Origin of the sequence: Nocardia sp. CDC153 (assembly GCF_035818515.1) — a bacterium.
Classification (GTDB): Bacteria; Actinomycetota; Actinomycetes; order Mycobacteriales; family Mycobacteriaceae; genus Nocardia.
The window spans coordinates 228,821-340,676 of the sequence record NZ_JAYKYU010000002.1; the positions used below are offsets into that span (position 1 = coordinate 228,821).

113 protein-coding genes and 1 pseudogene (2 of these 114 cut by a window edge) are annotated in these 111,856 nt (G+C 67.4%); 50 read left to right on the plus strand and 64 right to left on the minus strand.

The features are described 5' to 3' along the window. Positions 1 to 176 carry the 3' portion of an NAD-glutamate dehydrogenase domain-containing protein gene (locus tag VMT65_RS09215; RefSeq protein WP_326307639.1) on the plus strand. The gene continues 2,923 nt to the left of window position 1, outside the view, so 176 of the gene's 3,099 nt are visible here — the last part of the coding sequence; its start codon lies off the left edge, out of view; the stop codon is at positions 174 to 176. Here VMT65_RS09215 and VMT65_RS09220 read toward each other — a convergent pair. Then, entirely contained in the window at positions 160 to 1,686 is a 1,527-nt protein-coding gene (locus VMT65_RS09220; protein ID WP_326307640.1) for a PucR family transcriptional regulator, read from the minus strand. The genes VMT65_RS09215 and VMT65_RS09220 overlap by 17 nt on opposite strands. Positions 1,687 to 1,827: 141 nt before the next feature. Here VMT65_RS09220 and VMT65_RS09225 point away from each other — a divergent pair, with 141 nt between their 5' ends. The 7 genes from VMT65_RS09225 (at position 1,828) to VMT65_RS09255 (ending at position 11,387) form a co-directional block, all read left to right on the plus strand. Then, positions 1,828 to 3,255 (plus strand): aminobutyraldehyde dehydrogenase, encoded by a 1,428-nt coding sequence (locus tag VMT65_RS09225; RefSeq protein WP_326307641.1) that lies wholly within the window; start codon positions 1,828 to 1,830, stop codon positions 3,253 to 3,255. Between the two features lie 45 nt (positions 3,256 to 3,300). Continuing rightward, positions 3,301 to 4,638 (plus strand): 4-aminobutyrate--2-oxoglutarate transaminase, encoded by a 1,338-nt coding sequence (gene gabT / locus VMT65_RS09230; protein ID WP_326307642.1) that lies wholly within the window; start codon positions 3,301 to 3,303, stop codon positions 4,636 to 4,638. Between the two features lie 18 nt (positions 4,639 to 4,656). Beyond that, on the plus strand, positions 4,657 to 6,114 hold the full coding sequence (locus VMT65_RS09235) for an NAD-dependent succinate-semialdehyde dehydrogenase (protein WP_326307643.1): 1,458 nt from the start codon (positions 4,657 to 4,659) through the stop codon (positions 6,112 to 6,114). A 146-nt stretch (positions 6,115 to 6,260) separates the two neighbouring features. Then, positions 6,261 to 7,814, plus strand: a complete 1,554-nt coding sequence (locus tag VMT65_RS09240) for an APC family permease (RefSeq protein ID WP_442790211.1) — start codon at positions 6,261 to 6,263, stop codon at positions 7,812 to 7,814. Between the two features lie 36 nt (positions 7,815 to 7,850). Continuing rightward, positions 7,851 to 8,816 carry a nitrilase-related carbon-nitrogen hydrolase gene (locus VMT65_RS09245; RefSeq protein ID WP_326307644.1) on the plus strand — a complete coding sequence of 322 codons (966 nt, stop codon included), beginning with the start codon at positions 7,851 to 7,853 and terminating at the stop codon, positions 8,814 to 8,816. After that, positions 8,816 to 9,856 carry an agmatine deiminase family protein gene (locus VMT65_RS09250; RefSeq protein WP_326307645.1) on the plus strand — a complete coding sequence of 347 codons (1,041 nt, stop codon included), beginning with the start codon at positions 8,816 to 8,818 and terminating at the stop codon, positions 9,854 to 9,856. The genes VMT65_RS09245 and VMT65_RS09250 overlap by 1 nt, the downstream gene beginning before the upstream one ends. A 166-nt stretch (positions 9,857 to 10,022) precedes the next feature. Beyond that, positions 10,023 to 11,387, plus strand: a complete 1,365-nt coding sequence (locus VMT65_RS09255; RefSeq protein WP_326307646.1) for a flavin monoamine oxidase family protein — start codon at positions 10,023 to 10,025, stop codon at positions 11,385 to 11,387. 84 nt (positions 11,388 to 11,471) lie between these two features. On the opposite strand, the gene VMT65_RS09260 is transcribed toward VMT65_RS09255, so the two are convergent. From VMT65_RS09260 to uraD, 10 genes are all read right to left on the minus strand, one after another. Next, positions 11,472 to 12,647 (minus strand): glycerate kinase, encoded by a 1,176-nt coding sequence (locus VMT65_RS09260; RefSeq protein WP_326307647.1) that lies wholly within the window; start codon positions 12,645 to 12,647, stop codon positions 11,472 to 11,474. Continuing rightward, complete coding sequence (locus VMT65_RS09265) at positions 12,644 to 12,808, minus strand: hypothetical protein (RefSeq protein WP_326307648.1); 165 nt, start codon at positions 12,806 to 12,808, stop codon at positions 12,644 to 12,646. The genes VMT65_RS09260 and VMT65_RS09265 overlap by 4 nt, the downstream gene beginning before the upstream one ends. Then, positions 12,805 to 12,984, minus strand: coding sequence for a hypothetical protein (locus VMT65_RS09270; RefSeq protein ID WP_326307649.1), 180 nt, complete (start codon positions 12,982 to 12,984; stop codon positions 12,805 to 12,807). Before VMT65_RS09270 ends, VMT65_RS09265 begins: the two co-directional genes overlap by 4 nt. Beyond that, positions 12,981 to 13,871, minus strand: coding sequence for an NAD(P)-dependent oxidoreductase (locus tag VMT65_RS09275; protein WP_326307650.1), 891 nt, complete (start codon positions 13,869 to 13,871; stop codon positions 12,981 to 12,983). Before VMT65_RS09275 ends, VMT65_RS09270 begins: the two co-directional genes overlap by 4 nt. Beyond that, positions 13,868 to 14,665, minus strand: coding sequence for a hydroxypyruvate isomerase family protein (locus VMT65_RS09280; protein ID WP_326307651.1), 798 nt, complete (start codon positions 14,663 to 14,665; stop codon positions 13,868 to 13,870). Before VMT65_RS09280 ends, VMT65_RS09275 begins: the two co-directional genes overlap by 4 nt. Next, positions 14,662 to 15,045 carry an allophanate hydrolase-related protein gene (locus VMT65_RS09285; RefSeq protein WP_326307652.1) on the minus strand — a complete coding sequence of 128 codons (384 nt, stop codon included), beginning with the start codon at positions 15,043 to 15,045 and terminating at the stop codon, positions 14,662 to 14,664. Before VMT65_RS09285 ends, VMT65_RS09280 begins: the two co-directional genes overlap by 4 nt. A gap of 185 nt (positions 15,046 to 15,230) precedes the next feature. Continuing rightward, entirely contained in the window at positions 15,231 to 15,767 is a 537-nt protein-coding gene (locus VMT65_RS09290; RefSeq protein WP_326307653.1) for an XdhC family protein, read from the minus strand. A 3-nt stretch (positions 15,768 to 15,770) separates the two neighbouring features. Next, positions 15,771 to 17,201: an NCS2 family permease gene (locus tag VMT65_RS09295; RefSeq protein WP_326307654.1), complete on the minus strand. Its 1,431-nt coding sequence runs from the start codon at positions 17,199 to 17,201 to the stop codon at positions 15,771 to 15,773. Between the two features lie 296 nt (positions 17,202 to 17,497). Beyond that, the gene (locus tag VMT65_RS09300; protein WP_326307655.1) at positions 17,498 to 18,904 is read right to left on the minus strand and encodes an 8-oxoguanine deaminase; all 1,407 of its coding nucleotides are present in this window, start codon (positions 18,902 to 18,904) and stop codon (positions 17,498 to 17,500) included. Between the two features lie 8 nt (positions 18,905 to 18,912). Next, positions 18,913 to 19,428, minus strand: a complete 516-nt coding sequence (gene uraD, locus VMT65_RS09305) for a 2-oxo-4-hydroxy-4-carboxy-5-ureidoimidazoline decarboxylase (RefSeq protein ID WP_326307656.1) — start codon at positions 19,426 to 19,428, stop codon at positions 18,913 to 18,915. Between the two features lie 164 nt (positions 19,429 to 19,592). Between uraD and VMT65_RS09310 the strand changes: the two genes are divergently transcribed. Further along, complete coding sequence (locus VMT65_RS09310; RefSeq protein WP_326307657.1) at positions 19,593 to 21,101, plus strand: PucR family transcriptional regulator; 1,509 nt, start codon at positions 19,593 to 19,595, stop codon at positions 21,099 to 21,101. A 10-nt stretch (positions 21,102 to 21,111) separates the two neighbouring features. On the opposite strand, the gene VMT65_RS09315 is transcribed toward VMT65_RS09310, so the two are convergent. The 3 genes from VMT65_RS09315 to VMT65_RS09325 form a co-directional block, all read right to left on the minus strand. Beyond that, on the minus strand, positions 21,112 to 21,468 hold the full coding sequence (locus VMT65_RS09315) for a ferredoxin family protein (protein WP_326307658.1): 357 nt from the start codon (positions 21,466 to 21,468) through the stop codon (positions 21,112 to 21,114). Further along, positions 21,465 to 23,048, minus strand: a complete 1,584-nt coding sequence (locus tag VMT65_RS09320; RefSeq protein WP_326307659.1) for an FAD-binding protein — start codon at positions 23,046 to 23,048, stop codon at positions 21,465 to 21,467. Before VMT65_RS09320 ends, VMT65_RS09315 begins: the two co-directional genes overlap by 4 nt. 149 nt (positions 23,049 to 23,197) lie before the next feature. Next, positions 23,198 to 23,632, minus strand: a complete 435-nt coding sequence (locus VMT65_RS09325) for a MarR family winged helix-turn-helix transcriptional regulator (RefSeq protein WP_326307660.1) — start codon at positions 23,630 to 23,632, stop codon at positions 23,198 to 23,200. Between the two features lie 89 nt (positions 23,633 to 23,721). Here VMT65_RS09325 and VMT65_RS09330 point away from each other — a divergent pair, with 89 nt between their 5' ends. The 3 genes from VMT65_RS09330 (at position 23,722) to aroQ (ending at position 26,530) form a co-directional block, all read left to right on the plus strand. After that, positions 23,722 to 25,293: an MFS transporter gene (locus VMT65_RS09330; RefSeq protein ID WP_326307661.1), complete on the plus strand. Its 1,572-nt coding sequence runs from the start codon at positions 23,722 to 23,724 to the stop codon at positions 25,291 to 25,293. 217 nt (positions 25,294 to 25,510) lie between these two features. Further along, positions 25,511 to 25,879: a hypothetical protein gene (locus VMT65_RS09335; RefSeq protein WP_326307662.1), complete on the plus strand. Its 369-nt coding sequence runs from the start codon at positions 25,511 to 25,513 to the stop codon at positions 25,877 to 25,879. 60 nt (positions 25,880 to 25,939) lie between these two features. Next, positions 25,940 to 26,530 (plus strand): gamma subclass chorismate mutase AroQ, encoded by a 591-nt coding sequence (gene aroQ, locus VMT65_RS09340; protein WP_326307663.1) that lies wholly within the window; start codon positions 25,940 to 25,942, stop codon positions 26,528 to 26,530. Positions 26,531 to 26,535: 5 nt separating this feature from the next. On the opposite strand, the gene VMT65_RS09345 is transcribed toward aroQ, so the two are convergent. Together VMT65_RS09345 and VMT65_RS09350 are read right to left on the minus strand one after the other, a co-directional pair. Then, entirely contained in the window at positions 26,536 to 26,964 is a 429-nt protein-coding gene (locus VMT65_RS09345) for an SRPBCC family protein (protein ID WP_326307664.1), read from the minus strand. 92 nt (positions 26,965 to 27,056) lie between these two features. Beyond that, the gene (locus VMT65_RS09350) at positions 27,057 to 27,812 is read right to left on the minus strand and encodes a bestrophin-like domain (RefSeq protein WP_326307665.1); all 756 of its coding nucleotides are present in this window, start codon (positions 27,810 to 27,812) and stop codon (positions 27,057 to 27,059) included. Between the two features lie 209 nt (positions 27,813 to 28,021). On the opposite strand from VMT65_RS09350, the gene VMT65_RS09355 reads away from it, so the two are divergent. Both VMT65_RS09355 and VMT65_RS09360 read left to right on the plus strand, forming a co-directional pair. Further along, on the plus strand, positions 28,022 to 29,677 hold the full coding sequence (locus VMT65_RS09355; RefSeq protein ID WP_326307666.1) for a flavin monoamine oxidase family protein: 1,656 nt from the start codon (positions 28,022 to 28,024) through the stop codon (positions 29,675 to 29,677). 54 nt (positions 29,678 to 29,731) lie between these two features. After that, positions 29,732 to 30,208 carry a hypothetical protein gene (locus VMT65_RS09360; RefSeq protein ID WP_326307667.1) on the plus strand — a complete coding sequence of 159 codons (477 nt, stop codon included), beginning with the start codon at positions 29,732 to 29,734 and terminating at the stop codon, positions 30,206 to 30,208. Between the two features lie 24 nt (positions 30,209 to 30,232). Here VMT65_RS09360 and yjfF read toward each other — a convergent pair whose 3' ends face one another. The 4 genes from yjfF to VMT65_RS09380 are packed head-to-tail and all read right to left on the minus strand — an operon-like array spanning position 30,233 to position 34,854. Next, the gene (yjfF, locus tag VMT65_RS09365) at positions 30,233 to 31,255 is read right to left on the minus strand and encodes a galactofuranose ABC transporter, permease protein YjfF (RefSeq protein ID WP_326307668.1); all 1,023 of its coding nucleotides are present in this window, start codon (positions 31,253 to 31,255) and stop codon (positions 30,233 to 30,235) included. Further along, positions 31,252 to 32,340 carry an ABC transporter permease gene (locus VMT65_RS09370; RefSeq protein WP_326307669.1) on the minus strand — a complete coding sequence of 363 codons (1,089 nt, stop codon included), beginning with the start codon at positions 32,338 to 32,340 and terminating at the stop codon, positions 31,252 to 31,254. Before VMT65_RS09370 ends, yjfF begins: the two co-directional genes overlap by 4 nt. After that, positions 32,337 to 33,881: a sugar ABC transporter ATP-binding protein gene (locus tag VMT65_RS09375; protein ID WP_326307670.1), complete on the minus strand. Its 1,545-nt coding sequence runs from the start codon at positions 33,879 to 33,881 to the stop codon at positions 32,337 to 32,339. Before VMT65_RS09375 ends, VMT65_RS09370 begins: the two co-directional genes overlap by 4 nt. Positions 33,882 to 33,891: 10 nt before the next feature. Next, the gene (locus VMT65_RS09380) at positions 33,892 to 34,854 is read right to left on the minus strand and encodes an ABC transporter substrate-binding protein (RefSeq protein ID WP_326307671.1); all 963 of its coding nucleotides are present in this window, start codon (positions 34,852 to 34,854) and stop codon (positions 33,892 to 33,894) included. Positions 34,855 to 34,991: 137 nt separating this feature from the next. Between VMT65_RS09380 and VMT65_RS09385 the strand changes: the two genes are divergently transcribed. Continuing rightward, on the plus strand, positions 34,992 to 36,041 hold the full coding sequence (locus VMT65_RS09385; RefSeq protein WP_326307672.1) for a LacI family DNA-binding transcriptional regulator: 1,050 nt from the start codon (positions 34,992 to 34,994) through the stop codon (positions 36,039 to 36,041). 42 nt (positions 36,042 to 36,083) lie between these two features. On the opposite strand, the gene VMT65_RS09390 is transcribed toward VMT65_RS09385, so the two are convergent. From VMT65_RS09390 to araB, 7 genes are read right to left on the minus strand one after another with little or no spacing between them, the layout of a single operon-like run. Continuing rightward, positions 36,084 to 36,881, minus strand: a complete 798-nt coding sequence (locus VMT65_RS09390) for an aldose epimerase family protein (RefSeq protein WP_326307673.1) — start codon at positions 36,879 to 36,881, stop codon at positions 36,084 to 36,086. 19 nt (positions 36,882 to 36,900) lie between these two features. Continuing rightward, a complete protein-coding gene (mmsB, locus tag VMT65_RS09395; protein WP_326307674.1) occupies positions 36,901 to 38,223 on the minus strand; it encodes a multiple monosaccharide ABC transporter permease in 1,323 nt (440 codons plus the stop codon). After that, positions 38,220 to 39,770 (minus strand): multiple monosaccharide ABC transporter ATP-binding protein, encoded by a 1,551-nt coding sequence (mmsA, locus tag VMT65_RS09400; RefSeq protein ID WP_326307675.1) that lies wholly within the window; start codon positions 39,768 to 39,770, stop codon positions 38,220 to 38,222. Before mmsA ends, mmsB begins: the two co-directional genes overlap by 4 nt. 20 nt (positions 39,771 to 39,790) lie before the next feature. Then, positions 39,791 to 40,885, minus strand: coding sequence for a multiple monosaccharide ABC transporter substrate-binding protein (gene chvE, locus VMT65_RS09405; protein ID WP_326307676.1), 1,095 nt, complete (start codon positions 40,883 to 40,885; stop codon positions 39,791 to 39,793). 15 nt (positions 40,886 to 40,900) lie between these two features. Next, positions 40,901 to 42,328 carry an L-fucose/L-arabinose isomerase family protein gene (locus tag VMT65_RS09410; RefSeq protein ID WP_326307677.1) on the minus strand — a complete coding sequence of 476 codons (1,428 nt, stop codon included), beginning with the start codon at positions 42,326 to 42,328 and terminating at the stop codon, positions 40,901 to 40,903. 42 nt (positions 42,329 to 42,370) lie between these two features. After that, positions 42,371 to 43,039 carry an L-ribulose-5-phosphate 4-epimerase gene (locus VMT65_RS09415; RefSeq protein WP_326307678.1) on the minus strand — a complete coding sequence of 223 codons (669 nt, stop codon included), beginning with the start codon at positions 43,037 to 43,039 and terminating at the stop codon, positions 42,371 to 42,373. Further along, a complete protein-coding gene (araB, locus tag VMT65_RS09420; protein WP_326307679.1) occupies positions 43,036 to 44,703 on the minus strand; it encodes a ribulokinase in 1,668 nt (555 codons plus the stop codon). Before araB ends, VMT65_RS09415 begins: the two co-directional genes overlap by 4 nt. A gap of 385 nt (positions 44,704 to 45,088) precedes the next feature. On the opposite strand from araB, the gene VMT65_RS09425 reads away from it, so the two are divergent. Then, positions 45,089 to 45,316 carry a hypothetical protein gene (locus tag VMT65_RS09425; RefSeq protein ID WP_326307680.1) on the plus strand — a complete coding sequence of 76 codons (228 nt, stop codon included), beginning with the start codon at positions 45,089 to 45,091 and terminating at the stop codon, positions 45,314 to 45,316. A gap of 18 nt (positions 45,317 to 45,334) precedes the next feature. Here the strand turns inward: VMT65_RS09425 and VMT65_RS09430 are convergent, their stop codons facing one another. Then, complete coding sequence (locus VMT65_RS09430; protein ID WP_442790237.1) at positions 45,335 to 45,820, minus strand: MarR family winged helix-turn-helix transcriptional regulator; 486 nt, start codon at positions 45,818 to 45,820, stop codon at positions 45,335 to 45,337. Positions 45,821 to 46,038: 218 nt separating this feature from the next. On the opposite strand from VMT65_RS09430, the gene VMT65_RS09435 reads away from it, so the two are divergent. Both VMT65_RS09435 and VMT65_RS09440 read left to right on the plus strand, forming a co-directional pair. Further along, the gene (locus VMT65_RS09435; protein ID WP_326307682.1) at positions 46,039 to 48,228 is read left to right on the plus strand and encodes a hypothetical protein; all 2,190 of its coding nucleotides are present in this window, start codon (positions 46,039 to 46,041) and stop codon (positions 48,226 to 48,228) included. Between the two features lie 86 nt (positions 48,229 to 48,314). Then, complete coding sequence (locus tag VMT65_RS09440) at positions 48,315 to 50,117, plus strand: chloride channel protein (RefSeq protein WP_326307683.1); 1,803 nt, start codon at positions 48,315 to 48,317, stop codon at positions 50,115 to 50,117. Here the strand turns inward: VMT65_RS09440 and VMT65_RS09445 are convergent. Continuing rightward, entirely contained in the window at positions 50,084 to 51,223 is a 1,140-nt protein-coding gene (locus VMT65_RS09445; RefSeq protein WP_326309132.1) for an alpha/beta hydrolase, read from the minus strand. The genes VMT65_RS09440 and VMT65_RS09445 overlap by 34 nt on opposite strands. A gap of 113 nt (positions 51,224 to 51,336) precedes the next feature. On the opposite strand from VMT65_RS09445, the gene VMT65_RS09450 reads away from it, so the two are divergent. From VMT65_RS09450 to VMT65_RS09465, 4 genes are read left to right on the plus strand one after another with little or no spacing between them, the layout of a single operon-like run. Continuing rightward, positions 51,337 to 51,894 carry a TetR/AcrR family transcriptional regulator gene (locus VMT65_RS09450; protein ID WP_326307684.1) on the plus strand — a complete coding sequence of 186 codons (558 nt, stop codon included), beginning with the start codon at positions 51,337 to 51,339 and terminating at the stop codon, positions 51,892 to 51,894. 30 nt (positions 51,895 to 51,924) lie between these two features. Further along, positions 51,925 to 52,674, plus strand: a complete 750-nt coding sequence (locus VMT65_RS09455) for an ABC transporter ATP-binding protein (RefSeq protein ID WP_326307685.1) — start codon at positions 51,925 to 51,927, stop codon at positions 52,672 to 52,674. A gap of 5 nt (positions 52,675 to 52,679) precedes the next feature. Continuing rightward, a complete protein-coding gene (locus VMT65_RS09460; protein ID WP_326307686.1) occupies positions 52,680 to 55,019 on the plus strand; it encodes an ABC transporter permease in 2,340 nt (779 codons plus the stop codon). Between the two features lie 30 nt (positions 55,020 to 55,049). After that, positions 55,050 to 55,529: a nitroreductase family deazaflavin-dependent oxidoreductase gene (locus VMT65_RS09465; protein WP_326307687.1), complete on the plus strand. Its 480-nt coding sequence runs from the start codon at positions 55,050 to 55,052 to the stop codon at positions 55,527 to 55,529. A gap of 140 nt (positions 55,530 to 55,669) precedes the next feature. On the opposite strand, the gene VMT65_RS09470 is transcribed toward VMT65_RS09465, so the two are convergent. Next, complete coding sequence (locus VMT65_RS09470) at positions 55,670 to 56,602, minus strand: NADP-dependent oxidoreductase (protein ID WP_326307688.1); 933 nt, start codon at positions 56,600 to 56,602, stop codon at positions 55,670 to 55,672. A 181-nt stretch (positions 56,603 to 56,783) separates the two neighbouring features. Continuing rightward, positions 56,784 to 57,203: a MarR family winged helix-turn-helix transcriptional regulator gene (locus VMT65_RS09475; protein ID WP_326307689.1), complete on the minus strand. Its 420-nt coding sequence runs from the start codon at positions 57,201 to 57,203 to the stop codon at positions 56,784 to 56,786. Between the two features lie 105 nt (positions 57,204 to 57,308). Between VMT65_RS09475 and VMT65_RS09480 the strand changes: the two genes are divergently transcribed. From VMT65_RS09480 to VMT65_RS09490, 3 genes are read left to right on the plus strand one after another with little or no spacing between them, the layout of a single operon-like run. Further along, the gene (locus VMT65_RS09480) at positions 57,309 to 58,106 is read left to right on the plus strand and encodes an alpha/beta fold hydrolase (RefSeq protein ID WP_326307690.1); all 798 of its coding nucleotides are present in this window, start codon (positions 57,309 to 57,311) and stop codon (positions 58,104 to 58,106) included. 11 nt (positions 58,107 to 58,117) lie between these two features. Continuing rightward, a complete protein-coding gene (locus VMT65_RS09485) occupies positions 58,118 to 58,873 on the plus strand; it encodes an MBL fold metallo-hydrolase (protein WP_326307691.1) in 756 nt (251 codons plus the stop codon). Continuing rightward, complete coding sequence (locus VMT65_RS09490) at positions 58,870 to 59,223, plus strand: putative quinol monooxygenase (protein ID WP_326307692.1); 354 nt, start codon at positions 58,870 to 58,872, stop codon at positions 59,221 to 59,223. Before VMT65_RS09485 ends, VMT65_RS09490 begins: the two co-directional genes overlap by 4 nt. A 126-nt stretch (positions 59,224 to 59,349) precedes the next feature. On the opposite strand, the gene VMT65_RS09495 is transcribed toward VMT65_RS09490, so the two are convergent. The 3 genes from VMT65_RS09495 to vanY-N form a co-directional block, all read right to left on the minus strand. Then, positions 59,350 to 60,018, minus strand: coding sequence for a PAS and ANTAR domain-containing protein (locus VMT65_RS09495; RefSeq protein ID WP_326307693.1), 669 nt, complete (start codon positions 60,016 to 60,018; stop codon positions 59,350 to 59,352). 73 nt (positions 60,019 to 60,091) lie between these two features. Further along, positions 60,092 to 60,667, minus strand: coding sequence for an NUDIX domain-containing protein (locus VMT65_RS09500; RefSeq protein WP_326307694.1), 576 nt, complete (start codon positions 60,665 to 60,667; stop codon positions 60,092 to 60,094). Positions 60,668 to 61,449: 782 nt separating this feature from the next. Beyond that, positions 61,450 to 62,178 carry a D,D-peptidase/D,D-carboxypeptidase VanY-N gene (vanY-N, locus tag VMT65_RS09505; RefSeq protein WP_326307695.1) on the minus strand — a complete coding sequence of 243 codons (729 nt, stop codon included), beginning with the start codon at positions 62,176 to 62,178 and terminating at the stop codon, positions 61,450 to 61,452. Positions 62,179 to 62,456: 278 nt separating this feature from the next. Between vanY-N and VMT65_RS09510 the strand changes: the two genes are divergently transcribed. From VMT65_RS09510 to VMT65_RS09520, 3 genes are all read left to right on the plus strand, one after another. After that, positions 62,457 to 62,753 (plus strand): hypothetical protein, encoded by a 297-nt coding sequence (locus VMT65_RS09510; protein ID WP_326307696.1) that lies wholly within the window; start codon positions 62,457 to 62,459, stop codon positions 62,751 to 62,753. A 117-nt stretch (positions 62,754 to 62,870) separates the two neighbouring features. Next, positions 62,871 to 64,025, plus strand: coding sequence for a sensor histidine kinase (locus tag VMT65_RS09515; RefSeq protein ID WP_326307697.1), 1,155 nt, complete (start codon positions 62,871 to 62,873; stop codon positions 64,023 to 64,025). Further along, positions 64,022 to 64,687 (plus strand): response regulator transcription factor, encoded by a 666-nt coding sequence (locus VMT65_RS09520; RefSeq protein WP_326307698.1) that lies wholly within the window; start codon positions 64,022 to 64,024, stop codon positions 64,685 to 64,687. The genes VMT65_RS09515 and VMT65_RS09520 overlap by 4 nt, the downstream gene beginning before the upstream one ends. A 51-nt stretch (positions 64,688 to 64,738) precedes the next feature. Here VMT65_RS09520 and VMT65_RS09525 read toward each other — a convergent pair whose 3' ends face one another. The 3 genes from VMT65_RS09525 to VMT65_RS09535 form a co-directional block, all read right to left on the minus strand. Further along, entirely contained in the window at positions 64,739 to 65,980 is a 1,242-nt protein-coding gene (locus tag VMT65_RS09525; RefSeq protein WP_326307699.1) for a lipase family protein, read from the minus strand. Between the two features lie 135 nt (positions 65,981 to 66,115). Further along, a complete protein-coding gene (locus VMT65_RS09530; protein ID WP_326307700.1) occupies positions 66,116 to 66,586 on the minus strand; it encodes a SitI3 family protein in 471 nt (156 codons plus the stop codon). A 5-nt stretch (positions 66,587 to 66,591) separates the two neighbouring features. Further along, positions 66,592 to 67,536 carry an SAM-dependent methyltransferase gene (locus VMT65_RS09535; protein ID WP_326307701.1) on the minus strand — a complete coding sequence of 315 codons (945 nt, stop codon included), beginning with the start codon at positions 67,534 to 67,536 and terminating at the stop codon, positions 66,592 to 66,594. 83 nt (positions 67,537 to 67,619) lie between these two features. Between VMT65_RS09535 and VMT65_RS38400 the strand changes: the two are divergent. Beyond that, positions 67,620 to 67,820, plus strand: a pseudogene (locus VMT65_RS38400) (LmrA/YxaF family transcription factor); the annotation flags it as partial. 14 nt (positions 67,821 to 67,834) lie between these two features. On the opposite strand, the gene VMT65_RS09540 reads toward VMT65_RS38400, so the two are convergent. From VMT65_RS09540 to VMT65_RS09555, 4 genes are all read right to left on the minus strand, one after another. After that, a complete protein-coding gene (locus VMT65_RS09540) occupies positions 67,835 to 68,491 on the minus strand; it encodes a hypothetical protein (protein WP_326307702.1) in 657 nt (218 codons plus the stop codon). Between the two features lie 189 nt (positions 68,492 to 68,680). After that, positions 68,681 to 70,114, minus strand: a complete 1,434-nt coding sequence (locus tag VMT65_RS09545) for a lipase family protein (RefSeq protein WP_326307703.1) — start codon at positions 70,112 to 70,114, stop codon at positions 68,681 to 68,683. Positions 70,115 to 70,503: 389 nt separating this feature from the next. Next, a complete protein-coding gene (locus tag VMT65_RS09550; RefSeq protein ID WP_326307704.1) occupies positions 70,504 to 71,691 on the minus strand; it encodes an MFS transporter in 1,188 nt (395 codons plus the stop codon). A 1,292-nt stretch (positions 71,692 to 72,983) separates the two neighbouring features. After that, complete coding sequence (locus VMT65_RS09555) at positions 72,984 to 73,805, minus strand: HpcH/HpaI aldolase/citrate lyase family protein (protein WP_326307705.1); 822 nt, start codon at positions 73,803 to 73,805, stop codon at positions 72,984 to 72,986. A 550-nt stretch (positions 73,806 to 74,355) separates the two neighbouring features. Here VMT65_RS09555 and VMT65_RS09560 point away from each other — a divergent pair. Together VMT65_RS09560 and VMT65_RS09565 are read left to right on the plus strand one after the other, a co-directional pair. Continuing rightward, positions 74,356 to 74,667, plus strand: a complete 312-nt coding sequence (locus VMT65_RS09560; protein WP_326307706.1) for a hypothetical protein — start codon at positions 74,356 to 74,358, stop codon at positions 74,665 to 74,667. A 449-nt stretch (positions 74,668 to 75,116) separates the two neighbouring features. Further along, a complete protein-coding gene (locus VMT65_RS09565; RefSeq protein WP_326307707.1) occupies positions 75,117 to 75,419 on the plus strand; it encodes a hypothetical protein in 303 nt (100 codons plus the stop codon). Positions 75,420 to 76,270: 851 nt separating this feature from the next. Here the strand turns inward: VMT65_RS09565 and VMT65_RS09570 are convergent. After that, on the minus strand, positions 76,271 to 76,672 hold the full coding sequence (locus VMT65_RS09570) for a VOC family protein (RefSeq protein WP_326307708.1): 402 nt from the start codon (positions 76,670 to 76,672) through the stop codon (positions 76,271 to 76,273). A gap of 962 nt (positions 76,673 to 77,634) precedes the next feature. Between VMT65_RS09570 and ku the strand changes: the two genes are divergently transcribed. The 3 genes from ku (at position 77,635) to VMT65_RS09585 (ending at position 79,727) form a co-directional block, all read left to right on the plus strand. After that, the gene (gene ku / locus VMT65_RS09575) at positions 77,635 to 78,555 is read left to right on the plus strand and encodes a non-homologous end joining protein Ku (protein WP_326307709.1); all 921 of its coding nucleotides are present in this window, start codon (positions 77,635 to 77,637) and stop codon (positions 78,553 to 78,555) included. Between the two features lie 74 nt (positions 78,556 to 78,629). Then, positions 78,630 to 79,211: a GNAT family N-acetyltransferase gene (locus tag VMT65_RS09580; protein ID WP_326307710.1), complete on the plus strand. Its 582-nt coding sequence runs from the start codon at positions 78,630 to 78,632 to the stop codon at positions 79,209 to 79,211. Positions 79,212 to 79,241: 30 nt separating this feature from the next. After that, a complete protein-coding gene (locus VMT65_RS09585) occupies positions 79,242 to 79,727 on the plus strand; it encodes a hypothetical protein (protein ID WP_326307711.1) in 486 nt (161 codons plus the stop codon). 19 nt (positions 79,728 to 79,746) lie between these two features. On the opposite strand, the gene VMT65_RS09590 is transcribed toward VMT65_RS09585, so the two are convergent. Further along, entirely contained in the window at positions 79,747 to 80,151 is a 405-nt protein-coding gene (locus VMT65_RS09590) for a tautomerase family protein (protein WP_326307712.1), read from the minus strand. A 91-nt stretch (positions 80,152 to 80,242) separates the two neighbouring features. On the opposite strand from VMT65_RS09590, the gene VMT65_RS09595 reads away from it, so the two are divergent. From VMT65_RS09595 to VMT65_RS09605, 3 genes are all read left to right on the plus strand, one after another. Further along, positions 80,243 to 80,782: a CGNR zinc finger domain-containing protein gene (locus VMT65_RS09595; RefSeq protein ID WP_326307713.1), complete on the plus strand. Its 540-nt coding sequence runs from the start codon at positions 80,243 to 80,245 to the stop codon at positions 80,780 to 80,782. Positions 80,783 to 80,794: 12 nt separating this feature from the next. Beyond that, positions 80,795 to 81,277, plus strand: a complete 483-nt coding sequence (locus VMT65_RS09600) for an adenylate kinase (protein WP_326307714.1) — start codon at positions 80,795 to 80,797, stop codon at positions 81,275 to 81,277. A 173-nt stretch (positions 81,278 to 81,450) separates the two neighbouring features. Further along, on the plus strand, positions 81,451 to 82,356 hold the full coding sequence (locus VMT65_RS09605) for an SMP-30/gluconolactonase/LRE family protein (RefSeq protein ID WP_326307715.1): 906 nt from the start codon (positions 81,451 to 81,453) through the stop codon (positions 82,354 to 82,356). Here the strand turns inward: VMT65_RS09605 and VMT65_RS09610 are convergent. The 4 genes from VMT65_RS09610 to VMT65_RS09625 form a co-directional block, all read right to left on the minus strand. Next, positions 82,353 to 82,973, minus strand: coding sequence for a hypothetical protein (locus tag VMT65_RS09610; protein ID WP_326307716.1), 621 nt, complete (start codon positions 82,971 to 82,973; stop codon positions 82,353 to 82,355). The two genes, VMT65_RS09605 and VMT65_RS09610, sit on opposite strands and share 4 nt — an antisense overlap. A 114-nt stretch (positions 82,974 to 83,087) precedes the next feature. Beyond that, positions 83,088 to 83,543 carry a DUF4189 domain-containing protein gene (locus tag VMT65_RS09615; RefSeq protein ID WP_326307717.1) on the minus strand — a complete coding sequence of 152 codons (456 nt, stop codon included), beginning with the start codon at positions 83,541 to 83,543 and terminating at the stop codon, positions 83,088 to 83,090. Positions 83,544 to 83,595: 52 nt separating this feature from the next. Further along, on the minus strand, positions 83,596 to 84,258 hold the full coding sequence (gene lexA / locus VMT65_RS09620; protein WP_326307718.1) for a transcriptional repressor LexA: 663 nt from the start codon (positions 84,256 to 84,258) through the stop codon (positions 83,596 to 83,598). A 49-nt stretch (positions 84,259 to 84,307) separates the two neighbouring features. Next, positions 84,308 to 85,282 (minus strand): NAD(P)H-dependent flavin oxidoreductase, encoded by a 975-nt coding sequence (locus VMT65_RS09625; protein ID WP_326307719.1) that lies wholly within the window; start codon positions 85,280 to 85,282, stop codon positions 84,308 to 84,310. 62 nt (positions 85,283 to 85,344) lie between these two features. Here VMT65_RS09625 and VMT65_RS09630 point away from each other — a divergent pair, with 62 nt between their 5' ends. After that, positions 85,345 to 86,433, plus strand: coding sequence for an ADP-ribosylglycohydrolase family protein (locus tag VMT65_RS09630; protein WP_326307720.1), 1,089 nt, complete (start codon positions 85,345 to 85,347; stop codon positions 86,431 to 86,433). A 10-nt stretch (positions 86,434 to 86,443) separates the two neighbouring features. Here VMT65_RS09630 and VMT65_RS09635 read toward each other — a convergent pair whose 3' ends face one another. From VMT65_RS09635 to VMT65_RS09670, 8 genes are all read right to left on the minus strand, one after another. Then, on the minus strand, positions 86,444 to 86,893 hold the full coding sequence (locus VMT65_RS09635; RefSeq protein WP_326307721.1) for a putative glycolipid-binding domain-containing protein: 450 nt from the start codon (positions 86,891 to 86,893) through the stop codon (positions 86,444 to 86,446). Positions 86,894 to 87,008: 115 nt separating this feature from the next. Further along, on the minus strand, positions 87,009 to 87,380 hold the full coding sequence (locus VMT65_RS09640; protein WP_326307722.1) for a metal-sulfur cluster assembly factor: 372 nt from the start codon (positions 87,378 to 87,380) through the stop codon (positions 87,009 to 87,011). A 2-nt stretch (positions 87,381 to 87,382) separates the two neighbouring features. Beyond that, on the minus strand, positions 87,383 to 87,856 hold the full coding sequence (sufU, locus tag VMT65_RS09645; protein ID WP_326307723.1) for a Fe-S cluster assembly sulfur transfer protein SufU: 474 nt from the start codon (positions 87,854 to 87,856) through the stop codon (positions 87,383 to 87,385). Between the two features lie 3 nt (positions 87,857 to 87,859). Beyond that, the gene (locus VMT65_RS09650) at positions 87,860 to 89,113 is read right to left on the minus strand and encodes a cysteine desulfurase (RefSeq protein WP_326307724.1); all 1,254 of its coding nucleotides are present in this window, start codon (positions 89,111 to 89,113) and stop codon (positions 87,860 to 87,862) included. Further along, the gene (sufC, locus tag VMT65_RS09655; RefSeq protein WP_326307725.1) at positions 89,114 to 89,887 is read right to left on the minus strand and encodes a Fe-S cluster assembly ATPase SufC; all 774 of its coding nucleotides are present in this window, start codon (positions 89,885 to 89,887) and stop codon (positions 89,114 to 89,116) included. It abuts the gene before it with no gap. 36 nt (positions 89,888 to 89,923) lie between these two features. Next, the gene (sufD, locus tag VMT65_RS09660; protein ID WP_326307726.1) at positions 89,924 to 91,102 is read right to left on the minus strand and encodes a Fe-S cluster assembly protein SufD; all 1,179 of its coding nucleotides are present in this window, start codon (positions 91,100 to 91,102) and stop codon (positions 89,924 to 89,926) included. Beyond that, complete coding sequence (gene sufB / locus VMT65_RS09665; protein ID WP_326307727.1) at positions 91,102 to 92,538, minus strand: Fe-S cluster assembly protein SufB; 1,437 nt, start codon at positions 92,536 to 92,538, stop codon at positions 91,102 to 91,104. The genes sufD and sufB overlap by 1 nt, the downstream gene beginning before the upstream one ends. Further along, a complete protein-coding gene (locus VMT65_RS09670; protein WP_442790043.1) occupies positions 92,535 to 93,341 on the minus strand; it encodes a helix-turn-helix transcriptional regulator in 807 nt (268 codons plus the stop codon). The genes sufB and VMT65_RS09670 overlap by 4 nt, the downstream gene beginning before the upstream one ends. Before the next feature lie 149 nt (positions 93,342 to 93,490). On the opposite strand from VMT65_RS09670, the gene VMT65_RS09675 reads away from it, so the two are divergent. After that, positions 93,491 to 94,315 carry an NAD(P)H-binding protein gene (locus tag VMT65_RS09675; protein WP_326307729.1) on the plus strand — a complete coding sequence of 275 codons (825 nt, stop codon included), beginning with the start codon at positions 93,491 to 93,493 and terminating at the stop codon, positions 94,313 to 94,315. A 122-nt stretch (positions 94,316 to 94,437) separates the two neighbouring features. Continuing rightward, positions 94,438 to 95,445, plus strand: coding sequence for an LLM class flavin-dependent oxidoreductase (locus VMT65_RS09680; protein WP_326307730.1), 1,008 nt, complete (start codon positions 94,438 to 94,440; stop codon positions 95,443 to 95,445). On the opposite strand, the gene VMT65_RS09685 is transcribed toward VMT65_RS09680, so the two are convergent. The 4 genes from VMT65_RS09685 to VMT65_RS09700 all read right to left on the minus strand — a co-directional run bounded on the left by VMT65_RS09685 (position 95,435) and on the right by VMT65_RS09700 (position 98,339). After that, complete coding sequence (locus VMT65_RS09685) at positions 95,435 to 96,697, minus strand: glycosyltransferase 87 family protein (protein WP_326307731.1); 1,263 nt, start codon at positions 96,695 to 96,697, stop codon at positions 95,435 to 95,437. The genes VMT65_RS09680 and VMT65_RS09685 overlap by 11 nt on opposite strands. A 110-nt stretch (positions 96,698 to 96,807) precedes the next feature. Further along, the gene (locus VMT65_RS09690) at positions 96,808 to 97,377 is read right to left on the minus strand and encodes a peptide deformylase (RefSeq protein ID WP_326307732.1); all 570 of its coding nucleotides are present in this window, start codon (positions 97,375 to 97,377) and stop codon (positions 96,808 to 96,810) included. Between the two features lie 66 nt (positions 97,378 to 97,443). Further along, positions 97,444 to 97,731: an FAD-binding domain-containing protein gene (locus VMT65_RS09695; protein ID WP_326307733.1), complete on the minus strand. Its 288-nt coding sequence runs from the start codon at positions 97,729 to 97,731 to the stop codon at positions 97,444 to 97,446. 155 nt (positions 97,732 to 97,886) lie between these two features. Then, positions 97,887 to 98,339, minus strand: coding sequence for a DoxX family protein (locus VMT65_RS09700; RefSeq protein WP_326307734.1), 453 nt, complete (start codon positions 98,337 to 98,339; stop codon positions 97,887 to 97,889). A 29-nt stretch (positions 98,340 to 98,368) separates the two neighbouring features. Here VMT65_RS09700 and VMT65_RS09705 point away from each other — a divergent pair, with 29 nt between their 5' ends. Continuing rightward, positions 98,369 to 99,262, plus strand: coding sequence for a sigma-70 family RNA polymerase sigma factor (locus VMT65_RS09705; RefSeq protein ID WP_326307735.1), 894 nt, complete (start codon positions 98,369 to 98,371; stop codon positions 99,260 to 99,262). Between the two features lie 8 nt (positions 99,263 to 99,270). Here the strand turns inward: VMT65_RS09705 and VMT65_RS09710 are convergent, their stop codons facing one another. Further along, entirely contained in the window at positions 99,271 to 100,290 is a 1,020-nt protein-coding gene (locus tag VMT65_RS09710; protein WP_326307736.1) for a zinc-dependent alcohol dehydrogenase, read from the minus strand. 41 nt (positions 100,291 to 100,331) lie between these two features. Then, complete coding sequence (locus VMT65_RS09715; protein ID WP_326307737.1) at positions 100,332 to 100,925, minus strand: TetR/AcrR family transcriptional regulator; 594 nt, start codon at positions 100,923 to 100,925, stop codon at positions 100,332 to 100,334. A 715-nt stretch (positions 100,926 to 101,640) separates the two neighbouring features. Between VMT65_RS09715 and mptB the strand changes: the two genes are divergently transcribed. From mptB to VMT65_RS09745, 6 genes are all read left to right on the plus strand, one after another. Continuing rightward, entirely contained in the window at positions 101,641 to 103,323 is a 1,683-nt protein-coding gene (gene mptB / locus VMT65_RS09720; protein ID WP_326307738.1) for a polyprenol phosphomannose-dependent alpha 1,6 mannosyltransferase MptB, read from the plus strand. After that, the gene (locus VMT65_RS09725; protein WP_326307739.1) at positions 103,320 to 104,252 is read left to right on the plus strand and encodes an ABC transporter ATP-binding protein; all 933 of its coding nucleotides are present in this window, start codon (positions 103,320 to 103,322) and stop codon (positions 104,250 to 104,252) included. The genes mptB and VMT65_RS09725 overlap by 4 nt, the downstream gene beginning before the upstream one ends. Then, positions 104,249 to 105,031 (plus strand): ABC transporter permease, encoded by a 783-nt coding sequence (locus VMT65_RS09730; protein WP_326307740.1) that lies wholly within the window; start codon positions 104,249 to 104,251, stop codon positions 105,029 to 105,031. Before VMT65_RS09725 ends, VMT65_RS09730 begins: the two co-directional genes overlap by 4 nt. A gap of 90 nt (positions 105,032 to 105,121) precedes the next feature. Next, a complete protein-coding gene (locus VMT65_RS09735) occupies positions 105,122 to 106,099 on the plus strand; it encodes a COX15/CtaA family protein (RefSeq protein ID WP_442790212.1) in 978 nt (325 codons plus the stop codon). Between the two features lie 87 nt (positions 106,100 to 106,186). Continuing rightward, positions 106,187 to 106,789 (plus strand): class I SAM-dependent methyltransferase, encoded by a 603-nt coding sequence (locus VMT65_RS09740; protein WP_326307741.1) that lies wholly within the window; start codon positions 106,187 to 106,189, stop codon positions 106,787 to 106,789. A 108-nt stretch (positions 106,790 to 106,897) separates the two neighbouring features. Then, the gene (locus VMT65_RS09745) at positions 106,898 to 107,704 is read left to right on the plus strand and encodes an alpha/beta fold hydrolase (RefSeq protein WP_326307742.1); all 807 of its coding nucleotides are present in this window, start codon (positions 106,898 to 106,900) and stop codon (positions 107,702 to 107,704) included. Here the strand turns inward: VMT65_RS09745 and VMT65_RS09750 are convergent. Further along, complete coding sequence (locus VMT65_RS09750) at positions 107,701 to 108,249, minus strand: TetR/AcrR family transcriptional regulator (RefSeq protein WP_326307743.1); 549 nt, start codon at positions 108,247 to 108,249, stop codon at positions 107,701 to 107,703. The two genes, VMT65_RS09745 and VMT65_RS09750, sit on opposite strands and share 4 nt — an antisense overlap. A gap of 182 nt (positions 108,250 to 108,431) precedes the next feature. Between VMT65_RS09750 and VMT65_RS09755 the strand changes: the two genes are divergently transcribed. Both VMT65_RS09755 and VMT65_RS09760 read left to right on the plus strand, forming a co-directional pair. Continuing rightward, a complete protein-coding gene (locus tag VMT65_RS09755; RefSeq protein ID WP_326307744.1) occupies positions 108,432 to 109,229 on the plus strand; it encodes an alpha/beta fold hydrolase in 798 nt (265 codons plus the stop codon). A 126-nt stretch (positions 109,230 to 109,355) separates the two neighbouring features. Beyond that, positions 109,356 to 109,736 (plus strand): hypothetical protein, encoded by a 381-nt coding sequence (locus VMT65_RS09760; RefSeq protein ID WP_326307745.1) that lies wholly within the window; start codon positions 109,356 to 109,358, stop codon positions 109,734 to 109,736. Positions 109,737 to 109,799: 63 nt separating this feature from the next. Here the strand turns inward: VMT65_RS09760 and VMT65_RS09765 are convergent, their stop codons facing one another. Both VMT65_RS09765 and VMT65_RS09770 read right to left on the minus strand, forming a co-directional pair. Then, positions 109,800 to 110,672, minus strand: a complete 873-nt coding sequence (locus VMT65_RS09765; RefSeq protein WP_326307746.1) for a class I SAM-dependent methyltransferase — start codon at positions 110,670 to 110,672, stop codon at positions 109,800 to 109,802. Between the two features lie 76 nt (positions 110,673 to 110,748). Then, the gene (locus tag VMT65_RS09770) at positions 110,749 to 111,573 is read right to left on the minus strand and encodes a class I SAM-dependent methyltransferase (protein WP_326307747.1); all 825 of its coding nucleotides are present in this window, start codon (positions 111,571 to 111,573) and stop codon (positions 110,749 to 110,751) included. A 73-nt stretch (positions 111,574 to 111,646) separates the two neighbouring features. Here VMT65_RS09770 and VMT65_RS09775 point away from each other — a divergent pair, with 73 nt between their 5' ends. Then, positions 111,647 to 111,856: the 5' portion of a TetR/AcrR family transcriptional regulator gene (locus VMT65_RS09775; protein WP_326307748.1), read on the plus strand. Its footprint extends 381 nt past the window's final position; 210 of the gene's 591 nt are visible here — the first part of the coding sequence; the start codon lies at positions 111,647 to 111,649; its stop codon lies off the right edge, out of view.

The following is a 111,856-nucleotide window of genomic DNA, read 5'->3' on the forward strand; positions in this document are numbered from 1 at the left end:
ACGCCGCCGCGAACGATCTGGCCCGCGACCATGTCTCCCGCTGGAAGGACAGCCCAGCCGCCGATCGCCTGATCGAGCTGGTGGCCCGGCTGCACCGCTCCGGCACGGTCGATATCGCCCGACTGTGTGTGGTGAACGCCGAGTTGGCCGCCGCGGCGGTCACCGGCGGGCGATGACCGCGAGCAACAGTTCGGCGCGCACCAGCGCCTGATCGAGCTGACAGCCGAGCACCGATTCGATCTTCGCGACCCGGCTGCGCAGCGTATGCCGGTGCACGCCGAGGACGGTGGCCGCCGTCTCCCACTGCCCGTGCGCCTCGAGATAGGCGCGCAGGGAGCCGATGAGATCGGTGCCATTGCGCTCGTCGTAGTCGACGAGCGGCTGCAGCATGGCCTCGGAAACCGCGCCGAGCACCCGCTGCGCCTCCGGGAACGCCAGCAGCGCATGGCCCGCCGACGCGGCGAGCTCGAGCGGCCGGGCCCCGGGCAGCGCGGCGGAGGCGGCCAGTTCGGCGTGCTCCACGGCGGAAGTGAAGCGCCGCAAGGGTTGTGGGGCACTGAGACCCGCGCGCATGGTGGCGCGGACCGGCGCGGGCAGTCCGGTCAGCAGTTGTTCGGCGGTGTCGTCGGAATCGGAACCGGACAGCAACACCGCGACCCGATCCCCCGCGACATGCGCGAACAGCTGACGGTTGAGCGGACGCAGTTGCGCGTCAACGGCTTCCAGCGCCTGGACGGCCGCACCCGGGGACGCGCACCGCAGCACGAGGGCACGCACCCGGCCGGTCCGGTCGGCGGCGGTGCCCAAGGTCTGCCACATGGTGTCCGGATCCCCCGGCTCGGCCAGCAGCATGGCCATGGCCTGCGAGTTCAAGCGGTTCTGCGCGATCCGCAGTCGCGCGGGCTTCTCGAAATCGATGGCCAGCAGCGAACTGGCATGTCCGAGCAGCACCTGATCGACCGGACTCAGCGCCGCGTCGGTCACCACCGCAAGATACCCGTGCACGGTCTGACCGGCCGTAATGGCCTGCAGCACAAGGTATTGCCCGGATCCCACCTGAATGACGCCGCTGCCCGCGCCGTCACCGCGGGCACCGAGGAACTCCTCGATCCGCTCCAGTATCCCGGCCGCGGGCTTGCGCGGCTGCGCCTCGGCGATCGCCCCGTCGGCCCCGATCACCAGCACGGTGGCCGAGAGCGCCGCGGCCAATTCCTTGCTCATGGCCCGCGCCCCTTGGATGGCGGCCCGGGTCAGCCGCGGCTGCGCCCGCGAGGCCCGCAGCACCTGCTCGTACTCCTGATCGGCGAGGCGCTGCATGACCTTCTTGGTGATCGCGCCGAACGGCGTCGGCAGCGGCACCTCGAACAGCGGCAGTCCCAACCGGTCGGCGGCCTCGATCAGGTCCTCGGGCACGGTCTCGTAGGACAGCCCGACGCCGAACCCGAGGCCCGCGATCCCGACCGCGTGCAGGTCCTCCAGATACCGCTGTCGGTCCGCGCGACCGAGCGGCAATCCCATTCCGGTGGTGAGAACCAGCTCCCCGCCGGACATCCACTGCTGCGGTTCGGCCAGCTCGGAGGTGATCACCAAGGTGATGGTCCGGCCCAAACCCCCGCCGCCGCCCCGAAGGACCAGCCCCAGTTCGGGTTGGGACAGCACCCATCGGACCGGAATTCCCGAGTTCACAGCTCTCCCATGGCTACCTGGACAGATTGTCGAAACGACATTCTGCCGACGTGCCGATTCGGCGGGTGACGAGGGGGTGTGTGACACAGCACACTGGCGGTCGACACCAGCGCATCCCACGTCGAAAGAGATCGGGCATACATGAGTGAGACGCTTCGCAACTTCATCGACGGACAGTTCGTCGCCTCCGCCGCCTCGGAGTCGTTCGAGCTGATCAGCCCGGTCGACGAGACCGTGGTCGGCCGCAGCCCGATTTCCGGCCCGGCCGATATCGATGCCGCGGTCGCCGCCGCGGATCGCGCGTTTCCCGCCTGGAAGGCCGCCACCCCGAGCCAGCGTCAGGCCGCACTGTTGAAGCTGGCCGACGCCATCGAGGCCAATGCGGACGCGCTGGTCGAGGCGCAGTGCCGCGAGACCGGTCAGCCCAAGCACCTGGTCGCCAGCGAGGAGGTCGCCACGGGCGCCGATCACCTGCGCTTCTTCGCCGGTGCCGCGCGGCTGCTCGAGGGCAAGTCCGCGGGCGAGTACATGCCCGGCTTCACCTCCTACGTCCGCCGCGAGCCGGTCGGCGTCATCGGCCAGGTGACGCCCTGGAACTACCCGCTGATGATGGCCATCTGGAAGATCGGCCCGGCGCTGGCGACCGGAAACACGGTGGTGCTCAAGCCCAGTGACACCACCCCGGGCAGCACCCTGAAACTCGCCGAACTCTCGCGGGGCATCCTCCCCGACGGCGTCCTCAATGTCGTGCTCGGCACCGCCGCCACCGGTGCGACGCTGGTCGGCCATCCCCGACTGGACATGGTGGCCATCACCGGCTCGGTGCGCGCGGGCATCGCGGTGGCGACCGCGGCGGCCGAGCAGGTCAAGCGCGCGCATCTGGAACTCGGCGGCAATGCGCCGGTGGTGGTGTTCGCCGACGCCGATCTGGCGTTGGCCGCCGAGCGCATCGGCGATGCCGCCTTCTTCAACGCCGGACAGGACTGCACCGCCGCCACCCGGGTCCTGGTACATGAGTCGGTGCACGACGATTTGGTCGCGGCCCTGGTGAAGAAGGCGCAGACCGTGAAGCCGGGCCTGCCCGACGATCCGGAGGCCGCCTACGGTCCGCTCAACAATATTCGCCACTTCGAGTCGGTGACCGGCAAACTCGCCGCGCTGCCCGCGCACGCGAGCGTGGCCACCGGCGGCGAACGCGTCGGCGAGCGCGGCTTCTACCTCGCGCCGACCATCATCACCGGTGTGCGCCAAGACGATCCGATCGTGCGGGAGGAGACCTTCGGCCCGATCATCACCGTCCAGCCGTTCGCCGACGAGGACGAGGCCGTGCGCCTGGCCAACGACGTCGACTACGGCCTGGCCTCGAGCGTCTGGACCCGCGATCACGGTGTGGTGCAGCGCGTTTCGGCCGCCCTCGATTTCGGCGCCGTGTGGGTGAACTGCCACATCCCGCTGGTGGCGGAGATGCCGCACGGCGGTTTCAAGCGCTCCGGCTACGGCAAGGACCTCTCGGCCTACGGCGTCGAGGACTACACCCGCATCAAGCACGTCATGAGCGCACACGACTGACGGCGCTCCCCCGCTCCAACCCCTTTCCCGCAGAAGGACTTCCGAATGACCGACATCACCTATCGACTCCCGCAGCAGCGGGTGTTGCACACCGAGCTACCGGGCCCGCGCTCGCAGGAGCTGACCGCGCGCCGCAAGGCCGCCGTCGCCGCGGGTGTGGGCTCCACCGCGCCGGTGTACGCCGCCGCCGCCGACGGCGGCGTCATCGTGGACGTGGACGGCAATTCGCTCATCGACCTGGCCGCGGGCATCGCGGTCACCAATGTCGGCGCTTCGCATCCCAAAGTCGTTGCGGCGGTGCGGCAGCAGATCGAGCGCTTCTCCCACACCTGCTTCATGGTGACCCCGTACGAGGCCTACATCGAGGTCTGTGAGCGGCTGGCCGAGCTGACCCCCGGCACGCACGAGAAGCGCAGCGTGCTGTTCAACTCCGGCGCGGAGGCGGTCGAGAACGCGATCAAGGTGGCGCGCTTGGCCACCGGCCGCACCGCGGTCGTCGCCTTCGACCACGCCTACCACGGCCGCACCAACCTCACCATGGCGCTGACCGCGAAAAACATGCCCTACAAGGCGCATTTCGGCCCGTTCGCGCCCGAGGTGTACCGCATGCCCATGTCCTACCCGTTCCGCGACGGCGGTCAGGACGGCGTGAGCGCGGCACGCGAGGCGATCTCGCGCATCGAGAAGCAGATCGGCGCGGACTCCCTGGCGGCGATCATCATCGAACCGATCCAGGGCGAGGGCGGATTCATCGTCCCCGCACCGGGATTCCTGCCGACCCTGGTGGACTGGGCGCGCGCCAATGGCGTGGTGTTCATCGCCGACGAGGTGCAGACCGGCTTCGCCCGCACCGGTGACTGGTTCGCCTGCGAGGCCGAAGGCGTTGTGCCCGATATCATCACAATGGCCAAGGGCATCGCGGGCGGCATGCCGCTCTCGGCCATCACCGGCCGCGCCGAGCTGCTCGACGCCGTGCACGCGGGCGGTCTGGGCGGCACCTACGGCGGCAATCCGGTGGCCTGCGCCGCCGCGCTGGCCGCCATCGACGCCATCCGCGACCACAATCTGCCCGCCCGCGCCCGCCACATCGGCGAGGTCGCCACGGCGCGCTTCGCCGAACTGGCACAGCGGGTTCCGGCCATCGGCGACATCCGCGGCCGCGGCGCGATGCTGGCGCTCGAGTTCGTGCGCCCGGGCACCACCGAGCCCGACGCGGCCCTCACCGCGGCCGTCGCCAAGCGCTGCCTCGAGCGGGGTGTCATCACCCTGACCTGCGGCACCTACGGCAATGTGATCCGCCTGCTACCCCCGCTGGTCATCACCGATGAAGTGCTCGACGAGGCGCTGACGGTGCTGTGCACCGCCATCGCCGAGCTCGCCTGAACCCGGTCTAGGAGAACGATGTTGGAATACGACCGGATCAGCGACCTGATCCCCACCGGTGTCTGGATCGACGGCGCGGCCGCGCCCGCCGTCTCGGGATCCTCCTTCCCGGTACGCAACCCGGCCACGGGCGAGATCCTGACCGAGGTCGCCGATGCCTCCGGCGCGGACGCGCTGCGCGCCCTGGATTCCGCCTGCCGCGTCCAACCCGCCTGGGCCGCAACCGCTCCGCGGGAGCGCGCGGTGATCCTGCGGCGCGCCTGGGATATCCTGATGGAGCGCACCGAGGAGATCGCGCTGCTGATGACCTTGGAGATGGGCAAGACCCTCGCCGAGGCGCGCGGCGAGGTCGCCTACGGCGGCGAATTCCTGCGCTGGTTCAGCGAGGAGGCCGTGCGCATCGGTGGCCGCTACACCGACTCCCCCGCCGGAACCGGCCGCATCCTGGTCACCAAACAGCCCGTGGGCCCGTGCCTGGCGATCACGCCGTGGAACTTCCCGCTGGCCATGGGTTCCCGCAAGATCGGGCCCGCGCTGGCGGCCGGATGCACGGTGATCGTGAAGCCCGCCGAGGACACCCCGCTGACCATGCTCGCGCTGGCCCGCGTCTTCGCCGATGCCGGACTGCCCGCGGGCGTGCTGTCGATCGTTCCCGGCAGCGACGCCGCGGGGATCACCGCGCCGCTGCTGGCCGACCCGCGCCTGCGCAAGGTCACCTTCACCGGTTCCACCCGCGTCGGCAAGCTGCTGCTGCGCCAGGCCGCCGACAATGTCCTGCGCACCTCGATGGAGCTCGGTGGCAATGCCCCGTTCATCGTCTTCGAGGACGCCGATCTGGACGACGCGCTGGCCGGGGCCATGGCCGCCAAGATGCGCAATGGCGGCGAGGCGTGCACCGCGGCCAACCGCATCTACGTGCACAACTCGATTCGCGAAGAGTTCGCCTCGCGACTGGCCGAGCAGATCGGCGCGCTGCGCGTCGGTCCCGGCTACGAGTCCGGCGTGGACACCGGCCCGCTCATCAACGAGCGCCAGCGCGACAACGTCGCGGCCCTCGTGCAGGACGCGATCGAGGCGGGCGCGGTGGTCCGCACCGGCGGCAAGGCCATCGACGGCCCCGGCTGGTTCTTCCAGCCCACCGTCCTCGACGAGGTGCCGCGCACCGCGCGCATGCACCGCGAGGAGATCTTCGGACCCGTCGCCGCCGTCTACGGTTTCGACACCGAGGACGATGTGGTGGCCGCGGCCAATGACACCGAATACGGTTTGGCCGCTTACTTCTACACCCGGGATCTGGATCGGGTCCTGCGAGTCTCGAACGCGCTGCAGGCCGGCATGGTCGGCGTCAATCGCGGCGTCATCTCCGATCCGGCCGCCCCGTTCGGCGGGATCAAGCAGTCCGGTCTGGGCACCGAGGGTGGATCCGAGGGGATCGACGAATACCTCGACACCAAATACGTCGCGCTCACGCGTTGACGTCACCCGGCGCACCGGCCCCTGAGCCGGATAACGCGCCCACCCGATTCGCGCGCCCTCTCCGCCGGATCGGTTCTCCATCGGCGAGGTCGCGCCGCACTCCGTAAAAGGTTGCGGCGCAGCCAGACCCAATTTCAGGAGCTTGGATGCTCGTGCAAAATGCCTCCGAGGCGACAATGCCGTCGCGTGATACCCAGGATGCCGCCAGCGGCAAGGGATTGGCCACCAACAAGGTCGGCACCATTGCCGGGGCCGTCCTGAGTATCGCGTCCATCGCGCCCGCCTACACCACCACCGCCAGTCTCGGCCTGATCGTGGCCGCGGTCGGCTTGAAGATGCCCGCGCTGCTGATCGCCGGGTTCATCCCGATGTTCCTCGCGGCCTACGCCTATCGCGAATTCAGTTCCGAAACCCCGGACTGCGGCGCCTCTTTCACCTGGTCGGCGCGGGCGCTCGGCCCGTATGTCGGCTGGATGGCCGGTTGGGGTTCGGTGATCGCCGTGGTCATCGTGCTGGCCAATATCGCGGCGGTGGGGGCGGAGTTCCTCTATCTGTTCATCGGACGCCTCGCGCATTCGGAATCGATTGCCGCCCTGGGCGACAACAAACTCATCAATATCGTGACCACGCTGGCCTTCCTGGCGGCGGCCGGGTGGGCGGCCAGCCGCGGGATCAGCTCCAGCGAACGCGCGCAGTACGTGCTGGTCGGCTTCCAGCTGGTGGTACTGCTGCTGTTCGCGGGCATCGCGCTGGCCAAGGCGATCAGCGGGGACGCGCCGTCGGGGCTGAGCTTCGACATCGACTGGTTCAACCCGTTCACCGGACTCACCCTGGGCGCGTTCGCGATCGGCCTGATCGGGTCGGTGTTCATGTACTGGGGCTGGGACACCGCACTGACCCTCGGTGAGGAGTGCAAGGACCCGCAGCGCACCCCCGGCCGCGCCGGACTGCTCTCGATCCTGACCGTGCTGGGCACCTATCTGCTGCTCGCGGTCGCGCTCATGTGGTACGCGGGCGTCGGCGACACCGGCATCGGTCTGAGCGGTGACGCCGCGCACGACAACGTCTTCGGCGCACTGGCCGAACCGGTGATGGGCGGCGCGGGCGAGCTGCTGCTGTTCGCGGCCGTGCTGGTCTCCACCATCGCCAGCCTGCAGGCCACCTTCCTGCCCGCCGCGCGCGCCATGCTGGCCATGGGCACCTTCAAGGCGCTGCCGCCGCGCTTCGCCAGCGTGCACCCGGTGTACCAGGTGCCGCGTTTCGGCACCGCGGTCGCCGCGATCGTGGCGGGCGGCTTCTACGCCATCACCGCGCTGCTGTCGCAGCATGTACTGCTGGATACCATTGCGGCACTGGGCATCATGATCTGCTGGTATTACGGCATCACCGCCTTCGCCTGCGTCTGGTACTTCCGCAACCGCTGGTTCGCCTCGGCCCGCGACTTCCTGTTCAAGCTGGCGTTCCCGCTACTGGGCGGCACCATGCTGCTGGTCGTGTTCGGCATCTCGGTGCGCGAGAGCCTCAAACCCGAAGTCGGCAGCGGCGCATCGATTTTCGGCGTCGGGCTGGTGTTCTACCTGGGCTTCGGCATCCTCGCGCTGGGCGCGGTGCTGATGCTGGCGCAGCGCTGGCGGCACCCGGAGTACTTCCGCGGCGCGACCCTGCCGCGCGCGGTGTCCGGCGATCCCATGCCGTCGTAGCCGAAGCCCCCCAGAGCATTTCGAGAAGGAGTAATCATGAACGTCCTCACGTGTTTCGAACCGCCCGTCTCGCACGCCCGGGTCGAGGCCCCCGTCCGCGAGCCGCTGCGCGTGGCCCTGGTCCAGCACCGCTGGCAGGCCGATACCGCCGCGATGCGCGCCGAACTGAACGAGGGCATCGCCAAGGCCGCCGAGCTCGGGGCCAAGGCGGTCTTCCTGCCCGAGGTGACCTTCAGCAAGTACCCGGCCTTCGTTCGCGGCGGCGACAACCCCGCCGCCGACGCCGAGGATCCGGAGACCGGCCCCACCTTCACCTTCGCGGCCGAGGCGGCCGTCGAACACGGCATCTTCGTGCACGCCTCGCTCTACGAGCGCGCCGATCAGGGCGACGGCCTGGGCTTCAACACCGCGATTCTGGTGTCCCCCAAGGGCGAACTGGTCGGGCGCACCCGCAAGCTGCACATCCCGATCAGCGCGGGCTACTACGAGGACACCTACTTCCGGGCGGGCCCGGCCACCGACGAGGCGTACCGGCCGCACAGCCACGCCGATCTCGGCGACGTGCGCATCGGCATGCCGACCTGCTGGGACGAATGGTTCCCGGAGGTGGCCCGCATGTACTCCCTCGCCGGGGCCGACGTGATCGTCTACCCGACCGCCATCGGCTCGGAGCCGTCCTTTCCCGCCTTCGACACCCAGCCGCTGTGGCAGCACGTGATCGTGGGCAACGGCATCACCGCGGGCACCTTCATGATCGTGCCCAACCGCTACGGCGACGAAGGCGAAATCACCTTCTACGGTTCGTCTTTCATCTCCGACCCGTACGGCCGGATCCTGGTGCAGGCCCCGCGCGACGAATCCGCGGTGCTGGTCGCGGATCTGGACCTGGATCAGCGCAAGGATTGGCTGACGCTGTTCCCGTTCCTGGAGACCCGCCGCCCCGACACCTACGTGCGCCTGACCGCGCCGGTCGAGCGCGATTACCCGTTCGGGCGGGCGTGATGACCGCCGAGGGCGCGGCCTGGCGGATGCCCGCCGAGCATGCGGCACACCGCCGGACCTGGATGGCGTTCCCGCCGGTCGGTTCGGAGATCACCGCGACCCCGGAGGCCGTCGACGAGGCGCGGGCCGCCTGGTCGGCCGTCGCCCACGCGGTCGCGGAGTTCGAGCCGGTGACCATGGTCGTCGATCCGGCCGATGCCGCCGACGCTCGAAAGATGCTGTCGGGCACGATCGAACTGCTCGAAGCACCCCTCGACGACGCGTGGATGCGCGATATCGGTCCGAGTTTCGTGCACGCGGCCGACGGCTCGGTGGCCGCGGTGGACTGGGTGTTCAACGGCTGGGGCCAACAGGATTGGGCTCGCTGGGGCAAGGACTCGGCCATCGGCCGGGCCGTCGCCACCGCGGCCGGGGTGCCGATCGTCGACTCGCCGCTGGTGAACGAGGGCGGCGGCATCCAGGTCGACGGCGCGGGCACGGTCATCCTCACCGAGACCGTGCAATTGGATCCCTTCCGCAATCCCGGCCTCACCAAGGCCGAGGTGGAGGCCGAACTGCGGCGCACCATCGGCATCGACACCGCGATCTGGCTCCCGCGCGGACTGTGGCGGGATTCGCAGCGCTTCGGCACCCGCGGGCACGCCGATATCGTGGCGGCGCTGCCGTCGCCGGGTGTGGTGCTGGTGCACGACCAGCGCGATCCCGAGCATCCCGACCATCAACTCAGCCGCGACTTGATCAAGCAGTTCACGACCGAAACCACCTCCGCCGGAACGCCTTTCGAGATCATTCCGGTGCCCGCCCCGCGCACCCTGCGCGACGAGGAGGGCTTCGTGGACTACAGCTACATCAACCACTACGTCTGCAATGGCGCGGTCATCCTGTGCGGCTTCGACGACCCGTCCGATGCCGAGGCCGCCGACATTCTGTCCCGGGTCTACCCCGGCCGCGAGATCGTGCTCGTCGACGCCCGCCCGATCTTCGCGCGCGGCGGCGGAATTCACTGCATCACCCAGCACGAGCCGCTCCCGGCTCGCTGACCCCGCGCCCAGGTCGCGGGACTGATCCGGCCCGCGCACGCCGATTCGGCGAATGAGGGGCGGGCCGGATCGCCGAAACGGCGCGAGCACGATCGTGACCGCGCACACATACTGAGATAGCAACCATCGGGTTATCCCGATGTCGAATCACCGGTAAGGAGCTCTCGTGGCTGTCATCACTCGTGACGTCGTGATCGTCGGGGCCGGACCGTCGGGTCTGACCGCTGCCGCCGAATTGCGGAAGGCCGGACTGTCGGTGGCCGTACTCGAGGCCCGGGATCGGGTCGGCGGCCGCACCTGGACCGGCGACATCGACGGGGCCATGATCGAGATCGGCGGCCAGTGGCTCTCCCCGCACCACACCGCGGCGCTGGCCCTGGTGGAGGAACTCGGGCTGAAGACGTTCTCCCGCTACCGCGAGGGTCGGTCGGTGTATCTCGCCGCGGACGGCACCCGACAGGAGTTCACCGGCGACGTGTTCCCCGCGCCTGCCGAGACCGCGACCGAGATCGACCGACTGCTGGCCCTGCTCGACGGGCTGGCCGCCGAGGTCGGCGCCGAGGAGCCGTGGGCGCATCCGCGAGCGGCGGAACTGGATTCGATCCCGTTCAGCCTCTGGCTCGAACAGCAGTCCGACGACGAGTACGCCCGCGAGACCGTCTCGTTCTTCGTCGCCGGAGCCATGCTGACCAAGCCCGCCCACACCTTCTCCACCCTGCAGGCGCTGCACATGGCCGCCGCGCAGGGCTCCTACACCGCGCTGGCCACCGACACCTTCATGCTCGACAAGCGCGTTGTCGGTGGCATGCAACAGGTTTCGCAGCGCCTGGCGGCCGCGCTCGGCGCGGACGTGCACCTCAACGCGCCGGTCCGCAAGATCCAGTGGTCGGACGCGGGCGTGACCGTGTTCGCCGACGGCAACCTGGAAGTGCGTGCCGAGCGGGTCGTGCTGGCCGTGCCGCCGAACCTGTACGCGGGCATCAGCTTCGATCCCCCGCTGCCGCGCCGCCGCCACCAGATGCACCAGCACATGTCCTTCGGCTTCGTGGTCAAGGTGCACGCGGTGTACGAGACCCCGTTCTGGCGCGAGAAGGGCCTGTCCGGCACCGGTTTCAGCGATACCGATCTGGTGTCCGAGGTCTACGACAACACCAACCACGGGGTAGACAATGGCGCGATGGTCGGCTTCATCGCCCACACCCAAGCCGACCTCTACTTCTCCATGGACGCCGCCGAACGCAAACAGGCCGCCCTCGACTGCCTGGTCCGCTACCTCGGCCCCGAAGCCGCCAACCCGGTCGTCTTCTACGAATCCGACTGGGGCACCGAGGAATGGACCCGAGGCGCCTACGGTGTCAGCTTCGATCTGGGCGGCATGACCCGCTACGGCCGCGACCACCGCGACCCGGTCGGCCCCATCCACTTCTCCTGCTCCGACCTGGCCGGCCACGGCTTCCAACACGTCGACGGCGCAGTCCGGATGGGCCAACGCACCGCCGCCGCCATCCTCGCCCAACGCACCCTCGTCTGATTCCCGCCGGGCGCGGGGCCGCCGACCCTCATCGGTCAGCGGCCCCGGCTCCGGAATGGGGTGGTCAGCCCCGGGAATTCGGCGTCAGCGGCTTCGGATCGGTTGCCGCTCCAGGTGGGCGGCGGCGATGCCCTGGGCCAGCTGTTCGAGCAGGGGACCCGCGTGGGCGACGCACACACGCGGATCGTGTTCCAGCTCGGTGAGGGCGTAGGCGTGGTCGATGCCGAAGCGGCGCAACATGTCTCGATCGATGCTCAGCCGACCGGACACCGCCACCACGGGCACCTCGGCCCGCCAGGCCGCCCGCGCGACACCGACGGGAGCCTTGCCGTCGAGGGTCTGCTCATCGATGGAACCCTCACCGGTGATCACCAGCCGCGCACCCGACAGCGCCCGCGCGAAATCCAGCTCCTCCAAAATGATTTCGATCCCGGGCCGAACCGTCGCGCCGAAGAACACCAGCGCCGCGAACCCCACTCCCCCGGCCGCACCCGCACCGCGCTGATCCGTCGCGTCGATACCGAGATCACGGCGGGCGATCTCGGAGAACCGGGCGAGACCGGCTTCCAGGGCCTCGATCTCCCGCGGACCGGCACCCTTCTGCGGCCCGAAAATTTGTGCGGCACCGCGTTGCCCGAGCAAGGGGTTATCGACATCCGAGGCCACGACGACGGGCACCCGCAGCAGCTCGCGCGTGTCGATTCGCGCCAGCCGCCGCAAGGCCGCCCCACCCGGCGGCACCGGCCGCCCGTTCGCGTCGAGCAACTTCGCACCGAGTGCCGTGAGCATGCCCGCACCCCCATCGGTGCACGCGCTGCCGCCCAACCCCAACACCACGCGCCGGGCCCCGCGCCGCACCGCGGTGCGAATGAGCTCACCGGTCCCGGCACTGGTCGCGGTCATGGCGGTCGTCGCGGTGGCCCGCCCAGGCAGCCGTCGTAACCCCGAAGCCTCGGCAAGCTCGATCACGGCCGTCGAGCCGTTCATCGCGAACGAGGCCACCACCGGATTCCCCACCGGCCCAGTCACATTCGTCTGCAGACCGGAGTACCCGGACGCGACCAGCGCGGCCACCGTCCCCTCACCGCCATCGGCGACCGGTACGGTCACCACCGGCACGTCCGGCCGCACCGCCCGCAACCCGGCCGCCAGACGCGCAGCCACCTCGGGTGCGCTGAGCGATCCCCGGAACTTGTCCGGGGCCACGATCACGTGCCCTTCCTGCCACCCCTTCCGCACCCCGCCGCGCGGCTGAATCATCGCTCGGTCCGGCCGATTCCGGCCGCGTCGGCACGGCTGATCGCGAGGACCGGGTCGCAGCCCGCGCGCCCGGTCATGCGCAGCCAGCCGGAATCGTCGCGGCCGAGGTGGTGCGCGGAGCGGTCGGTCTCACCGGCCGGATCGGAGTCTTCGGGGCTCATTGCGGGCATTCCGTCGGACCGCAGTCAGGTTGTGCCGCAGCGGTTTCGGCGGCCGAGTCCGCGACGACCGGCAGTTGCACGGTGTAGCGGTCGACGGTCCAGCCTGCGGGCCAGCCCATTTCACCGTGGCCGTGGCGGTCCAGCCAGTGCGGGGGGCGATTCATCACGTCGTTCACGCCGTCGCCTCGCCGGAATCGGTCTTGCCGGAGAGCGCTTCGGCGACCAGCAAGAGCGCCGAGTGATCGAGGGAGCCGTGGCCCATGGCGCGGGCCGCGGCGATGAGCTGGGCGGTGAGCGCGCCCATGGGGATGGCCACCCCGGCGTCGCGGGCCGCCTGCCCGACGATGCCCATGTCCTTGTGGTGCAGATCGATGCGGAAACCGGGACGGAAGTCCCGCTCCAGCATGGACTTTCGCTTGAGTTCGAGGATCTTGCTGCCCGCCAGGCCACCGGCGAGGACGTCGAGGCCCTTGGCGGCGTCCGCGCCGAGGCTCTCCATGAGCACGATGGCCTCGGCCACCAAGGCGTAGGTGCCGCCGACGATCAGCTGATTGGCCGCCTTCACGACCTGACCCGAACCGTTGGGGCCGACCAGTTCGTAGGTTTTGCCGACAGCGGCGAACACCGGCTTCGCCGCCTCGAAATCGGCCTCGGCACCACCGACCATGATCGAGAGCGCCGCATTCACAGCGCCCGGCTCGCCGCCGCTCACGGGCGCGTCCAACACCCGCAGCCCGGCCTTCGCCCCTTCCGCGGCGGTCCACTCCGCCGTCTTCGGCGTGATCGAGGAGAAATCGATGTAGAGCGCACCGGGTTTCGCGTGCCGGAGGATCTCGGTGAACACCTCCACCACCTGCTCGTCCTGCGGCAGCATCGTGATCACGATGTCCTTGCCGTCGACGGCCTCCGCGACGCTCCCGGCGGCGATCCCGCCGGCCGCCACCAGCTTCTCCACCGCGGCGGCCGACCGGTTGTAGCCGGTCACCTCGTGGCCCGCGGCCGCCAGGTGTCCGGCCATCGGGCCGCCCATGATGCCGAGGCCGATGAATCCGATGGTGCTCACTCGATCCAACTCCAATCGTGTTCGGGGTCCTTGTATTCCAGGCCGATCCAGCCGTCGTAGCCGACGACGTCGAGTGCGGCGAAGAGGCTCTCGAAATCGAGCGTGCCGGTTCCGGGACGGCTGCGCTCGGGCGCATCGGCGATCTGCACATGGCCGATGTAGGAGGAGTAGGTCTCGATGACCGAGTGTAGGTCCTCGCCCATGCGGGCGAGATGGTAAAGGTCGCAGAGGAATCGGAGATTGGGTTCGCCGACCGCGTCGATCACCCGCACCGCACCGGCGGCCGAGACGATCGGATAGTCGGGCGACTCAATGGAATTCAAGGCTTCGAGCACGACCTGCGCATCGATGCGCGCGGCCGCGCGAGCCGCCAGCCGCAGGTTCTCGAGCGCCAGCTCGTCCTGCACGGCCGGATCGACACCGGGAATCCGATTGCCGTACAACGCATTCAACGAGCGGCATGCCAGCCGCTCGGCAATCCCCACGGTGACGTCGATATTGTCCCGGAATTCGGTCTCCCGCCCCGGCACGGACACCAGCCCGCGCCCCGCGGGCACCAGATCGATGAAGTTCAACCCGATGAGCGCAACCCCGGCGTCGCGGACCGCGGAGACGAACGCGTCGACCTCCTTGTCCCCGGGCACCGGGTTCTCGCCGAAGGGCCACCAGAATTCGACGGCCTCGAATCCCGCCGCCTTGGCCGCCGCCGGACGTTCCAGCAGCGGCAGGTCGGTGAACAGGATCGAGCAGTGCGCGTCGAATTTCCGCAGGGCGCCCGCGGCGGTGTACTTCATCGTGTCGATTCCTCCCGATAACTCTGCCAGCTGCCGTAATCGGTGATGTCGAGCAGTTGCGGGTGGGACAGATTGGGCAGGCGCAACAGCATGGACAGCACCGAACGGTTGTCGTCCAAGGCAATCACACCGAGTTCCAGCTCCTGCGCCTTGGCCGGTAGCAGCCGATTGCGCAGCACCTCGAGCGGCACGTCGAACAGCTCGCCGGAGATGGGCGCGCCGCCGTAGGCCACCGGGTGCAGGCCCGGGAAGCGGTCGTCGATCGAATAGAACCGGTACTGCGCCGCGGTCTTGGCCTCCCCGGCGAACGGCGCGCCCTCGAGCAGGTAGTTGAGGGGTCCGCCGCGCATGGCACCCCCGTTCAGGAAGATCAAAGGCATTGCAGTGGTTCCTTTTTCGGTCGAAGAATGAAAGTCAGCGGTGGATCGGTCCGCCGCGGGTTCCGGGTGGCCACCCGGTGCTCCCGCGGCGGACCGCACACACGAACGCCACCGGCAGGGGAAGCGCCGCCGCCAGCGGCACAACGAATTTGGCGTCGTGAGTGAGTACACGGTGCGTGATCGCGCTAGACATGCGCGACCATGCCGAATACCTGTCGGGCCGCCTGCGATTGCACGAACACGGTGATCGCGTCCGCGCCGCGGCCAATGGTGCGGACTCCGCTCGCTGCGGCGTCCAGCATGGACTGGGCGGCGATCACCACCCGCTCGTCGAGCTCGGCTCCGGCGGTCCACCAGGTGCCCAGCGCCATGACGGCGCCGCTGTCGAGGTCGCGGACCAGTGCCACGGCCTCCCCCTCAGCTCGCAGGACCAATTCCACCGCATCGCGATTGGCCTCGGTCACCGACTGGACGAACACCTGAATCGTTCCGACGGTCTCTCGCATCGATCGACCCGTACGCAGCGACTCGCGGCACAACTCGGCGATGGCAGCCTCCATCGGGCCCTCTCCGATGCTCCCCACGACCGTCCCGTCGGCGTCCACGGCCAGAGCCGCGCCGAGCGGACGGGGCGCGAAGCCACCGGTCCCGAGGAGGCAGGCGACGGCGTAATCCTTGCCCGCCGCATGCCATTCCAGCAGTCGTGCCGCGATGTCACGCATGAGTTATCCCAGCACCTGTTCGATGCCGTTGATGCCGAAGTACGCGACGAACACGACGCACACGACGGCCACCAGCGGGTGGATCTCACGGAACTTGCCGCGGGCCAGCTTGATCACGGTGTAGGCGATCAGACCCGCGCCGACACCATTGGTGATCGAGTAGGTGAACGGCATCAGCACGATGGTGATGAAGGCCGGGATGGCGACCTCGAGGTCGTTCCAGTCGATCTTGCGGGCCTGGGTCATCATGAGCGCGCCGACCAGCACCAGCGCGGGGGACGCGGCCTGGATCGGCACCACGGCCGCGATCGGGGTGAAGAAGATCGCCGCACAGAACAATCCACCGGTGAACACGCTGGCCAGACCGGTACGGGCACCCTCACCGACACCCGTCGCGGATTCGACGTACACGGTCGAACCGGCACCGCCGGACAGGCCGCCGATGATCTGGGCGACACCGTCGGTGGTCAGGATCTTGCCCATGCCGGGCACCTGGCCGTTCTCGTCGACCAGACCCGCCTCGTCACAGACGCCGAACACGGTGCCCATGGCGTCGAAGAAACCGGTCAGCACGAGGGTGAACAGCACGACGGTCGCGGTGACCGCACCCGCGGTGGCGAAACCGCCGAACAGATCGATGTGGCCCATCAGACCGAAATCCGGGGTGGCGAACAGCGACTTCGGCTTCTCGGGCACGACGGTGCCCCACTGCTTGGGATCGATCTTGGCGATGCTGTTCACGATGATCGCCAGCACGGTGGCGATGGCGATGCTGATCAGGATCGCGCCGGGCACCTTGCGGATGAACAGCGCCAGCATCAGCAGCAGGCCGACCGCGAAAATCACCGTGGGCCAACCGGACAGATGCCCGTCCACGCCCAGCGTCACCGGAGTTCCGGCTCCCTTACCGACCACACCCGACGAGGCCAGGCCGATCATGGCGATGAACATGCCGATGCCGACACCGATGGCGTTCTTCATGGCCAGCGGAATGGCATTGATGATCATGGTCCGCAGGCCGGTGGCCGCGAGGATCACGATGACGATGCCCATCAGCACCACCAGGCCGAGGGCCTGGGGCCAGGTCATGTGCGGGGCCGCCTGGAAGGCGACGACCGGTACCAGTCCGAGACCGGCGGCCAATGCGAGGGGCACATTGCCGACCAGGCCCATGAGGACGGTGGTCAAACCGGCGGAGAAGGCGGTCGCCGTGGTCAGCTGAGCGATGCTCAACTTGTCGCCGTTGATGTCGGCGACACCGCCGAGAATCAGCGGCACGAGCAATATGACATACGCCATAGCGACGAATGTCGTGATGCCGCCGCGGATTTCGCGGGATAGTGTGGTCTTGCGCGCAGTCAGCTTGAAAAGCCGGTCGAGCGCGGAACTCCGCGTCACTTCCGATGTGGTGATCGGTGACTGAGTCTGGGTCATGGCTGCCCTCCTATGGGCGTAGCCGACCTTTGGCGCGGGGGTGCTGGGGGTCCCGGGCCTCGGATTCGGTGATGCTTGTTGTGGGGTCTTTACCGCGAAATGCGGACTTGCCCCTGTTAATCAACTTTTCCGGATGTTGTCGTCCGGACTCCCGGGAACCAGGGTGATGGTCCCGGTGCCGCCCCGCGTGCGGCAGGCATCGCGAATCGCTGCGGCGATCGCAGGTGTTCGAAGGAGAGCATGGGTGGTTCTCCATTACTGCGGGCAAATCGAAGAAGATGGGGTCTACCAGAACGTCATCGGTTCTCCTGTCGCATGATTCGCCTACGGGCGTCGACACCGGCCTGTGCGACCGTGTCGTGCGGCAAAGTCTTCAATTCGTCGTTCTCCACGACGGTGCGGCCGCCCACGAGCAGGCGGGCCAGCGGCGGCTGCGGTCCGAAGACCAGCGCACAGATCGGGTCCTCCACGGCGGCACGGAATCCGTCCACCCGCCAGACCGCGATATCGGCGAGCTTGCCGACCTCGAGGGAGCCGATCTCGTTGTGGCGGCCCAGGTTTCGGGCACCGCCGAGGGTGCCGACCTCGAGCGCCTGCCGGGCGGTCAGGGCGCGGGGACCGTGCACGGCGCGCTGGAACAGCAGGGCCTGGCGCATCTCCCCGGCCATGGAGGTCAGCTCGGCCGAGGCCGCGCCGTCCACACCCAGGCCGACCGGGGCACCGGCGGCGAGCAGGTCGGTGACCCGCGCGATGCCCGCGCCCAGACGGGCATTCGACGTCGGGCAGTGCGCCGAACCGGTGCCGGTCTTGGCGAACGCCGCAATGTCCTTGTCGTGCAGGTGAACCGCGTGCGCGAACCACACGTCGTCGCCGAGCCAACCCAGCTTCTCCATGTATTCGACGGGCGTGCAACCCATCTGCTCGATGCAGTGCTCTTCCTCGTCGAGGGTCTCGGCGAGGTGGGTGTGCAGACGCACGCCGTGCCGACGCGCCAGCGCGGCGGATTCGACCATCAGGCCCTCCGACACCGAGAACGGCGAGCAGGGGGCGACGGCCACGCGCAGCATGGAGTCGAAGGACGGATCGTGGTAGGTGCGGATGATTTCCTCTGTGCTGGCGAGGATTTCATCGGTCTTCTCGACCACCTCGTCCGGCGGCAGACCGCCGTGCGACTGGCCGCGGTCCATGGAACCGCGGCACGGGTGGAAGCGCAGGCCGATCTCGCGCGCCGCGCGCACCTCCGCCTCGAACACGTCGCCACGACCCTTGGGGAAGATGTAGTGGTGATCGGTGGAGGTGGTGGTGCCGGTCAGCGCCAGCCAGCCCAGGCCCGCGGTGGCCGCGCCGTGCACCATCTCGGCGTCCATGGTCGCCCACAGCCGGTACAGACCGGTCAGCCATTCGAACAGGGTCGCGTCCTGGAACAGGCCCTGGGTGGCCCACTGGTAGAGGTGGTGGTGGGTATTCACCAGGCCCGGGGTTACCAGGCAGCCGGTGCCGGAGAGGCGGTCAGCACCCACCACCATCGGCGCCGGTCCCGCGCCGAGAGCTTCGATCCGGCCGTCGTCGCCGACGATCAGATAGCCGTTGGGGATCTCGTCACCGACAACCGGTGCGATGTAAGCGTTTTCGATAACGAGCTTGGGCCCACCCGTCGCCCCGCCACCGCCCCTGGCCGAATCGCTTCGCGATGCAATACTCATTTGGACCTCTAACAATCCGCCAGCAGTTTGCGAACGCGCAAGCCCGTGATGTCCGCCAGTTCGCGACGCACGACCAGCTGCTCGTCGGCGACCGAGTTGCCCAGACGAATCCGGAGCTCGGCCAGCATCTCGGCGGCGGTGCGGCCCGCGGCTCGGATCAGGAAGACATGCCCGAACCGTTCTTCGTATGCCACGTTTCCGGCGGCCAAATCAGCCTTCACCTGTGCATCGGCATCGGTCGCGCCGGACTGCTCGTCGGCGGACCACTTGGCTTCCTGCTCGGACTGGTGCTTGGCGGCGGTGCGCTCACCAATGCGCGGATGCGCCGAGAGCGCCTCCTCGATATCGCTCCAGGCCAGCTCGGTGGTGCCGGTCACCGCGGCGGCGATCAGGCTCGCCTCGTCGGCGTACGGGCGGTTCGCGACCATCTTGCGCGCCCAGGTCCGGGACGCATTGCAGGTCAGCAGCTGCGCCTCGGCTTCCTCCAGGGACAGCGAACCGAGCCATTCCAGGCGACTCGACATCCGACCTCCAAACCGTCATTGGCGTGTTTCCACCACCTAACCCGTCCGACCGGGATGCCCGAAAGGACGAGACATCCGAATCTGTGGCCTGGAACACAGGGGCGCGTTTGTAGTTACATCCAAGTTCGGTAACCGGAGTGTCACCGACTGTTAGCCTCGGACAAATGCGGTTACGTTCCCTGCTGACCATGAACGACCTGGGCCTACGGCTCGTCACCGGAGAGGACGAGCTGGACCGTTTCGTACGCTGGGTAGTAACTACCGACATGCTGGATCCCAGCCGATACCTCTCCGGCGGCGAGTTTGTCCTAACCGGCCTGCAATGGCGGCTACAGCCGGAGGACAGTGAGCAATTCGTCAGCAACATCGCTCGGGCGAAGGTCGCGGCCCTCGCGGCGGGCGACGCGCTCTTCGGCGACGCGCCCGAGGATTTGATCGAGGCTTGTAAGAAACACCGAATCCCGTTGTTCCGGGTCGAGGAGCACATCGCCTTCGCGACGGTCACCGAAACCATCAACCGGCGACTGTCCTCCGGGCGGGCCGCGGACCTGAGCGCGATCCTGGATCGGCATCGGCAGCTGGTGTCGGGCGGCGGTCTGGATTCGGTGCTCGATTTGGTGCATCGCACACTGGGCACGCGGTGCTGGGTGGTGTCTTCGCTGGGTCGGGTCGTGGCCGGGCCCACTCGGGATCTGCCCGAGCAGGTGCGCTCGGCCTTCTTGGGCGCGAAGCGGCTGCCGCATGTGCTTTCCCACAGCCAGGTTCGCTACTCGCTGTTCGCGGTGGACGCGGACGGGACCTCGCGCATCGCGGACTGGTTCCTGGTGTTCGAGAGCGATTACAAGGACTGGCCCGAGGATCGGCGCGCGCTGATCGGCGAGTTGGCCGCGGTGGTATCCCTCGAGAAGGCTCGTCAGGACGATCGGCAGAGCGCCGAGGGGCGGCTGGCGCAGGAACTGATCGAGCTGATCATGTCCGACGCCAAGCCCGCCGATATCGTCTCCCGCCTGGAACTCACGGGCCTGGGTCTGTCCGAGCGCTATATAGCGGTGGCCGCCACCGCCGACTCCGGTGCCGTGCGGCCCGGTGAGCTGCGCGCGGTGCTGCGCGAAATCCTGTCGGGCAAGAGCCCGGCCATCGGTGTGGTCGACGGCGAGGTGATCCTGCTCGTCGCGCTGGGCGATGAGAAGGCCCTCGACGACCATGTGCATCGCGCCATCGAAGCGCTCGAACCCGGCCTACAGCAGAGCCGTCTGTCCGTGGGCATCAGTGGCGCGGTCGACGGCGAGGGTCTGCGCGGCGCGGTCGAGGAGGCCCGCTACGCCCGCCGCATGGCCGCCGAACGCCAGCAGCCCACCAGTGTGGTCCGCCACGACGAACTGGCCACCCACATGCTGCTGCTGGCCAGCGTCCCCGACGAGGTCCGCCGCATGTTCCGGGTCCGCCTCCTGGACCCGCTGCGCGTCTACGACCAGGACAACCGCGCCGACCTGGTCCACACCCTGGAAACCTTCCTCGAGGTCTCCGGCTCGTGGACCAAGTGCGCGGATCTGCTTCACCTGCACGTGAATACGCTGCGCTACCGCATCCAGCGCATCGAAGAACTGACCCAACGCGACCTGTCCCGTCTGGAAGACCGCGTCGACTTCTTCCTGGCCCTCGCCCTGCGCTGAGCGTCCGGCCTCAGTCGCGGGTCGGTTCGAGTTCGGCGAGGCGGGGTGGGGGCGTGCCGTGTGGGAGATGGGGGCCGATGGCGACGAGACTGCCGGGGGTGCGGCCCCTCCCCCAGCCCAGTTGTTCTCTGTAGCGACCGATGTGGGCTTCGGGGATGGCGTTTCGGTCCCGGAGTGGGGTGGAGTCCGGGGCTACATAAAGGGCATCGGTTGGGCAGTAGGCCTCGCACATGAAGCAGGTTTGGCAGTCGGATTGCCTTGCGATGAGCGGGATTCCGGAATCGGTGCGGTCGAAGACGTCGGTTGGGCAGACGTCGACGCACTTGTCGCAGGCTATGCAGTCGCTGGCGCGCACGAGTTCGATCATGACGCCACCGCCTCGGCGGCGGGTTCGGCGGCGATCCACAGGCGGTCCGTGCCGCCGGAGAGGATGTGGTGGCGCTGCGCCGGGTCCAGGTCGGGATGGTCGGCGCGTTTGCTCATGCCACGAGTTTCGGTGCGCGCCAACGCCGATCGGTACATCAGTCGGCCGACGGCCGTGATGGCCGCGGCCTGGCGGGCCCGAACCCGGTCCGAGCCGGTCCCGCCGAGGCCCTGCGCGGCGCGCTGCCAGATTCCGTCGAGGGCGGCCAGCGCCGGTCGGAGGCGGTCGCCGTGGCGCAGGTAGTTCTTCTCGAACGGGATGAGCTCCTGCTGCGCGGCCGCCACGACCTCGTCGGCGGAGACGGATTCGCCGGTGTCGGGCCGCAATCCGACCCGGCCGACACCACGCACCGCCGCCGCGTCGACGCGGCCCGACCGCAGCGCGAATTCGGCCGCGCCCCGGCCCGCCCAGGTGCCCGAGGACATGGCCCAGGCCGAGTTGTGGCTGCCGCCGCCGGTGAAACCGCCGCAGATGCGCTCGCGAGTCGCCGCGTCTCCCGCGGCGTAGAGACCGGGAACCGTTGTGGCGCAGTCGTCGTCGATGACATCGATGCCGCCGGTGCCACGCACCGTGCCCTCGGCGAGCAGATCCACTTCGAAGCGGTCCGTGAACGGATCGATACCGCGGCGGTCGAACTGGAGGAAGAAGTTCGGCTGGCCCAATCGCATCTGCGCCTGGACCGTGGCGTCGGCGCGGTCGAGTTGCGCGAAGACCTTCTCCGACAACAGCGTTCGAGCGATCACCGAACGGCCCTTGGTGGAGCCCGCGCCTTCGAGCACGCGACCGTCCTCGTGGAAGAAGGTGGCGTAGCCGTAGTAGGCGGTCTTGGTGATGGTCGAGCCCTTGGGGACGATGGCGTAGGCGTTCGAGAATTCCATGCCCGAGAAGCGCGCCCCGGCTTCGGCGGCCATCAGCGCGCCATCGCCGGTGTCGACGTTCGTGCCCAGTGCCCGGGACAGGAAGGCGCAGCCGCCGGTGGCCAGCACGACCGCGCCCGCGGTCACCTCGTAATCCGTCTCGGCCTGTCGGCGGTAACCGGCCGCGCCGCGCACGACACCGTCGGCGTCGACCAGCAGTTCCAGTGCGGGCGAATGGTCCAGGATCCGCACGCCGAGCCGCTTGACCCAGGCCCGCATGCGCCGCATGTATTCCGGCCCTTGCACTCCGGTGCGCAGCTGCTCACCGGTCTCGGGGTCCACGGGGAACGGGTAGCGCCCCTCGACCGCGAGCCGGTTCATATTCGTGTAGGTCTGGTCGAGAACGCGATCCATCCAATAGTGGTCGGCCAGATGCCCGCCCAACGCCTCACGCGAGGCCTTGGCGTTCGCGCGGGCCGTGGCCTCGGGCGCGACATACCAGACGCCGGTGCCGGAAGGCGCTGTCGCGCCGCTGGTTCCGCAGTATCCCTTGTCCACCAGCACCACCTCGGCCCCGGCTTCCCGGGCGTGCACGGCCGCCCAACACGCGGCGGGTCCGCCGCCGATCACCAGCACATCGGTACTGATTCGCCATGGTTCGCTCATCGGGCACGTCCTCCGGGAGAGTTGGTGTCCGGAACGGTAAGGCGGCCGGTCGATTCCGCCGAAGGGTTCCAATCAGGGCGATCGGATGGCGGCGGGATTTTCCACACCGTGGAAAACGGCTTGCCAACACGGGTGCGATGCGGTTCGGTTCAGCGGCAGGCCTCGGCCATGCCGCCCAGCCATTCCCGAATGGCGGCGCGTTGTTCGGCGGTGAACCCCGCCTCCAATTCGGCCTCCCGACGGCCGACCGCGGCATGCGCCTTTCGGTAAACGTCACGGCCCTTCTTGGTGACCGCGATCCGGTGGGTGCGCCGATCGGTGGGATGCGGGTGCCGTTCGATCAGCCCCTCCTTCTCGAGGCCCGCGAGCATCTCGTTGGCGGCCTGCCGGGTGCTGCCGACTTCGCGGGCGATATCGGAGACCGACATGCCCGGCTCGCGCTGGGTCATCATCAGGGTGGCGTATTGCGAAGAGGTGAGCCCGAAGTCGGCGAGCACCTCGCCGATCGAGGCGCGCATGCTCAGCCAGACCTTGCGGACCATGAAGGTCAGCGAACCGTCACTGCCGCAGTAGTCCTGGCTCACGGGCATCACCTTTCCAGCGATTGACAGGTTCCTGACAATCGACCACACTGGCGATCGTCAGGTTCCTACCAATCTTATCGAAGGTTTCCATGACCGCGTCTGTGACGCTGCCGAAGTCTCGGCAGCGGCTGATTCTCGCCGTACTCCTCCTGTCCTCCCTGCTGATCTGGATCGACAACACGATCCTGGCCACCGCCCTCGAGACGCTCGCCGATCCGGTGCGCGGGCTGGGCGCGAATCCCGCTCAGCTGCAATGGGCTTCGGGCTCCTACACGCTCGTGTTCGCCGCGCTCATGTTCACCGCCGGGGCGCTCGGCGACCGGTTCGGGCATCGCAGCGTGCTCGCGACGGGATTGGCGGTCTTCGCCGTCGCCTCGATCTGGGCCGCCTATGCCGCCGACCCGGCGCAACTCATTGCCGCGCGGGCGGTCATGGGTGTGGGCAGCGCGCTCATCATGCCCGCCACCATGGCGACGGTGACCTGGACATTCACCGGTCCCGCCCGCGCGACCGCGATCGGCCTGTTCTCCACGTCGGCGGGAGTCGGGCTGGCCGCCGGGCCGCTGTTGGCCGGGGTGCTGCTCGACCACTTCTGTTGGGGCTCGGTGTTTCTCGTGAACGTGCCCGTCGTCGCGATCGCCTTGATCGGGATCGCGTCGTTCGTGCCGAACTTCCGCAGCCCGACGCCGCGGCCGCTGGATCTGATCGGATTGGCGCTGTCGGTGAGCGGATTGGCGGCGCTCGCCTACGGTCTCATTCGCGCGGGACAGGTCGCGGCCTGGACTCCGGTGCCGGTGTGGGGGCCGATCGCGGCCGGTGTCGCCTTGCTGACCGCCTTCGTGGTCGTCGAATTGCGGTCCGCCCAGCCGAGTTTCGATCCGCGGCTACTGGCCGCGCGGGTGTTCGGCGGCGGCAACGCGGCGTTGGGTCTGCTGTTTCTGGCCATGACCGCGAGCGGGTTCTACGGCGCGTTCTATCTCCAAGGCGCACGCGGCTTCTCGCCGCTGGCGGCCGGTCTGATCAACTCCCCCGCCGCGCTCGGCGTCATTGTCGGCGGACCGCTCGGCGTCCGCCTGGTCCGCCGCTGGGGCCTGCGCCCGGTGACCGCGACCGCGCTCACCATCGGCGCGCTGTGCATGGGCAGCATGGTGTTCTTCGGTCTGGACACACCCGTCGCCTGGAATGTCGTTCTCTCTGCGCTGCAGGGCTTTTCGATCGGTATGGTGATCGGTTCGGTCACCAGCGCCCTGATGAGCACCCTGCCCCTGGAACGCGCGGGCGCGGGGTCCGCGGTCACCAATACCGTGCGCCAGACCGGCAGCGTGCTCGGCATCGCCATCGGTGGCACCATCATGGCGATCACCTACCGCAACGGTATTCGAGGGTCGGTCGACACCCTCCCCGACGCCGCCCGCGAGCCCGCTCAGGTCTCCGCCGAACAGGCCCGCCACGTCGCCGCCACCATCGCCCGCCCCGATCTGGCGGCCGCCGCCGACCACGCGTTCATCCACGCCATGCACGTCGGCTCGCTCTGGACAATGGGTTTCGCCCTGGCCGGGGCCCTGGTCCTCGCCGCGACACTGCGCCCGGCCACGCTCAGCGAGCCCCGCGCCACGCGTCCTGCACCACGCGCCGATGATGCACCACAGCCCGTTCACTGACCTGGTCCCGATGCGCCTGCACCAGCTTCCGGTGCAGGTGCCGGGCTTGCTGTAAGGGCTTCCGAATCGACATGACGACTTCCTTCCGATGATCTGGCGCTCCGCGCGCCGCCTACTACGAAAGACGGGGCGCGGAGGGCGAATTCATCGTTGTAAGGCGATTGAAATCTCCGGCTGCCAGAGTGTCGCGGCAACCAAATCGACGAAGGAGTTTTCGATGGCGAAGATCATGGCACTCGTGGGTGTGCTGGCCGCAGTCACGGCACTGGGAACCGCGAGCCTGGGCACCGCGGCGGCCAACCCCGTCGCTGTCGACTTCGACCAGTGCGGCGAAGCCCAGTACGTGACCGACCTGTTCACCGCGCTCGACCGTGGCGACTTCCAGGGCGACCACGTCGCGGCCTCGGCCCGCGCCCAAGCCTTCGCCGCGGCCGCCCCGGCCGAGATCCAAGGCGACGCGATCCTCGAGGCGAACGCCATCACCGCCGTCCTCGGCGGCGCCCCCAGCGAACCAACCCTCCGCACCGACCCGGTCTGGCAGGCCTGGGGCGACGTCATGGACTGGCACACCGAGCACTGCCTGTGACGTCATGAGCGCGTGGTGGATTCTCAGTGAGCTTTCAGCGAATAGAGCGAGAATGGCCTGATGCGAGGGCTGGCGGTGGTGACCGCATCCACGATTGCGCTGCTGAGCGGGCAGTTCGGAGTTGCGGCGGCGGAAGGTTCGATGCCGCCCGCGGGATCGATGGATCGGTTGGTCAGCTTGCTGGCCGAACGGTTGGACACCGCCGATAGCGTCGCCGCGGCGAAGTGGACGCAGGCCGAGCGGGACGGAACGCAACCCACCATCGACGATCCCGGTCGGGAGGCGGCGATTTACGCCGACATGGTTCGGCTGGGCGCACAACAGGATCTGCCCGCGGATCAGGTTCGGCAGGTCTTCGAGGCGCAGATCGATGCGAACAAGATCGTGCAGCGTGGGCTGGTGGCGCTGTGGAACAGCGGGTTGAGTGCCGCGCCTTCGAGCGCTCCGGATCTCACATCCGTGCGGCCCATCATCGATCGTGTCAATGTGGAGATCATCGACGAATTGGCCCGCGATCACACCGAATTGGCGGCCCCGGACTGCGCCGCCCGGTTGGTCGGCAGCGTCCTGAGCACGGTGGGCACCCACCATCTCGATCCGCTGCATCAGGCTGCGCTCACTCGGGCCTCGATCCCTTTGTGTGAGGCCTGAGGGATTCAGGTGGATCGGGACTCGGCCGCCCGTTTCAGGCCCTCGGCCTCCATCGTGACGTAGCGGCGGGTGCGTTGGCCGAACAGGGGCCAGGCGAGCAGGCTCAGTGGACCCGACTGTGTCACACCGAGAGTCAGGCGAGTTCGGGCCGCATTCAGCGCCTCGAGATGGTGCGTCGCGCTCACGGTGAGCCCGGGGAGTTGGGTCTGCCAGTCGAAGGACGCTCCGGGCTCGCACGCGGTGACGGTGTACACCGCGGGTTTCAGGAGCGGCTGCACCACCCGGGCGCTGCTTCCCACACCTAGTGGCCCAGATTGCAGGCGTTCCACGGACGTCATGGAGGCGGTCCATTTCGGCCACGACTCCACGTCGATGAGGGCCTGCCACACCGCATTCGGTTCGGCGTCGATATCCACCCGCGTCTGAAATCGCATCGTCACCCCTCGATTCCGCCGTGCCGCCGACAGTTCACTTTACGGAGCTGGCGCACCGCCAAAGTGGTTTCGGCGCAGAAGAATCGGCGAGATCAGCGTTGGGGTGGGAGTCCGCGCAGGAAGATCTCGAAGGCGTCGGGGTCGACGGCGATAGTGCCCGCGAACGGTTGGTCGAGCGCCTGGATCAACGCGAGCACCAGGATGACGAGGACGGCCAGCGCGCTGCCGAGCGCCACGTGTGCCCGGAAGTTGGAAAGGCCGAAGACAAAGGTGAATCCGACCGTCACCGCCGCACCGATGGCCAGTGCCAGCCAGAGCGCCGACGGTACATTGTGCCCGCTCTGGCTGAGCCGCTCGCGTCGCGCGGCGGCCAGATCGTTCACCGTCGACAGCGAATGCTCGTAGACCGCCTGGGCGTGCGCATCGCCGACCGGCAGTGCATTGATGTCCGCGCGCATCCGGTACACCAGTTCGGTGGCCTCGGGGCTGTATCCGCCGTCGGCGAGCAGCGGCCATTCTTGATCGATGACGACTCGCGCATATCGCTGGGTCGTCGCCTCGAGATCGCGCCCCGCCTCCGGGGGCAGCGCCCGGGCATTCCAGTAGAGCGTGCCCAGCTGGTTGGCTTCGGTGAAGGTGTTGTTCCTGGCGTCCTGCAAGGAAGTCCATTCGCTGACCACGACGAATGCCAACAGCACCGCGTACAGTGCGCCGACGGTCTGAAAAACCATGCCCGCGACCTCATTGTGCTCATCGTGCGCGCCCTTGCGCACCGACCACCGCAGCGCGAACACACCTCCGATCACCATGAGGGCCGGAGCGAGCATGGCGAACGACGCCCACGACATCGGAAATCTCCTCGGCTCGAAGGAATCCGGTCAGTGCTGTGTTGTGGACAGACGCTACTGGCGCGAGAAGCCCGACTCGCGGCAACCCGCCGTAGATTCCGCAATTACGGTATTGAACGGACAGCAGCGCTCGAAAATTAATTGCCAGCCCCGATGCCGGTCATTGCTCCGCCATTATTGCCGGGTAATTTGAATGAAGATAATAAGAAGTGCTCCGAGCGGGGATTATAGATGTAAGGTTCGTCACGGTCGCACACATCTCTACTACACCAAAGATTTGGAGAGGGATGACGTTGATCGGAAGCCTCAATTCTTCTGCCACCGGCAGCACGGGCGGATTCCCCGAGTTGCCGAATCGCCCGCAGCCCAGTACGACACCACCGGTGAGCGAGGACCTGCTCACCATCGCCCGCAAAGGGTTCGAGCACAACGACCACGGCCGCAAGCGGGTCATCGTGCTCGGCGGCGGAGTCGCCGGACTGGTCGCCGCATTCGAATTGGAGCGGCAAGGGCACGAGCCGATCGTGCTCGAAGCCCAGCACCGAATCGGCGGTCGCATCTATACGATGCGCCAGTTCGCACCCGGCCTGTTCGCCGAGGCCGGCGCGATGCGCATTCCGCGGGTGCACACGCTCACGTTGGCCTATTGCGCGTTGTTCGGACTGAATCTGCGGCCCTTCGTCATGGACAACCCCCGCGCGATGGTCAATATCTGCGGCAACAGCATGACCTTCGAAGAGGCCGAAAGCCATGTGGACCAACTGTTCAAGCTGGCCGACCACGAGCGTGGCAAGACCTGGACGCAGCTGTGGAACGAGGCGACCAGCGAAATCAAGTCGATCTACGACCAGGAGGGCCCGGCCGGCTGGGACCGCATCATGAGTCAGTACGACGACTATTCACTGCGCCAGTTCCTGAAGTCCAAGGGCTGGTCGGACGGCGCGATCGAAATGTACGCGATCATGAGCTTCCGCGAACAGAACATGAATACCGCTGTGGTCGAACAATTCTTCGAGATTGTCGGTCGATGCTTCGAGGACATGCAGTACATCGAGGGCGGGACCGATCGACTGACCGAGGGCTTCTATCGGCACATCAGCCATCGCGTGCGATTCGGCGCCGACGTGCAGGCGATAAAGCAGGACGAGTCCTCCGTCACCGTGGAGTACAAGAACCGCGGCGGCCGCTACTCGGTGACCGGAGATTATGCGATCTGCACGCTGCCGTTCCCGGTGCTGAGCAATATCGAAATCGAACCGGCGCTGTCGAAGCCGAAGCGGCAGGCGATCCGCGAACTGCGCTACAACGCTTCGACGAAGATCCTTTTCCAGGTGCGCAGGCGTTTCTGGGAGGAACCGCCATACAACATTCTGGGCGGAACGACCACCACCGATCTACCCATTCGCCGCATCGTCTACCCGTCGCCCGGTTCCTACGCGCCGGACGAGGAGCGCGGCGTCCTGCTCGCCAGCTATACCTGGGGTCAGGACGCGCTGCGCTGGGGTTCGCTGTCCGAGGACGAATGCGTTTACCAGGCACTGGAAGACGTCGCCAAGATCCATCCCGAAATCATGGATGCGTTCGAGTTCGGCACCCGCCACGCCTGGTTCAACGACCCCTACGCGGGCGGCGCGTTCGCGCAGTTCGAACCGGGTCAGGCCAGCCGTATCCAGAAGCACATTCTGGAGCCCGAAGGCCGACTGCTCTTCGCGGGCGAGCACTGTTCGCTCTACCACGCGTGGATTCAGGGCGCGTTGGAGTCGGGCCTGCGTGCGGCGAAAACGATTCACGAAGCCCCGCTTTCGACGAGTTCGGGCGTGCGCGAATCGGCGGTTCTGGCCGGGAGCGCGGTCGGCGCGATGTGAGTTTGGCGAGGTCCTTTTCGGCCCATGTACGCAGTGCGACAAGGAAGGTACTTCATGCAAACCGTGCGAACCTACACCACGGACTTCCAGCGTCAAATCGTTTCCCACGCCCATGAATCCATGATCGGGACGGTGAGCGTCATCGGCATCGTCCAGTCCGAGGACGACGGCCGCGTGCTGCTGATCCGCCGCCCGAGCACGTCTCATTTGATCGCCGGGCACACCTGGACGCTGCCCGGGATGCACGCCGGTTCGGCGGAGATGTTGGAAGACCTCGCGGTGGAGATGTTCTCCCGCTACCTGGGCTCCGAATTCCGTCTGATCGGATTCGGTGAACCGTACCCGTCCGAGGACAAGTCCCGCCTCATCGTCCCCGCCATCGCCACCGTCACCGCGACCACGATGGCAGAACTCACCACCGACGACCAATACGACTGTCTCGCGCCCGGGCGGGAGTCGGAGTTCGGCGCACCGATCGACCGCGACAGCGCGCAATTGCTACAGACCCTCGGCCAATTCGCTATCAGCTGAGGCGCGTCCCGGCGGCCGTCGCGCTCAGCCCCGGCCTCGCGCGCGGCCGCCGAGAACTCGCTGCAGCAGGATGAACACCAGCAGCAGGGCACCGATGACGATCCTGGTCCACCAGGAGCTCAGGGTGCCCTGAAAGCTGATGATGGTCTGAATGACGCCCAGGGTGAGCACGCCGAGCACGGAGCCGAGGACGAATCCGCTGCCGCCGGAGAGCAGGGTGCCGCCGATGACCACCGCGGCGATGGCGTCGAGTTCCATGCCGACGGCGTGCAGGCTCCAGCCCGAGAGCGTGTAGAAGGTGAACAGGATGCCGCCCAGCGCCGAGCAGCCGCCGCTGATGGCGTAGGCGGCGATTTTGGTGCGCGCCACGGGAAGTCCCATCATGAGCGCGGACTGCTCGTTGCCGCCGAGCGCGTAGACGGCGCGGCCGAGCCGGGTGTAGTGCAGCACCACGAAGGCGGCCGCCACCACGGCCAGGGCGACCAGCATGCTCACCGAGACGAACACGCTCGAGCCGAGATGGATGCGCTGCTGGGCCAGGCGCGTGTAGGTGGGGTCGGTGATGGTGATCGAGTCCGTGCTGATGACATACGACAGTCCGCGGGCGAGGAACATGCCCGCCAGGGTGACGATGAACGGCTGGATCTCGAAGTAGTGAATCACCGCGCCCATGCCCGCGCCGAAGACGGTGCCGCCCACCAGGATCAGCGCCATCACGACCGGGGCGGGCCAGTGGTGGGTGGTCACCAACCAGGCCGAGATCACGGTGCTCACCGACAGGACCGCGCCGACGGACAGGTCGATGCCGCCGGTGAGGATCACGAAGGTCATGCCGACCGCCAGCACCAGCAGAAAGGCGTTGTCGATGAACAGGTTCACGAAGACCTGCGGGTAGCCGAAGGCCGGATAGCGTGCCACGCCGATGCCGTACATGATCACGAACAAGGCCGCGGTGACGAGCACGGGGGTGTAGCGCTCGCCCTGCAGTGCAAGGGATTTCAGTGCCGCGCCCGATCGGGCGGGCGCGGTGATCGTGGGTGCGCTCATCGGTGCACCGCCTCCTGTCGGCTGGGCGCGGGTTCTACGCGGTCGGTCGCGGGCAGGTCGGGGGCCGTATGCCGCCGGTTCGGTCGGGCACGCAATACCTTGGCCCGGAAGGCCGGGGATTGGATCAGGCACACGGCGATCACGACCAACGCCTTGAACAACAGGGTGGTTTCGGGGGGCACCCCGATCGTGTAGATGGTGGTGGTCAGCGTTTGAATCACCAACGCGCCCAGCACTGTTCCGCCGAGATGAAAGCGTCCGCCGGTCAACGCCGTGCCGCCGAGCACGACCGCGAGGATGGCGTCGAGTTCGATCCACAGACCGGCGTTGTTGCTGTCGGCCGCGGAGACATTGGAGCTGATCATGAGACCGGCCACCGCCGCGCAGCAGGCGCACACGACGTACACCCCGGCGATCAGCCCGCCCGCCCGGATGCCCACCAGCCGCGCGGCCTCGGCATTGCCGCCGACCGACTCCAGCAGCAGTCCGAGGGCGGTGCGGCGCAACAGCAATGCCACCAATACGGTGACCGCCGCCGCGATCAGCACGGGCACCGGCAGCGCGAGCAGGAAGCCGCCGCCGATCACGTGATAGGGACCGCTGTTGACCGTGATGATCTGTCCCTGGGTGATCAGCTGGGCCAGGCCGCGCCCGGCCACCATGAGGATGAGCGTCGCGACGATGGGTTGAATGCGGAAGCCCGCCACCAGGATTCCGTTCCACAGGCCCAGCGCCACTGCGACCGCGAGCGCGATGGCGACGGCCACCAGGACGCCGCCGATCGCACTCGGATCGGTCAACTTCTGAATGCGCAGGCAGGCCAGCGCCCCGGCGATGGCCACCACCGCGCCCACCGACAGATCGATCCCCCGGGTCGCGATGACCAGGGTCATCCCCACCGAGATCAGCACCAGCGGCGCGCCGTAGCGCAGAATGTCGATCGGCCCGCCGTAGAGGTGGCCGTCCTGCATGCGCACGGCCAGGAACCCCGGGGTGTGGACGACATCCACGGCCAGCAGCACCACCAGCGCGACCACCGGCCACACCAGCCGATGGCGAATCAGCTCCGAAAGCCGCGTTCTCATGAGATCGTTCCGCTCGCAATGGTTTCCATGAGACGGTCCACGGTCAACGTCTCGTCATTGGCCAGTTCGGCGACGAGTCGGCGGTCGCGCAGCACCTCGACCTTGTGGGACAGGCGCAGCACCTCCTCGAGCTCGGCGGAGATGAACAGCACGGCCATTCCTTCCTCGGACAGCGACAGCACCAGACGCTGGATCTCGGTCTTGGCCCCGATATCGATGCCGCGGGTGGGCTCGTCGAGAATCAGCAGCCGCGGCTGGGTCACCAGCCAGCGCGCCAACAGCACCTTCTGCTGATTCCCGCCCGAGAGCGACTTGACCGGCAGGTTCGGGTCGGCGGGTGTGATACGCAGGGCGGCAATGTATTTCGACACCCATTCGGCTCTGGTGCGGGCCGGGATGGGCCGCGCCCAGCCCCGGGCGGCCTGCGCGGCGAGCAGGATGTTCTCCGCCACCGACAGTTCGAGGATCAACCCCTGTGTCTTGCGATCCTCGGGGCAGAACGCGAGCCCGTGCGCGACCGCCGCGCGCGGTGACCGTACCGGGCCGCTCGCGCCGGTCACCGTCACGCTGCCCGTGGCCGCGCGGTCGGCCCCGAACAGCAGCCGGACGGCCTCGGAGCGCCCGGACCCGAGCAGTCCGGCCAGGCCGACCACCTCGCCGGCGCGCACCGTCAAATCGAAGGGCGCGACCGAGTTTCGCCGCCCGCTCACCCCGGTCGCGGTGAGCAGCGGCGCGGATTCGGCCGCGCGCGTCTGCGGCCCGTCGTGCTGTGCGCTCTCCTGCTCGATTTCCTCGAGGGTTTCGGCCGCGCTGCCGAGCATGCGCGCGACGAGGGTCTTGTGGGTCAGTTCGGCGACCGCGTACTCCCCCACCAGGGTTCCATTGCGCAGCACCGTCGCCCGATCGCACAGGGCGAAGATCTGATCCAGGAAGTGGGTGACGAACAGGATGGCCACACCGTCGGTGGCCAGGCGGCGCATGAGCGCGAACAGTTGCCCGGCCTCGTCGGCGTCCAGGGAGGAGGTGGGTTCGTCGAGCACCAGCACCCGCGCGTCCAGGTCGACGGCCCGCACGATGGCGATGAGCTGTTGCACCGCCAGCGAATACGATCCGAGCGGCGCGGCGACATCCACGTCCAACCCCATCCGCTCGACCAGCGCGGCCGCCGAGCGCCGCATGGCCCGGAACCGCACCAGCCCGGCCCGGCGCGGTTCCCTGCCGATGTAGATGTTCTCCGCCACCGAGAGGTTCGGGCACAGGTTGACCTCTTGGTAGACGGTGCTCACCCCGGCGCGCTGGGCCTGCTGCGGCCCGGTGAAGCGCACCGGCTGCCCGTCGAAGCGGATGGTTCCGGCATCGGCGGGGTGAATTCCGGTGAGCACCTTGATGAGCGTGGATTTGCCCGCGCCGTTCTCCCCGACCAGGGCGTGGATCTCCCCGGGGAACAGTCGCAGGTCCACCGCCGTCAGCGCGGTGACCGCGCCGAATCGCTTGCCGATGCCGGTCATCGACAGCAGCGGTGCGGTCTTGGGGTCCGACATCGCTTGCGCCTCAGTACTTGCGGTTCGGCAGCGCCGCGGCGGCCTGCTCGGGGCCGAAGGTGGTTTCGGTGGTGACGATCCGGTGATCCACCGGCTGCCCCGCCTTGACCTTCTTGACCAGGTCCATCAGTTGGGGTCCGAGCAGCGGATTGCACTCGACGACATAGTTTTCCTTGCCGTCGACCAGGGCCTGCAACGCGTCGTGCACACCGTCGATGGACACGATCTTGATGTCCTTACCCGGCTTGAGCCCCGCCTCCTCGATGGCCTGGATCGCGCCCAGCGCCATATCGTCGTTGTGGGCGAAGAGCAGATCGATCTTCTGATGCGAGGCCAGGAACGCCTGCATGACCTCCTTGCCCTTGGCGCGGGTGAAATCACCGGTCTGCGAGGCCACGATCTTGAACTTGGGATCGGCCGCGATGAGATCCGAGAAGCCCTTCTTGCGGTCGATGGCCGGGGCCGAACCCGTGGTGCCCTGCAACTCGGCGATGTTAACGGTCTCATTCGAGCCCTTGTAGGCGTCGATCACCCACTGCGCGGCCTTCTTTCCCTCCTCGACGAAGTCCGAGCCGAGGAAGGTGGAGTACAGCGTGGGGTCCTTGGAGTCGACGGCGCGATCGGTGAGGATGACCGGGATCTTGGCGTCCTTGGCCTCCTTCAGCACGGTGTCCCACCCGGATTCGACCACCGGGGAGAACGCGATGACATCCACGTGCTGCTGGATGAACGACCGGATGGCCTTGATCTGATTTTCCTGCTTCTGTTGCGCGTCAGCGAATTTCAGGTTGATGCCGGCCTCCTTGGCGGAGTCCTGGATGGATTGGGTGTTGGCGGTGCGCCACCCGCTCTCGGCTCCGACCTGAGAGAAGCCGAGGGTGGTGCCACCACCACCGGATCCGCTTCCGCAGCCGGACACCGCGGCGGCGGTGAGAATAAGAGCGCTGGCGACGATGACAAGCCTCTTGTACACGAGGTGTCTCCCTTGCGACGAACAGTTGATGAGGGGGGAGGTCCTGATAGTGTTAACGCTCACATGGACGCCGTCAAGGGTCGAATCGAACCCCGTACCCTGAAGCGGACCGGCCGAGACAGCCGAAAGGTGCGGATGTGAGGGACAACGACAAGCTCGCCGACGGTGCTGCCGCGCAGCCCGCTCGACCCGCGGTCATGATCGATGTGGCCAAGCGGGCCGGGGTCTCTCATCAGACGGTGTCCCGGGTGCTCAACGACAGTCCGCGGGTGCGGCCCGAGACCCGCGAGCGGGTGCTGCGCGCGGTCGAGGAACTCGGCTACCGGCCCAATGCCATGGCTCGCGGCCTGGTGAGCCGTCGCTCGAAGGTGTTGGGGGTGGTCACCTTCGACACCGTCCTCTACGGTCCGGCGTCCATGCTGCTCGGCATCGAACGGGCGGCGCGGGCGGCCCACTACGGGGTCAGCATCGTGACCCTGCAGCGCGCCGATCGCGCCGAAGTCCTCGACGCCGTGGGCACTTTGGCCGATCAGGGGGTCGACGGCGTCATCATCATCGCCCCGCTGATGGTCGCGGCGGCGGCGCTGCACAGCCTGCCCGCCATGCTGCCCGCGGTCGCGGTGGAGGCCGGGCCGGACGCCGGACTGCCCTCGGCGTCGGTGGACCAGGTCGAAGGCGCGCGACTGGCGGTCCAGCATCTGCTGGATCTGGGCCACGAAACCGTTTGGCACATCTCGGGTCCCAACGGCTGGCTCGAATCCCGCGATCGCGTCGATGGGTGGCGGCAGACCCTGCAGGCAGCGGGCGCGTCGGTGCCGCCGATCATTGCCGGGGACTGGAGCGCGCGGTCCGGTTACGAGGCGGGTCCGGTGTTGGCCGCGCAGCCCGGCGTGACCGCGGTCTTCGCGGCCAATGACCAGATGGCGCTGGGTTTGTTGCGCGCCTTCGCCGAACGCGGGCTGCGGGTGCCGGAGGACATCTCCGTGGTCGGCTTCGACGACATCCCCGAAGCCGCCTACCTGTCTCCTCCCCTGACCACGGTGCGGCAGGATTTCGACGAGGTCGGCCGCCGCAGTATGCGAATGCTGCTGGGGCTCATCGAATCCGACGGGACGCGCACGGATTCTCCGCAGGTGGTACCCACCCTGGTCGTGCGCGACAGCACCGGCGCACCGCGCTCACGGTAGGCCGAATACCGGTGCGCCGCAATCAGCCTAGGCGCACCGGTGTCAGAAACGCTCCCAGCTCCAGCTGGCCTCGACCGTGAGCGGGGATTCCGGCGTGACCAGCCGGGGCATGGTGTTCAATCCATTGGGCGGCCCCGATTGCGGCTCGACGCAGACCGCTTCGGGCTCCATGTCGTAGACGACCACCCACTGTTCGGGGCTGCGCACGGTCAGCCGCAGCTGCCCCGGCCAGTTCAGTGCGACCCGCACCCCGTCGGGCGTGCCGAAGCAGTCGTCCCAGGGGCCGGGTCGCGGCTCGATCCGCTCGCCGGTCGGCAGATAGTCGGGCCCGCGCAATTCCTGCCAGCTCGGGGTGAAGTCGATCCGGACGGGCTCCCCGTCCGGATCGAGGGAGCGCTTGAACCAGGGATGCCATCCGGCTTGCGCGGGAAAGGGATCCGCGTCGGCCTCCACGACGAATCCCAGTGTGAGCCCGTCCGCGGTGAGCGCGAATCGCTGGGTGACCCGTCCGGGGAACGGCCAGGGCTCCGTGAGCGACTGCACCAGGGTCGCAGCGGTATTGGTCTGTTCCGTCACCTTCCACGCGTTGTCGCGAACCGTGCCGTGGATGGCGTGGGGCGCGGCATTGCGCGGCAGCTGATAGGTGCCCGCGTCGGTGACCAAGTGCCCCTCGGCGAGGCGACCGCACCACGGTGCCATGGGAAAGCAGCCATATCGGTCGCCCTGCCGCAGGAGCTCGCGTCCGCCGATCTCCAGGCCGGTGATCACTCCCCCGCGCCCTGGCGCGAGCCGCAGTCGGACGTCGGCGGTTTCCAAGGTCAGAATGTCGGGCTGGCTCAAGGCAATCGGTCCTCCGGTCTCACGCCGCGGCGCGCTTCTTGTTATAGACGTCGAAGGCCACCGCCGCGAGCAATACCAGTCCCTTGATCACCAACTGCCAGTCGCTGCCCACGCCGAGCATGGACATGCCGTTGTTCATCACGCCCATGACCAGCGCGCCGACAATGGCTCCGACCACGGTGCCGATGCCGCCGCTGGCCGACGCGCCGCCCACGAATGCCGCCGCGATGGCGTCCAATTCGAAGTTCTGCCCGGCCTTGGGGGTGGCCGCGCCGAGGCGCGCGGCGAAGATGATGCCCGCCAGCGCCGCGAGCACACCCATGTTCACGAAGACCCAGAAGGTGTTGCGGCGGGTGTTGACTCCCGACAGCGCGGCGGCCTTCTCGTTGCCGCCGACGGCGTAGATGCGGCGACCGATCACCGTGCGGTTCATGACGAACGAGTACACGACGATGAGCACCACCAGAATCAGTCCGATGACCGGCAGGCCGTTGTAGGACGCCAGCACGAATCCGGATGCCCCGATCACCGCGCCCAGCGCCACCAGCTTGGCCACGAACACCGCGCGCGGCCCGGCGGGCAGGCCGTACGAGCGGCGTCGCCGTCGCATCCGCAGCTGCGTCCACACCAGCGCGGCAATGGCCGCGACCGCCAGCAGCAGCGTGAGGCCGTGCAGCTCACCGGTTTTCAGCCGCACCACGACACCGTGCCGGAAGCCGTCGAAGACCAGGGCGTGAATCGGCAGCCAGTTGGGCAGATAGCCCGCCGCGATGCTCACGAAGCCCTGCGGGAAGGGCCCGATCGACTGTCCCTGCAGCACCAGCTGCGCGAGTCCGCGGAACAGCAGCATGCCGCCCAGGGTCACGATGAACGCCGGGATCTTGACGTAGGCGATCCAATACCCTTGCCACACACCGATGATCGCGCCCAGCGCCAGTCCCGCCACCACCACGACCGGCCACGGCCAGTGCCAGTGCGCGATGGCGATGCCGGTGAGCGCGCCGACCAGGGCGCACACCGAACCGACGGACAGATCGATGTGCCCGTTGATGATCACCAGCATCATGCCGATGGCCAGCACCAGGATGTAGCCGTTCTGCAGGATCACATTCGTGACATTGAGCGGCGTCAGCAGGCTCACGCCGTCGCTGAGCCGGGCCGTGGTGAGGCCCTGGAACAGCAGCGTGATCGCCACCAGGGCGACGATCATGCCGTATTGACGGACATTGCCGCGCAAGGCGTTTCGCACGCTGTCCAGCACACCGCCCCGGTCCTGCGCCGCGGCATTGGCGACAATGGCCTCGGCGTTCGCGCCGTCCTTCAGTTTGTCGAGCAGGGTCATTCCTGGCTCACCTCCACCGGGCTCGCGCCGCGGGTCATCAATCGCATGAGTGCCTCCTGGGTGGCGTCGGCGGCGGCCAGTTCACCGGTGATGCGGCCCTGGCTCATGGCGTAGATCCGGTCGCACAGGCCCAGCAGTTCCGGCAGTTCCGACGAGATCACCAGCACGCCTTTGCCTTCCGCCGCGAGTTCTCGAATGATCAGGTAGATCTCGTATTTCGCGCCCACGTCGATGCCGCGCGTGGGCTCGTCGAGAATGAGCAGGTCGGGTTGGGTGAAGATCCATTTGCCCAGCACCACCTTCTGCTGGTTGCCACCCGAGAGGGTGCCGACCTTGGCGAACACCGTGGGCGCTTTCACCGTGAGACGGGTGCGCAGCTCCTCGGCCGCGGCCACCTCGGCGTGGGTGTCGATCACCGCGTTGCGCGACACCGCCGCCAGATTGGCGAGGGTGAGGTTGCGGCGAATGTCCTCGTCGAGGATCAACCCGAGCTGTTTGCGGTCCTCGGACACGTAGGCGATGCCAGCGTCGATGGCCTGTGGCACCGTCGAAACCGGCACCGGCGCACCGTCTTTGCGGACGGTGCCGCGAATATTGCGGCCGTAGGAGTGCCCGAACACGCTCATGGCCAGCTCGGTGCGGCCCGCGCCCATGAGCCCGGCCAGCCCGACGATCTCACCGCGTCGCACCCGCAGCGACGCGTCCCGCACCACCTGCCGGCCGGCGATGGTGGGGTGATCGACGTTCCAGTCCTCGATGTCGAAGAACACCTCCCCGATCGCCGAGTCCGGTCGCGGCGGGAAGCGGTGGTCCAGATCGCGGCCCACCATGCCCTTGATGATCCGGTCCTCGGTGACGGTGCCGTCCACCTCGAGGGTCTCGATGGTGTGCCCGTCACGCAGCACGGTGATGGTGTCGGCGACCTCGAGCACCTCGTTCAGCTTGTGCGAGATAAGAATCGAGGTGATCTCCTGGGCGCGCAGCTCCCGCAGCAGGGCCAGCAGGCTGTCGCTGTCGGCCTGGTTGAGGGCGGCGGTGGGCTCGTCGAGGATCAGTAGGCGGACCTGTTTGGCCAGTGCCTTGGCGATCTCCACGAGTTGCTGTTTGCCGACACCGAGGGTGGCGACCAGGGTTTCGGGGTCCTCGATCAGTCCGACCCGCTCCATGAGCGCCATGGCCTGCCGGTTGGTCTCCTGCCAGTCGAGGATGCCGGCGCGGGTGCGCTCGTTGCCGAGGAAGATGTTCTCGGCGATGGACAGCTGCGGCACCAGCGCGAGCTCCTGGTGGATGATGGCGATGCCCGCGGCCTCGCTGTGCCGGATGTCCTTGAAGGCCATCTCGGCGCCGTCCACCAGGATTCGCCCACTGTAGGAGCCGTGCGGATAGACCCCCGACAGCACCTTCATCAGGGTCGATTTGCCCGCGCCGTTCTCGCCGACCAGGGCGTGGATCTCGCCGCGGGCGACGGAGAAGTCGACCTCGTCGAGGGCCTTCACGCCCGGGAATTCCATTGTTATGGAGCGCATTTCGAGAATATTGGCCGACATCGCCCGCTCCTTCCCGGCCGCTATTGCAGGTCCTTGTCGGTGTAGTATCCGGTGTCGATGAGCGCGGCCCGGTAGTTGGACTTGTCCACCGAAACCGGTTGCAGCAGATACGCGGGCACCTTCTTCGCACCGTTGTCGTAGGAGGAGGTGTCATTGGTTTCCGGGGTGCCGCCGGTGAGGATGGCGTGGGTCATCTGCACGGCGCGCTTGGCCAGTTCACGGGTGTCCTTGAACACCGTCTGGGTCTGCTCCCCCGCGATGATCGATTTCACCGATGCCCGCTCCGCGTCCTGGCCGGTGACGATCGGCATCTTCTTGGCGCCCCCGTAGCCGACGGCCTTGAGCGCGGACAGGATTCCGATCGACAGCCCGTCGTACGGCGAGAGCACCGCGTCGACATTCGCGGCGGCGTAGTGCGCCGAGAGCAGATTCTCCATGCGGGACTGCGCGGTCGCGCCGTCCCAGCGCAGCGTGGTGACCTGGTCGACATTGGTCTGCCCGGAGCGCACCACCAGCTTGCCCGCGTCGATGTGCGGTTTCAGCACCGACATCGCGCCGTTGAAGAAGAAGTAGGTGTTGTTGTCGTCGGGCGAACCGGCGAACAGCTCGATATTGAACGGCCCCTTGCCGTCTTTGAGCCCGAGATGGTCGGTAATGTAACTCGCCTGCAGCACACCGACTTTGAAGTTGTCGAAGGTCGCGTAGTAGTCGACATTGGCGGTGTCGCGAATGAGCCGGTCGTAGGCGATGACCGCGACCTTGTTCTGTTTGGCCTGCGCGAGCACCCCGGTCAGCGACTTGTTGTCGATGGCCGCGATCACCAGCGCCTTCGCGCCCTGGGTGAGCATGTTCTCGACCTGCGAGACCTGGGTCTCGATGACGTCTTCGGCGTACTGCAGGTCGGTGGTGTAGCCGAGATCCTTGAACTGGTTGACGATATTGTTCCCGTCGGCCACCCAGCGCTCGGAGGACTTGGTGGGCATGGCGATGCCGATGCGCCCGCCGCCCTTGCCGCCCGAGGTCGAACTGCCGCTGTCCACCGAACACGCGGCCGCCAGGAGGGCGAGTGATCCGCCCGCGACGGCGAAGAAGTCGCGGCGATTGATTCCGGTCATGTGCTGGCTCCTTGATCAGACCTGGACGAATTCGATGCCGGACAGGCGGCAGAACACGCGCCAATCCGCGGCGTGCCGACCGAGATTGAGCACCTGGTGGTGCGGGCCGCCCGCGGCGAGCCAGCCGTCCATGCAGGCGCGCACGCCGGTGTCGGGGCGGAATTGGCCGTAGGGCATCTCCAATTGCGGCAGCGGCGGCGCGTCCAGGACCTCGCCCTCGGCGACGACCAGGCGGAAGCGTTCGTCACCGAGGGAGACCAGGCAGGCCAGGGTGGCCGGGCCGGGGCGGTAGCGGAACAGGAAGGTCGGCGGGGCGTCGAGTTTGCCGATGCCGAGTTCGCGGTGGATGAGCCGCACCGGTTCGTCCGTGCGGGCGATGCGCCAATTGCCCTCGCCCATATGGCTCATCAGGATCGAGTCCGACGGGAAGTCCATGGCGTACATCTCGGTGAAATGCCCGTCGCCGATGAGTTGGTGTCCGGCGTAGACCATGGCGGCGGCCAGGGCATCGCCCTCCGCGCCGTAGCCGAAGCCCTTGGCCATCAGGCTCGAGGCGGCGGCCAGGGGCAGTCGCCGGAAGCGGCCGTCCTCGCCGATGGCGTCGAAGTGGGTCGAATACGCGCCGTAGCCGCGGTCGGAGAGGATGGCCTCGATGGCGATCTGCATGCGGGCGTGGTCCTCGCGTTCGAGATCGGTGAGCGCCTCGTCGACCGCGAAATGCGTGTTCTCCCAGTCGATGAGGGCCTTCACGGCGTCGTCGGGGACGTCGCGGGTGCCGCGGTAGAGGTCGCCGGGTGCGAGGTAGCTGATCTCGGGGCCCAGTGCCCGCAGCAGGGCGTTCTCGTCGACGCGGATGTCGCCCATATCGTTCATGGCGTAGCCGAAGACGCCCACCTTCAACGACTTCCAGGCGGTGACGGCGCGGGCCGCGCGGGCCCAGCGGTCCACCTCGTCGCGGAAACGGTCGCTGCGCCAGTCGTCGGTGAGGACCTCGAACGGGCGGTCGGCGCGGACCATGGCGTTGGCGGTGTCCTGCGCGCCGTGGATGCCCTGGTTGTAGGTCATATCGGCCATGTCCCAGGCCGCGGTGACGGCGGGCTCGGGCTGAATATTGGCCAGCAGCACCGGCATTCGGTTCTCGTTGAACAGCCGGGCCACGCGCATGGCGGGGCCGTAGGTCAACAGGACCACCATGACGCCGTCGAGGTCGGCATTGACGAACTCGCGCATGACCGATTCGGCGTCGGCGCGGTCCTTCACCGGGCGGCCGACCCGCCAGTCGGCGATATCGGCGAGCTGGTCGGCGATCGCCTCGGCGTACCCGGCCTGGCGTTCGGTGATGCCCGGGATCATGTCGTCGTAGAGCGCCTGCATGATGCCGAGCAGACCGATGCGGGGCTTGCGGGTCACGGCCGCGTCGGCCGGTGCCTGGGGTGCGGTCACAGGGGTAACTCCTTCATCAGAACGGTTGGCGCGGTGGCGCATTCAGCGCTGGCCGTACACGTTGCGGTAGCGGTCGTGCAGGCTGTCCACGTCCGCCTGCGGGATCGGAATCGGCTGGCCGATCTCGTGGGCCAGGTGCGCGGTGCGGGCCACGTCCTCGCACATGACGGCGGCCTTGAGCGCCGCGCGGGCATCGGCACCGATGGTGAACACGCCGTGGTTGCGCATCAGCACGGCCGGGGATCGTTGTCCGGCAAGGGTGTCCACGACGCCGCGGCCGATGGCGTCACCGCCGATCAGGGCGAACGGACCCACCGGGATCTCCCCGCCGAACTCGTCGGCCATGGCGGTGAGCACGCACGGAATCGGCTCGCCCCGCGCGGCCCAGGCGCTGGCGAACGACGAATGGGTGTGCGCCACACCGCCGATGTGGGGCATGTGCCGGTAGACGTAGGCGTGCGCGGCGGTGTCGCTGGACGGGGAAAGGTCGCCGTCGACCAGGTTGCCGTCGAAGTCGCACACCACCATCGACTCCGGGGTCAGGTCGTCGTAGGAGACGCCGCTGGGCTTGATGACCAGCAGTTCCGCGCCGGGCACCCGGGCGGACACATTGCCCGCGGTCCAGACCACCAGGTTCCAGCGCAGCAGTTCGCGATGCAGGTCGACCAGCTGCTCACGCAGACCGGCCACGGCGAGATCGAGGGTCGTCATCGGGTCACTACCTCCTGGCGTGCGGAATTGCGAATGCGCCGCAGCCGGTGCAGCACCTCGGTGCCGCCGCGGCCGAAATGGTCGTGCAGCGCGCGATATTCGGCGTAGAGGGCGTCATAGGCGGCCGCGCGGGCCGGGTCGGGGGTGTAGGCGGCCCGGTCCACCCGGCCCATCGCCGCCGACGCGGCGCGGACATCCGGGTACGCGCCCGCGGCGACCGCGGCATGGATGGCCGAGCCGAGCGCGCAACCCTGCTCGGAATCCAGCACCGACAGCGGCAGTCCGGTGACATCGGCGTAGATCTGCATGAGCAGGGCGTTTTTCACCAGGCCGCCCGCCACGATCAGCTCGCGCACGGAAACGCCCGCCGCGCCGAAGGTCTCGATGATGGTGCGGGTGCCGAAGGCGGTCGACTCGAGCAGGGCGCGGTAGATGTCCTCGGGCCGGGTGGCCAGTGTCAGACCGATCAGAACACCCGACAGGTCGTGGTCGACCAGCACGGATCGGTTGCCGCCCAGCCAGTCCAGGGCGAGCAGGCCGTGCTCACCGACGCGTTGCCGCGCGGCCAGGTCACCGAGGTAGGTGTGCAGGTCGGTGCCGAGGGCGGCGGCGCGATCGCCGTAGTCGATGGGCACCGCGTTGTCCACGAACCAGCCGAAGATGTCGCCCACCGCGCTCTGTCCGGCCTCGTAACCCCAACTGCCGCTGATGATTCCGCCGTCCACCACACCGCACATGCCCGGCACCTGCGCGAGGTGATCGGCATTCATCACATGGCAGGTGGAGGTGCCCATGACCGCGAGCAGCTGCCCGTCCCCGACGGCCTGCGCCGCGGGCGCGGTCACGTGCGCGTCGACATTGCCGACGGCGACCGCGATCCCGGGGCGCAGGCCGGTCCATCGCGCCGCCCGCTCGGTCAGGCCTCCGGCACGACCGCCGAGCGGCGACAGCGGATGGGCGAGCTTGCCGACGAAATCGGCGAAGCCCGGGTTCAGGGCGGTGAGATAGGCGGGTGAGGGCCAGGCACCATCCTGATACTGACCTTTGTACCCGGCGGTGCAGACATTGCGGGTCTCGCGGCCGCACAACTGCCAGACGATCCAGTCCGCCGCCTCGATGAAACGGGTTGCGGCGGCGTAGATCTCGGGGTCCTCCTCGAGGATCTGCAGGCCCTTGGCGAATTCCCACTCACTCGAGATCCGGCCGCCGTAGCGGCCGATCCAGGGTTCGCCGCGCTCGTGGGCGACCGCGGTGATGCGGTCGGCCTGGCCCTGCGCGGCGTGATGCTTCCACAGTTTCGGGTAGGCGTGCGGATGGTCCGCGAACCGCTCCAGCCGGCACAGCGGGGTGCCGTCCGCGGTGGTGGGCAGCACCGTACATGCCGTGAAATCCGTTGCTATCCCGATGATCTCATTCGGGTCGACTCCCGCGTTGCGCACCGCCTCGGGCACCGCGACACGCAGCACCTCGAGGTAGTCCGCGGGATCCTGTAGCGCCCAGTCCGGCGGCAACGGCGCACCGGTGGCGGGCAATTCGCGCTCGATCACGCCGTGCCGATATTCACAGACCGCCGTTCCCAGTTCCGCACCGTCGCGCACCCGCACGACCAGGGCGCGACCGGACAGCGTGCCGAAGTCGACACCGACGACGTACTTGTCGGCCATGTATTGCTCCCAGCTATGTTAACGCGCACATTGTTACCTATGACACCTCGTCGGTGTCAAGGTTCGGGCATCGACAGAAGCATCCGATCGATCTGAATTGGGCCGGATAGCAGCGGATATGCGACGGTCGCCGTTCAGCCGGGTATCACCGCCGGGATGAGTCACGCACCAGGAGCGTCGTGTTAACGCTCACCATCCGCGGCCGGGAGCGACAGCCGGTGCGACACAACGCGGTTCGATGCCAAATCGAGGCATAACGCAACTATTGCGCAATGCATGCTTTTGCTACTCTCGGAATACGCCTCAGGGGTGTGGCGACCGGCACGCCGACCGCACCAAGGGCTCGGGCGGACAGATGAATTCGCTACCGAGGAGCCGAGAGCCCATGACGCTGGACATTATTGCCTTCACCTTGGCCGCGCTTTATTTGGCCGCCGCCTTCGCCATGCTCACCATCGGCGTGATCGGCTTCCTGAATCCGCCGGTCGCCACACGCTGCCGGCGCTGTTCCCAGTGGATGACGGATTTACGGCGCGGACCCGCGCCGATCTGCCTGCGATGCCGCCTCCACCCCGCGTCGCCGTCCACCCGACAACCGGCTCCCCACGGGTGATTCGGGCGGTCGGTTCGATCAGAGCTGATAGCTGTCGACATCCAGGTCACGATGAGGTTCGCCGCCCGCGGCGGTGAACGCGGTGAGCGCACGCACCAGGCCGGAGCGATCCCGCTCCGGCATCCGCTCGACCACGGCGGCGATCTCACGCCGCCGATGGTCGGTCACCTGATCGACCACGCGGTGGCCGAGGGTGGTCAGTTCGATGATCAGCTCACGCCGGGAGTCCGGATTCGGCTTGCGGTTCACCAGACCGGCCGCCACCAGACGGTCGACCATCCGTGCCGCCGTGGACGGTTGGACGTTCAGCGCGTTCGAGAGCGTGACGACCTTCGACGGTCCGCGCGTGGACAGGATCACCAGGGTGCGGAACTGCGGAATGGTGATGGACTCGTCGACCAGCGCGATGGACCGCGCGGAGAGGGCGACCAGCAGCCGGGAGGCGGCCAGCAGCGCATCGGTGATCTCATCGGCGGACTCGCCGACCACCACATCCTTCGCCATCGTGACCACCTCCGCCAACCGGACATTCATCTACCCCCTCCATCCTGCCGTGTCGACCCGGATTTCGCGCAATGCGGCGCGGATCCAGCGCCGATTTCAACTCGAGCACACAGAAACTGTTGCATAATGCTTTGATCGGGTAGGGTCTCCGGCTCGTGGGAATTCGTGCGGCGTTCGAAGCTCGAATAGACGTGTGCCGGTGGGGATTTGCCACCGTCATGGGCGTGGTCGCGGGGTACGCGTCGGTGTTGTCGGCGAATCCGCGCCACTTCTACACCGACGACACCGAATCCCAGTACGGGCCGATGTGGGTCATGCTGGGACGGCATATGCACGAGGGCCGGTTCCCGGCCCTCGTGCCATGGGAGTGGATGTCGGGCAACTACGCCATGGAGGAGGCGGGCCTCTACAACCCGCCGCAGATGCTGGTCGACTGGTTCGCACCGGAATTCGACAATCTGGCGCTGTACGTGACGATCGTGAAGCTGATCTTCTCGATCATCGCCGCACTGGGCGTGTTCCGGGTCTGTCTCGCCTATGGGGCGCGCCCACCGTGGGCGACGGTGGCCGCCATCGCGTTTCCGCTCTCGGGCTGGTTTCTGTTCTTCGACGAGGCCAGCTGGGCGACCTCGCTCACCGGCACCGCGTGGATGCTGCACGCGTGGGCCTCCGCGATCCGCTACGTGCGCAGCGACTCCCGGAGCTGGACGCGCGGGCCGATCCCGGTGTTCGTGTTCCTGTACCTGGCGATCTCGGTGCAGTACGTCTTCCCGGCGGTCGAGGCCGCGCTGATGATCGCCGCGGTCGCCGTCGGCGAGGTCGTCCATCAGCGGGCGTGGCGACCGTCGCTGCGACTGCTGGCGGTGGCGGCGTGCGCCGGACTCGCCGGGTTGGAAACCTATCTACCCGGGATGCTGTCCTCACCGGTGACATGGCGCGGCAACGAACGCGTCCTCAACGAGGACTTCCTGAACGTGGGCTGGTCGGAATCGTTGAATGCCAGTCTGCCGAGCACGGTTCCGGCCTTCACCGGTTGGTGGGGATACGTGCAGCCGCTGCCCATGGTCTACATCGCCTGGTTCCTGATTCCCCTGCTGGCCTTCATCGACTGGTCGGCCATGCGGCAGGCCTGGCGCGAGCACACCGGGCTGGCGCTGTTCGCCCTGGGGTTTCTCATGTGGACCGCCGGGCCCGGGCGCATCGGTCCGCTGCGCTGGCCCGCGCGGGTGCTGCCGATGCTCGCGGTCGGGCTGCTGGTGCTGGTGTGTGTCGGGCTGTCCCGGTATGGGAGTTTCACCGACTGGCGGCGGCGCGGTACCGCCGCCGCCGTGCTGATCGGGCTGTTGTTCGTCCGATCCTTCTGTGCGGCACCGCATCTGGTGATTCGACATCTGGTCGCCACGGCGGTGGTGGCGGCGCTGAGCGCCGCGCTGGTGTGGCTGGCGCGCACGCGTGGCGTCGCGGCGGCGTGCGCGCTGGCGATCGTGGCCATGTTCCCCATCGCCTACGACCAGGTGCGCGTGCAGTCACCCACGCCGATGTCGTACCACTTCCCCGAAAAGCGTTCGGACATGACAAGCGCCTTCCCGCATTTCGACGGTGTCACACTGCAACTCGCCGACCGCGCCCTGGTGCCGCCCGCCGAGCAGTCGATCACCGGCGCGTGGGGTTCGCTGGCATTCGGCAACTACGCCAAGAACATGCACCTGAACTACGTGAACGCCTACACCCCGATCGGGTACCGGAAGTTCAGCAAACTGCTGTGCATGGGCTGGGACGGCAGCACCTGCCCGGCCGCATTCGGCGCGGCCTTCTCCGTCGAACCCACAACGGGGCGAAGCTATGTCGATCTGATGAAGGTGGATCGCGTTGTGCTGCAACGCGCCCAGTATCCGGACGCGGGCGACCACCCGGCCCCACCGGGCTGGAAGTGGGTCGACTACCCCGGCCACGAGCGCTACATCTGGGTGCTCGAACGCGAGGACGGCCCGATCTCGACCCATAACGGCTATATCGCCGACGCCCGGGGCGTCACGATCAGTCCGATCGGCCGCGACAGCATGAACAGCCACCTGCACGTCACCTCGGAGACGGGCGGGCAGATCGTGTTCGCCCGCCTGGCTTGGCCCGGCTACCGCGTCACCCTCGACGGCCACGACATCGGCTTCCACACCATCGCCGGAACCTTTGTCGCCGTGGACATTCCACCGGGCACCGAGAACGGCGAACTGGTCGTGTCCTGGCGACCACCGGGCTGGAAGATCGGGATCGCCACCGCCCTGCTCGGCCTGATCGGTCTGGGATTTCTGCACTGGGTGTACCGCCGCAGATCCGGCTGCACAGACCCGGATCCGGATCCGGACCGGTTCGAGCCGGTTACCGAGCCGTTGGCTCCAGTGCTTGTCTGATCGACCGAATCTCGCGTCCGATCCGACGACCAGTCTGTTCACACGCCCAGTTTTTGTGCATACGGCAACTATTGCATACTGCAATTATGTTGGTGCTCGACGGAGTCGCGCAGAATCGGCTCCGAATCTCGCTCGGTTCACGCAGGTCCTTTCTCGGCTGGCTGCGGGAGAGTTCGTCCGGAACTCTGATACTCGCGGTCGCCGTCGGCGCTGCCACCGGTCTCGCGGCGGTGGGTTTCCGCTACCTGATCACCGGGGCGACTCGGCTGTTCACCGGGTACGACGACTACTCCGGACTGGGCCGGGTGGCGTCCGCGCACTGGCCGACGCTCGGCTTCTGGTTCCTGCTGCTGGCCCCCGTCGTGGCCGGTGCCATCTACGGGCCGATCATCTACCGGTTCGCACCCGAAGCACGCGGCCACGGTGTACCCGAGGTGATGTACGCGGTCTCCGAGCGCGGCGGGCGCATCGCACCGCAGGTGGTCGTGCTCAAGGCGCTGGCCTCGGCGCTGTGCATCGGCGGTGGCGGTTCTGTGGGCCGCGAGGGGCCGATCGTGCAGATCGGTTCGGCCACGGGATCGACCATCGCGCAACTGATTCGGCTCGACACCCCGCGAGTGCGCTTGCTGGTCGCCTGCGGTGCGGCGGGCGGGATCGCCGCCACGTTCAACGCCCCGCTGGCCGGGCCGTTCTTCGCCATGGAACTCATCCTGCGCAACTTCGCCGCCGAATCCTTCGGCGCGGTAGTACTTTCCAGCGTCACCGCCAGCGTGATCGGCCGAGCCGTCCTCGGCGACACCGCGTTTCTGAGCCTGCCGGTCTTCGCGGTCCGCAACCCGATCGAATACCCGCTGTATCTGCTGCTGGGCCTGGTGGTCGGAATCATCGGCGTGTGCTTTTCCAAGGTGCTCTACCTGATCGAGGACCTCTGCGACTGGGCATGGCGCGGACCCGAATGGGCCAGGCCCGCCGTCGGTGGCCTGCTGCTCGGCGGGCTGCTCATCGCGCTGCCGCAGATGTACGGCGTCGGATATCCAGTGCTGGAGAACGCGGTCGAAGGCAAGTACCTGCTCGGCATGCTGGTGCTGCTGCTCATCGGGAAGATGGTGGCCACCAGCCTCACCATCGGCATCGGCGGTTCCGGCGGCGTCTTCGCACCCACCCTGTTCATCGGCGCGATGGCCGGTACGGCTTTCGGCGAGATCGTGCACCAAATCCTGCCCGCCGCAACCGAATCCCCCGGCGCGTACGGTCTGGTCGGGATGGCCGCCGCGCTCGGCGGCTCCACCCGGGCACCCATCACCGCGGTGATCATCCTGTTCGAGCTCACCGGTGAATACAGCATCATCCTGCCCCTCATGGCCGCCGTCGCCGTGGCGACCGGAGTCTCCAAACTCCTGTCGACCGACACCATCTACACCCGCAAACTCCTGCGCCGCGGCATCGACATCGAACGCCCACGCCACCCCTTCGCCGCGGTGACCGCCGCCGACGTAGCACAACCCATCTCCGAATCACTCTGGGAGAACGCGGACCTCGCCTCGGCAGCCAAAGCCCTCGAACGAACCCCGGGCGGAATCCTCCCGGTGGTCGACGACGGCGGCCGCTATCGCGGCTGCGTATCCGCCCGCGATGTCGCCGCATCCCTCGACACACCCGACCCACCGGCCACCGTCGCCACACTGATCCACATGCTGCCACCGGTCACCGCCGACACCGGCTTCCACGACGTGGTCACCGCCCTCGACGGCCACGGCGGCACCGGCCTTCCGGTGATCGACCCGGATCACACGGCCGTCATCGGCTGGGTGAACTACGAGCGGCTGCTCTCGGTCTTGCATCCCGCAGCGCACGTTCAGTGCGTAACCGCGCACCGAACCGCTGACTGACAGTTCGGCGACGAGATCGAGCCGGGCTGGGCCCCCGCCAAAGCCGTTGGGGCCGAGTCTTTCCGAGGTCGGCCGAGCTGGCTGTCGAGCCAGCCGAAGGCTTTCGGGTACATCGCACGCCAGGTGCCCCAGTTGTGGCCACCATCGTCGGCGATCACCGCGGGCGCGACCTGCGTGGGTGCCTTCGCGGCCGCGGCCAGCGCCTGTGCGTTGGCGACGGTGCTGAACGGATCGCGGCGGCTCGTCGCGACCAGCAGCGCCACCCGAGGGCCGGTGCCCGCCAAGCGAATCGGGTCGTTCAGCCGTCGCAGTGTGCGGCTGGGTACCACGTCCGGATCGCCGTGGAAGTCGTCGGGGCTGAAGCCGAGACCGGTGGCGAATCCGGTCGGATATTGCAGCGGCAATGAAATGGCACAGTAGCCGCCGGTCGAATCCCCGGCCATCGCCCAACCCGTCGGCTGGGTGAGCGCCCGGAAATGGGTTGTGACGAGATTGCGGACGTCCTGGGCCAGCCAAGTCGCGGTCTGCGGACCATGGGGGATGTTGGCGCAGTCGGTGTTCCCCGCGGGATCGACGCGGGGCATGACCAGAATCGCCGGAGCCAGTTCACCTTTGTCCATCATGTCGGCGAGTTCGGTGGTCGCGTGGCCGCCCTTGATCCAGGCCCGGGGCGTGCCCGGGACACCGTGCAGCAGCATGATCACCGGGAACCGGTAGTCCCCATACTCGGGCCGGTCGTATTGCGGTGGCGTCCAGACCAATACGCGCCCGCGCAGATGCGACAGCGGGCCTCGATAGTCGGCCTCGACGACTCGGTCCCCGAGATCGTGGAAATCGGCGGCGCCGGCACCCGGTCCCGCCGGAATGTCGGCGGATTGCTCACCGAGCAGATCGTGCCACGAGCTGTAGAGCGCGAAATCGTCGTTGACCCACAGGCCCACCGCCGCGACGGCGGTCACCTGACACAGGCCGATCATCAGCAGTCGCGCCAGCCACCGCACCGGCCGTGGACCCCGCACCGCGTTCCAGCCCGCCAAGGTCGCGATGACCGCCCCGACCGCCACGGCGATCGCGGTGAAGAACAGGCAGTCGCCGGTCAGGCTCATCACAGCACCGGAGGCTACCGGATAGATTCACAATGCAATAGTTGCACTCTGCCTTTTTCTGGCGCATGCTTGGGCATACGCCCAAGGCGTCTGCCCAGGATGGGAGGTGTGGTGTGGCCACCGCGGCCGAGCAAGGTCACGAGACCCGCGCGCGCCTGATGGCCGCGGCGGTGGAACTCCTCGCCGAGCACGGCTGGGGCGGGGTGACCACCCGATTGGTGGCCGACCGCGCAAGCGTTGCCCCGGGACTGGTGCACTACCACTTCACCTCGGTGACAGATCTTTTGATCGACGCCTCGGTGCAGGCGGCACAGCGTGAGTACGAATCGGCGATGGCCGGTGTCCTGGCCTTGTCCGGGCCGGACGCGATGCGCGGCATGCTGGCCGCGATCGCCGCCTACACCACCGCGGATCCGATGACGGTCGCGATGACCGAGATGATGCTCGCCGCCACCCGCCACGAGCGGCTGCGCGTCGAGCTCGGACGATTGGCCGCCGACGCCCGGGCCGCGATGGCCGGGTGGTTTCGCGGCAATGGCTCGGTGCCGGATCCCGAGGCGACGGCCGCGGTGGTGGCGGCATTGCTGGACGGGCTGATTCTGCATCGACTGCTCGACCCGAGCCTGGGGGCGGTGGATGTGACGGGACCCCTGCTGCGCGTAGCGGGCTGAACGAAACTCGAACGAGCGAGGGGAAATCCGATGAGCAAGCAGGTGAAGGCGGCCCCGGCGACTGACACCCGGCGACGGGGCGGGATCACCCTGCGCGGGGTGAACAAGACCTATGGCAGCGGCGAGGCCGCCGTGCGCGCGCTGACCGAGGTCGAGCTCGATATCCGGCCCGGTGAGCTGGTGGCCGTTCTCGGAGCCAGCGGCTCGGGAAAGACCACACTGCTCAACGTGATCGGCGGCATCGAGGCCGCCGACAGTGGCTCGATCACGGTGGCGGGACAGGACATCTCGGGGCGCGCTCCGGCGACGCTCGGCGAATTCCGGCGTGACCATGTAGGTTTCGTCTTCCAGTTCTTCAATCTGATCCCCACCCTGACCGCCCGGGAGAACGTCGAGGTCATCGTCGAACTGACCGGGCGCGGCGACCGCCACCGGGCGGCCGAGGCGCTGTCGTCGGTCGGACTGGCCGATCGCGCCGATCACTTTCCCGCCCAGCTGTCGGGCGGTCAGCAGCAACGGGTCTCGATCGCGCGAGCCCTGGCCACCGATCCGGACCTGTTGCTGGCCGACGAGCCGACCGGTGCGCTCGACGTGGCGACCGGGCGCGGCGTGCTCGAACTGCTGCAGCGGACCAGCCGCGCCGGGCGCGGGGTCGTCATGGTCACCCACAACGAGGTCGCCGCGGGCATCGCCGATCGGGTGGTGCGGATGCGGGACGGCCGGGTGATCGCCGACGAGGTGAACGCGAATCCGGTTGCCGCCGCGACCATTCGGTGGTGAGGGCGATGCTCACGCATCGGGTGCTCACCCGCAAGATCGTGCGGGATCTGCGGCGGCGGTCGGCGCAGGTGGCCGCCATCGCGGTGACGGTACTGCTCGGGGTGCTGCTGTTCGTCGCCAGCTACGACTCCTTCCGCAATCTCGAAAGCTCCTACCAGCGCACCTATTCGCGGCTGCATTTCGCCGATTTCACGGCATCCGGAGGCGATAGCGCGCGGGTGGCGGCCGCGGTGCGCGATGCGCCCGGGGTGGCGCGGGTCTCGGTGCGCACCCAGGCCGATGTGCCCATGTCGATCGGCGGCACGAAGCTGCTGGGCCGCGTCATCGGGACGACCGGACCCGACGGGGTGAACGAGATCGGTGTGGCCACGGGTCGATCGCCGGACCCCGCCCGGGGCGATCAGGTGATGGTCGAACATCACGCCGCGCAGACGTTCGACCTGCGCCCGGGCAGCGAACTCAGGGTCTTCGACGGCACGACCTGGCACGTGCTCACCGCCTCGGGTATCGCGTGGTCACCGGAATACCTGTGGCCGGCCCGCAGCCGTCAGGAGGTGCTGGGCGACCCGCACGGCTTCGCCGTGGTCTTCGCGCCACAGGATCAGCTCGCGCGGCTGACCGGGTCCGCGGGAATCGGGCAGACGCTGGTCGAAATGCGCTCCACGGCAACGCAATCCGACCGCGACCAGGTCGTGCGACTGCTGCGCGAAGCGGGCGCGATCGAGGTGGGAACGCGGGCCGAGCAGCCGTCCAATGCCGCGCTGCACGAGGATCTCAGCGGCTTCTCCGAGCTCGCCGTCGCATTTCCCGCATTGTTCCTGGTCGCGGCGGCCGTCGCGGAGTACGTTCTCATCACCAGGCTCGTGCTGGCCGAACGCCCGATCATCGGCACCATGCTGGCCATGGGGGCACGCCGGCGCACCGTGGTCGGCCACTATGTGCGGTACGGGGTGGGAATCGTGGTGGCGGGCACGGTATTCGGGGTGCTCGCGGGCTTCGTCGCCACCTCGGCGGTGACCGCGGCCTATACCAAGGCGGTCGGCATACCCGATACGGTTGTCGATCATCGATGGTCGACCGCCGTGATCGCCGTGGTCCTCGGGTTGCTCACCGGCGCGGTTGCCGGACTTGTTCCCGCGGTGGCGGCGGCACGTATCGCGCCCGCGGCGGCCATGCGGGGCGACGGAACCACACTGCAACCGACCGGTCGGTTGTCCCGGCTGACCGCGCACTGGCATCGGCTGCCGGTGGTCGCGCGAATGACGGTGCGGTCGTTGGCCCGTGGCCGTCGGCGCACCCTCGCCACCATGACCGGAACCGTGCTGGCCCTGGTGCTGATCCTCGCGTCGGTGGGGATGCTCACCAGCATGCGCTCGGCCCTGGATATCCAGTTCGATCGGGTCGAGCGCGAGGATGCCACCGTCATCACCGCGATGTCGTCGAACGAGATTGTCGCTCAATTGCATTCGGTCTCGGGAGTCACCGCTGTCGAGCCCGCCGCGCTGACGCCGGTGACGCTGGCCGCCGGAGGGCGTTCCTATTCGACCACGCTGACCGGACTGGTACCGAACACCACGATGCACGGATTCCGGAGCTCCGATGGGACCGGCATACGGTTGCCCGATACCGGCATTCTCGTCGGCGCGGCGGCGGCGAAGAAACTCCATGTCTCCGTGGGCGACACACTCACGGTCACACCGGCGCTCGGGGCTGCGAAGTCCGAACGACTCCAGGGCCTGCTCGACGAGCCGTTGGGCACCTACGCCTACGCCTCCCAGGCAATCGACCTGGGCGGCAACGGACTACACGGTTATCTGCTGCGCTTCACCAGCACGGCCGATCGAGACACGGTGCGCGCCAAGGTAACCGCCCTGCCCGGAGTGCTCGCCTACAGCGATACCCGCGCCATCCAGCACCAGGTGAACCAATTCCTCGGTCTGTTCTGGGTATTCATCGCCGCGATGCTGATCTTCGGCACGCTGCTCGCCTTCACCGTCATCTACGTGACCATGACGGTCAACCTCGCCGACCGCACCACCGAACTGGCCACCCTCCGCGCCGCGGGCGTCCCCGTCCGCAGACTCACCGCCGCCCTCGCCGCCGAAAACCTCACCGCGACACTGCTGGCCGTCCCGATCGGCCTGGCCGCCGGATACCTCGCCGCCTGGACCCTCCTCCGCACCTTCGCCAGCGACATGTTCACCTTCGGCCTCTGCCTGGGCACCACAGCGCCCATCCTCGCGATCTTGGCTGTATCGACCGCCGCAGCCACCTCACAACTCCCCGCGGCCCGCCTGCTCCGACGCATCGACATCGCACACGTCGTCCGCGAACGCGCCCAATAACCATCACGACCGCCCCCGAAGGAGACCCCCATGACCGCGCCCACCCTCACCTCACGAATCGGCGCGCGAGCCCTCCGAACCCGATGGGTCGTCCGAGCCCCCATCACCCTCTACCGAATCGGCCTCGGCTTCCTGTTCGGCACACGCCTACTGATGCTCGAACACACAGGCCGCCACACCGGCCAACCCCGCTACGTCGTCCTAGAAGTGGTCGACCACCCCACACCCGACCACTACATCGTCGTATCCGGATTCGGCCCCACCGCTCAGTGGTACCGAAACATCACCACCCACCCCACCGTCCACCTCTCGATCGGCCTCCACCGCCGCCTACCCGCCCTCGCAACCCCCATGACAGACAACGAATCCGCCCAAGCCCTCGCCCACTACATCAACCACCACCCCAAAGCCTGGACCAAACTCCGCACCACAATCGAGGCCGCCACCAACACCCCCGTCAACCTCCTCCCCATGGTCCGCCTCAGCCTGACCCGATCGAATACCGACTAGTCGTTACCAACGGGCACGCGACGGCCATGCCTCACCCACACTCGGTGATCGGCCAGGGTTTTGGCGGCGGTCCACTGTTCGGATCCGAGACCGGAGGGACACCCGCTCGAGTGCCGGTGGGCAGACGCTACCGGCCGCCGCTACGGCACGATCTGCACTACGAGCTTGCCGCGGGTGTGGCCACCGGCGACGCGTGCGAGCGCTTCGGGGGCTCGCTCGAGTGGGAATACGGCCTCGAGCGTCGGATGTAGCTTGCCGGCTTCGACCAAGGCGGTCAGCGCGTCGAGGCGCTGTCGGTCGACGCGTGCGGCGAAAGTGTCCCCGGTGATCCCGCGCTCCAACTCACCCATCGGCTCCTGGGCGATGATCGACACCGCGCGGCCGTTGTCTCGGATCGTGGTGAGGGCGCTGTCGCGGGTCTGTCCCCCGGCGCCGTCGAACAACAGGTCGATGCCTTCCGGCACGGCGCGGCGGACCTGTCCGGCCCAGTCGGGGTCGTGATAGTCGAACACCGCCGCGGCACCCAGGCTCCGTAGATAAGCGTGGTTGCCGAGGCTGGCCACACCCAGGACTCGGGCGCCCACGGCTACCGCGATCTGCACCGCGCAACTGCCGACTCCGCCCGAGGCGGCGGTAATGAGGACGGTTTCCCCAGCCCGCAGCCGTCCTCGGTCGATGAGCCCTTCGTGCGCGGTTCCCGCTGCTACCACCAGCCCCGCCGCCGCCGGAAAGTCCGTGTCGGCAGGCATCGCGGCCACCCGGCCGGAATCCGCGAGCGCGAACTCGGCGAGTCCGCCGCCGGTCGGGAACGTCGTCGCGTAAACCCGCTGTCCCGGTTGGACTTCGGCGCCCGCCCCGACCGCTTCGACGACACCGGAGATCTCTTGGCCCGGAACGAACGGCACCGTAGTCCCGGGAAACCCTCCGCCCAGCATTCCCACATCCCACGGACCCACGCCCGCGCAATGGACGCGGATCAGCACCTGACCGGGACCGGGGTCGGGCGGTGGCGGCAACTCCCCGACAGTGACACTCTCGATCCCGGTCAACTCCCGGGCCACGGCAACACGCACGGCTACCTTCTTCCTCGGTGGTCGGACATCCAGCATGACCGACTCGCCGAGCCGTGCCTGGCAGCCTCACCACCTCCGTGTGTCGGACCTATCGCGCCGATGCCACCGCGATCACCCTCACCGGCGATAAGCCCCTTCGACAGACCCGTCCCGCGCACCGCCGACCACTTTTGTTGCCCCGCTAGGCTGATTCGGCGGCGAGGGCCTTTTCGAGCAGCGCTCCGAGCGTGTCCAGCTCGGTCTGGGACAGGCCGTGGAAGGACTGCTCGGCGATCGTGTCCATGATCGCCTGACCGTCGGCGCGTAGTTGTTCGCCCTGTGCGGTGAGCCGGTGGCGCACAGCACGACCCGGGCCGGGGATGCGTTCGATGAGTCCGCGGTCGGCCATGCGGGCGGCCAGGGAGCCGAACGATTGGTCGGTCTGGAAGGTCAGTACGGCGAGGTCGTGGAGCGACGCGTCCGGATTGGCATGCAGGTGACGCAGGGTGTCCCACTGCACGAGGGACAGACCCAACGGGGCCAGGGCTCGATTGAGTGCGCGGTGGTGGCGGTGCTGCAGCCGTTTGACGGCCAGGCCCACCTCGGCCGGACGATAGCTCATGGCGTTCATCCTAGCCTTCAAATCAAAGGTTGCTTACATAAGGACCCTGATATAAGGTTATTGATATCAGCTTCCTTAGATAACCGATTGCTCGAAGGGCAAACAATGAGCACCACCGTTCCGGCCGGTAGCCTGCGACCCACTCGCATCGAAACCCATTCCCTTTCAACCGATTCCGTCGAGATCACGGTCGCCGATCTGGACCGCACCCGCCCCTTCCTGCTGTTGCACGGCGGCGGCGGACCGCAGACCATGACCCCGTTCGCGGACCTGCTCGCCGAGCGCACGCATTCGCGGGTGCTGGTGCCCACCCATCCCGGGTTCGCAGGCACACCGAAGGCTGCCGGGCTGACCGATGTCATCGCACTCGCCCGGGCCTATGTCGCCCTGCTCGGCCAGCTCGATCTCAGCGATGTGACGGTGATCGGCAATTCCTTCGGCGGCTGGCTGGCCGCCGAGATCGCCCTTCTGGACAGCCCGCGGGTCAGCGGCGCGGTCATCGTCGACGGGGTCGGCATCGAGGTCGACGACCACCCGAGGGGCGATGTGCGCGGCAAGTCGATCGAACAGATCCGCGCGATGTCCTGGCACGACCCGAGCAAGGCCCCGATCGGGCCCGAGGGCGACGCCGGGCCGAGCCCGGATGTGCAGGCGATGATCGGTTACACCGGCCCGACCATGAGCGATCCGACCCTGGCCGCACGGCTGGCGGACATCCAGCTGCCGGTCCACGTGGTGTGGGGTGAAAGCGACCGCATGGTCGACCCCGATTACGGCATGGCCTACGCCGCCGCCATCCCCGGGTCGGCGTTCACGCTGCTGCCCCGCACCGGCCATCTGCCCCAGCTCGAGACACCCGAGGAACTGCTCGGCGCGATCCTCGACCTCGACCTGCCGAAGTAAGGACAACGATCATGGCCACCTCCCTCACCGTGACCCGAATCGGGCACGCCTGCCAGTTGATCGAGTTCGGCGGCCTGCGGGTGCTGACCGATCCCTGGTTCACCGAGACCGCGACCTACCACCCGGGCGAACCGGTCGCCGCGACCGCCGCCGGCCTGGGCCGCGTCGACGCCGTCGTGGTCAGCCACGAGCACTACGACCACTGCGACCTGGACGCCTTGATCGCGGGCGGCTTCGACCTCGACACCCCGCTGATCGGCCCTGCCACCGTCACATCGATAGCCGCCCGCAAGGGCTTCCGGGATCTGCGCACCATCGAAGCATGGGAATCGACGACCGTCGGCGACCTCACCGTGACCGCCACACCCGGCGAGCACGGCGTCCACGAGGTCACCTTCGTGCTCCAATCCGGCGGGCGCACAGTGTTCTTCGGCGGCGACTCCCTGCGCGTGCCCGAACTCGACACGCTCCCTTCACGTTTCGGGAAGTTCGATCTCTCGATCCTGCCGACCAACGGCTTGTGCGTGCGGCAGCTGAACATGCGACAGGTCGTCATGGACGCCGAACAGGCCGCCTCCCTCACCGCCGTCCTGCGCCCGACGCTGGCCATCCCACACCATTACGCCTTCCACAGCGGCCGCCTCGGCGACCAGATGACGACCGCGGCCGACCACGATCCCCGCCACTACGCCGACGCGGTCGCCCGCCTGGCCCCCGACATCGAGGTCCGCCTCGTCCTGCCGGGCACCCCGGTGCACGTCGCATGAACGCCGCCGACCCGCGGTACACACCGGAGATCCCCGACGACCTCCCGCCCGGTGAACGTCCGATGCTCGCGGTGGTCCGGGCCGCGCCCGGCCACGAACAGCCCCTCGCCGCGGCCATCGCGATCCTCACCGCCACATGCCGCAGCGAACCCGGCTGCCTCGAATTTCGTTCCTTTCGCACACCTTCCGACCCCGCGGTGTTCTACCTCTACGAGATCTACACCGACACAACCGCTTTCCGAACCCACCTGACCACACCCCACGTCGCCCACTTCTTCACCGAGCTGGCCCAGCACAGCACCACCGACGCCAAGTCCCTGGTCCAGCTCATCGAGCTCCCCATCCCCTGACCCGGCCGGGCGAACGGTCACCGTGGCCGGGTCGCCCATGCCACAAGAGCTTCGGAGTCACCGGTCAGATCGCGCGATGCGGTACATCGCCGGTGGCGGTCGGCGCGCTGACCGGCCGTAGCCCGCTCAGTCCTGCAGGGTCAGCAGAACGTGATCGACGCGGGTGCGAGCGCCGGCGGGAAGCTCGATCGTCGAGAGTCGTTCGACCAGGCGGGCCGCCAAGTCCCGGACTCGGATATTGGTTTCCTGGGATCGCCACACCAGCACGCGGAAGGCATGGTCAGCGGAAAGCCCATAGGCAAGCATGAGCGCACCTTTGGCCTGTTCGATAACCATGCGGTGGGACAACAACTCCGGCATGACCTCGTCGAAGATCTCCTCCCGGGTAGCGGCCACAGTGTCGCTGAGATCGACCACATACCCCTCGGTCCCGACGGTGGCGCCGTCATCACCGACCAGCGGACGAGAGACGATCAGAATGGGGCGGGTGCGCCCGTGCGCGTCGATGATCCGATGACGACTCGAGAACGGAGCTTCGTCGCGCACCGAAGAAACGAATTCCGCTTCCACACGACCGCGGTCATCGGGATGCTGATGCCCCACCAGCAATTCAGTGGTCGGAGTGACGTTGTCGCCGGGGTCATAACCATAAAGGGCCGCGGCCTCAGGCGACCACTCCCATCGCCGCTCAGCGAAGTAGTACCGCAGAATCGCAACATGCTCGGGCGTCCCCGCCCCGACGACCAACTCGGCAGCACTCTCCCGATCCGGCGCGTCGTCCACAATAGGGTCCACCACCCGAGTATCCCCGCTCATCTCTCCTAGCGACCGAGGACCGCGATCACCGCCGTGATTACCACCAGCACGCTCACCGCGGCGTTTGTGGATTTAGGATGGCGTCCAGTTTGCGGATGAAGCGTGGAAGGTGGGGGTCGGTCGGGGGAAGGTGGCGGGGATCGAGGTCCCACCACTGGCCGGTGTCGAACTCGGTGGGGTCGAGGGGGTAGTTGTGGTCGCGGTTGCCGCGGATCACGAACCAGAGGGAGACGTCGATGTGTCCTGCTGTGCGACCGACTGTGGTCGTTCGGGTGAGGAAGAGCGGGAGGTCTCCTGTCACATCGAAATTCGGCTCGATGTCGAGTTCCTCGCGGGCCTCGCGGCGGGCCGCGTCGAGGGGGTGCTCGTGGGGTTCGAGGTGTCCGCCCATCGGCAAGTGCAGGCCTGCCATTCGGTGCTGACCGAGATACACCCCGCGTCGATCGGGATCGACGAGGACCACGTAGGCCACCAGGTGTGGTGAGGGGGTCGCGGGTTTGATGCGCCGGAAGACGTCGTCGGTCGATGCGAGCCAGTCCAACGTTGTTGCGATGTGCTGGCTTTCGAGTTCATCGAACGGCGCGAGGCCAGCAACGATTTTCGACACGACAGCGGTCGCGGGCTGCATAGCGGCAGAGGCTACACCGACACTCCGACACGATCGCGGAACCGCGCCCGCGGTGGCGGGTGACCTGCGCCCCGCGGCGCGATCGAGGCCTTTCAGCGCTGCGGCGGTTACAGTGGGCCGGTTGACGGTTCGGCTCGACCGAGGAGTGTGCGTGGGGCGCGGTGCGGCTCTGCCGCCGGATGATGTACTGGCGCAACGGCTTCGGTCCGGGGATGACTCGCCGACTGGACCGCAGGTGCGACGTTCTCGGGGCTGGAATATTTGCCCCATACCTCGTCTGTTGTCATCAACATTCAGGATGAGCCGCCGCTGATCGAACGGTTGGAGCAAGCGGTGTCGGTTGAAATCGACCGAAGGAGTCGCCTGATCGATGACTCGGGTCTCAGAACTCTCCGCGAAGCTCAGAGCGCGCATCACGGTGGCTCGGAGATGAATGACATCGCAACGCTTCTCGTCGTTATCAATGAGTTTCCGGGATTCATCCAGGCACGTCCTGGGTTCGCAGATTTCCTCGAGCGAACCCTTCGGATGGGCCGCACAGTGGGAGTCAAGCTACTTCTGGTGGCATCCCGGCTGCATGCCAGCGCTGTCGACTTCATTCAGGCTGTCGGCGACCTGCTGACATATCGTATTGCGTTGCAGACGTATTCAATTCAGGAGTTGGCGGTAGCTCTGGGAGTGCTCGACCGCCTCCCTTGCCTCCACGCGTTGTCGGAAACGACTACCTTCGGACAGTGCGTCATGCTCCGGCCAGGGCATGGCGGTACTCGGCGGTGCCCGTCTCACGCTGCGATCGCGCGCGTCTCGGCGTTCGGGTTCATCTGCTGTGCGGCGCCCGGATGCGGCTTTCGCAGCGGGGGAATCCCGGCGGTCTCGGGGCGGTGTTCGAAGTGCCACCATTCGTTGTCGTAGGTTCGGTACAGGTCGAAGCGGCCGCCGTGTTCTTCCAGCCAGCGCGCTCCCTCGCAGGGACGCACATCCAGCGCGATGCCGCGGACATGACTGGATTCGGCGGGCGGCAGCACCAGCGTGCGCGCCGCGGCGACCGACCCGGACCGCCGGACCTCCACGTCGAACAGCTGCTGCTGGGTGGCGGGATCGCGGTAGCCGGAGGTGACACCGATGAGGCGGCGGTGGCGCCAGAACGCTTCGGTGCGCGCGGCGTCGAAGGCGTGACGCGCCGCCGGGGTGAGACCGGTGAGGTCCTGGGTGGGGAAGCGCAGGGCCAGTGCCCACCGGCAGGCGAGGGCGCGGGCGTGGCCGGGTCGGCGGATGAACGCGACCGGCAGCAGCAGCAGCACGGCGAGCGCGAGCGCGCCCAGGGCGTAGACACGGTCCCGGGCTCGCGGTGGCGTGGTACGCAGCGTATCGGCGGCTACATCGGTGCCGGGGTGTGCTCGCGAGGGAAGCCGATGCGGCTCGGCGCCGCGCCGGATAGGTAGGCACGACGTGAAAGGTGCTGAGGATTCGGCGAATAGATGGTGTTCGAGCGTGGAATTCGGTGCGTGCATCGATGACGGTTCCCTTCGAGAGCGCGGACGTGGTTATCCGCATGAACTCACTGTCGCCGGAACCGGAAGGGGCGCACCTCGGCCGCAGGTACCGAATCGCCGCCCGCAGGTACCGCTTGGCTACCCGGAATCGGGAACGGTACTTCCGGTCAGACGGTCGGTACTCGAGGAGGAGGCTTCGGACGGTCTCGAGGTCCAGAGTGGGACACGAGCCTCGCCGTCGAGGCGACCAATCCAACGCCGTGCGAGCGCGCCACGGCCACAGTGAGGGAGAGTCGATGAACCTCAACGTAAGCCCCGACAACGTTCGCGGACAGGGCCTTGCCCGGGTGGTGCGGAAGGGCATCTTCCCCGTTGCCTGGGTGCTCGGCGGTGTGGGGCTGGCCGTCGCGGTATTGCTGTTCGTCGCCGTGCTGGTCATTCACGCCGGCCAGCGCACCACCGGCTACAGCTGGCAGCCCGCCGCCTTGCTGGCACTGATAGCCGGAGCCTTCGCAGTGCCGATTCTGATCGCGGCCCTGCTCGTACGATTCGGGAGCGGCAACTCGGCGCAGCCCGGCGATGATCGCCGATGACCTCGTCCTGCGCGACACGGCCGCCGGCGAGCTCGGCCGGTGGTGGTCGCGTCCATGGTTCGATGACCTGGGTCGCAATCCGATGGTGCACTGGCATTCCCACGCGAGGAGGATCGGGTGAAGGTCATTCCCGCCCGGCGGCATGACCGGATCCTCGATGGCGTTCTCGGGCTCACGGTGTTGCTCGTCGGTGCCGTCGAAGCGCTGATCAGCATCCGGGACAACGCGTTTCCCCATCGCGGCAGTGTCGCCCCCATCGTGGTTCTCACGGCGCTGGCGGTCGGCTGTGCGCGGTGGCGTCCCGGGCTCGCCCTGGCGCTGATGTGGGTGTGCTTCGGATATCAGCTCTACGTCGGCGTTCCGGTCCTGATGTTCGAAGTGGCTTTTGCCGCAGTGATTTTCGTATCCGCGCGCCGTGGCGACGCGGCGGCCATGGCGGCGAGTGCGGTCTCGGTCCCCGTGGCCGGGGTGCTGGCCTACGCCGGGCTGCGCGCCTCGGGAGCGGTGCTGGTGCTGGCTCTGTTCGGGGTCTGCTGGGCGGCGGGGCTGGCGTTGCGGCTGTTCGCCGAGCAGGCAGCGCATTCGCTGGCCTCCCAGCATGCGGCCGAGGCCGAGGCCGCCCGTGCGCACCGGGAAAGCGCGCAGGCCCGCGAGATCGCCCGCCTGCGCGAGGAGCAGGCCCAGATGGCCCGGGATGTGCACGATGTGGTGGGCCATTCGCTGGCGGTGATTCTGGCGCAGGCCGAATCCGCGCAGTTCATCGCCGATTCCGATACTGCGAAGCTGCGGGGCGCGATGGCGAACATCGCCAAGCTCGCCCGCTCGTCGCTGGGCGATGTCCGCCAGGTTCTCACCTCCGCCACACCGTCGGAGACCGGGCCCGGGGAGTTGCACGAACTGATCGAGGGCGTGCGGGCCAGCGGCCACACGATCGACCTCACCGAGACCGGGGTCGCCCGCACCCTGGCCCCCGAGCTGGCCACGGTCGCCTACCGCGTGCTGCAGGAAATGCTCACCAACGCCATCCGCCACAGCGAACGCGGCACCGCGATCACGGTCGAACTGCACTGGGCCGACGACCTCGAGATCCGGACCGCCAACGCCGTCGCGGCCGAACCGAAGCAGACCAATCAGTCTGGTATCGGGCTCGAGGGCATGCGCAGACGGCTGGAATCGGTTGGCGGCCGCCTCGACGTCCAACGCCCACCCGCCGATGCGGCGGGCGTGTTCACCGTGGCGGCCCGGGTGCCGCTGCGTAGGGTCGGCTCGTGAGCGACGACGAGATCCGGGTGCTGCTGGTCGATGACCAGGAGCTGTTCCGCACCGGCATCGCGGTGATCATCGACGGGCAGCCGGGCCTGCGCACCGTCGGGCAGGCCGCCGACGGCTTCGAGGCGCTGAACCTGGTCGAGGACCTCGAACCGGACGTAGTGCTGATGGACATCCGGATGCCGGAAATGGACGGCGTCGAAGCGACCCGCCAACTCTTCTCCCCCGAACGCGCCGCCCGCCGCACCAAGAACCTGCGCGTGCTCGTCCTGACCACCTTCAACCTCGACGACCGCGCCGCGACCGCGATCCGCTACGGCGCCAGCGGTTTCCTGCTCAAGGACACCACCCCCGCCCTGCTGTGCGATGCCATCCGCACCGTCCACGCCGGCAATGCCGTCCTCGCGCCCAGTGACCTGACCACCCTGCTCGACGGCCAATTCCGCACTCGCGCACCAGTTCCCGAAGCATATGCCGACCTCACCGAAAAGGAACAGCAGGTGTTCGCCGCAGTCGCCGCGGGCCATTCCAACCTCGAGATCGCCCAGCAGATCTTCGCCAGCGAGTCCACGGTGAAAACCCACGTCGGGGCCATCCTGCGCAAACTCGGCCTCCGCGACCGCGTCCAGATCGTGGTCTTCGCCCACGAACACGGACTGGTCTGAGCCACACGGGAATTCGCAGGGCGGGAGTATCGCCTGGCTATCGGCGGCGGGTTATCCGACGAGTGATTGTCCGGGTAGTCCGCATGTGCTGCCTGTCGGTGTCCCGGCCAGTCGTTGGCCGATCCAGTCCAGGGCCGCGGGGCTCCCGGCGGGATTACCGGTTAGGTGTTCGACTCCGGGATGTTTGACGTAGGTGACGTTCACGCCTCGCCCGCAGTAGTCGCCGACGAGTCCGTCGGTGTCGCCGATGGGGGCGGTCTCGTCGTTCATCGCGTGATAGAGGTACAGCGGCATCGACGGGGTCCCGTACCCGCCCGCGCGCAGACTACTCAGAACCGCCGCGATGGCCGGGATGTCGAGCAGACTGACCCCACCCGGGGTGACGGTGTGATCGGACAGCCGCAGCATCGGGTAGCTCGACTCGAGTTGCAGCAGGCACAGATTGCCCACGTTCGCACGGAATCCGGGATCGGGGAAATAGGACGCAATGCCGAGTTCAGGGTAGGCACGGTCGATGCCCAACGCGGCTGCGGCGGCGAGGGGACCGGAGAAACTGCCGTCGATGGCGCGCGCGTCGTTGGCGATGTCCACGGTCACGCCGCCGGCCGCGACGCCGCGCAGGTTCAGCTCCGGGGCGTAGTCGGCGGCGAGTTCGGCGGCGAACTCGCTGCCGCGCGCCCCACCGGAGTAGCCGAAGATGGCCGCCGGGGTCGCCGCGCCGGAAAGCCCTGCGGGCGCGAAGTTCTCGGCCGCACGGATCGCGTCCAGCGTGGTGCGTCCCTCCACATATCCGGCCGCGAATTCACCGTCGGGACCGAGGTAGTCGGGCACCACCACGGTCCAGCCCCGCTCGAGCACACGACCGAGGTAGATCATGTCCATCTCCATGACGCCGGTCGTAGCCTGTGCTCCGAGGCCGGCTTGCATCTGCGCCGACGGAAAGCACTGCGGCGCAATGGCATCGATGATCGCGTCGTAGGCCAGCAGCACCGGCGGCTCGACCCGGTTGACCGGCCGCAGCACCGTCGCCAGCGTCGTTATCGGGTCGCCCTTGGTGTTCTGGCTGACGTAGCGGACCTGCCACGCCGAGAACGCCGCGCCAGTGGGAATACTGGGAATCGCCACCGGATGCGCCTCAACGATCGCGCCCATACCCGCCGAGTCGGCCTGCGCGACAGCGGCATCGACGATCCGCGACAGCGGTGCGGCACCGATTCCGGTCGACGCCGCGATCATCACGGCGCTGGCGGCGGCCACCAGGACACGAGCACTGCACAGCCTTCGGCAACGCATCGATTCCACCTCGATCTCGGGAAGGGAGTGGAGCATGTTCTCGCCGAACGATCCGGCGTCAACCTACCGACACGGCGGCCACGACCGACCGCAGACACGCCGCCCGACCGATGAACCCACGCCGGGAAGTCCAGGTCAGCTGGCGAGGGAGGCGGTCTCCCGCTCGAAGGGCTCGAGCAGCAGCCGCTGGCGATGAGGCTGCCAGAACGTGTTGTCCGCGTTCAGAACAAGGTCATTGTCACGGCGGCGCAGCCACACCGTTCGATGCTCCGAAATCAACTGCGCGTCACCGGGAAGACTCGCCAAGGTGTCGGCGACCAGACGGGCGATGTCGTCTGCTTGCCGCTGTTCATCACCAAGTTCGGCGAGACGGAAACGTATGCACGCGACCGGGACCCGTCCGGAAGTATCGGCTCGGTTCTCGACCGGGTCCGGCTTTTCCGCCCGTATCCATAGACCGGACGTGTTGACCACTCCCGCAAGCAGTTCGGTCGCTCTCGTGCCGGAGGGGACTATCGCCGCGGGACGGGCGAGATCACGGACCACCCTGGCGAATGTGTCGAGCGGCAGGTCGATGGCGAGATCGAAGCGGTACGAGGAGATCACGGCCGTCACCCCCGCCTAGAGTGCGCGGGGATCGCGTGCCCGGCTGCGACGAGGTCGGCGCGCAGCAGGCGACCGGCATCGGTCAGCTCCCGATGCCGTCGGCTCAGTCGCGCGGGAGCAGGACGGCCGTGGGCGAGACCTTGCTCTTCGAATGTGCGCACCGAGGTGATCCAGCCCCGGGAGGCGAACCACGCGGCCGGGTCGGTCCGGCGGTCGGCGTGCACCAAATCCGGGACATGCCCGAAGGGATCGCTGGAACCGGCTGTGCCGCTGGCCCACAGGCTCTTCTTCTGTTCGTCGGCTCCGGAATCGTAGTAGTTGACCGCCATCCGGCTGCCGGGCGCACAGAGCCGGTGAATCCGGGCGAACAGCAAGTCCTGTGCCGCCGCGGGCAGGTAGAGCAGCAGTCCCTCGGCGGCCCAGACCGTCGGCCGGGCCGGGTCGAACCCCGCCGCGCGCAAGGCTTCTGGCCAATCGTCGCGCAGATCCACGGCCACGGCGCGATGGCGGGCAGTCGGCCAAATCTCGTGCCGGGCAAGGACATCGGCCTTGAAGGCCAGCACCTTCGGCTGATCAAGCTCGAAGACCGTCGTACCCCACGGCCAGGCCAGCCGATAGGGGCGGGTGTCCAGTCCCGAGGCCAGGATCACGACCTGGCGAATCCCGTCCTCGGCCGCCGCGATGAAATAGTCGTCGTAGAACCTGGTCCGCACGGCCAGCGCGTACTCCAGAAACCGCTGCACGTCATCGCTCGCCCCGTGCCCGAGCCACGACACCAGGCTCGGCTCCCCCGCGGCATGTATGAAAAGCCGTGCGAACTCGTCGCGAGCCATCGCATCGGGCCGGGCCGCTTCCACCGCCCGCGCGGCCGCGACGCCCAGTGCCGTCGATCCCACACTGGTCACCACATCCCAGGAATCTTCCGAGGTATCGAAGGTTCGCGTGGTCATCACCGACTCCCTTCAACGCTGTAGGTGTGTCTATGGGTAACGGTAAATGACCCTGTGGCAGGCCGAGCTGGCCGCGCGAGCGCTCCCGCTCGCTGACCCTGACCGCGATCGCAGCCATCGAGGGAGCACTGATTCTGGCCAAGGCCCACCGCAGTACCGAACCCCTCGACGACATCGAAACCGAACTCATCGCCCTGATCGAATCCGTACTGGGTACCGCAGGACTTCGCAACGCGTCGAACCAACATGCGCAACCTCGCTTCTTTCTATGTCGAACGGCGTAGAAAGAAGCGGGTTCCTAGGCCGGAGTGGTGTGGCTGACCGGTGTTCCGACGCCATTGGCGAGCGGATCACCCGGGTACTGATAGAACCGGCCCGGCTGATCGGTCTCGACGCCGTATCCGATACCGAGGCCTTCGAGCGCGGTCCGCACCGCCGCGACCGATTGCCAGTCGAAATTCTCGAAACCGACGTCATTGGGGACGCCGACATCGCGGCCCAGTTCGTTCTGCGCGTGCCGCACCAGAGCGCGGTGCACCGCCTCGGTACCCAGGGCCTCGGCGCACAGGCGCGCACCGAACGGTTCCCGCGCCGTGGCATAGGCGCTCACGCCGAGCAGATACAGACTGATCTCCACGGTTTCGACGATCTCCAGCGTGGAGAACAGGCCGACTCCCCCATTGTCGAACGCCGCGTCGGGAAACCAGTACGACCGGGTCAATGGCACCCCGCCCGCGTCCTCGAGCGCCTGCACGTGGTGGTACTCCTGAGTGACCGCATTGCGCAGGACGGGCAGAAACGCCTCCGAGGGCGTGCCCGCGGCGCGCTCGATGGCCGCGGTGACGAAGGTGACGCCGAGCGCCTCCTCGGTGACGAGGAAATCGAGGACCTCTTTCAGCCCTTGTTTGTCGCCCAACGTCGCGGCTTTCGCGGTGGCATTGATGATCGAATTCATGACTTCTCCTGGTCAATTCGGCAGACGCACGGGATCACCAAGGAACCTCGGATATAGAGCGAATTCGCGGCTACCACGGTAGGTGCCCGGCGCAGAGCCGGACAATCCGAAAGATTCACAATTGCGGCGACCCGTTCGAGTGCATTTGCACAGACCCTGATCGGCCAGTCGGGTGTATATAGCCGGAGGTCAGCGGCTTCCGATGGGCCATTGCACGACACCGGCCAGCAGCGTGCCCGCACCCTGCAGCCAGACGGGCCAGGTGGCCGGGTCCAGCGCCATCGAGCCCTCGTCGTGGATATCGCACCCCGAGCCGACCGGGACACCGTCGAAGCGGTCCTTCAGCCACAACAGCACCCGCGGCATGCCGATCAGTTCCAGGGTGATGTGCTCGCTGAAATGGTCACGCACGTAATGGACTCGGGCGTTCGGGTTTCGGCAGTACTCATCCACGATCGCGTTCACCGGGCCGACCGGGGCCAGCCAGTCCGGGTTGGATTGGTAGATGAACACCGGCATGTCCGGCACCGAATGCCCGAGCCTGATGGCGTCGAAGACCTCGTTCGGGACCGGATCGTGCAGCGGGTCTGGGCGGTCGAACAGGCCCGGAATATTGAGGAACGGGAAGATGCCCGCCGAATACAGGCACAACGCGTTCTTCACCGGAATCATGGCGCGGCCGAACGGGTTCATGTGCTGCTGGATGTAGCCGTCGAGCTCCGGATACTCCCGCGCCACCCCGAGCAGACCGCTGAACACGATGCCCGAACCGGCGTTATTGGTGGCCAATTCGATGGTCTTGCGCAGGTCCGGCTCATTGCCGCCGGTGGCCACGCCGACAATGTTCAGGTCCGGCGCGTACGAGGCGCGCACCTCGGCCACGTGCGAGGAAACGATTGCGCCGCCGGAATATCCGGCCACGCCGACCTTGGTATCGCGGCCGGGCAGGCCCATCGGCGCGAAATTCTCCGCCGCCCGAATCCCGTCCAAGGTGATGCGAGCGGCCAGCGGCCCGGCCGCGAACGCCGAATTCGGGCCCTCATGATCGGGCATGGCGACCGCCCAGCCCGCGCCCAGCGCGGTCAATGGGGCCACGAACTCGAACGGGATGTCGTACTGGGAAGTTATGTTTCCCGGAATCGACGCCTGTTGCAGCACATACGACGGCGCGCAATAGTTGGCGTTCGAATCCTCGGGGAACTGATACGACAGCAGCGGGCGCGGCTGTCCGCCATTGTCGCCGCGCGGTTTCATCACGGTCGTCACCGCCGCTATCGGCTCACCGCGAGTGTTGGTGGAGCGGAAGGACAATTGCCAGGCGTCGATATTGAACGGGATGATCGAATACAGCGCCAGATGCACCTCACGGGCCGCGATGATGTCGCCCGGCTTTTTGGCCACCACGACCTCGGCGGGCGGCGCGTAGAACCCGGGATCCAATTCCGGCGGCAGCGGCGGAATCGGGAACGGCAGTACCGGCCGCACCGGAACCCGCTGCGGCACAGAGTCATCAGGTGGTGCGGCCGAAGCCGTCGTCCCCGCCAACGCCAGCGCACACACCACCAGCATCCCGACGAACGCGACGACGCAACGGGCTCCCCTACCCAAACCAGCGACGGACATATCACCTTCCTCCGAAAGAACAGACCGCGCACCCATCGGGCAGAATCCCCGTGGCACCGCAGAGCAATCAAAGACAAGAAAATCGACAGGCAAATCATACGAACCATTCGCGAAATCACAGGGTTCGACACAACCTTCCGGCAATGCCGCAAGAACCAACTCCAGTGAGGACCAAAGTCCGCCGTCGAAGGCCGTAATCGCCTGCGTCACCGCATGTTTCGGTCGCGTTGCCGCCCCCAGCGCGCTACGCGGACCTCGCCGCCGCAAAGTCTCTACTCCAAATGCCGCAGTGATCGGTCACGCGGACAACTACTGCATCGAATGGTTTGTCCATTTCGCGAACGATGGTCGCGGCCAGCTCGTCACAGCGCGGCTGGCAAGCGGTGGCTTCAGGCTCGCCCGTGCGAATCTGATGGGCGGGCAGATTGTTGTGGCCTGCCGTGCGGGTGAGCGGGTCGGGCCTGTGCGGTGCGGGTGATGAGCCAGGTACCGACGGTCGCGGTGATCGCGGCCATCGCCGCGAGGAGCAATTGGTAGTCGATGACTGCGACCAGGGCTGCGCCGAGGCCGAGAAAGATTGCTTGGGGCACGGATCGGCTGACTTGGACCGCGGTGTCGACGCGGCCGAGGAGACGGTCCGGGGTCACGCGTTGGATGTAGGTGCTCGACGCGATGGTGGTCCAGACGATCCCGGCACCGGCGAACACCATGGCGATCAGCGCGACGATCTCGTGCGGGACGATCAGACTCGCGTTCGCCGCGGCGAATGCCAGCAGCCCGACGGCTAGCAGACGACCCTCGCCGAGGCGTTCGATCAGGCGAGGGCCCGGCACGGCCGCCAGGACCGCGGCGGCCGCTTGCACGCTGACGAGCACTCCGAGGAAGGCGGGTCGCTGACCAATGGCCGCGACCACGGCGTAGATGACCGATTCGAGCATGCCGCCCATCGAGACGGCGACAGTCATGGCCAGGATCTGTTGGCGCAGTGGAACAGTCACGCGGATGTAGGAGATGCCCGCCGCGAGAGCCGACCACAGACCACCGGTTTCGCGCCCGGTCGGAGTCTCGTGCACAGTGATCATCAGCAGCGCGATCGCCGCTACGACGAAGCTGGCGGAATCGACCAGCACCACGATTCGCGGGCCGGTCACCGTGAACAGGGTCGCGCCCAAAAGCGGTGCGAGAATGCGGACTCCGTTCTGGATGATCGACATCACGCTGTTGGCCTGCGCCAGCAACTGCGTGCCGAACAATGCCGGCAGGATCGCCATCTGCGCCGCGCCGAGGAAGATGGCTCCGCAGCCGAGTGCGAACATCACCGCATAGATCAACCACACATGAGCGCGATCATCGACAAACAACATTGGCAACACAGCCACAGCAAGAATCAGATTGACCGCGATCAGCAGCGACCGTCGCGAGACCCGGTCGATGAGGAGCCCGGCGGCGGGCGCGGCGATCGCGGGCAGTGCGAGGAACAGGAACGTCAGGCCCGCGGCCGAGTTGCTGCCGGTCAGCGTCTTGACCCAGATGCCAGCCCCCAAGAACAGCATCGAATCGCCGAACAGCGTCAGCAACTGCGCGCCGAAATAGCGTCCGGCTCGCCGATCGCTCAACAACTGCTTCACCCGGCCTCCTCCGGCTGCTCACGCCATCCGCCGCTCGCCCGCATCGACAGCCGACACCGACCCGACCACTACTCTGCGCGGCACATTACCGCAGGTAGTACATGGTCAAGCCGCACCAGCGGATACCCCAGCTCGGAGCACCACTAGTGCGCCATATCCGGGTAGGTAGCGATCGAACGGGCTAACCTGCGCATGCACTAGGGTTCGCGAACGCCGGAGACTGTCAGCTGTTTCGGTGATGTCGTAGTGCTGTCCGGGATACCGGTAGATATCGGGGATGGTCAGGTAGTCGTGCAACGATCGTCGCGCCAGCGGTCGTGGTGGCGGACGATACGTTCGCGGGTGCGAATGACACGAAATCCCGCTTTGCTGTGCAGGTTCAGGCTGGGGTGTTCTCGGGGAAGACGCCAGATTGGACCGTGCAGATGCCCGCGCCGGGGTGGACATAGACGGAGCGTTCGACGACCCCGGCGTAGACACAGCGGGCCGAGACCGGGACCACGGCGACCCATCCGGCTACCCGTTTGTGGCTGTCGATGCCGCGTTCGTCCAGCAGGGTGCGGACGCCCCATGCACACGCTCACGCCGAATTGGGGCAGTTCTGTCCGGCCATTGACAGTGGAGGCAGGCGCGCGACCATCGTCGTATGGGCGTGTTGCGGCGCTCGAATCGAGGTGGAGCCAGGTCAGAACCGAACGTCGATCGCGATGGCCTCGTTCCCTGCGGCGGGAAGACGCAGCCAGGTTCACGCGCGAGATGCACTATCCGAGCCGGTGGGACCCGTACTTCCAGGGATCCATGTCCCTCGCGCAGCTATACCGGTATCCGGGACAGCACTACGACCACCACCGGAAACAGCTGACCGTCACTGGTGTTCGCGAACCGTAGTCCGCCAGGCGGCCACCAGTGACGGACGGTCACATCGCCATCGGCGGCAGGATGCCCTGCTGATGCAGCCACATCATGACCGCGTGACACATCTGCATCAGCGGCGACGACATGTCCATATTGTTCATATCCATCGATCTCGCCTCCTCGCGCCCTGACCGGCGAAACGCCTTCGACCGCGTCGACTTCGAGGATCACACGACCAACCCGACCCCAGCAGAGCCCGAAGACCTCGCTACCGAGACCAACGTCCTCAACACCGGCCCATTCACCCTGGCCGACAGACGAATTCGCACGACAGAGGGCACCGTCCGGTCGGGCACGACCTTTTCGATGGTTCTCGACCCGCGACCCTAGATCAGATCGAACCGGGAGGCGAGGTCGATGGTGCGGTGCGCACGGCGCAAACGCGGGATGTCGCTGCCCTTGGTCGCGTTGGCTCCGTCCGAACCGAGCTGGGCGATGGTCGCTCGCGCCGCCGCGATGTCGTCGACGGTCGGGCTGAGGACGGTATTGATGAGGGCGGCGTGCGCTGGGTCGAGACACAGTCGGCCGGTCATGCCCAGCGAACGTGCCGAGGCGGTCTCCCGTTGCACGATGCCGTCGTCGTTCCCGATCGACGGGCCATCGATGGGTCCCGGCAGCCCCGCGGCCCGGCTGGCGACGACCAACCGCGACCGCGCGTAATCCAGAATCGCCGATCCGGGCTCCGCCCCCAGATCCATGCGCAGATCGCCACTGCCCAGGGCGAGACGGCAGACCCGGGAATGATCGGCGATCTCCCGCGCTGCTTCCAAGGCCACGGCCGTCTCGATGAACGCGACCAGCGGCACCGACACGGGAAGGGCGGCGGAGACCAGCTCGACATCGGTCGCCGAGTCGACCTTCGCGATCATGACACCCGCCAGCTGGGACAGATCGCCGATCGCCTCGACATCGTCGCGCCAGTACGGCGAGCGAACATCGTTGATGCGGATCCAGGCCGGACCCTGCTCGAGAATCCCACGGGCCACGGTGCGCGCGAAGGCCTTTCGCTGCGGAGCCACACCGTCCTCCAGGTCGATCACAGCGACGTCGGCGCGGGTACCCACCATGCGGCCGGTGTTGTCGGAGGTCGCCGACAACAGCCACCACGATCGCGCCAGTTCGGGGGACAATCCGGTACAGGTGGTCATCGAAGCTCCGCCTTCGAATTCACTGCAAACACAGACAAACTCCTCTTGTTCAGCCCCATCGGCGGATATCACCGAAATGATTGCGCCCCCGCACCGGATCGCGACCACAGGATATGCGCGGTACCCCGATGCCCGCAATTGAGCGGAAGTAAACTCGCCGGTAACCACCAGATGCGCTGCAAGATATATTTCGTAAATAAAGTTCGTGATGTGCGTTACCACGAAAAGGCTTCCCTCGAATTGGATTACACCCCGCAAGCACTGTTTTGCGTCATTGGCAGGGTTCGGGGGCGCAGAGTCAGCCGGTGCCGCACTCGTCTCGGATACGGCATCGCACGAGTGTCGCACTGTGTCGCGTCCGCGCTGTGGGTATCGCGCGCGCCGTCCGTCAACGGTGTATGTGATGGATTCGTCGGCGGCAATTGCCGAGATCAACTCCGCATCGAGAATGACCTTCCTTCTGCGACAGGCAGTTCCAAGGACGAACGTCGTCCCGGTACAGGCCTTGACGGCCCTGCCGAGCGGATCGGATTCGGCGGAAGGTAGAAACGTGCCCACCGCCGCTGAATTCGCCGTCCGCCGCGGCGTCGTCGACCGCGTCGTCGCCGCCTCCAGTGCCCGTGGGGAACCCGCGGGCAGCGCGCCGCATACACCCGCGTCGCGGGCGGACGCGCTCGCTGGAATCGCCTTGTACCGAGCCAATCTCGGGCGGCTGCTGTGTCCGCGTCCGCACTCGGTCTCGATCCCGACGCAGGTTCTCGCCCCGGCGAACGACGTCAATGTCACCGTCGCCTGCCAGACGACCGCCCCGCGCCGCTTCGTGACCGACCTGCGCACCCACCTCATCGACGGAAACCATTGAGCCCCAGCCCAACACCCCGAAACGATCGCCGAATACTTCCTCACCTTCACCCGCGCGGGGTGACGGAGGCCACGCCGACGAAAACCGCTTCGGGTGCTCTACGGACTCTTCCGGGTTCTCCCTGAAGACCTTCAAGCGTCCCGCCAACCCGATCGATCCCAGCCAGTCACAGGCAGAGCCGCTTCCCCTTGGTCGGCCACCCATTCATCGGTTCGCCCTCACCGGTCGGTCTCGAAACGCGGGCGGGTGACGTCCACATCGATGGGCATCTACAGGGGACCGTTCGAGGTAATCCGCACTCACCCTCCGGGCGTCGACCGACCACCGTGGGCGCACCAGCGATGGCGTCACCCACTGCGGCCTCACTCTGATTCAGGGTCACCGACGCCGCACTCGGCTTCGGGTCCAAAACGAATGATCGACATATTTGCCAGAAGTATGCTGAATCGATGACCGAGCTGCCACACCAGCATGCTCCGGAAATCCCGGTCACGTGCCGCGACAAGAACGTGGAGCAGTCGACCCCAGGCAGTGGCTGGAAGGTTCTTCGGCGGATCGCAATCGCGGCGTGCCTGCTGCTCGTGGTCGCTTTGGGGGATGCTGGGCGTCTTTCCTCCAGCGGATTCGCCGCGAAGTGCGAACCCCGAGTACTGGTACGGCCGAATCGGGGACACATCGACTTTTCTGGCATTGGTGATTGCGGCGTCGGCGGCGGCTACCTGGCTGTGGAACAGCACCCGTGCACAGGCTGATGCCGAGCCGCAGCCTATCCGTGCACGTTTGTGGGCTGTGCTGCGCCGGGCATGGGTAGTGGTTTTCGGGATCTATGCGGTGTACTGCCTTTACATTGGTGTCATCGCCACCACCACCATTGGTAGCGATGTGCAGTCGCGAGTGGTGGTTGGCCCTGTGCCTTTCGGCGACAGTCGGATTCACCACCTCAGCACTGTGGATTCACTGGCGCGGCACGCCCAAAGCCAGACCCTGGAGCGAGGGGCTGCGCAACGCGCTGAGCTGGGTACTGACGTGGCTGCTCGCGTACTTCGCATTCGGGTTCTTGATGCTTGTGCTTCTTCCTCGCAGGACCGTCCTCGACCAGGCGTGGTACCAGCGCCTCGCGTCGAGCGCTATCGACGTCGGCCTGGTGCTTTTGTGCACCGCTGCTGCCTTGTGGGTCTGGCGAAAAACCAGGGCGCCAACCACCAATGAAAACCGCTCTCCCGCAGCAACAGTCGGTGACCACACCGAAGTCCGTTAAGGTGCCGGACGCTATTGCTGTGCTTCGACGCGCAGAAGTAAAACGACTCTGCCCCGGATGGGAACTCACACTCGAAGGCGGACAGCCTCCTAGAGGCGGCTACTGCTCAGGGTGAAAACGGCTTCGATCACCAGCTTTCCAGCAAGAAGTTACGCATCAATCTCACAACAAGATCGATTCCCGGGCCGTCCACTGGCCGTCAGACGACGTCGCTGCCGTACCCAGCGCCCGCCACTCGCCCGAATCGGTCGACACCGTTTGAGCTGTACTGCCGACATTATCGGCCTGGACAGACACCTCTAACGGGGTCACGCGCACGATGGACGGTCCGACCGCGAGAGGCTCTTAGTCCCACGATGGACGGCGGGCGAGCTGATCAGGGAATTCGGTTTGGAGCACACAGAATTCGTTGTCGAACGGGTCGCGTAAGACCCAGAAGTCGTAGCCGCGTTCTTGCTGATGATCCCACCGGACCGCACCGAGCGCCTCGAGCCGCGCGACTTCGGCCGGCACGTCGTCGGTCTCGATGTCGAGGTGCATCCGTTCCTTTGACACCTTCTTGTCTGTGGTTGCCTGTAGCAGGATCCGTATCTCGGCGTCGGGTAACCGCAACCGTCGATACACGTGGCGGCTTTCTGGGTTTACGGGTTCCTCGGTCGCGTCGAGCGCGCGACTCCAGAACTCGATGGCGCGATCGAGGTCTGTGACGTCGAGGACGAAGTGGCACAGTCGACTTCGGTGGCTCACGACCTGAAGTCTATTGCCCCTGCCGAGTGCACGCCGGAAGCTCGGATCTGAACGACAAGGCATGCCGCTGAGGTCACCAGTCCGGCAACATATGTCGAGCGCTGACTCAGATTCTTGCCATCGTTGGAACGATCGGTGGAACGCTCGTGGGCGGATCGATGACCGGGTTGTCGAAGCTGCCTGTCCGACAACCCGGGTGCAGTCCTGTGCGGGTCAGCGCAGAAGGATGGTCACGATCGCAGTAGAAACCGCGGTGATGATCGGGGTGAGGGTCACGACCCATTGTCGAAGACGTTCGTCTAACGAGGGCCGCTCTAGTTGATGGGCGGCGGTTCGACCGGTCAACCGGACGAACCGACCCCGATGATGGTCGGGCATATCTACGTTGGCGTTCGCGTCATCCATGCGAAACCCCCCTTTATGGTGGTCTTTCCACCGCGTCGGGACGGGGCAGTGAGGCAGAACGAATCGGTCGGCACACGCGTCGGTACGAGTCGTCGGTCATCGCTCGCAGGGTGCGACGATCTGCGTCGCACACCCCACTGAAAACAAACTTACAGTCCGTTTCGGCGGCAGTCCACTAGATATGCGGTACGGTTTGCGTGAGTCTCGTTGCCGGACAGTGTGTCTCATTAACCGCTCCGCGAACGCGACTCACGTCCGACGTCAACAAGGCCGTTGATCAAACTCCGGACCATGGTCCTCAGCAGCCAGGAGCCGATCAGCCCACTGCGCCGATCGAGGATCTCCGCAGAACCGAGATCCAGTGGCATGCCGACCCGCTCCCCACAATCCATGCAGTTCAGGACTCCTATCAATCCACCACAAGATCAATTTCCAGGCCGTCCACAGGCCGTCAGAGGACCACTACCAACCGCCCACGACAACCATCAGCCACCCGAAAACCGCAGGTCGGCGGCGTGTTACCGACCAGGACACGCCGTCCGACGTAGGATCGGACAATGCGGTCCATATGGAAGGGCTCCATCGCGTTCGGGCTGGTGAATGTTCCCGTGAAGGTGTACACCGCCACGGAGGACCATGACATCAAGTTTCACCAGGTGCATGCCGTGGACGGGGGGCGGATTCGGTATGAGCGGGTGTGCACCGTGGATGGGCAGCCGGTGCAGTACTCCGATATTGATCGGGCGTATGAGTCGCCGGATGGGGATCGGGTGATTTTGACCGACGAGGATTTCGCGAAGCTTCCGGCGGCGGAGAAGCACGAGATTCCGGTGTTGCAATTCGTGCCGTCGGAGCAGATCGATCCGATTCTGTTCGACAAGAGCTACTATCTGGAGCCCGATTCGACTACGCCGAAAGCCTATGTGCTGCTGGCGAAGACGCTCGAACGGGTGGATCGGGTGGCGCTGGTGCATTTCACGTTACGGCAGAAGACGCGGCTGGGGGCGCTGCGGGTGCGCGACGGGGTGCTGGTGTTGCAGACGCTGTTGTGGCCCGATGAGGTGCGGTCGGTGGCGTTCGACAAACTCGATGATGTCGCCGAGCCCAAGAAGCAGGAATTGCAGATGGCGGAGACGCTGGTCGATACGCTGTCCGACGATTTCGATCCGAGCCTGTACGTGGACGAGTATCAAATCGAATTGAAGAAGCTGCTCGACGAGGCGATCGCCAGCGGCAGCAGCAAGGTCACCCGGGCACCCGAAGCCGCCGCGCCGGAGATGGATGCCGAGGTCGTGGACCTGGTCGCCGCCTTGCAGCGCAGCCTCGAAGCCTCCGGACGCAAGGCCAATGCCGCGCCTGCCGCACCCGCGAAGGCGACCAAGGCCGCCAAAGCGACCAAGGCCACCGCCGAGAAGAAGCCCGCCAAGAAGGCCGCCGCGAAGAAGGCCCCGGCCAAGCAGACCCGCAAGGGCGCGTAATAACACGTCACTTTCGTGACCCACTCATCCACGGGTACCCGGACCGACAGCACCCACCTGGCAAACTGTGGGTCATGGAATCCGACATATCCATCCAACCCGATATCGCCATCGTCCCCATGGGCCTCGGCCACCTGCGTCAGGTCATCGACCTCGGCTACCAGGTGTTCGACACCCACGCCAAGCCCTACACCTCCTGGTCGTTGACCTCGGTGGCCGAGCACCTCGACAGTGCCGGTAAGTCCTGCTGGGTGGCGGTGGACTCGGACCGGGTGGTCGGATTCGTGCTCGCCTCCATGGAATTCGAGCTGCGCGAGGACTGGGCGTATCTGGAGTGGATCGCGGTCTCGCCGGACATGCAGGGGCGCGGTGTCGCGGGCAAGCTCATGACCGCCTGCTGCGACCTGCTTTTCAAGCACGGTGCGCGCCGCATCGTCACCGATGTGGAGCTGCACAATTCCGCCTCGGCGGGAATGATGCGCAAGAACGGATTCACCGAGGGCACCACGGTCACGCTGTTCGTACGGACCAATCCCGCCGAAGCCACGTCGGGCGAGGAGGACGAACAGGTCACGCTCGGACCGGGCACGAAGCGCGATCTGATTCGGCGCGGGCGCATTGCCGGGGACGGGCGGCACGGGAAGCTCGCCCGCTAGTTGTCGGTGCCCCGGTCTACCGTCGATGCCATGACTGCCGTCGACGAGACCATGAGCGTGATCAATGACGCCGTAACCCTTGGCCGCCAAGGGGATACGGCGCAAGCGCGGGAGCGGCTGATCGCACTGTGGGACACCATCGGCGCGGGCGGGGATCCGCTGCACCGGGTTTCGCTGGCGCACTTCCTGGCCGACCTACACGAGCACGCGGCCGATGCCCTAACCTGGGATATCCGCGCCCTCGATGCGGCTGACGCGTTGACCGACGAGCGCGCCCAGGCGCATCACGCGGGATTGAGCGTGCGCGGCTTCTATCCGTCGCTGCACCTCAACCTCGCCGACAACTACCGTCGCCTGGGCGCTTTCGACACCGCCCGCCGTCACCTGGAGGCCGCGCACACCCGCCTCGACGCTCTCGATGAGGACGGCTACGGGCTGGGTGTGCGCGCCGGTATCACCAATGTCGAAGCGGCACTGGCGAACAACTCCACCGAGCGACTAACCACCCACCCGTGAGGCCCTAATCCTCGACGGCTCAGTCCTTCTCGGCGGGGTCGAGGCGGCGGCGCGCGAGTTGCGTGACGCCGTTGTAGCCGTAGCTTTCGCCATCGAGTTCGTAGAGGGCGACATATGCGGCCGCGGGGAGGGACCCGAGCCGGTCGGCCAGTACGGCGTAGGCGTGCTCGATGAAGGCGGCCTTCTCCGCGGCGGTATTGGTACCGGCGGTAATGCTCACCTCGAGGTGGACGCCGGTCGCGTCGAACGGACGGGCGGCGGCCACGAACCAGCGGTCGGCCGGAACCAGGTTGACCTGGACGACCGTGACTTCGGGCTCCTTGAGCAGGTCCTTCTCCAGCAGGGCGGTGATGTCGGCCGCCAGGTCGGACTGGGTGTCGGCGGGCAGGTCAGGGTTGGCGATGGTGACGCGTGCGAAAGGCATTCTCGGAACTCCGAATCCGTGAAGTAATGGTTCGAATCATTACTACTCCGGTATGCTGTAACGTGTCAACCCATTACATGGAGGTGGCAGGGTGGCGAATACCGAGCACATCAGCCTCAATCTGGTCGCGACGGTCGGCGGGCGATTCACCGAGGCGCCGATCGAACGACTACCCGACGCCCGGGCACTGCGCGCCTGGCTCGGCATCCACGGTTTGGAGATCGAAGCATGCGGCGATGCCGATCTCGAGGCCGCGAAGACGCTTCGCGAAGCCGTGTACGAGCTGGTCGAGGCCGCGGCGACGAATCGAGCACCGGACCCCGCCGCGCTCACCGCGGTCAACGCCCGTGCCGCGCGCCCGAGTGTTCGGCCACCAATGGTCTGGGACAAACGCAATGGCTTCTTCCTCGATCGCACACCACTGTCGGCCGACCAGGCGCTGAACCTGATCGCCCGCGATGCTGTCGACCTGCTCACCGGCCCCGAGCGAGATCGCCTGCACCAGTGCGAGGCCGATACCTGCGGCACGGTCTTCGTCGCGTCCGGCGGCGGCAGACCCCGCCGCTGGTGCTCGTCGTCCTCGTGCGGCAATCGCGAACGCGTTCGGGCCCATCGCGCGACCAAGCGATGAGAGGGTGACGGCATGAAGAAGATCGTGATCCTGGGTCGCGGGGGTGCGGGCAAGTCGACATTTGCCCGGGATCTCAATGCGGCGACCGGGATTCCGGTGGTCGAGTTGGACCAGCACTTCTGGCCGCCGGATCTGACGCCGCTGTCACGCGTGCGGTGGGTCGCGGTGCAGGAGGAGCTCACGCGGGCACCGGCCTGGATCATGGACGGGGATCTCGGCCCCTATGACGTGCTCCAGGTTCGGTTGCGGGCGGCGGATACCGTTGTGGTGCTGGACTTTCCGCTGTGGCGGTGCGCGTGGCGGGCGCTTCGCCGCTCGCGCGAGAACCTTGCGTTCTGGCGGTGGATGATCGGCTATCGACGCCGGAGCCTGCCGCTGGTCATAGCGGCCATCGATGAGTATGCGAGCTCGGCGCGGGTCGAGGTGCTGCGCACGCCGCATGCGGTCGAAGCCTTCCTCCACACCGCACCGCTCGAACCAGGATTGCCGGGCTAGACCGGGCGGTTTACGCTACCGGTTGATCATCGCCCACCGAAGGGAACGCCTCGATGCCGGATCCGCGACCGGGAGCAGCTGTGCCGCAAACGGATTCCCGAGGGCGGCAATCGGATTCCCGGAGGCGTACCCATTCTCGAGGGCGGATCGTCGGTGCCGGAATCGCGGCGCTAGTGGTCGTTACGAGCGGCCTAGCGGGTCCGGCCGCCGCGGATGCGCCCGCCACGCCGGTGGCGGCCTCCTGCTCCGCCGACAGACCCGTGCACACGGTGCTGCCGACGCGAGCGCCGCTGGTCGACTGGTCCGAGAACCTCGGCGTCGATGGGGCGGGAAACCTGTGGGTCTCGCGCGTCTACCGGAACGCGGTGGAGAAGTACGACAGCAACGGCCAGTTGGTGACCAGCGTTCCGGTGACGAGCCCGGGCGCGGTCCGGCTCGGGCCCGACGGCCTGTTGTACGTGACCTTCGGCAATTCGCCGTTCACCGGCCTGACCAGCCAGGGCGGAGTCGTGCGGTTCGATCCCGCGGCTTCAACCCCGCAGCCGGAGGTGTTCATCTCCGGCCTCGGCCAGGCCAACGGCGCGGCCTTCGACGGCGACGGCAATCTCTATGTGGCCGACACGTCCGCGAACTCGGTCGAGCGAATCCGCCCGGACGGCAGCATCGACGCGGCCTGGACCGACAGCGCGCGAACCGCACTGTCGGCCAATGGGTCCGGAGCCGACGGCGTGGTCGTCGCGGGCCGAACCCTCTACGTGACACTGTTGGAGAGCCAGACCGCACGGGTCGTCGCCCTCCCCATCGACGATCCCGCGCGTGCCACCGTCGCGGTCGACCTCTCCCCCGCAACGCTCACCCCACCCCTGTTACCCGACGATCTGGCGATCGGGGCGGACGGCCTGCTCTACATCGCCACCGGCACAGGACAACTCGTGCGCGCGGATCCCGCCGCGCACACGAGTTGCGTCCTGCTGTCCGGCGAGCCCTTGACCTCGGTCGTCCTGAGCCCGACCGACAACAGCGTGCTCATCCTCGGCACCGAGTTTGGCGACGTACTGAAGACCCACATCACCTATTAATCCTGCGCCGCACGGGATTTCCCCTCCCGAAAGAACTCCAGCAGGCTCTCGACCGTGGCCACCTCGGCCCGCGGCCGCATGGCACCGAACGGCGCGTTCCAGAACTCGCCACGCCGTCGCGTCCACGGCCCGACATAGGCGTACGGCTGTGGATTGTCCCAATCACCCGGTGAGACACCGTAGTTCACCTCGTCGACGGCGACCGATAAGTCGAAATGCTCCGGCCACAACACCGGTTGCTCGGCCGCGAAGCGCCGTAATGCGGTGTCCCCCACCGCGAACCAGTCGTGCACCTTGGTGGCGGCATCGGCATCGACGGTGAAGGGTTCGTCCGGATCCATGCGGGTGCCGTCGGAGTAGAGGCCCTCGGGCGGGCCGTCGGCCTCGAAACCGGCGGTCAGGGCGAGGTCACTGTAGGTGCCGTGCAGGCGAATGCGGCCCTGCGGCCACACCAGATCGGTGCCCGTCACCGACACCGGCCATTTCATCCCGGTGAAGCCGCCCAGCACGATGCGCATGCGAATGCTGCCGAAGCGGCGGTACTGCGGACCGGCGATCAAAAGTTCGGCCGCCGCGTGCAGGGCGAACCGGGTGTCCTCGTAGGTGATGTCGTCCACCGGGAAATCATCCCCGGGCGGGCGGGCGTGTTGCTGGAAAACGGACTCCAGCAGACAAAACAGCGCCACACCGGAGCAATCCGGTGTGGCGCCGGGGCATTTCGCCGATTTTGCTCAGCTGGCGTTGTCGGTGCAGGCCGACAGGATGACCTTGGCCTGACGCGGCGAGGAGGAGCCCGTGTCCGGGAAGGACGGGGCGCTCTTGCCGAGCACATTGATGGCCGAGGACTCCGCCTCCGACTTCGACGGGGCCCAGGCCCAGCCGAAACGGGTGTCGGCGCCCTGCGCCACCGCACCGCAGGCATTGGCGAAGTGCACGACGACGGCACAGTCGCCGCCACCGCACTTCTCGACGGCGGCGCCGTCGGCACCGTCCCAGCTGCTGTAATTCACGGCATACGCGACATTTCCGGTGGACTTGGACAGCGCGAGCGCGCCGTACAGGTCACCGGAGGTGGCGACGAAGACCGGGTCCGCGTCCGCCGCGGAGGCTTCTCCGGCGGCCACGGTGCCCATCGCGGCCATCGACGTAACGGCGAGGCCGATACCGGCCTTGCGCAGCAACGACATTCGATACTCCCCGGGGATGGAAGGTGATAACGGGCGTCATCATGCCAGACCGTCAGACACGGCGCATGACCGAGACGACCTTACCCAGTACCTGGGCATTGTCGCCATCGATGATCGGATACGCCGGATTGCGCGGTTCCAGGTACACGTGGCCGTTGCTGCGCTTGTACACCTTCACCGTCGCCTCGCCGTCGATCATGGCGGCCACGATCTCCCCGGTGTGGGCCTCGTGCTGCTTGCGCACCACCACGATGTCCCCGTCGCAGATGGCGGCATCGACCATGGAATCCCCGCGAACCCGCAGGCCGAACACGGTTCCCCGACCGACCAGTTCGCGCGGCAGCGACAGCACGTCGTCGGTGTGCTCCTCCGCCAGAATCGGCGTCCCCGCCGCGATATCGCCGACCACGGGCACCGGCACCGAATTCTCGTCCCGCACCCGCTCGGGCCCCGCGGCCTTCAAGAACAACCGCACATCCATGGGCCGCGTAACCGATTCACTCCGCTTGAGGAACCCCCGCTCCTCCAACTCCCGCAAATGCCGCGAAACAGACGAAGCCGACTTCAACCCCACCGACTCCCCGATCTCCCGAGTACTCGGCGAATACCCATGCCGCTGCACCCAATCCCGAATGCTGCACAGAATCCGCTGCTGCCGCTCCGGCAACGTGGAGGTATCGAGATGCTCGAATCCGTCGAAGTCGTCATAGGTCACCGGGAAATCCTACGGGGATCCCCGCGCATTCCCCGGTACGACCGGCCGCTCATTCCCCGCTGCGACCGGCGATGGCTCGAGCCAGCGCCCCCTCGGCCTCGGCCGCGAGCGCCGAAACGAGGTCGGCGGCAGGTTCCAGGCTGCCGATGAGATCGACTGCCTCACTTGCCCATACCGGGGTCGGCGGCAGCTCGCCGCGCTCCACGCCCCGGTGATACGCCCGCTTGGCCTGCTCATCGACCGCGAGCTCGGCTCCCCGACCACGCCATTCATCCAGAATCGGATGCGGCAGGGTCCGCGCCGTGTACTCCGAGGGCCAGCCCGCGTCGCGCACGATGTCCAGCAGGTCGCTGCGCTCGGTGTCCTCGCCGACCGCCTCGACAATGGCCTTGCCGATGTACGGATCGCCCAGTGCTTCCAGACTCGCCTGGAAGCGGGTTCCGATGAGCGCACCGGCCGCGCCGAGTGCCAATACGGCCGCGAGGCCCCGGCCGTCGGCGATTCCGCCCGCGGCCAACACTGGAATCGATCCTGCACGGTCGATCACGGCCGGCACGAACGTGAGTGTCGACCGGCCGTTGCGCGCACCGTGCCCACCGCTCTCGGTGCCCTGCGCGACAATCACATCCGCTCCGAGCGCTATCGCCTGCTCTGCCTCGGCCATATCGGTGACCTGGGTGATCAAGGTCGTACCGGAGGATTTGATCGGGTCGATGAATGGCCGTAGGTCGCCGAATCCCAGCATTACCGCGTGGGGGTGGAAGGACAGGGCGCGTTGCAGGGCCGGGACGGTTGCGCCCCAGGCGAGAAAGCCTATTCCCCAGGGGTTTTGGGTGCGTTCGGTGACGATGGTCAGTTCGCGCTCGACCCAGTCGGGGTCGGCGCGGCCGCCGCCGACCAATCCGAGACCGCCGCCTTCGGAGACGGCGGCGGCCAGTGCGCCGCCGGCCGTTCCGCCCATGGGCGCGGAGGCGATCGGATGGCGCACTTCAAGCAGATCCGTGAACGCGGTGCGCAAGGCCATGACCCCACGATAGTGAAACGGTGGCTGCGGGTGGATGATCTTCCTCCGCATAGGGTGGTGGGGTGGAGGAGCACGAGAGGCTGTTCGATCGGGTTCGGGGTGCGATGCTGGGTGGGGCGGTCGGCGATGCGTTGGGGTGGCCAATCGAGTTCTTGACCTTGGCGCAGATTCGGCAGCGGCATGGGGAATCCGGCGTCAGCGGGTATCTGCCGGGCGTGGTTCCCGGTGCGGCGCAGCAGATTACCGATGACACACAGATGACGCTGTTCACCGCGGAGGGGTTGTTGCGGTGTCCGGTGGGTGCGGATCCGGCGCCGGTGCTGCGGCGGGCCTATTTGCGCTGGCGCGATACACAGCAGCAGGAACGGCCGGGGCCCGAGGTCGACGGCTGGCTTGCCGGACATCGGTTTCTGTATGCCATGCGGTCACCGGGGAACGCCTGCCTCACCGGGTTGCGGCGGCAGGCAGATGAATTCGTCGCGCCCTTGGAGTTCGGCGAGCCCGGGCCGGTGAATCCGAAGTCGAAGGGTTGCGGAACAGTCATGCGCTCCGCCCCGTTCGGCCTGGCGGGATTCGGGCCGGATCACGCCTTCTACACCGCCATGCGCTGCGCCCAACTCACGCACGGCCATCCCACCGCCTACCTGTCGGCGGGCGCTTTCGCGATCCTTCTCGACCGTGTCCTGTCCGGGGTCGAACTCCCACTCGCCGTGCGCGACACCATCACCCGCCTCGCCCCCATGCCCGCCAGCGCCGAGACGACCACCGCCCTGTCCGCTGCCCTGGCCATCGCGCAGCTGGGCGAACCCACCCCTGAGCACGTGGAACTCATCGGAAGGGGTTGGACCGCAGAGGAATGCCTGGCCATCGCCCTCTACTGCGCGCTGTACACCTACCGCACCGGTGATGTCCGCGGCGGACTCCTGCTGGCCGTCAACCATTCCGGTGACTCCGACTCCACCGGCGCGGTCGCGGGCAATCTGATCGGCGCGATTCACGGCCTCTCGGCGCTGCCCATGGACTGGATCGAGCCTTTGGAAGGCCGTGACGAGCTGTTCCAGGTGGCAGACGATCTCGTCCTCAATTTCCACTACCACGACCGCACCACCCTCGCCGACCGTTACCCCCTCGACACCGCGCTCATAGACTGAGCACCGCCTCTCACGGGTGTACACGCCGCAGGTAATCCCGGTACTCCGTGACGAACCCGTCCCCATCGAACTCCATGTCCGCCCGGTAATCCCCGGAAATGAACTCGATCACCCCGGCACCTCGTGGCCGATACTGTTGCGCCGTCAACGCATCCGTCAGATCCGGAACGCTCACATACCGCATCGTGTAATCGCGCGGCGCGGTACTCGTCAGCAGTCCGTCCCGCAGCACCGGCAGCGAATTGAAGAACGCGGAATGCTGCAGGTCGAAGAAGTCGGCTCCCGCCAGAGCGATCCGCCTCGGCCCCTCCCCCACATCGACGCTCAATTCCGCGCCGATCAACTCCCAGTGCAGTTCGTATGCCACCCCCACCATTGTCCCGTGCGCCCGCGCCAGGCTCTCCACCCGGACGATCTCCATCCGCGGCTCGTCGATCCCCTGCCACACGAATGTCCGCATGCCCCAACTCTATTGCGCACTGCAGGCCAGGTGGGATGGACGGAGGGTTTCGCGCGCAAACGAATGCGGGCCGATCCGCGAAGGACCGGCCCGCATATCGTTGAAAAGGTGGCGATTACACCGTGAAGCCGAGCGCGCGCAGCTGCTCACGCCCGTCGTCGGTGATCTTGTCCGGACCCCACGGGGGCATCCAGACCCAGTTGATCTGCAGGTCTTCGGCCAGGCCGGAGCGCACCAGGGCGTTGCGGGACTGGTCTTCGATGACGTCGGTCAACGGGCAGGCCGGGGAGGTCAGGGTCATGTCGAGTTTGGCGATGCCGTCCTCGAACTTCATGCCGTAGACCAGGCCCAGGTCGACCACGTTGATGCCGAGTTCGGGGTCGACGACGTCGCGCATCGCCTCTTCCATGTCGTCGAGGTGCTGCAGCTCCTCGGGCGTCAGTTCGACAGGAGCCGATTCCACGGCCTGCTGCTCGGTTTCGCTCATCTCTACTCCCCGTTGCCCATGGTCTTCTTGGCTTCCTCCGCCGAGGCTATCCGCACGACGGCGTCCTTGAACGCCATCCAGCCCAGCAGCGCGCACTTCACGCGGGCGGGGTACTTCGAGACGCCGGCGAAGGCGATGCCGTCGCCGATCACGTCCTCGTCGCCCTCGAGGGTGCCGCGCGAGGTGATCATCTCGTCGAACGCCTCGACCACCTTCAGCGCCTGCTGCACCGGCAGGCCGATGACCTGGTCGGTGAGCACCGAGGTGGAGGCCTGGCTGATCGAGCAGCCCTGCCCGTCGTAGGACACGTCCCGCACATCGCCGTTGTCGTCGATGTGCACGCGCAAGGTCACCTCGTCACCGCAGGTGGGGTTGACGTGGTGCACTTCCGCGCCGAAGGGCTCGCGCAGCCCTCGGTGGTGCGGGTGCTTGTAGTGGTCCAGGATGACTTCCTGGTACATCTGCTCCATGCGCATGATCTATGCAACTCCGAAGAAGCTCTGGGCCTTCCGCACCGCGGCGACCAGCTGATCGACCTCGTCGACGGTGTTGTACACCGCGAAGGAGGCGCGAGCGGTCGCGGCGACACCGAAGTACCGGTGCAGCGGCCACGCACAGTGGTGGCCGACGCGCACGGCGACGCCCTGATCGTCGAGGATCTGGCCGACGTCGTGGGCGTGAATGCCGTCCACCACGAACGACACCGCGCCACCGCGATTCACGTTCTCGGTCGGGCCGATGATGCGCACGCCCTCGATCGCGCCGAGACCCTCCAGGGCCGCGGAGACGAGCGTGTGCTCGTGCGCCGCAACGGCTTCCATACCGATGTTACTCAGATACGCGACCGCCGCACCCAGGCCGATGGCCTGCGAGATCATCATCGAACCGGCCTCGAACCGCTGCGGCGGCGGGGCGAAGGTCGAGTGATCCATGTACACGGTCTCGATCATGGAGCCGCCGGTGATGAACGGCGGGGTCTCCTCGAGCAGCGCGCGGCGGCCGTACAGGACACCGATTCCCGAGGGGCCCAACATCTTGTGGCCGGAGAAGGCGGCGAAGTCGACGCCCAGCTCCTTGAAGTCCACCGGCATGTGCGGCACCGACTGGCAGGCGTCGAGCACGGTGATCGCGCCGACTTCCTTTGCGCGGCGCACCAATTCGGCGACATCCGAGACCGCACCGGTCACGTTGGACTGGTGGGTGAAGGCGACAACCTTGGTGGCAGAAGACAATTCGAGCGAATCGAGATCGATGCGCCCGTCGTCGGTGATCCCGTACCACTTCAGGGTCGCGCCAGTACGCCGCGCGAGCTCCTGCCACGGAACGAGATTCGCGTGATGCTCGAGCTCGGTGATGACGATCTCGTCGCCGGGCCCGACGCGATGCGGGAATCGGCTGTCGGAGAAGGCGTATGCCACCAGGTTCAGCGACTCGGTCGCGTTCTTGGTATACACGATCTCGTCCGCGCCGACGCCGACGAACGCCGCGATCGCCGCGCGCGCCGCCTCGTAAGCCTCGTTGGCTTCCTCGGCGAGCTGGTGTGCGCTGCGATGCACGGCCGCGTTGTGTTCGAGCAGGAAGGCCCGCTCGGCGTCGAGCACCTGGAGAGGACGTTGCGACGTCGCGCCGGAATCCAGATACGCCAACGGTTTTCCGTCGCGCACGGTCCGGCTCAGGATCGGGAAGTCGGCCCGGATCCGAGCGACGTCGACAGTCCCCACGGTGCTGGTCATTCAGGCTCCTACGGCAGCAGAGGTGAAGCGCACGTAGCCGTTCGCGTCGAGTTCCTCGGCCAGCTCGGGGCCGCCCTCGGCCACGATCTTGCCGTTCACGAACACGTGAACGAAGTCCGGCTGGATGTAGCGCAGAATGCGGGTGTAGTGGGTGATCAGCAGAATGCCGCCGGTCTCCCGCTCCTTGTAACGATTCACGCCCTCGGAAACAATCCGCAGCGCGTCGACATCGAGGCCGGAGTCGGTCTCGTCGAGGATGGCGATCTTCGGCTTGAGCAGGCTCAGCTGCAGGATCTCCTGGCGCTTCTTCTCACCGCCGGAGAAACCCTCGTTGACCGAGCGCTCGCCGAAGGCCGGATCGATCTCCAGCTCCGACATCGACTCCTTGACTTCCTTGACCCAGGTGCGCAGCTTGGGGGCCTCGCCGCGGATGGCGGTGGCGGCGGTGCGCAGGAAGTTGGAAACCGAGACACCCGGAACCTCGACCGGGTACTGCATGGCCAGGAACAGACCGGCCCGCGCCCGCTCGTCGACCGACATCTCCAGCACGTCCTCGCCGTCGAGGGTGATCGACCCCTGGGTGACGGTGTACTTGGGGTGCCCGGCGATGGCGTAGGACAGGGTCGACTTGCCGGAGCCGTTGGGGCCCATGATCGCGTGGGTCTCGCCCGACTTGATGGTCAGGTTCACGCCCTTGAGGATCTTGATGGGCTCGCCGGTCTCGTCCGGGTTGGCGACCTCGACGTGCAGGTCCTTGATTTCCAGGGTGGTCATCGGATTTCGGATTCCTTTGCGGGATGGGAAGTGTGGTCAGACTCCGACAGCGGCGAGCTCGGCCTCGATGGCCGCCTCGAGCCGCTCCCGGACCTCGGGGACGGTGATCTTCTGCAGGATCTCGAAGAAGAAGCCGCGCACCACCAGACGGCGGGCGACCTCCTCCGGGATGCCGCGCGAACGCAGGTAGAACAGCTGCTCGTCGTCGAAACGACCGGTGGCGGCGGCGTGCCCGGCACCGACGATCTCGCCGGTCTCGATCTCCAGGTTCGGCACCGAGTCGGCGCGCGCGCCGTCGGTGAGCACCAGGTTGCGGTTCACCTCGTAGGTCTCGGTGCCCTCGGCCGCGGCGCGGATGAGGACGTCGCCGACCCACACGGTGTGCGCGTCCGGCTTGCTCGAGGTCGGATCACCCTGCAGCGCACCCTTGTACTGCACATTGGACTTGCAGTTGGGCTGCGAGTGATCGACCAGCAGGCGCTGCTCGAAGAACTGGCCGTCGTCGGCGAAGTACACACCCAGCAGCTCGGCGTCGCCGCCGGGACCCGCGTAGCGGACATTGCCGGTCATGCGCACCACATCGCCGCCGAGGGTGACGTTGGTGTGGCGCAGGGTGGCGTCGCGGCCCAGCTTGGCGTGGTGGGCGGTGACGTGCACGGCGTCATCGGCCCAGTCCTGCACCACGATCACGTTCAACGCGGCGCTGTCACCGAGGATGAATTCCACGTTCTCGGCGTAGGTTCCGCTGCCCTTCTGGTCGATGACCAGGGTGGCGCGGGCGAAGTTGCCCAGGCGGACCTGCAGGTGGCCGTAGGCGGTCTTGCCCGTGCCCGGACCGGTGATGGTGACCGTGGTCGGTTCGGCCACTTCGGTTTCCGCGCCGACCGTGATCACGGTGGCCTGCTCGAAACCGGAGTACGCCTGCGCCGCAACACGATCGGTCGGGGTGCCGCCCTCGCCCAGGCGAGAGTCGGTGCGGTCCACGGTCTCGGCAGTGACGCCCGCGGGGGCGCTCACCTCGACGGTGGCCTGCCCGTCCCGCACGGCGGTGCCGTCGTGCAGGCCGTTCAGGCGACGCATCGGGGTGAAGCGCCACGCCTCGTCGCGACCCGAGGGAACTTCGAAGGCGTTCACATCAAAAGAAGCGAACACCTCACCCTTGTTGAGGGCGGGGGTACGAGCCTCAGCGGCCTCGGCAACGTTGTCGACGGCCATCAGCCGACGGCTCCTTCCATCTGCAGTTCGATCAGGCGGTTCAGCTCCAGGGCGTACTCCATCGGGAGCTCCTTGGCGATGGGCTCCACGAAGCCGCGCACCACCATCGCCATCGCCTCGTCCTCGGTGAGACCACGCGACATCAGGTAGAACAGCTGGTCCTCGGACACCTTCGAGACGGTCGCCTCGTGGCCCATGGTCACGTCGTCCTCGCGGATGTCGACGTAGGGGTAGGTGTCGGAGCGGCTGATCGTATCCACCAGCAGCGCATCGCATTTCACGGTCGACTTGGAGCCGTAGGCGCCCTTGTTGACCTGCACCAGACCACGGTAGGAGGCACGGCCACCGCCGCGCGCCACCGACTTGGAGATGATGTTCGACGACGTGTGCGGCGCCAGGTGCAGCATCTTCGCGCCGGTGTCCTGGTGCTGGCCCTCACCGGCGAACGCGATGGAGAGCACCTCGCCCTTGGCGTGCTCACCGGTCATCCACACGGCCGGGTACTTCATGGTGACCTTGGAGCCGATATTGCCGTCGACCCATTCCATGGTCGCGCCCGCCTCGGCCTTGGCGCGCTTGGTCACCAGGTTGTAGACGTTGTTCGACCAGTTCTGGATGGTGGTGTAGCGGCAGCGGCCGCCCTTCTTCACGATGATCTCGACCACCGCGGAGTGCAGCGAATCCGAGGAGTAGATCGGCGCGGTACAACCCTCGACGTAGTGGACGTAGGCGTCCTCGTCGACGATGATCAGCGTCCGCTCGAACTGACCCATGTTCTCGGTGTTGATGCGGAAGTACGCCTGCAGCGGGATGTCCACGTGCACGCCCGGCGGCACGTAGATGAACGAACCACCCGACCACACAGCGGAATTCAGCGCGGAGAACTTGTTGTCACCCGACGGAATCACCGAGCCGAAGTACTGCTGGAACAGCTCCGGGTGCTCCTTGAGACCGGTGTCGGTGTCGAGGAAGATGACGCCCTGCTTCTCCAGATCCTCACGGATGGAGTGGTAGACGACCTCGGACTCGTACTGCGCGGCGACACCGGCGACCAGACGCTGCTTCTCCGCCTCCGGGATGCCCAGCTTGTCGTAGGTGTTCTTGATGTCCTCGGGCAGCTCTTCCCAGGAAGCGGCCTGCTTCTCCGAGGAGCGCACGAAGTACTTGATGTTGTCGAAGTCGATGCCCTCGAGGTTGGAGCCCCAGTTCGGCATGGGCTTCTTGTCGAAGATGCGCAGCGCCTTGAGGCGGAAGTCGAGCATCCATTCGGGCTCGCTCTTCTTGGCCGAGATGTCGCGCACGACCTCCTCGGACAGACCGCGCTTGGCACTGGCACCGGCGACATCCTTGTCGGCCCAGCCGTACCCGTACTTACCCAGGGACGCGATGGTCTCTTCCTGGGTCAGCGGCTGCACCTGGTCGGTGGTCGTCGTCATTCGGCACTCCTTCCGGAGTCGTGTGTAGAAGTCGTTGCGGGCTGTGCAACGGCGGTTTTCGGGGCCACGAGGGGGACGTGGGTGGTGCAGGCGCAGTCGCCATTGGCGATGGTCGCCAGGCGTTGCACATGGGTTCCGAGAATCTCTCGGAAGGCTTCGAGCTCGGCCGCGCACAGCTCCGGGAATTCCTCGGCGACGTGCGAAACCGGGCAGTGATGCTGGCAGATCTGTACGCCCGCACCGACTTTCCGGGTCGAGGCCGCGAATCCGGCGTCGGTGAACGCTTCCGCGATCTCCTCGGCCTTGGCCTCGGTTTCGGCCGGGGTGTGCCCGGCCAGCTCGCCGACCCCGGCCACAATGGCCGCGACCCGCTTGCGCGCGAAATCGGTGATGGCCGCGTCGCCGCCGAGCTCCCGGATCTGCCGCATGGCGGCTCCGGCGAGGTCATCGTAGGCGTGGCCCAATCGACCGCGTCCGGTGGCCGTCAGCTGGAACTGCTTGGCGGGACGCCCGCGGCCCTTCTGCTGCCAGGGCGCGGACCGGGTGGCCCGGGCCTCACCGGATTCGATGAGCGCATCGAGGTGGCGTCGCACGCCCGCCGGACTCAGGCCGAGCCGCTCGCCAATGGCGGTCGCGGTGATCGGGCCCTCCTCCAACAGCAGCTTGATGACGGCTTCCCGGGTGTGCCCCTCTCCCGCCGGTCCGGACACGACAACGGACCGGGCACCCTCTTGCTGGTGCCCGGACTGTTCCGCGTTCCGCAAACCCACGGTTTTCACAACACAAGTGTGACGGAATTCCATTCCTCGATCCAGTAAGGGTCCCCTGACCCGATCTTCGCGACCTGGGACGATGGGTCGGGGTGTGACCCGGGCCACCATATATATGGGGATGTTTCGGAAATTCCGCCCGGTCGGGGCGGGTTTCGGAAGTGGTGAACAGTGTCCTTGTGGTGGGTGCGACGGGAAACGTCGGACGACAGGTGGTTGCCCGACTGGTCGCGGAGGGGGTTCCGACGCGGGCACTGGCTCGCGATCCGGATGCCGCCGCGTTCCCGGCCGAAGTCGAGGTGGTGCGCGGGGATCTGGCCGAACCCGAATCGTTGACCGCCGCGCTGGACGGCGTCGAATCGGTGTTCCTGGTGTGGCCGTTCCATGACACCGCGGGCGCGGCCGAGGTGGTGAAGGTGCTCGGCGCGCACGCGCAGCGGGTGGTGTATCTGTCCTCCACGGCGATCAATGACAAAGGGCCGCAATCGGATCCGATTCCGGAGCGGCACGCCGAGGTCGAGGCGCTGATCGAGGCGTCGGGGATGCCGTGGACCGTGCTGCGCGCGGACACCATCGCGTCGAACGCGCTGGGCTGGGCGGGACAGATTCGGGCGGGCGACGTGGTGCGCGGGATCGAGGTCGCGCCGACGGCGGTCGTGCACGAGGGCGATATCGCGGCCGTGGCCGTGCGGCTGCTGACCGATCACTCGCATACCTGGCGCAAATATCTCGTGACCGGGCCGCGCGTGGTCGGCCGGGACGATCAGGTGCAGGCCATCGCGGCGGCGCTGGGGCGGCCGCTGCGGTTCGAGGCGCTGCCGCTGGACGTGGCGCGGGAGTCGATGACCGGTGCGGGGTTGCCCGCGGCGCTGATCGAATCGCTGCTGTCGATGGCCGAATTCCGGCCGCGCTCGGATCTGGTCACCACGACCGTCGCCGATCTGACCGGGCATCCGGCCCGCGATATCCGGGACTGGGCCGCCGAGCACGCGGCGGATTTCCGGTAGCCACGCGGTCGCTTCCGGATGCCGGGCATAAGTTCGATGCCAATCGAATTCTCATAGGGGGAGGGTGTGACAGCGCCCGCCCCACAGACCACGACAGCCGATCCACGAAAGCCGGTGCCAGCATGCCCGTCGCACTGTCCCTTCTCGATCTCGCGGCCATCGCGCCCGGCCAGACCGCGCGCGACAGCTTCCACAACAGCGTCGAGCTGGCCCGGGCGGCGGAACGCAGTGGGTACGAGCGGGTTTGGTATGCCGAGCACCACAATATGAGCCGGATCGCGTCGAGTGCGACCAGCGTGCTCATCGGGTACGTGGCCGGGCAGACCGACACGATCCGGCTCGGGGCGGGCGGGATCATGCTGCCCAATCACTCGCCGCTGGTGATCGCCGAGCAGTTCGGGACCCTGGAGTCGCTGTATCCCGGGCGCATCGATCTCGGGTTGGGGCGCGCGCCGGGCAGTGATCAGGCGACCATGCGGGCGTTGCGGCGCAATCCGTCCTCGGCCGATACGTTTCCGCAGGACGTGTTGGAGTTGCAGGGGTATCTGACCGGGAATTCGCGGATTCCGGGGATCAAGGCGGTGCCGCGCGCCGAAGGTGTTGTGCCGCTCTACATTCTGGGGTCGTCGCTGTTCGGGGCGCAGTTGGCGGCGCATCTCGGGCTGCCGTACGCGTTTGCCTCGCATTTCGCGCCCGAGGCGCTGATGCAGGCCGTGCGGGAGTATCGGGATCGGTTCCAGCCCTCGGAGCAACTGGCTCAGCCGTATGTGATGGCGGGTGTGAATGTGTTCGCCGCGGCGGATCGCGCGGCGGCCGAGGAGCAGAAGACGATCGCGTATCGGGCGCGCACGCGGGCGTTCATCAAGCGCGGCGCGGCGGGCGTGGACTACTCCGACGAGGAGATCGACGCGTTCCTGGCCTCGCCCAATGGGGCGCATCTGGCCAAGATGACCACGTATACGGCGGTGGGGACGCCCGGCGAGGTCGCCGACTATCTGGAGGATTTCGCGGCCGAGATCCAGGCCGACGAGCTGATCACCGTGCACCACGCGCAGGAGATCGAGGATCGGGTGCGGTCGGTGGAGTTGACCGGCGCGGCGCTGGGTGCGCGCGAATCCGTCACGCGCTGAGCGGTTTCGGGCGGTAGCGGTGTAGGGCGAGGGCGGTGGCCGCGTACAGGGCCACCGCCAGCCAGATGTAGGCGTTGTGGCCGAACAGGGCGAGGAAGCCGTGTTTCGGGTAGTAGAGGACGGCCTCGTAGTCGATGCCGAACAGCTTGAAGACACCGCCCGAGCACACGACGAAAACGACCGACAGCGTCGTGGCGGTGAGTAGGCCGCGGCGGTGATTGGCCAAGTGGGTCAAGTAGATCAGCAAGGGCGCGAGCCAGACCCAGTGGTGGATCCAGCTGTAGGGAGAGACCACGGTGCTGGTGATGCCGCACAGGATCACCGCGGGCAGTTCGCGTCCGGTGCCCGACAACCGGCGGGCCAGGAGCATGCAGACGGCCGTGAGGGTGAGAGCCGCTGCGAACCACAGCAATTCGACTCCCCCGCTCGATCCCAGCGCGCGGGCCAGCATGCCGCGCAGGGACTCGTTGTCGGGGTTCTCGGGCACGCCGACGCGCGAGGGATCGGCGAAACCGCCCGCCCAGTAGGTGAGCGAGTCCTTCGGCAGCATGGCCAGGCCGATGACCATCGTCGCGGCCAGCGCACCGGTCGCGGTGGCGGCGGCGCGATATCGGCGGGTCACCAGCAGGTAGAGGATGAAGAACGCCGGGGTCAGCTTGATGCCGGTGGCTATGCCGGTCAGAACGCCCTTGGCGCGCGCGGAATCCGGCAATGCCATGTCGACCAGGACGAGCAGCAGCAACAGCAGGTTGACCTGACCGAACGCCACGGTCTGGCGGATCGGTTCGCAGAACATCAGCAGGGCGGCGGCGGTCGGGACCACGACCAGCATGCGCCGATCACGCCGATAGCCGAGGATCGCCAAGGTGGCCCAGACCGATCCGCACAGGATCAGGAAGTTCGCGATCCCGCCGACCAGCGTGAACACCAACCCGTGCAGCGCCGCCAGAGGCGCGAACAGCACCGCGGCAAAAGGCGTGTAGACGAATTCCCACGCCCCACGCGTATGTCCGAGCAACGGGGTGTCGTAGACCGAAACCCCGTGCACCACACGGTTCGCCGCGATCCGATACGCGTCCAGATCGACCAGGTGCAGCATCGCCTTCGGATCCATCACCGCGTGATCGATCCACTGCGCCCCGGCCAAAATCCCGGCCACCGCGACCACCCACACCGCGGCCAACGGAATCGAGCGTCGCTGCGACGCCTTCCGATTCGCGGCCGCTGCCCCATCGATCATCGGCAACGGCATGCCGCACCCCCTGGCTCCGGGTTCCGATTGCCCGCCAACCGTATGAACGCATTCCCCCACTGGCCAGCCCGTGTTATTGGGGGCAGACCCAGTCGCTTTCCCCGACAACCCTAGTCGTGAAAGGGATCGGCATCCTCCCCGGGCAGCCAAGACCGCCCCGGTTCGGTCCACCCGTTGGCCTTGATCATCTTCTTCGCCGCCCGCTGATTGCGGCCGATGAGCCGGTCCAGGTACAGGTGCCCGCGCAGGTGGTCGGTCTCGTGTTGCAGGCAACGGGCCAGGTAGCCGGTCCCTTCCACCGACACGGGCCGATTATGGACGTCCACGCCGGTGACTCGCGCCCAGTCCGCGCGCCCGGTGGGGAACCACTCCCCCGGCACCGAGAGGCAGCCCTCGGTGTCGTCGTCGGGATCCGGCATAGTCTCGGGAATCTCGGAGGTCTCGAGGCTCGGATTGATCACGTAACCGCGTTGCCGCCCCTCGGCATTCACCAGGTCGTAGATGAAAACCGCACGCGGATCACCGATCTGGTTGGCCGCCAGCCCGGCACCGCGCGCGGCGGTGTTGGTCTCGAACAGGTCCTCGACGAAAGCGGCCAGCTCCGCATCGAATTCGGTGACGGGCACCGCCGGTCGCGTCAGTCGGGGATCACCGGCAATCAAGATCGGTCGAACAGCCATGCTCTATTAGTCCCAGAAGGGTGCCGACGGATTGCCGCCGGGGTCGGGAGTGGGCGGCTCGGTGGGTCACATGCCGTTGAACTCGACCAGTGGGGCGGGGTAGGCGGGAGCGGTTGTGCGCCAGGGCTTGTGGATGCTCGCGCCGGGTAGGTTGGCCAGTTCCGGGAGCCAGTGGCGGGTGTAGGCGCCGTCGGGGTCGAAGCGTTCGGCCTGGCGGATCGGGTTGAGGATGCGGTTGGGGCGGGTGCCGGTGCCCGCGGCCCACTGCCAATTGAGCTCGGTCAGGAATCGCAGTCGATTGGGTGCGACCGGGTCTCGTTCGAGAATGCCCGGGTCCAACACGAACAGCGGCACCACCGGCCCCGGCCGCAGCGGCCGCCGTCAGCACCGGATTGTCGCGCACCCGCAGGTCACGGGTGAACAGGGCGATCGCCACCTGCATCGAGCACTCGCTTTCGGGACGGTGGAGCACACGCGATGGACTTCGGGTGGATCAGGGGACGAACCTATCAGCGGGCACCGACATGATTCCGCGACGTGTCCGGGCCGGACGGCGATCGAAGGGTCTGGCGATCGTCCGGGCGCAGGGCCCAGGAGGCGGCGGTCAGCAGGGCCATGACGGTGAGGATGGGCACCTCGTAGCGGGCGTAGCCGGTGGTCAGGTGGGAGGCGATGGCACCGGTGTAGACGAAGAAGGTTCCGGCATAGGCCCATTCCTTGACCAGCGGGAAGCGCGGAACCACCAGGGCGAGTGCGCCCAGGAGCTTCCAGACGCCCAGGATGACCAGGAAATAGGTGGGGTAGCCCAGGTTCACCACGATGTCGCGGGCACGCGGGACGCGGGCGACGTCCCACCAGCCGCCGACCACCAGTTCGGCGACGACGAGCGTCGTGGTCGCCCAGTACAGATAGACGACCGCGCGGTCGGGAACGATTCGTGTGACGATGGATTGCGTAGTCATGACCCTGTGACGTTCGGCAGGCGTGATGTATGTCCGACACTGACTCGGGTTCCCCGGCGGAACGGTTCGAGCGGCGGCGCGCCCGGCTGACCGCGCTGGCCTTTCGCATGCTGGGGGCGTCGGGTGAGGCCGAGGACGCGGTGCAGGAGACGTGGATGCGGTTGAGCCGCATCGAGATCGACGGCATTCGCAATCTGGACGGGTGGCTGACCACGGTGTTGTCGCGGATTTGCCTGGACGCGCTGCGCACCCGGGAGATGCGGCGCGAGTTTCCGTTGGGAAGTGTTGTGCCCGAGACCATTCCCGCTGCCACGGCGGTCGGGCCGGAGGATCGGGCGCTGCTGACGGAGGAGACGGAGCGGGCGGTGCTGGTCTTGCTGCATCGACTGCATCCCGCCGAGCGGGTCGCGTTCGTGCTGCACGACATGTTCGAGGTGCCGTTCTACGAGATCGCCGAGATTCTGGGCCGCTCGCCGAACGCGGCGCGGCTGCTGGCCAGTAAGGCCCGGCATCGGGTGGTCGGCGACTCGGACGGATTGCGGCCGGATACCTTGCGCGAGCATCGGATCGTGCGGGCGTTCCTGGCGGCGGTGCGGGCCGGGGATATCACCGCGGTGCTCGAGCTGCTCGCGCCCGACATCACGGTCTCCGCCGATAAGGTCGCCGCACCGGGGCGGGTGCCGGTCACCGCGTCCGGCGCGCGCACGGTGGCGCGGCTGGCGGCCGGGTTCGCCACGCGCGCCGAATTCGCGGCGGTGGTGCTCGTCGACGGGCGTGCCGGGGCGCTGGTGGCCGCGCGGGACGAGGCTCCGGCGGTCATGGCATTCACCATCGAGGGCGAGGTGATCGTGCGGATCGAGGTGATCGCGGAGCCGGAGGCGCTGGCGGCGCTCTCGCTCACTGTTCCCGATCCCGGCCGCTAGCACCGACTTCAGCGAGTGGCGACGAGTTTGACCGGTCCTTCGAGCAGGGCGTCGATCGTGTCCGCCCAGGCGACGGTGTGGGTGGTGACCAGGCTCGGGTCGAAGCGGCCGGTGGCGACCAACTCCAGGACCTGCGGGATGGTGGGGCGGACGTGGGCGCGGCCGGTGTGGAAAGTGCAGCAGCGGGAATACATTTCGAGCATCGGGAGGGCGACGTCCTGGGTTTGGACGCTCACGCTGGTGCAGACGCCGTCATTGGCGGTGGCGCGGATCGCGGCAACCAGGGCCTTGGGGCCGCCCGCGGCTTCGACCGTGATGGGGAAGCGGCCGACGCGTTCGGTGGGCTTGCCCTCGATGGGTTCGGCACCGAGTTTGGCCGCGATGGCGAGTCTTTCGGGGTCGGTGTCGAGGTAGACGGCACGGGCCGACCCCAGCGCTACCGCCAGTCCTGCGGCGTACAGGCCGATCGAGGCGGCGGCCGGGCCGCCCAGGACCAGGACTTCCGCGCCCGGGTCGGCCGCCAGATGCGGCGCGACGGTGCGGTGGGCGTCGGCGATATTGTCGCTGGCGCTGGCGACCGTGGCCGGGTCGACGCCCGCGGGCAGCGGGACGAGCATGGCGTCGGCGTGCGGAATGCCCACCATATCCGCGAAGAAGCCGCCCCAGGCCAGACCGCCCATCGGGCCCAGGCCGTAGCTGGACATGAATGGGTGGGTGGTGCAGTTGCCGGTGCGGCCACGGCGACAGAAATCGCAGGTGCCGCAGGAGATTTGGAAGGGGACGACGACCTTGTCGCCCGGGCGGACGGTGGTGACGGCCTCTCCGACGGCGATCACCTCCGCGACGCCCTCGTGGCCGAAGGCGTACGGTCCGGCCAGGGGGAATCGGCCCTGGATGATGGCGGGGTCGATATCGCAGGTGGCCACGGCGATCGGGCGGACCAGGGCCTGCTCGGGGCCGTCGATGGTGGGTTCGGCGGCGTCTTCCCAGCGCAGGGCGTGCGGGCCGTCGAGTACGAGTCGCTGCATCATCCGATCGTCGCTAGAACATTCTTTCCAGTCAACCCCTCCTAGGGTGAATTCGCCTCGGCGGCAGTGACTTCCGCGAGGCTCAGCCGAATCAGCCGCGCCATGGCGGACGCCACCGTGTGCAGCGGCTCATCGGTGCGGCGTACCCGCGCCAAAATCGTCGCGCCCTCGTAGGCGGCCACCACCGTGGTCGAGAGATCGCGCGCCCGATCGGGATCCATGCCCAGCTCGGTCAGCATGTCGGCGAACCCGTGGGCCATGGCGTCGAAGGCCGAAACACAGGCGGCCCGAACGGATTCGACATCGCTGCCGCCATCCGAGGCGGGCGTGCCCACCGGACAGCCGTCGGTGAAGTCGGTTTCGGACAGTTTGGTGGCCATGAAATCGAACAGCGTTGCGGCCGTGCCGAACACATCGCCCGGCGCCTGCCGAATCATCCGCCCCACCAACACCCCGGTGCCATTGATCGCCGAGACCGCGATCTCCTCCTTCCCGCCCGGAAAGTGGTGGTAGATCGACCCATACGGCAACCCCGCCGCCTCACTCAACTTCTTCAGCCCGAATCCGTGATAGCCGTGTCGGGCCAACAACCCCGCCGCGGCCACCTCGATTCGCCGTTTCGAATCGGAGACCATTCATCCAGAGTATGAGCGAGGTCCGACACCGGCAGCGCGAATCGCGTTCGGGCAGTGAATCAACCGAGCGCCGCGAGGACCTTCGCCGCGGCGGTGGCGGCGACCGCATTCGGCCCGGGATCCCCGCGACCTGCGGCATCAGCGCCAGATTCATGACTTCGGCGCCCACGGCGTCGGCAGACGAATGATCTTGACGCACAACGCCATTGAACGACGCCACCAGGCCGATCCGTCGGTCGACCTCGGGGCGGCATGCCGCAGCGGTGGATCGCAGTCGCCGAGGCAGTCCCGCGAACCGGTAGCGACGAGCTTGAATCCGGCGCGGTCCATGGCCCGGGACACCACCGCGAGCTGGGCGACCGCGTCCTTGCGCTCGCGGCCCCCGCTAGATCCGCGAGATGCCCGCTCTGAGCGGGCGCGCGGCGCAGGCGGTTGAGCACCTGCACGATGCTGTCCTCTTCGGCGACTCGGTCCCAACTGCCTGCAATCCCGAGACCCTCGCCCTGACCGCCTTCCCAACGCGCCCCCCGATTGGCCTTCATCCCGGGAACCGACTCCGGTCGTTGTAATCGTCGGGCGCTGCCTCGATCCGGAAGCCCGGCAACTTTGCGAGCAGGGCCGCCGCATCTCAGCAAGCGGTCGGCACACGCGTGGACCCGCGTTGCGGCGATGCGATCGGCCGCGCGGGTGCGGCGCCGGACTAGGCTTCGCAGATGTGGCGGTAGTGGAAGGCGCGCGGCGCAGAGTCATCGATGTTGGACGCCGGGCCCTGGGCCTGGACGTCCCCGCCGCCGATCACACCGTCGCCGTGCTGCACAGCGTGGATCACGATGTGCCGGGGTTGGACCGGCGAGAAACCTTGCAGCTGATGCGAATCCGGCTGTTGGGGGCGACCGGTGCGGTCATCATGGCGATTTCGGCGCTGGGTGTGGGCGCGCAGCCGGTGCATCAGAATCCGACCTCCGGGCTGCGGGTGCTGGGGTTCTTCGCGCGGGCGGGCACCTCCACGCTGGCCATGTGCATGATCGGGACCGTGCTGGTGGTGATGGCCTGGCTGCTGCTGGGTCGCTTCGCCGTCGGCGGGTTCGGCGGCAATCCCCGCCATCGGCTCAGCCGGTCGCAGATGGATCGGACGCTGCTGCTGTGGATCATTCCGCTCAGCGTCGCACCGCCCATGTTCAGCAATGACGTGTACTCGTATCTGGCGCAGAGCGAGATCTCCGCGCGCGGGCTGGACCCCTACAAGGTGGGGCCGGTCGCCGGGCTCGGACTCGACAATGTGCTGACCAACAACGTGCCCAATATCTGGCGGCAGACGCCCGCGCCGTACGGGCCGCTGTTCCTGTGGATGGGTCGCGGGATCTCCCACATCGTCGGCGACAACATCATCGCCGGGGTGTGGCTGCATCGACTGCTGGTGTTGGCGGCGGTCGCCCTGATCGTGTGGGCGCTGCCGCGGCTGTCGCGGCGCTGCGGGGTCGCGCCGGTGAGCGCGCTGTGGCTGGGGGCGGCCAATCCGCTGGTGCTGTTCCACCTGGTCGGCGGCGTCCATAATGACGCGATCATGCTGGGGCTCATGCTGGCGGGCATCGAATTCTGCCTGCGCGCCATCGACGACACCCATCCCTTCGACCGGAGAGCCTGGGCGCTGCTGGTTTTCGGGGCGGTGGTCATCACCCTGTCCTCGACGATCAAGATCACCTCGATCATCGCCCTCGGCTTCGTCGGCATGGCGCTGGCGCGGCGCTGGGGGCACGGGATCCGCGGAGTCCTCTGCGCGGCGGGGATATTGGGCCTGATCGCGGGCAGCGTGACCTTGTTCATCAGCACCGCCAGCGGGCTCGGGTTCGGGTGGGTCAACACCATCAATACCGCGACCGCGGTGCGCAGCTACCTGTCGCTGCCGACCGCGATCGGCATCATCACCGGATTCGGCGGGGTCCTGCTGGGACTCGGCGATCACACCACCGCGCTCATCGACATCACCCGACCCATCGCCGAGGGGATCGCCGCGCTGATCGTGCTGCGCATGCTCGTCGCCACCTGGACCGGGCGACTGCTGTCCGTCGGCGCGCTCGGCGTCGCGCTGGGCGCGCTCGTACTGCTGTTCCCGGTCGTGCAGCCCTGGTATCTGCTCTGGGCGATCGTGCCGTTGGCGGCCTGGGCCAACCGGCCCGCGTTCCGGGTGCCGGCCGTCGTGATCTCGGTGATCGTGAGCGTGCTGGTGATGCCGCGCGGCGCGGACTTCTACGTTTTCCAGATCGTCGAATCCGCCATCGCCACCGTGATCGTGGGCCTGACGCTCATCTTCCTCACGCGAAATGTGCTGCCGTGGCGCAATCAACCGGGGGTGTCGCCCCGGTCACAGCAGCCCACGCCTTACGGTGTCTCCTCGTGACCGCAGCTTCCGGACCCGCCGTACGTGTCGACGGCGTCGTGAAACGCTACGGCGAGACCACCGCGGTCGACGGCATCAGCTTCGATATCGAACGCGCGCAGGTGCTGGCGTTGCTCGGACCCAACGGTGCGGGCAAGACCACCACCACCGAAATGTGCGAGGGCTTCGTGGCGCCCGACGCCGGGACCGTGCGGGTGCTGGGCCTGGACCCGATCGCCGACTCCGATCAGCTTCGACCGCGCATCGGGGTGATGCTGCAGGGCGGCGGGGCGTATCCCGGATCCAAGGCCGGGGAGATGCTGGATCTGGTCGCGTCGTACTCGGCCGATCCGCTCGATCCCGCCTGGCTGTTGGACACCCTCGGGCTGAAAGACGCTCGGCGGACGCCGTATCGGCGATTGTCGGGCGGGCAGCAGCAGCGGCTCGCGCTGGCGTGCGCACTGGTCGGTCGCCCCGAGATCGTGTTCCTGGACGAGCCGACCGCCGGATTGGACGCGCAGGCACGGCATCTGGTGTGGGAGCTCATCGACGCGCTGCGCCGCGACGGGGTCAGCGTGCTGCTCACCACGCACATGATGGACGAGGCCGAACAGCTCGCCGACCAGCTGGTCATCATCGACCACGGCCGCGTCGTCGCGCAGGGCACGCCCGCCGAGGTCACCTCGCACGGGGCCGAAGGGCGACTCGCGTTCACCGCGCCACCCAAACTCGACCTGTCGCTGCTGGAAGCCGCACTGCCCGAAGGGTTCACGCCGCGCGAGACCGCGCCCGGCTCCTACCTGCTGCAAGGTGACATCACCCCGCAGGTGCTGGCCACCATGACCGCGTGGTGTGCGCGCATCGATGTGCTGCCCACCGACATTCGCATCGACCAGCGTCGGCTGGAAGACGTGTTCCTCGAACTGACCGGGCGGGAGCTGCGGGGATGACCGAGACGGTGAATCGATTCGCGCCGGGCACCTTCTCCCCCGCGCCGCGCCCGACCACGCGGGCCAAGATGCTCGCGGCGCAGACGCGTATGGAGCTGATCCTGTTGCTGCGCAACGGGGAACAGCTGCTGTTGACCATGTTCATTCCGATCACGCTGCTGATCGGGTTGACGCTGCTGCCGGTGAGCGGGCTCGGCGAGCATCGGGTGGATCGGGTCGTGCCCGCGGTGATGATGGTGGCGATCATGTCGACCGCGTTCACCGGGCAGGCCATCGCGGTCGGCTTCGATCGCCGCTACGGGGCGCTCAAGCGGCTCGGGGCGACGCCGCTGCCGCGCTGGGGCATTGTGGCGGGCAAGTGCTCGGCGGTGCTGATCGTGGTGGTGTTGCAGTCGATTCTGTTGGGGGCCATCGGATTCGCGCTCGGCTGGCGGCCCGCGCTGCTCGGGCTGCTGCTCGGCGCGGTGGTGATCGCGCTGGGGACCGCGACCTTCGCGGCGCTGGGGCTGCTGCTGGGTGGGACGCTCAAGGCCGAGGTCGTGTTGGCGCTGGCCAATATCCTCTGGTTCGTCATGCTCGGGACCGCGAGCCTGGTGTTCATGTCCGATGACCTGCCGCACGCGGTGAGCCTGATCGCGCGGATCATTCCGTCCGGGGCGCTGTCGGAATGCCTGGAGCAGGCCATGCGCACCAGCGTCGACTGGTACGGGATCGCGGTGCTGGCGGGCTGGGGCGGTCTCGCGGGTTGGCTCGCTACCCGGTTCTTCAAGTTCGACTGACCTCGAAAGTTGGCCCGCGCCCGAGTGTTTAACGACACTCTGTAGTAGGGCGGGTGACGGGGTGAAATGGGGCCCCGTTACCATCGGAGCGTGCTGAATCGCGCCTTCCAGCGACTTGCCGACCTGTTCCCGATGCCTTCGATGCGGGTGCAGCGACTCCTCGCCCTCCTGGTCGTCCTCACCCAGGCCGGAATCTCGGTGACCGGCGCGGTCGTTCGCGTCACCGCCTCGGGGCTGGGCTGCCCCACCTGGCCGCAGTGCTTCCCGGGCAGCTTCGTGCCGACCGCGGTGGCCGAGGTGCCGGTGCTGCATCAGGTGGTCGAATTCAGCAATCGCATGCTGACTTTCGTGGTGTCGCTGGCGGCGGCGGCCATCGTGCTCGCGGTCACGCGGGCGCGGCGGCGGCGCGAGGTGCTGGTCTACGCGTGGCTCATGCCCGGCGGGACCGTGCTGCAGGCCGTGATCGGCGGCATCACCGTGCGCACCGGACTGCTGTGGTGGACGGTCGCGGTCCACCTGCTGGCCTCCATGCTGATGGTGTGGCTGGCGGCGCTGCTGTGGGCCAAGGTCGGCCAGCCCGACGACGGCATCGACACCGTGCAGGTGCCCGCGCCGCTGCGGCTGCTGACCGTGCTCAGCGGTGTGGCGCTCACGGCGACGCTCATCGCGGGCACGCTGGTCACCGGTGCGGGTCCGCACGCGGGTGACAAGAGCGCGGCCAAGCCGGTCGAGCGGCTGCAGGTCGAGATCGTCACGCTGGTTCACCTGCACGCCGAACTGTTGGTCGCCTATCTGGCGCTGCTGGTCGGTTTGGCCTGCGGGCTGGCCGCGGTGGGGATGAACAAGACGATTCGGAACCGGCTGATCGTGGTCATCTCGCTGGTCGTCGCCCAGGCGTGCATCGGCATCGTCCAGTACTTCACCCACGTTCCGGCAGCACTGGTCGCCTTCCACGTCGGCGGCGCGGCGGCGTGCACCGCCGCCACCGCCGCGCTGTGGGCCGCCATGCGCACCCGCGAACCGCTGCCCGCCTCGGCTCCGGAACCGGTCGGCAAGGTCAGCGCGTAATCACGGGTCCCGCCGGTCGCCCCGGTCCGGCAGGATGATCGAGTGACCGGGTTACTCGACGACGCACAGCTGGAACAGACTGCGGTAGTGGCGAACTCCGCGATGAACCGCGACCGCCGACTACCCGCCTACCGGCGCGAACTCGGGTTCGATCCGGTGGCATGGCTGTTGGCCCGCCCCGGACCGCAGCGTTGGCTCGATATCGGATGCGGTAGCGCGCACGCCCTTTTCGAGGCGGGCGATGTGCTGTCCGGGCATGCGCGGATCGTCGGTGTGGACCTGGTCGACTACTTCGGCGGGCCGTCGCGTCGCGGCGTCGACTTGGTCACCGCGTCCGTTCTCGACTGGCATCCGGACGAACCTTTCGACCTGATAACCAGCGTCCACGCGCTCCACTACGTCGGCGACAAGCTCACGGCATTGAGCAGAATGTCGTCCTGGCTTACGGCGGACGGCCGGTTGACCGCCAACTTCGACGCCTCCGCGCTGCGGGACCGGGACGGGGCTACGCTCGGGCGGCGGCTCTCCACCGCGTTGCGACGCAATGGTTTCGACTACAACGCCCGGAACCACCGGATCACGCGCATCGGTGTGGGGCGACCGGTGTGGGAGTTCCGCTACCTCGGTGCCGATGCGCATGCGGGGCCGAACTACACCGGGCAGGACGCAGTCGGATCGCATTACGAATGACCGGTGTCAGCTGGTGGTTCCTGTCAGAGTGGAATTCGATCGGCGGTCGATGTCGAAAACGGCGGGTGCCGTTCGAGGAGTAGTCGAAACCTTCGAAAGGATGAAGACATGACTAGCTCCGTTACCACCGTTCGCTCCGCCGATGGCAGTGAGATCACGGTCGAGGCGATCGGGTCGGGTGCGCCGATTGTGCTGATCGGGGGCGCGTTCAACGATCGGTCTACCGTGACCGGGCTCGCCGCGACGCTCGCACCGCATTTCACCGCGATCGGGTACGACCGGCGCGGGCGCGGGGGCAGCACCGATGCGACCGGGAAGTTCGCGGTGGAATCCGAGGTCGAGGATCTCGCAGCGGTGATCGAGTACGCGGGCGGGGCGGCGGCGGTGTTCGGGCATTCCTCCGGTGCGGCACTGGCATTGGAAGGGGTGCTCGCCGGGCTGCCGATCGACAAGGTCGCCCTCTATGAGATTCCCGCGGTGGTCGACGGCAATCGGCCGGAGCCGCCCGCCGAGGTGTTCGACCGTCTGGTCGCGCTCATCGCGGCCGGGGATCGGGACAGCGCGGCCGAATTGTTCCTGACCGAGCAGGTGCAGGTGCCCGCGCCCGTTGTCGAGGGCATGCGCAACTCTCCGGTGTGGGAATTCCTGTGCGCCCAGGCACCCAGCCTCCCCTACGATGTCGCGGTTTGCGGGCCCAGCATGCGGTTGCAAACCGACCGCTACGCCACCATCGCCACTCCGACCCTGGTCATCAACGGCGACCAAACCACACCCTGGATGCAGACCGCGAGCAAGGCCCTGGCCGCCGCGATCCCCGGTTCACGTCACGTGGTCCTGCCCGGCGAGGACCACAACATCCTCAACCAGCCCGCACCTCTGGAACCCCTGCTCCGCGAGTTCTTCGTCCGAGGCTAACGAGACAGGAACTCCCACAAGGCCTTCCGAACCGAGCGCTGCTGGCCGCCCGCCCGCAACTCCAGCAGCGCCGCTTCGGCGACGAGGGTGACCCACAGTCGGGCGGCGTCGGCGGGTTCGCTCCAGCCGAGAACCTGGAAATCGGGCTCGATGAGAGCGGCATTGTGGGCGTTGCGGTGGGTGACCGCGTCGGCGATCAACGGTTCGGCGCGGGCCTCCAGGAGCAGGGCCTTGACGCCGCGGTCGCGCAGACACGCATCCAGGTACGCGGTCGAACCGGTGACGAGGCGGTCGTGGCCCGGGGCCAGATCGGCTATGGCGGTTTCGATTTCGGTCTGGAGGCGGTCGTGGAATTCGCGGTGTAGGGCCAGGAGGTAGTTGGCGCGCGAGCCGAAGTGGTGGAAGAAGGTGCCCTTCGAGACGCCCAACTCGGCCACCAGGACGTTGACGCTGACACCGGACAGGCCCAGACGTTCGGCCAGGTGCAGGCCGCTGTCCACCAGCGCGGCGCGGGTGCGCGCGGCGGAATCCTCCCGCAGATTCATCTGATTCAACCCTCACCGGCAAGTGCTGCCCGTATCGCGCTGCGCGGCAGTCGATATGGCGGCACTCCCCTTGCATGCTCTTCGAACCGATCGTAGGGTCACACTATATGAGCGACCGGGTGGTCAGTGAATGACCAGTCGGTCAACCCATTCGACCGAAGGGACGTGCGCGAATGCACACCATGCGCACAACAGCCGGAGAACTCGCCTACGAAGACCTCGGTAGCGGACCGGCCGTCGTCCTGCTCCACGCCAACCTGCACGACCACCACGACTTCGACCCGATCATCCCGGCCCTGGCCGCCGACCACCGCGTCATCGCCGTCGACTGGCCCGGCCACGGCGCCTCCGCCCCGAACCCGACCCTCACCGCCGCGGCCTGCGCCACCGCCCTGGTCGACCTCGTCACCACCCTGAACCTGAATCCCGCTGTCTTCCTGGGCAATTCACTCGGCGGCTACGCCGCCGCCAGCCTGGCCCTCACCCACCCCGAACGAGTAGCGGGCCTGATCCTGGTCAACACCGGCGGATTCGTCCCCCAAACCCCCCTCACCCGCGCCTACTGCACCCTCTACGGCTCCACCCTCGCGGCCCGCTACTGGCTCCCCCACAGCATCCGCAACTACACCAAACCCATGAGCCCCCACGACAACGCCATCATCGCCCGCACCACCCGCGTAGCCCGCACCGACATCGGCCGCACCACGTATTCCTCCCTCTGGCACAGCTTCAACTCCCCCACCTACGACCTCACCCCCCGCGCCTCCCAAATCACCACCCCCACCCTCATCATCTGGGGCACCCGAGACCCCGTCCTCCCCCTCCGCTACGCCCACCTCACCCACCGCCTCCTCCCCCACTCCACCCTCCACCTCCTCCCCACCGGCCACCTCCCCTTCTCCTCCACCCCCAACCAATTCCTCGAACTCGCCGAGCCCTTCATCCAATCGTCCTTAGCCGCCGCGGGCACGGAGAGGTGAAGACAGGTCAGGCCGATCAGCCGAGTTGAGACCGCAAGGATTTCATAAGGATGCCGCTGGGGGGCGCTGGATAACTTCTGGATGTCGAAAAGAGATCCGGGCAACCGGAGTCGTATGGAGGTTGTCATGGTTAGCGTTTCCGGTGGGCGTAAGGCTGCGGCGGTTGCCGGGGTGGCGGCGGCTGCGGTGGGGATTGGTGTGGGCGTGATGGCGGCGGGGTCCGCGCAGGCGCAGGCCAATCATCCGGGGGCCTGTGTGGTGGTGCAGAACCATGCGGGGCGGACTACGACGGTGAGCATGAATTATCCGGCGGGGTACAACGGGGATTGGACTATTTATCCGAATGACCTCGTGGTGTTGATGTACAACGGGGTGGCGGTGAAATCGCCTACGGGGGAATTCAATCTGCAGAAGGATTCGGATTTGCAGGCGGTGTGGAATTACGATCCGGGCCGCGATCATGACAAGGGGTGCAACGGGTCCTGGGTGGTGACACTCAACGGCTGAGAGCCACCGGGCAGGTCTGGCTGTACCTGGTGAGCCGTTGAGCCGCAATGGATCTGGTGGGCCTCAGTGCCGATCGGCGATCGCGAGGCGACCGGTGCTGAGGAACGAGCCGCTTTTGCCCTCCACCCTGACCTCCTGGGCGATCGTCAACATGTCGCGGTCGGCGGTGACGGTGAGGCCGCAGGCCGAGAGGACGGAGGCCATCGCCTCGGGCGTCCAGCTGGACCGCTGCGGTTCGCGGGCCATGGGATTGGTGCGGCCGGTCACCGACAGCAGCAGTTCCATGGCGCGACGCCCGTAGCGGTACAGGCGATTCGGGGTCGGATAGGTGACGATCAAACGGCTGCCCACGGCGCTGCGCTTGGCCACCTCCGTGACCGTGTCTCCTACCTCGGCCGGGGTCAGGTAGGGCACGACGCCCTCCCAGATCCAGGTCGTGGGCCGCGTTTCGTCGTGGCCCGCCTCGATCAGCGCGGCGCCCAGTACGTCCCGGCCGAAGTCGACGGGCACGAAATGCACCGAAGCCAGCGCCGCACGTGCACCGAGTCGCTCCCGCTTCTCGGCTTGCGAGGCAGGATGATCCACCTCGAACACCTCGACACCGACCAACTCGGACATGCGCCAGGCGCGCGCGTCGAGCCCGGCCCCGAGAATCACCAGTTGCGGGTTGCCCTGCTCCCGAACCGCGTCGTCGATGGCGATGGTGCGCGCGGCAAGCACTTCGGAAGTCGTCGACACCAATTCGTACTCCATGCGCGCGCCAAACCCCTTCGGCACCTCCCCGGCCCGCACCCGCCCGACAATGTCGCGTTCCTCGGGGAGCAGCAGATCGATCGCGACGGGATCGGCGAACCGCCCGACACCCAGCCGCCCATCCGCCACCGCCCGACCCTGACAAACCAGGATCGCCGTCCGACTCGCCGCACGCTCGGTCACCCGGACATTATCGACGCCGAGGCGCGGTTTCGCCCGTCACCGAGCCGAGAGGTGATGGCCGCCATGGCGCCTCGGATCAATCGCTGTCGCGGGAGGCGGTGATGACCATGGTCGCGTAGTCGATAGTGAACGTGCCGCCCATGGCGTCTATGGCGGTGCCGATGTCCTCGAGGACGGCCGCGAGGACATCGGGTGGGGTTTGAGTTAGGGCGCCGTGGGTGGGGATTTGGTCGAGCCATTCGTCTCGGGTGTAGGTGCGTTGCCAGTCGAAGCGCCATTGTTCGGGGGTGGTGAAGCTGGCGGTTTCGCGGATTCCCTTGTCGGCCTTGGCGAGCATGGTCTGGTAGAGGTCGAGGGCGGGGCGGTCGGCGACGAGGGACATGGGTGAGTCGGGGAGGTGCTTGCGGTAGACGGCCGCGAAGGCGGTGCGGGCCTCGGGGGGCATTTGCGGGACCGGCCAGAAGGCGGCGAAGCGGCCGCCGGGGCGGAGTACGCGTGCGGCCTGGGCCGCGCCCGCGACGGGATCGACCCAGTGCCAGGCGGTTCCGGCGATGACGGCGTCGAAGGTGCGGCCGGCCGGATCCCACTGTTCGAAGGTGCCGATCTCGACCTCGATGCCGGTCTCGCGCGCGAATTCGGCCATGCGGGAGTCGGGTTCGACGCCGAGCACCGTGCATCCGGCGGCGCGGAACTGGCGGGCCACGATGCCGGTTCCGCAGCCTACGTCGAGTACGTCCTTGCCGGGTGACGCCGCGAGGATGCGGTCGATCATGGCGGTGGGATAGGTCGGTCGGGTGCGGTCGTAGCGGGCGGCGTCCACGCCGAAGGATTCGGCCACCTCCCGGGCCAGATGCGGGCTGCGGTCGTCGGATTCGGGCTCTCGGGGCGGTAGAGTGACCATGCGCCCACTTTAAGTGGGCGCTCGCCCACTAGGCAATGGTGTCGAGTTCGCTCAGAGAGAAGGAGAACGGGGTTTGCCCACCGGGGTCGCCATACGGGACGCACGCGAGCAGCTGTTCGACGCGGCGGAGCGCATCCTGCTGCGCGACGGGCCGAGCGCTCTTTCCAGCCGCTCGGTGACCGCCGAAGCAGGGTGTGCGAAAGGCGTGCTGCACCGCCACTTCCGCGACTTCGACGGTTTCCTCGCCGAACTGGTGGAAGATCGCGTCGTCCGCGTCGAGCGC

What these genes read in the sequence shown, in the direction of transcription:
- VMT65_RS09490 (WP_326307692.1), top strand. Translation starts at nt 58,870, where the DNA reads ATGAACGCCGCCGACCCGCGGTACACACCGGAGATCCCCGACGACCTC.
- VMT65_RS09320 (WP_326307659.1), bottom strand. Translation starts at nt 23,048, where the DNA reads ATGAGCGAACCATGGCGAATCAGTACCGATGTGCTGGTGATCGGCGGC.
- VMT65_RS09335 (WP_326307662.1), top strand. Translation starts at nt 25,511, where the DNA reads ATGGCGAAGATCATGGCACTCGTGGGTGTGCTGGCCGCAGTCACGGCA.
- VMT65_RS09580 (WP_326307710.1), top strand. Translation starts at nt 78,630, where the DNA reads ATGGAATCCGACATATCCATCCAACCCGATATCGCCATCGTCCCCATG.
- VMT65_RS09245 (WP_326307644.1), top strand. Translation starts at nt 7,851, where the DNA reads ATGAACGTCCTCACGTGTTTCGAACCGCCCGTCTCGCACGCCCGGGTC.
- VMT65_RS09235 (WP_326307643.1), top strand. Translation starts at nt 4,657, where the DNA reads ATGTTGGAATACGACCGGATCAGCGACCTGATCCCCACCGGTGTCTGG.
- VMT65_RS09760 (WP_326307745.1), top strand. Translation starts at nt 109,356, where the DNA reads ATGGTTAGCGTTTCCGGTGGGCGTAAGGCTGCGGCGGTTGCCGGGGTG.
- VMT65_RS09635 (WP_326307721.1), bottom strand. Translation starts at nt 86,893, where the DNA reads ATGCGGACATTCGTGTGGCAGGGGATCGACGAGCCGCGGATGGAGATC.
- VMT65_RS09555 (WP_326307705.1), bottom strand. Translation starts at nt 73,805, where the DNA reads ATGACCACCTGTACCGGATTGTCCCCCGAACTGGCGCGATCGTGGTGG.
- VMT65_RS09425 (WP_326307680.1), top strand. Translation starts at nt 45,089, where the DNA reads ATGACGCTGGACATTATTGCCTTCACCTTGGCCGCGCTTTATTTGGCC.
- VMT65_RS09285 (WP_326307652.1), bottom strand. Translation starts at nt 15,045, where the DNA reads ATGCCTTTGATCTTCCTGAACGGGGGTGCCATGCGCGGCGGACCCCTC.
- sufU (WP_326307723.1), bottom strand. Translation starts at nt 87,856, where the DNA reads ATGCGCATGGAGCAGATGTACCAGGAAGTCATCCTGGACCACTACAAG.
- VMT65_RS09585 (WP_326307711.1), top strand. Translation starts at nt 79,242, where the DNA reads ATGACTGCCGTCGACGAGACCATGAGCGTGATCAATGACGCCGTAACC.
- VMT65_RS09435 (WP_326307682.1), top strand. Translation starts at nt 46,039, where the DNA reads ATGGGCGTGGTCGCGGGGTACGCGTCGGTGTTGTCGGCGAATCCGCGC.
- VMT65_RS09345 (WP_326307664.1), bottom strand. Translation starts at nt 26,964, where the DNA reads ATGCGATTTCAGACGCGGGTGGATATCGACGCCGAACCGAATGCGGTG.
- VMT65_RS09465 (WP_326307687.1), top strand. Translation starts at nt 55,050, where the DNA reads ATGACCGCGCCCACCCTCACCTCACGAATCGGCGCGCGAGCCCTCCGA.
- VMT65_RS09475 (WP_326307689.1), bottom strand. Translation starts at nt 57,203, where the DNA reads ATGAGCTATCGTCCGGCCGAGGTGGGCCTGGCCGTCAAACGGCTGCAG.
- VMT65_RS09480 (WP_326307690.1), top strand. Translation starts at nt 57,309, where the DNA reads ATGAGCACCACCGTTCCGGCCGGTAGCCTGCGACCCACTCGCATCGAA.
- VMT65_RS09350 (WP_326307665.1), bottom strand. Translation starts at nt 27,812, where the DNA reads ATGTCGTGGGCGTCGTTCGCCATGCTCGCTCCGGCCCTCATGGTGATC.
- VMT65_RS09600 (WP_326307714.1), top strand. Translation starts at nt 80,795, where the DNA reads ATGAAGAAGATCGTGATCCTGGGTCGCGGGGGTGCGGGCAAGTCGACA.
- VMT65_RS09565 (WP_326307707.1), top strand. Translation starts at nt 75,117, where the DNA reads ATGACCGAGCTGCCACACCAGCATGCTCCGGAAATCCCGGTCACGTGC.
- VMT65_RS09265 (WP_326307648.1), bottom strand. Translation starts at nt 12,808, where the DNA reads ATGAGCCCCGAAGACTCCGATCCGGCCGGTGAGACCGACCGCTCCGCG.
- VMT65_RS09615 (WP_326307717.1), bottom strand. Translation starts at nt 83,543, where the DNA reads ATGTCGTTGCTGCGCAAGGCCGGTATCGGCCTCGCCGTTACGTCGATG.
- VMT65_RS09590 (WP_326307712.1), bottom strand. Translation starts at nt 80,151, where the DNA reads ATGCCTTTCGCACGCGTCACCATCGCCAACCCTGACCTGCCCGCCGAC.
- VMT65_RS09510 (WP_326307696.1), top strand. Translation starts at nt 62,457, where the DNA reads ATGAACCTCAACGTAAGCCCCGACAACGTTCGCGGACAGGGCCTTGCC.
- VMT65_RS09290 (WP_326307653.1), bottom strand. Translation starts at nt 15,767, where the DNA reads ATGCGTGACATCGCGGCACGACTGCTGGAATGGCATGCGGCGGGCAAG.
- VMT65_RS09300 (WP_326307655.1), bottom strand. Translation starts at nt 18,904, where the DNA reads ATGAGTATTGCATCGCGAAGCGATTCGGCCAGGGGCGGTGGCGGGGCG.
- mmsB (WP_326307674.1), bottom strand. Translation starts at nt 38,223, where the DNA reads ATGACCCTGCTCGACAAACTGAAGGACGGCGCGAACGCCGAGGCCATT.
- araB (WP_326307679.1), bottom strand. Translation starts at nt 44,703, where the DNA reads ATGGCCGACAAGTACGTCGTCGGTGTCGACTTCGGCACGCTGTCCGGT.
- VMT65_RS09455 (WP_326307685.1), top strand. Translation starts at nt 51,925, where the DNA reads ATGAGCAAGCAGGTGAAGGCGGCCCCGGCGACTGACACCCGGCGACGG.
- VMT65_RS09250 (WP_326307645.1), top strand. Translation starts at nt 8,816, where the DNA reads ATGACCGCCGAGGGCGCGGCCTGGCGGATGCCCGCCGAGCATGCGGCA.
- VMT65_RS09540 (WP_326307702.1), bottom strand. Translation starts at nt 68,491, where the DNA reads ATGAATTCGATCATCAATGCCACCGCGAAAGCCGCGACGTTGGGCGAC.
- VMT65_RS09360 (WP_326307667.1), top strand. Translation starts at nt 29,732, where the DNA reads ATGCAAACCGTGCGAACCTACACCACGGACTTCCAGCGTCAAATCGTT.
- VMT65_RS09670 (WP_442790043.1), bottom strand. Translation starts at nt 93,341, where the DNA reads ATGGAATTCCGTCACACTTGTGTTGTGAAAACCGTGGGTTTGCGGAAC.
- VMT65_RS09535 (WP_326307701.1), bottom strand. Translation starts at nt 67,536, where the DNA reads ATGACCACGCGAACCTTCGATACCTCGGAAGATTCCTGGGATGTGGTG.
- VMT65_RS09700 (WP_326307734.1), bottom strand. Translation starts at nt 98,339, where the DNA reads ATGACTACGCAATCCATCGTCACACGAATCGTTCCCGACCGCGCGGTC.
- vanY-N (WP_326307695.1), bottom strand. Translation starts at nt 62,178, where the DNA reads ATGCACGCACCGAATTCCACGCTCGAACACCATCTATTCGCCGAATCC.
- VMT65_RS09690 (WP_326307732.1), bottom strand. Translation starts at nt 97,377, where the DNA reads ATGGCTGTTCGACCGATCTTGATTGCCGGTGATCCCCGACTGACGCGA.
- VMT65_RS09755 (WP_326307744.1), top strand. Translation starts at nt 108,432, where the DNA reads ATGCGCACAACAGCCGGAGAACTCGCCTACGAAGACCTCGGTAGCGGA.
- sufB (WP_326307727.1), bottom strand. Translation starts at nt 92,538, where the DNA reads ATGACGACGACCACCGACCAGGTGCAGCCGCTGACCCAGGAAGAGACC.
- VMT65_RS09260 (WP_326307647.1), bottom strand. Translation starts at nt 12,647, where the DNA reads ATGATTCAGCCGCGCGGCGGGGTGCGGAAGGGGTGGCAGGAAGGGCAC.
- VMT65_RS09500 (WP_326307694.1), bottom strand. Translation starts at nt 60,667, where the DNA reads ATGCAGCCCGCGACCGCTGTCGTGTCGAAAATCGTTGCTGGCCTCGCG.
- VMT65_RS09370 (WP_326307669.1), bottom strand. Translation starts at nt 32,340, where the DNA reads ATGAGAACGCGGCTTTCGGAGCTGATTCGCCATCGGCTGGTGTGGCCG.
- VMT65_RS09640 (WP_326307722.1), bottom strand. Translation starts at nt 87,380, where the DNA reads ATGAGCGAAACCGAGCAGCAGGCCGTGGAATCGGCTCCTGTCGAACTG.
- VMT65_RS09240 (WP_442790211.1), top strand. Translation starts at nt 6,261, where the DNA reads ATGCTCGTGCAAAATGCCTCCGAGGCGACAATGCCGTCGCGTGATACC.
- VMT65_RS09525 (WP_326307699.1), bottom strand. Translation starts at nt 65,980, where the DNA reads ATGCGTTGCCGAAGGCTGTGCAGTGCTCGTGTCCTGGTGGCCGCCGCC.
- ku (WP_326307709.1), top strand. Translation starts at nt 77,635, where the DNA reads ATGCGGTCCATATGGAAGGGCTCCATCGCGTTCGGGCTGGTGAATGTT.
- VMT65_RS09710 (WP_326307736.1), bottom strand. Translation starts at nt 100,290, where the DNA reads ATGCAGCGACTCGTACTCGACGGCCCGCACGCCCTGCGCTGGGAAGAC.
- aroQ (WP_326307663.1), top strand. Translation starts at nt 25,940, where the DNA reads ATGCGAGGGCTGGCGGTGGTGACCGCATCCACGATTGCGCTGCTGAGC.
- VMT65_RS09330 (WP_326307661.1), top strand. Translation starts at nt 23,722, where the DNA reads ATGACCGCGTCTGTGACGCTGCCGAAGTCTCGGCAGCGGCTGATTCTC.
- VMT65_RS09430 (WP_442790237.1), bottom strand. Translation starts at nt 45,820, where the DNA reads ATGGCGAAGGATGTGGTGGTCGGCGAGTCCGCCGATGAGATCACCGAT.
- gabT (WP_326307642.1), top strand. Translation starts at nt 3,301, where the DNA reads ATGACCGACATCACCTATCGACTCCCGCAGCAGCGGGTGTTGCACACC.
- VMT65_RS09440 (WP_326307683.1), top strand. Translation starts at nt 48,315, where the DNA reads ATGTTGGTGCTCGACGGAGTCGCGCAGAATCGGCTCCGAATCTCGCTC.
- VMT65_RS09545 (WP_326307703.1), bottom strand. Translation starts at nt 70,114, where the DNA reads ATGTCCGTCGCTGGTTTGGGTAGGGGAGCCCGTTGCGTCGTCGCGTTC.
- VMT65_RS09680 (WP_326307730.1), top strand. Translation starts at nt 94,438, where the DNA reads ATGCCCGTCGCACTGTCCCTTCTCGATCTCGCGGCCATCGCGCCCGGC.
- VMT65_RS09715 (WP_326307737.1), bottom strand. Translation starts at nt 100,925, where the DNA reads ATGGTCTCCGATTCGAAACGGCGAATCGAGGTGGCCGCGGCGGGGTTG.
- VMT65_RS09750 (WP_326307743.1), bottom strand. Translation starts at nt 108,249, where the DNA reads ATGAATCTGCGGGAGGATTCCGCCGCGCGCACCCGCGCCGCGCTGGTG.
- VMT65_RS09705 (WP_326307735.1), top strand. Translation starts at nt 98,369, where the DNA reads ATGTCCGACACTGACTCGGGTTCCCCGGCGGAACGGTTCGAGCGGCGG.
- VMT65_RS09310 (WP_326307657.1), top strand. Translation starts at nt 19,593, where the DNA reads ATGCGGTTACGTTCCCTGCTGACCATGAACGACCTGGGCCTACGGCTC.
- VMT65_RS09315 (WP_326307658.1), bottom strand. Translation starts at nt 21,468, where the DNA reads ATGATCGAACTCGTGCGCGCCAGCGACTGCATAGCCTGCGACAAGTGC.
- yjfF (WP_326307668.1), bottom strand. Translation starts at nt 31,255, where the DNA reads ATGAGCGCACCCACGATCACCGCGCCCGCCCGATCGGGCGCGGCACTG.
- sufC (WP_326307725.1), bottom strand. Translation starts at nt 89,887, where the DNA reads ATGACCACCCTGGAAATCAAGGACCTGCACGTCGAGGTCGCCAACCCG.
- VMT65_RS09485 (WP_326307691.1), top strand. Translation starts at nt 58,118, where the DNA reads ATGGCCACCTCCCTCACCGTGACCCGAATCGGGCACGCCTGCCAGTTG.
- sufD (WP_326307726.1), bottom strand. Translation starts at nt 91,102, where the DNA reads ATGGCCGTCGACAACGTTGCCGAGGCCGCTGAGGCTCGTACCCCCGCC.
- VMT65_RS09375 (WP_326307670.1), bottom strand. Translation starts at nt 33,881, where the DNA reads ATGTCGGACCCCAAGACCGCACCGCTGCTGTCGATGACCGGCATCGGC.
- VMT65_RS09685 (WP_326307731.1), bottom strand. Translation starts at nt 96,697, where the DNA reads ATGCCGTTGCCGATGATCGATGGGGCAGCGGCCGCGAATCGGAAGGCG.
- VMT65_RS09225 (WP_326307641.1), top strand. Translation starts at nt 1,828, where the DNA reads ATGAGTGAGACGCTTCGCAACTTCATCGACGGACAGTTCGTCGCCTCC.
- VMT65_RS09745 (WP_326307742.1), top strand. Translation starts at nt 106,898, where the DNA reads ATGACTAGCTCCGTTACCACCGTTCGCTCCGCCGATGGCAGTGAGATC.
- VMT65_RS09295 (WP_326307654.1), bottom strand. Translation starts at nt 17,201, where the DNA reads ATGACCCAGACTCAGTCACCGATCACCACATCGGAAGTGACGCGGAGT.
- VMT65_RS09445 (WP_326309132.1), bottom strand. Translation starts at nt 51,223, where the DNA reads ATGAGCCTGACCGGCGACTGCCTGTTCTTCACCGCGATCGCCGTGGCG.
- VMT65_RS09770 (WP_326307747.1), bottom strand. Translation starts at nt 111,573, where the DNA reads ATGGTCACTCTACCGCCCCGAGAGCCCGAATCCGACGACCGCAGCCCG.
- VMT65_RS09280 (WP_326307651.1), bottom strand. Translation starts at nt 14,665, where the DNA reads ATGAAGTACACCGCCGCGGGCGCCCTGCGGAAATTCGACGCGCACTGC.
- VMT65_RS09625 (WP_326307719.1), bottom strand. Translation starts at nt 85,282, where the DNA reads ATGGCCTTGCGCACCGCGTTCACGGATCTGCTTGAAGTGCGCCATCCG.
- uraD (WP_326307656.1), bottom strand. Translation starts at nt 19,428, where the DNA reads ATGTCGAGTCGCCTGGAATGGCTCGGTTCGCTGTCCCTGGAGGAAGCC.
- VMT65_RS09730 (WP_326307740.1), top strand. Translation starts at nt 104,249, where the DNA reads ATGACCGAGACGGTGAATCGATTCGCGCCGGGCACCTTCTCCCCCGCG.
- VMT65_RS09415 (WP_326307678.1), bottom strand. Translation starts at nt 43,039, where the DNA reads ATGACGACCCTCGATCTCGCCGTGGCCGGTCTGCGTGAGCAGCTGGTC.
- chvE (WP_326307676.1), bottom strand. Translation starts at nt 40,885, where the DNA reads ATGACCGGAATCAATCGCCGCGACTTCTTCGCCGTCGCGGGCGGATCA.
- VMT65_RS09650 (WP_326307724.1), bottom strand. Translation starts at nt 89,113, where the DNA reads ATGACCAGCACCGTGGGGACTGTCGACGTCGCTCGGATCCGGGCCGAC.
- mmsA (WP_326307675.1), bottom strand. Translation starts at nt 39,770, where the DNA reads ATGTCGGCCAATATTCTCGAAATGCGCTCCATAACAATGGAATTCCCG.
- VMT65_RS09460 (WP_326307686.1), top strand. Translation starts at nt 52,680, where the DNA reads ATGCTCACGCATCGGGTGCTCACCCGCAAGATCGTGCGGGATCTGCGG.